We start from the raw sequence: 115,343 nt of genomic DNA, 5'->3' as shown, positions 1-115,343 counted from the left end.
TAATCGTGGCTTCCACAAAGAAATAACAGGCTATTAACCCTCTTTTAACCGTTTCTTAACCGTTCTCAATAAAAGATCAGCAAATAAAAAACAGTACCCAATCTGAGTACTGTTATTATATTTTTAATAATTAAATCTTTCAATTTTTGAATCAGCCTATGGCTCATCACAAGTTCTTTTCAACTTTGTAAAGATTTTATCAAAATCCTTGTAAGAGGTTACCTCATCTTCACGTTTCTGTCTGAAACTGCTGTTGGCACAGTTGTGAAAGCCAAGACCGATAAGGTCTATCAGTGCATAATCTTCTTTCTGCGGATCATTCATTTTGGCATCAAATCTTGCCATTACGCTTTTCGGATCAGCATTATTTTTACTCTTAAGCTCAGTATAATTTTTCCATGCAATAAACATCTTTTCTCTGTCTGGAGAAGAGATGGCATCAATCTGTTCTCTGCAGGTATTGTAATATTTACTGTTTCTAAGGGTGGAAGGATCAGAATAAGCAAGGATTTCTTCTTTATTCAGCTGGTATTCATTTTCAAAAGAATCAATGGTTTCTTCCATTAATTTTTTCCATCTTGGAAGATCAATGACTTTAAGGCTGTACAATTCCTTTTTCTTTTCCTCATACTGCTTTTCAAGGTCCTGTAAGTAAGCTTCTCTGTTTTGGCGGATTTCTTCAAGCTGGGAAAGTTTAAAAACAGGGCGGGTGTCAAATACAACCCCATTGAACTGGTACAAAAGCTTATTGACTCCGTCTATTTCTTCTTTTTTGTATTTAGCCGAATCAAAGTACCCTTTATTATCACAATTAAAAGTCTGATAACTGTAGGGTGTCAGATTGTTTGCTTTTGCAGGAGTTTTTTGCCCCCAAATAGTAATGGATAAGGCTAAAGCAAGCCCGATCATCATTTTTTTCATGTACATAACCTGTTGAAAGAATCCGGATTTTCTGAATTTCACTGCAAAATTAAGGCTTTAAATTCAAAAAATAAAGGATTAAATAGATTTTCTCAATGGTTTTTGCAAATTTTATATGAATTTTATACTGCTGATTTTTATTTTAAAAATTGTAGTCCATCAAATCTTTTAAAATGAATAGTAAACGGCTGATATAGAGTAGTGTATGTTAATGGTGATTGCTTACTTCAATAAGATTCTGATCCGGATCACGGAAATAAACCGATTTTATTTTACCTGTAGCTCCGGTTCTGTCTACAATCCCTTCAATGATTTTTATATTTTTCAGTTTCAGTTCTTCCATCACCTCATGAATATCTGTCTGTGCAATAAAGCAAAGATCAGCAGAACCACAGGTTGGAGTCTCTGCTTTAGGCTCAAATTCATATCCTTTCTGATGCAGATTGATCTTTTGATTTCCAAAGATGAGCGCCTTTCTGTTTTCTCCAAAAACAACGGCCTCAAATCCCATGACATCTGTATAAAATGCAATCGTTTTATCAATGTCTGCCACAGTTAAAACAAGATGGTCAAGGTTTTTAATTTCCATAAATTAGTTTTTTAAGCATCAATTCTGATCAAAAATAAAGATATTTATAGATCTGATCTTCTGTTCTTGATTGTTTTTTTTAATTTAAAATAATAGATTTACATGAATTAAAACAAAAACCATGATATATTATTTTTTTCTTCTTTTCATTATTGCTGTTTTTGGGGGAATCGCTTATCTGATCATGCGTTTTTTCGGCAAATGGACCCGGAATAATAAATATGAATTACTTTTTAATGCTTTCATATTTCTGGCAGCATTTTTTCTGGTATCATTTCTCGGTATTTATATTTTCCTTTCCACTCTTGATTTTTCCCGTTAGCAAACGATCTTTTCTGAGGATTGCATATGCAATGCAAAGGTTAATCAAAAGGGCAGCCCATACATTCAGTCCATAAAAAAGCTCATAATCGTGATGTGCTTCATTATACAACAGATTCTTAACGATTCTGAAAGTAATTGCCGTCGTGGTTACCGCATAGCTTAACATCATATAATTTCTATGCCTGATAACATTTCCTTTTTTAACAGAAAGTACAGCAGCAACAGTGAAATAAGCCCAGAGAATATCCTGAATCAGAAATCCTGTAATTCCGGTAAGGCCTCCATTGGAAAACAATCCCAGGACAAAGCATGCCGGAACATTAATGATCAGAATGTTGTAAACGTATATTTTCCCAATGATCTTATGAAGGTTTCTGTTTTCCTTTAAAAACCGATTGGAAAATTGCGTAAGGCCAGCCAGAAGGCAAAGCGTAATAGAAAAAATATGAATGTAAAAGAAAGCCATCCAGTACGGATTGCCGACTACCTGCTGCTTAAATGCCAGAAATCCGATGTTTTTATCAAACGATGTATATTGGGAAATCGTTTTCAGCATCAGAATGCTGAAAATCAAAACTGAAAATACAGCTGTTACTTTAATGATTTTTAGTCCCAACAATTTCATCATTCGTGGATTATTGTAAAGTCTCGTGAATGTAATTTACTCTTCCAAAACTTCTCTGATCTGTTAAATATACCTCTTGCTCATCATTGATCATCAATCAATTATCAATGATGTTCTAATTCTACATGATTCCTTTGATTCGTAAATGCTGCAAAAGCATAATGGTCTTGGCATCTTTAATTTCCCCAGTATCAATCATTTTCAGAGTTTCTTCAAAAGAAAGTTCCAGAACTTCTATATTTTCACCTTCCTCTTCCAATCCACCGCCGTCTGTAATTTTCATTTCATTTGAATATTCTGCAATAAAGAAATAGAGGATTTCCGTTACAGATCCAGGCGACATATAAGCTTCAAAAACCTTTTCAATTTTGGAAATCTTATAACCCGTTTCTTCTTCTGTTTCGCGTTTTATACAGTCTTCAGGATTATCATTATCCAAAAGCCCTGCACAGGCTTCAATGAGCATTCCTGTCTCATTGCCGTTGATATAAGTCGGAAGCCGGAATTGTCTGGTGAGAATAACGGTATCTGAAAGTTTGTTGTACAGAAGAATAACCGCTCCGTTTCCACGGTCGTAAGCTTCTCTGCTCTGAGTTTCTGTAGTTCCATCCTTTTTTAAAGCAGAATAGGTGACCTTGTTTAAAGTGTACCAGTTGTCTGAAAGGATTTCTGTGTTTAATAAGGTGATATTGGGGTTTTTCATTAGAATAAAAGTTGAAATATTTTTTAATTAAATTCTTGCAGCTATTTCTTTAATAAATCTTTTAAAGCACTTTCTAAATCAGGAAACTTAAAATGAAAACCAGCATCCTGAATTTTCTGTGAAGAAGCTCTGGAACCTTCCAGTATGGCCGTAGCCAGCTCTCCGAAGATGAGTTTCAAGACAAATCCCGGAACATTCGGCATGAATAAAGGTTTTTCAAGTATTTTGGCCATCTTTTTTGTAAGGTCTTTATTAGTAGCATGTTGAGGAGAAACAGCATTATAAGCTCCGTCCATTGTTGAGTTTTTTAAAGCAAACTCATAAATAGAACAGATATCTTCAACATGAATCCATGGCATATATTGCTGCCCGCTTCCTAAAGGTGATCCTATATAATATTGAATCGGAGGTATCATTTTCTTTAAAGCTCCATCTTTTTCGGAGAGTACAACAGCAGTTCTTATTTTCACCACTCTTTCTGCCAGACCCTGCTCTTTGAAAGCGTCTGCAGCTCTTTCCCATAAAACTACAACTTCACTTAAAAAATCATTGCCTGGAGGATCACTTTCAGTATAAATCTTTTCCGAAGTTTCAGTACCATAAAAATTAATTCCTGAAGCTGAAATAAAAGACTTAAGCTTGATTTTATTTTTTCTTAAAGCAGTGCGGAGTAATTCTGCTGAATCAATGCGGCTTGAGATCAATTCTCTTTTCCTTTCCGGAGTCCAGCGCCTTTCTGAAATATTGGCACCGGCAAGATGAATGATGTGAGAGACATTTTCCAGAGCTGCTTCATCTATATTTCCTTTTCTGATATCCCATTCATATTCATGATCATGTTCTTTTTTTCGGGTCAGAAATCTTATTTCATATTCCTTGCCCATCTTTTTGGCCAGTTCTTTGGCGATCATGCCACTGGCTCCGGTGATCAGAACAACTTCTTTCATAATACTTTCTTTAAGGTGTAGGGGCTATGCCTGGTTCTTTACAATCAGTATAAAATCATCTTCCAGAAGTTTATAGCCATAATCATAAATAAACTTGTATTCAGAACCGTTTTTATAGACTTTCAGGTTGGTGAAATAATCAAAATCAAAACCTAGGCCATCCATCCTGGATCTGGGTACTTTTGTTTTACCATCAGTATTGATTTCCATCAGGATGCGGTAATTTTTGCGGAGTTTGTTGTTCACATTCCGCATCAGGTTGTTAGAATCCTTATTTTGCTTATTGTTATAGGCGTTACGGCAGGCATCGTTGCAAAACTTTTTATCAGACCTTCCGATGATTTTTTCGCCACATTCCAGACAATTCATGATCTTTATTTTAAGTGATGGGTGTGTCTTTTCTTCAACAGTTTTTTAAACATGCTGTGAGTAGGATAGCTTCTGTTGGGAGTAATATTATTAAAAAATAATGCTACAATCAGAAGAATAATGCAACCTGACAGAACAGGGGAGAGAACGTACCAATATCCCAATTCCGGAATTTTACCGGTAGAGCTTACGGCAATGAGGGCAGTAGCACCACCTGGCGGATGCAGGGTTTTGGTGTACTGCATCAATACTATAGAAAAAGCTACCGCCAAAGGAGCAGAAAGCCAGATAATATCCGGAACAAACTGATAAACTGTAACCCCTACCAATGCAGACAGTACATGTCCGCCTACAAGATTTCTGGGTTGTGCCAGCGGGCTCTGTATGGCTCCGTAAATCAAAACACTTGAGGCTCCAAAAGAGCCGATCAGGAATATATTCTCAGTTTCTGCTAACGAATGAGACTGGATAAATGCAATGATCCCAATTCCGAAGAATGCACCCAAAAATGACCAGAAATGTTCTTTGTAATCAACTAGCGTTTCTTTGTAGATTACATACTTGGAAACTCTGAATGTTCTTTTTATGGTCTTCTTCATTTAGTCTTCTTTATTTTTTATAATTTGAATTAAATTTTCTATAAATGGACGGGTATACATTCCGGTTTCATCATAATCAGGATCTAAAATAGTAATCTCTATCCCAAAACACAATGGACTTTCAAATAAAGTTTCCAGTATTTCTCTGAGATCTTCATAGCTGATTCCGTCTTCTGTTCTGCTGTCTACAGCCGGCATTATCTCATCTTTCAGAATATCCACATCAAAATGAATGAAAAAACCGTCCAGATCTTTATCATTCACCATTTTCAGAAAGTTTTCAGCAGTTTTCCTGAAGCCATTCTCTCTGAGACGGTAAAGATCATAATAATGAATATTGGAATAGATAATTTGATTAACATATTCTTCATCCTCTGTTTCTGCATTTCCGCAGCAGAAAATATTTTCCTCAGCTAAATAAGGCTTTAAACCATCAATATTGGTCAGTTTCTCATGTCCGGTTCCGGTAATGATGGCGAGATCCATTCCTGCTGCACCTCCGGTTTCTGAAAGTTCTGGTGGGATAAAATCTGTGTGCCCGTCAAGATAAAAGAGCCCGAAGTTTCCCAGTTTTTTCAAAGCAATGGCATTTCCAATCAGGATGCTGCAATCGCCGCCCAGAATAATATTGAATGTATTCTTTTCGTAATTTTTAACAATATACTCAGCCTGTTTTTTGGCATATTCAATAATAGGATCTGCATTTCTGACATTTGACTCCTCATCAAAGTCCATTGAATATTCCGGAGCATCAAGTCTGAAAATTTTTTTAGGAGTAATTCTACGATGAAAATCAAATTTTCTGAGCCAGTCCGGAAGTTTTCGAACGCCCGGTTCTATCTCATGTTCCTTCTTTGTAAGTCCCAAATTGAGAGGGAATTCAAAAATATTGATATTCCTTTTCATAGATGAATTTTGACAAAGATACGGAATTATCCGTTTGTAAATGGATAGCTATATAACAGGAGTAATCATTCATGTTAAATTTTGTCAAAAGGTTAGGAATTATTTCATAAATAAATTTTTAAGAGCATTTACAAGTACTATTTTATTTCATATTATTTCTTTCGGAAAAAGTAGTATTTGTCAATATTATAAAATGATAATTCACTTATTAAATTAAATTATTGTATTTAACTGTCTTGTTTTCATGTGATTAAATTGTGTTTTTATTTCACGTAATTGTGTTTTTTTATAAATTTGATACTATTATTGTTTAAAAATAAATTAAAAACTAGTACTATGAAAAAACAACCCGTTAAACCGGAATTTACTTTTAAAATGTTTGAAGTTTTGAGCCGGATGTGGCTAGTGGGCTGTGTAAAAACAGCTGCGGAGCTTAATATTGCAGACCAGCTGGCATATGGGCCCAAAACAATCTCTGCATTGGCTGCAGAAACCCATTCCAACGAAAAAGAACTGTACCGGATTATGAGAGCCCTCAGCAGTGAAGGTATTTTTGAAGAACTGGACAACAGGACTTTTGCATTAAATGATTTCGGAGCAGCTTTGCAAACGAGTGTTCCCGGAACAGTAAAAGATTTTATTATAGCGAATGTGGGAGAACATTTTCCCGGTTTTGCAGACCTTATTTATGCTGTTCAGAAAGGTAAAGTTCCTTTTGAACACGTTCATGGGATGAATATCTGGGAATATTATAAAAAACATCCGGAGCTGGGTGCAAACTTCGGAAGAGGAATGACTGGTTTGTCCGGAATGGTTTTGAATGGTATTGTAGAAAACTATGATTTTATACCCTATAAAACAATTGTAGATATAGGCGGAGGTAATGGCGCAATGATGTATGCGATGCTGAATGCATCACCTGAAAGTTCAGGAATTATCTTTGATGAAGCCCACGTTACTGAAAAAACACTTCAGCTTATTCCGGAAAATTTAAAAGACCGGTGCACAGTTGCTACAGGGAGTTTTTTTGAAAAAGTTCCTTCAGGAGCAGATCTGTATACCATGAAATGGATTATTCATGACTGGAATGATGATGAATGTGTACAAATTCTAAAAGTCTGTTACAATGCAATGCCCCAGGGAGCCAAATTATTGATTGTAGATGCAGTTATTCCCGATGACAGCAAAAATGAGCCCCATATCTCAAAGTTATTTGATATTGTAATGATGGCATGTCTTACCGGAAGAGAAAGAACATTGAACGAATTTAAAGATCTTCTGGAAAGATCAAGATTGAAGTTCAGCAGAGTTGTACAAATCGGGACAGAGGTTAAAAGTATTGTAGAATGTGAAAAACCATAAATTTCAATTCTAAGTTAGATGATTAAGTAGAGAGGTCCTCAATAATTTTGTTGAGGACTTTTTTATTCATTTAATATAATGATTGCCGTAAAAAAAAGTCAGAATAGAAAAATTCCATTCTGACTTCAATATTTTAGTTTATGATTTCTATTTTTTAAGCCTTTCGATCTCTTCTTTCAACAGACTTATATATTCCTGCATCGTTTTAATGATTTCTATGCTTAATTCATTATTTATATTAGTAGTATTATTATTGCCAATATTACCTGCAGAGCTATCATTAAAAACAGGATTCTCGAAGATAAATTTTGCTTCCTCTTCTTCGTAAATTTCCTCAATAGGTACCTCGAGAAATTTGGCGAGTTTGTTCCATTCTGTCTGTGTAATAGATACAGCACCGCTTTCTTTTTTGCTATAATTGGAAACGTCAGTGGGAATCACTTCAGCCATTTGTTGCTGGGTGAATCCTTTCATCTTTCTTACTGTACGGAGTTTTTCTTTATTGCATATCAGACATTTTTACAAATTTGCAAAAAAAAATTAAATTAAATAGAAAAAACCTTGTTAATGCATCTGTTTTTCAATGTTTTTTTAAGAGAGAAAAATATTTTAGGGCATAGTTTTTCATCATTAATTTTTACTTTAAAAGTGACGATTATTTTTTTTTTAAGCTTAATAAACATTGTTTTTACAGAATTCTATTTATTTTATTATCCATTTACAAACGACTACAAACGGATTTAAATAGTTTATAACCGACTGAGAATTGATAACATCGCAATCTTTGCAACAGAGATTTGAGAAAAACAGTGAACGTCTCTTATCTGAATTATTAATCTTTAAAATCTAAAAGTTATGTCACTAAGAAACAAAGTAACATTAATTGGTTACACAGGAAAAGAAGTTGAAATGGTAAACTTCGATAACGGAAATGTAAAAGCAAGTGTATCCTTGGCAACAAGTGATCATTACACGAATGCCAAAGGAGAAAAAGTAGAAGAAACGCAATGGCACAATCTTATTGCTTTTGGGAAAACAGCCGAAATTTTTGAGAAGTATGTTTCCAAGGGAAAAGAAATTGCCATAGAGGGAAAGCTTATCTATAGATCCTATGATGACAAAGACGGGGTGAAGCGCTATATCACAGAAATTCGCGTAGACGAGATCCTGTTATTAGGAGGGAAATAATTCTAAAAACACAAATGATGAAAGTAAAAGTTTTTAAAATAAGACTTCCGGAAGAATTTCTCTATATAGATCAGAAAATGCTGGATGATTTCCTGGAAGCCAATGAGATTATGAAAGTAGAAACAGCTTTTGTAAGTGATGAGCGGTATTGGTCTGTAATATTGTATTTTGAAGATTTGAAACTCACCAAAAATACAGTTAAAGAACCCAAAGCAATTAAATATTCTGCAGAGAATGATTTCCTGAATGCAGATGAAGAAAAGATATTGGATGCACTGAAGCTTTGGCGGTCTGAAAAAGCCCGGGAACAGAATCTTCCTACCTATTTCATCGCCAGCAATAAAGAGCTGATGTCTGTAGCCAAGTATAAACCAGCCAGAAAAGAAGAATTGCTGGAGATCAAAGGGTTTGGGAAGCATAAGATTGAAAATTATGGTGAAGAAATTCTTGAGATTCTTGAAAGCGTCTGATTTTTCAGAATAATTGATTACACAACAGCAAAAAGCTGGGGAAGATTGTTTCTTCAGCTTTTATGCTGTGTAAAGTCCATGCAATTCCGTACTTTTGTATTTATCAAAATGACATATAAAAAATGAAGCCAAGTTTAGCAAAAGGGACGAGAGATTTTACGGCACAGGAAGTTTCCAGAAGAAAATATATCATCAATATTCTACAGAATAATTTTGAATTATTCGGATTTCAGCCATTGGAAACTCCAAGTTTTGAAAATCTTTCTACATTGACAGGGAAGTACGGAGAAGAAGGAGACCGTTTGATCTTTAAGATTTTAAATTCAGGAGATTATACTTCTGAAGTTAATCAGGAAGACTGGGACAATAAAAACCATCAGAAACTTGTTTCTCAAATTTCAGAAAAAGCTCTTCGTTATGACCTTACCGTACCTTTTGCAAGATTTGTAGCTATGAATCATGGGAAACTGACATTTCCATTCAAACGTTCCCAGATCCAGCCGGTTTGGAGAGCTGACAGGCCTCAGAAAGGAAGATACAGAGAATTTTATCAGTGTGATGCAGATGTGGTAGGAAGTGAAAGCTTATTACAGGAAGTAGAGCTGGTTCAGTTATACTTAAAATCATTTGCTGATCTGAAAGTTCCTGTTACGATTCATATGAACAACAGAAAGATCCTTTCCGGATTGGCAGAATATGCAGGAATTACTGATAAACTTATTGACTTTACTGTAGCATTAGATAAACTGGATAAGATTGGTAAAGAAGGCGTGGTTAAAGAACTACTGGAAAGAGAAATTTCTCAGGAATCTATTGATAAGCTGGATTTCCTGTTCAGCCAGTCTGACGATGCGTTGGAAAACCTTCTTCAACTGAAAGAAAAATTTGCAGGAAATGAAATTGGTCTGAAAGGAGTAGAAGAACTTGAGTATGTTCTTACACAGTCTCTGAGTCTTGGTGTTGATATGCAAAACCTTGTATTCAATATTACCCTGGCAAGAGGACTGGATTATTATACTGGTGCTATCTTTGAAGTAAAAGCAGATGAGGTTGCTATGGGATCTATCGGCGGTGGAGGCAGATATGATAACCTTACAGAAGTCTTTGGAGTTAAAAATATTCCGGGGATAGGAATTTCATTCGGACTAGACAGAATTTATCTGGTAATGGAGGAATTGAATCTTTTCCCTGAAGAAGCATCATCCAAAATTGAATATTTGTTTGCCAATGCTGGAGGAGAAGAAACAATAGAAGCCTTAAAACTGATCATGCAGCTAAGAGCAAAAGGAATTTCAGCAGAATTATATCCTGAAAATGCAAAAATCAATAAGCAGTTTACTTACGCAGAAAAGAAAGGGATAAAAAATATGGTTTTCCTGGGTGAAGAAGAAATTAAAAATAACACCGTTACTTATAAAGATCTTGAAGCCGGTGAAAAGAAAACCGTTTCTCTGGAAGAATTCTTAGGAGTATAACATTTTACAAATCACCCAATAGATTGTCATCTGATGTTGGGATATATAAAAGAAAAATCAGCCACAAAAACTTTTTTGTGGCTGATTTTTTTGATTGACGTTAAGATTTAAATATTTTTGATCCTTAAAATCAACTCAGAATTTGTAATTTGGATTGATGTATATAAGCAGAGTGAAAATTATGCTCTATATCCATTAAAAAACTTTTAAACATAAAACCAGATGAACTCCATTTGCGCATTGTGCGGAACACCACTAACGGCAACAGATATGGCTGTAGGCAAAAATAAACTTGCTGACGGTGGTTATTTGTGTGCCGGATGCTTTACTAAAGCCGTTACTATCAACAGAGACCTTATCCATAATCTTGATCAGTTTTATTTTGCAGAAATTACAGGAATGATTCTGAAAAGCAAAATTGATGCGACCCAAAATACCGGAGACTCTCAATATGCAGGAAATAAACATTACGGATATGATGCACCAACAAGGCTGGATGAAATAAAAGATCAAATTGTTGCTCTTAATGCAAGACTCAGTGTTCTTGCTAATGAAGAAGTGAATGAACTGGCTAATATTCTGGACAAAGATGAAAAATTGCTGGCTATTGCGGAAGGAATTGATCTTCAAAACAACAGGGAAGGGATTATATTTTCAACACAGAAAAGGGTAGCTTTTATTGATAAAAAGTTTCTGGGTGGAGTTGCAAAGAACGAATTTCCCCTTCAGGATATCTCTTCCATTGATCATGTTGAAAACCTTTTGTATTCAATTCTGCAAATCAATTCCTATAAAGGTAATGCACAGTTTAAACTGCATAATAAAAACGATGGAAGGGCATTTTCCAGTGTCAAAAACAGAGGTACAGCTTATTCTGAAAACGAATTGAGAAGGGATTCAGGTCCATTGCAGGCATTTTCCCAAACAATTCCGGATCTGGTTCAGGAAAATGTTTATACTACTGATACAGGAGATTCCGGAGCGGTTTTTGAGCAGCTGGAAAAACTGGGTAAACTCAGAGAGACCGGAATACTGACAGAGGCTGAATTTGCCGAACAAAAGAAAAAATTGCTTGATAAATTATAAAAGAGAAAAAATGAGTAATAATTGTGCATTGTGTAAAGCAGAATTGACCTCCATGGATACACTTTTGGGAGCTAATAAGCTTTCAGATGGAAATGTTTTATGCAACAAATGTTTGAATCAAACAAGCAATATCAATGAAGAATTGCTGTACAATCTTAATAAATTTAGTATTGATGATATTAATGAAATGCTGAAAACAGAGAATACAGAACCTGTTCCGCCAGTAGCAGTAGTAAACCAAGTTCTTCCCGTAACGATAGATTCTGATTCAGGCCAAATTTCAAAAGAAGTTTATAAAAGGAGACAACGCAAAATAAAATTTGAGCTGGAGAAGCTGAATGCCCATCTTTCCATGTTTACCAAAGGAGAGATCAAAGAACTGCCTTATCTGATTTCTGAAGAGGAACAAATAATTGCCATTACAGATGCTCAGTTTGTCAATACATTGGATGCTGGAGTATTGGTAGCAACCCCAAAAAGAATGATTTCTGTATCAAAAGGAATGTTTGGTGCAGCAAAGATTAATGATTATCGTAATGAAACCATACAATCGGTAAGCTTTGTAACAGATCCGAGATCTCCGATCATTAAACTGCATTTGGACGAAAGAGTAGTTGAGTTTGAATGCTATATGGATAAGGAAGATGCAGAGAAGTTCTATGACACCATAAAAGCCATGTATAATAATCCTAAGGAACAATCTCCGAAACAAATTAATTCTGCAAGCAAAAGTGTTTCAGTGTCATCAGAAGAAATTTTTAATCAGCTTGAAAAATTAGGAAAGCTGAGAGAAAGTGGAATCTTGACTGATGCAGAATTTGCAGAGCAGAAAAAGAAACTGCTGGAGCAATTATAATAAAACGTTTAATAGTGAATCATGAAGGACAGAGTATCAGTAGAAATCGTAGAAAATTGGCTTAAGGGATGGTGTCTCTCAAGAGAAGTATCTTTTCCTGTTCAGTATAAATCCGGATTCCACGTGATGGTAGGAGATGAAACACAAAAAGAACGTTTTGTATTTCCTCAACTTAATGATGATTTTTTCCAGCTTGCAGATTCAATTGACGAGCCCTGGGTTTATCTCAAAGTATCTGCTTCTCCTGAAGAATTTGAAGGAAAAATCCCTGAAAGATGGAAACTGCAGGCACAGGGATATATGATGACCTGTTTCCACCCGATGAATTTCCCGGAAATCAGCCTTGCAGAAGGGTATCACTTAGAATTTTCTGAGTACAACACAACTTTTGTTGTCAGGATTGTAGCAGAGAATGGTGAACAGGCTTCTATAGGCCGTGTCTCTCTTATAAATACTGTTGCAGTATACGATAGGATTATTACTGAAAAAAATCATCAAAGGAAAGGTCTTGCTTCTTTTTTATTGAAAGAACTTGAGAAGATCGCTTTGTCAAAAGGATTTTCAAAAAATCTTTTAGTGGCAACAGAAGAAGGGAAGCTGCTGTATGAAACATTAGGCTGGAAGGTGTACTGCCTGCACAGCTCTATTGTAATTCCATCTGAAACTTAATATTTTAGTCAAATTAAATTATTCTTTTCCCAAGAAATAGTAATTTAGGCTCATAAACTGTTACTATGAGTGAAAAATCAAGACTTGACGAAATAAGAGAAGAACTTAAAAAACTGGATATCAGCCCTACCATATTTGCCAGAAAAGAAATTCATGAGCTGCCGGATATTCTTTCAGCAGACGAAAAAATTGTCTATCTCGTTGAAGGCAGAAATAAAATAAACAATCATCATATTATTCTAGTAGCTACAGACAGAAGATTAATTTTTGTAGATAAGGAATTTATGTACGGGTTGAAAGTAGAAGACTTTTCTTACAGCAAAATAAGCTCAATACAATATGAAACAGCATTTTTACTGGCTTCTATAGATATTCAGGTTACAGATGATGTTGTAGAGATTGATGGAGTAGGAAAGTACCATGCAGAGCTGTTTTGTGAAAAGGTAAGAGAATTCATGTCCCGTCCGGAAGAACATATTCAGAGCAAATCTGAACCCAGTGTTTTAGATCAGCTCGAACAGCTGGGAAGGTTAAAAGAATCCGGAGTTTTAAATGAAGAAGAATTTCTTGAACAAAAGAAAAAACTGATGGGGAAATTATGATCAATAGTAGAGAAGCTTTAATAAAAAGCAGGACTAACATTATTTTAAGCTAAAACAATGGAAAATTACTTAGAAATAAATAAAAAATCATGGAATGCTAAAGTAGAACCGCATCTGAAGTCGGATTTCTACTTTGTAGATGAATTTTTAAAAGGAAGAACTTCTCTGAATACAATAGAATTGGAGCTTCTTGGAGATATAAAAGGAAAGACTATTCTTCACCTGCAATGCCATTTCGGACAGGATTCTATTTCTCTGTCAAGAATGGGGGCAAAAGTTACCGGAATTGATCTTTCTGATAATGCCATTGATGCTGCCAGAGATCTTGCCCAGAAATGCGGAACGGATACAGAATTTATCTGTTCAGATGTCTATGATCTGCCTAATATTCTGGATCAGAAATTTGATATCGTTTATACAAGTTATGGCACAATAGGCTGGCTTCCCGATCTTGAAAAATGGGCGGGTATTATCCACCACTTTTTAAAGCCTGGTGGACAGTTTATTATGGCAGAATTTCACCCGGTTGTTTGGATGTTTGATGATGACTTTACAAAAGTGGCTTACAATTATTTTAATGAAAAACCGATTGTAGAAACCTATGAAGGAACTTATGCGGATCAGTCTGCACCCATTGTACAGGAATACGTAATGTGGAATCATTCATTATCAGAAGTTCTCGATAATCTGATTAAAAAAGATTTAAACCTGAATACTTTCCGTGAGTTCGACTGGTCGCCATATCCTTGCTTCAGACATGTAGATGAATTTGAAAAAGGAAAATGGAGAATTCCTCAGTTTGGAAATAAAATACCACTGGTCTTTGCTTTGGCAGCCCAGAAAAAATAAATATTAACTGAAATTTTTCTATAATAAAAAGTCATCGTAATATTGATTTACGATGACTTTTCCTATATATGAATGTTAAAAAAACTGCTTTTATTTAGCTTAAAGAATCTTCAGCCTTTGTCTTTGCTTCGTCCACTTTAGTCTGAACTTGGGAAGCAACATCATTGGCTTTTGTTTTAAGGTCATTTCCCCATTTGTTAAGATTATCTTTCGCTGTATTGATTTTATCTTTTACTGCCTGTTGATCTTCAGGGCTTGAATTCTTATATTTCCAATAAGCTAATGCACCTAAACCTAATAAAGCTAATAAGCCTTTTGCTTTGTTTCCCATGATTTCTATTTTTTTATGTATTAATATTAAAATTTGTTGTTATTAATAATGTAAAATACGTGCCAAAAAAATAACCGGACTTATAAAAAAATGTTAAATTTAAGAGAAGACTTCAAAATTTTCGCCATCAAAACTGGCGAAAACCATAGTAGGATAGGAGTCCTGATGATAGATATTGCCATTCTTATCAATAGCAATAGCACCTGCAAACCCATCAATGGTTTTAAGTTCATCAAATGTTTTGCTAAAAGCCTGCTGAAGACTCATTCCATCTGTAACCCGTGTTACAATTTTTGTAGCAGTAGCATTGCTTACAATATCTTCTCCCACACCAGTACAGCTCACAGCACAAAAGGCGTTGGCATAATTTCCGGCCACTGTGGCAGAATCTGAAATCCTTCCCGGAATCTCAAAACCTTTTCCGCCTGTAGACGTAGCAACAGCCAGTTTTCCATCCTGATCAATCGCTACACACCCTACTGTGCCTTTACCTCCGTTGGCCAATTTGGCTTCATATTCACTTCTTCTCTGAGGAATTTCTGTAGAAAAATTTTCAAAGCCATGTTCCACAGCATAGATTTTTGCGCCATGACCTCCCAAAACCCGGTCATCTTCTCCAATAAGATCTCTAGCAACCAAAATAGGGTTCTTCACATCCTGGATATTGATCACTCCGCTTAGTCTTTGAGTTTCTCCGTTCATAATAGCAGCACTCATACGGATAACACCATCACTCTGGATCTGAGAACCGATTCCCGCATTATATAACGGATCGTCCTCCAGCAATGATACGGCATAAGCAACGGTATCAAAAGCCGAATGGGTCTTAAGATAAGCAAATGCTTTTTGAGCAATCTCTTGTAAAGAATTCTGTTTTGCAGTTTTTACTTCATGGCTTTGGTCGCTTTCTGAGAAAAAACCTCCGTGGATAATGAGCTTCATAAATAAAGTTTAGTTTTATTTTTTTAATTGTTAATTTCTTTAGATACAATTAGTAGGGTATTGAAGTCCTTTTAAAATGAACCATCAATTCATGACAAAGTTTTGAAATACTTTCTACATTATGCTTTTCTACAATGATAAGTTGTAACTCATCAGAATAGCTGTCTGCAAGCTCAATAACTTCCAGCGGCGGATCTTCCTGATTAAGAATCGGCTGCAGCCACTTAAAATAATCATCTGCATATCGTATTCCTATTGGAAAATCTCCAATTATAGTATTGAGACTTTCATCAATAAGTTCATGAATTTCATCTATTTTATCACCTCGGATTAGAAAATCAAAAAGTTCATTAGTCACCGAAAATTCAAATGCACCGTCTTCATTACTTTCAATAACCCATTCTGCATCATTATCTTTTATATATTGGGCCGGATTTGCATAGCATGAAGAACAGTTTGAAATAATTTCTTCTTTATTTTCCACATCATAACCTTCCAGAAGAAGGGTAATCAATTGTTCAATTTTTTCTTCTTTCATTTAGTTTTATTTTCAACTAAAGTAAGAATTACTTTTGAGTTATTTATCCTGAGGTATCGGATTAAACTGAGAATTCTCAATCGTTAATGTCTTCGTGGTAAGATCATAGTGATCATTCATAGACATGACATGTACTGTTAAATTATCAATCGAAATAGGCTCCCCAAGATTAATATTCGTAAGATTGGTATCTTTAATAAATCTTCCGTCCACCAGAATAACAAGACCTGAACCTACAGCTGTCATCACATCATTATGAATAAAAAGTCCTGTATCTTCTCCCAGTCCAATTCCCAGCGTTCTCGGATTATTGACTACCGCCTGGAAAAGACGCCCGATTCTGCCACGCTGTACAAAGTGTGTATCAATAATGACATTATCAATTAAACCTAATCCCTGAGTGGTTTTGATTTCTCCTTTTAAAAGTGCTTCAGAGCTGCTTCCCTGGTAGATCATATTCTCGGATGCCGCTGCAGCTCCCGCTGAAGTTCCGGAATAAATAAAATCCTGTTCCTGGTATTTTAACAGAATTGTATCATGAAATCTTGTTCCTCCAAGAATAGAGGTGAGTCTCAGCTGATCACCTCCGGTAAACATCATGACATCAGCAGCATTGGCTCTTGCCACCATCGCATCAGAATTGGCTTCTTCACGGTTATGGATATCCAGAACATTTACATTTTTAGCACCCAGAAATTCAAATGCCTTTTTGTATTCAGAACCTACAATCTGTGGGATTTGAGAGGCGGTTGTTACAATTTCAATAACAGAATCTTCCTTGAGTTTAGATTCGTTGATGATCTTCCTTAAGATCCCACGCTCAAAAAAATTAAGATTCTTTTCGATATTCTGATCATAATCGGTTTCCGCAAAACTTCCTTTGTTTACAGCTCCTCCGATAACTATTAATTTTCCAACAGGCTTCGTCATGGTACAAAATTAAAAAATAATTCACATTCATTGGCTAATTTCGTGCCATCTTTCGTTGATTTTTAATGTTTTAGGAATGTTAATTAAAATTAATTTTTTTTTAACGAATCTTTAAATGTGGTATAGTTTCGTTTAGGGTTTTACATTATCTTTGGCTATGAAAGGAGTTATTGTTAACTGTTAAAATGCCAATAGACTATGAAAATCGAAAAGATTCAGGCACTACGCGGTCCAAACATCTGGAGCATCAGAAGAAAGAAGCTGATACAGATGAGGTTAGACTTAGAAGAAATGGAGAATTATCCTACCAATAAAATCGAAGGATTCAGGGAAAGGATTGAAAAATTAATACCCTCATTGATTACCCATCGTTGCTCGGAAGGAGTGGAAGGTGGTTTTTTTCATAGAGTGGAAACCGGAACATGGATGGGGCATGTGATAGAGCATATCGCTTTGGAAATACAGACCCTGGCAGGAATGGATGTGGGGTTTGGCAGAACCCGGGAAACGAAAACCCCGGGCGTGTATAATGTGGTTTTCAATTATATTGAAGAAAATGCGGGAATTTACGCTGCTGAAGAAGCAACGAAGATTGCAGAAGCCCTGATAGAAGGAAAGGACTATGATTTAAATGCCTGTATTCATAGATTAAAAGAAATCAGAGAACGTGTCCGTCTTGGACCTTCTACGGGAAGTATTGTAGAAGAAGCTGCTTCCAGAAAAATTCCCTGGATCAGATTGGGAACAAATTCTCTTGTACAATTGGGGTATGGGGTAAATCAGCAGAGATTTCAGGCTACCATTACCGGAAAAACAAGTTCTATTGCTGTTGATATCGCATGTAATAAAGAATTAACGAAAAGAATGCTTCATGATGCGGCTATTCCGGTGCCGATTGGTGATTTGGTGGTAGACGAGGAAGGATTGGACGCTGTAATCAGAAAAATTGGCTACCCGATTGTTTTAAAACCTTTGGATGGAAATCACGGAAAAGGCTCCTCAATTAATGTCAACGAATGGGAATCTGCTAAAATAGGTCTGGAACATGCCCAGAAATATTCCAGAAAAGTAATCGTTGAAAAATATATCACAGGCTACGATTTCCGTATACTGGTGATTAATAATAAGATGGTGGCAGCGGCAAGAAGAGTTCCTGCCCATGTTGTAGGAGATGGCGAACTGAATCTTCAGCAGCTTATTGAGAAAGAAAACAAAGACCCAAGAAGAGGTTATGGCCATGAAAATGTCCTTACTGAGATTGAAGTAGATAAAGATACATTGGAACTTCTTGAAAAGCTTCAATATACGCTGGAAACTATTCCTCAAAGGGGAGAGGTGGTCTATCTGAAATCAACGGCGAATCTCTCAACCGGAGGAACATCCATTGATGTAACAGATATGGTACATCCGGAAAATATCACAATGGCGGAAAGGATCTCCAAAATTATCGGATTGGATGTATGCGGTATTGATGTAATGGCGGAAAATTTAACTCAGCCTTTAAAAGAAAGCGGCGGAGCTATTATTGAAGTCAATGCAGCACCTGGGTTCAGAATGCACCTGGCCCCAAGTGAAGGACTGCCAAGAAATGTAGCGGCACCGGTGGTTGATATGCTTTACCCGCAAGGGAAACCTTTTACCATTCCAATTATTGCCGTAACGGGGACTAACGGGAAAACAACAACTACAAGACTTATTTCACATATTGTAAAAAGCAATGGTTACAGAGTAGGATTTACCACTTCGGACGGGATTTACATTCAAAATACAATGTTGTCAAAAGGAGATACAACAGGACCGCTTTCTGCAGAATTTATCCTGAAAGATCCAACGGTAGAATTTGCAGTACTGGAAACTGCCAGAGGAGGAATTTTACGTTCCGGGCTTGGTTTCTCACAATGTGATATCGGAGTTCTGACCAATATTGAGGAAGATCACTTGGGAATGAATGATGTTCACAGCTTAAGAGATCTTACCAAAGTAAAACGTGTCGTACTGGATAGTGTTAAAAAGAGTGGCTGGAGTGTATTGAATGCCGATAATGAATATTCTATGAAGATCGTGAATGATCTTGATTGTAATGTGGCTATTTTCAGTATGGATGAAAACAATCCTCATATCGTAAAATTTGCGAAAGAAGGAAAAATCACCTGCGTGTATGAAGAAGGATTTGTCACTATTAAAAAAGGAGACTGGAAAATCAGAATAGGAAAAGCCAAAGACTTCCCGATCACCATGGAAGGAAAGGCCCGGTTTATGATTGAAAACGTACTGGCAGCTAGTTTAGCGAGCTATCTTTATGGTTTCGGGATTGAGGATATTTCCAATTCTTTGAGAACATTTATTCCAAGTGCTCAGCTTACGCCGGGGAGACTGAATGTCTTTAAATTCAAAAATTTTAAAGTACTGATCGATTTCGCTCATAATCCTTCAGGATACGAAGCCATTGAAGACTATCTGAAAAACGTGGAGTCAACAAAGAAAATCGGAATTATTTCCGGTGTTGGAGACAGAAGAGATAACGATATCAGAGAGTGCGGAAAGATTGCGGGAAGAATGTTTGATTATATTATCATCCGAAATGAAAAGCATCTTCGTGGAAGAACAGAAGATGAAATCAACGGATTGATTATTGATGGTATTAACGCTGCAGGCAGAGATGTCAGCTATGAGATCATTCCTAAAGAAATTGAAGCATTAAAACATGCTATGGGAATGGCTGAAGAAGGAACGTTTATCACGGCTTTAAGTGATGTTATTTCCAATGCCATTGATCTGGTACAGGAGTATCAGACCAAAGAGTTGTTGGAAGATGATAAAAACGTGTAAGTACATATTTATACAACTTATTAAAATTGCAATACGGAATTAATAAAACGTATTGCAATTTTATTGGACATTTTTCTGTTTATGAAAATCCTTAACAGATATTTTTTTATGTTAAATCTCTAATTGGAGAATAATTATTATATTTGATTCTAAACTAAAATCAAAACCATGAAAAATTTAAAGAAAATCTCTAAGGAGAAATTAAGAAGTATCAACGGAAAAGGTGGATGCCCTCCAGGTTGGCGTGATTGCCCTATGCCGTGGGGCGATGATAAAGTATGTATCCCGCATGACAACCAAATGGCATGTCCAGATTTATAAAAACGATCCCTCGCTAAGAGGGATCGTTTGTTATTGTATTTCAAAGTTTACCTTTAAACATTTCCATCCGAGCTTTTTGAGCTTCTTTCCAGGTTATATTGTTTTCTGATCAACTTTTATACTAAAGATATTCATAGATGATTACAAGAATAAGATAAAAACAAAACCTCCGGAATTTCGGAGGTTTTGTTTTTTATTAGCTTTCCCAGGTTTTCTTTATGTTCTGCATCTTTTTAAGAAAATACAAAGGAATGAGTTCTAATCTGATCGTTGGAATGGTAAATGGAATAATGACCATCATAATGAGGCAAATCGCAATGTATTATTAGTTTTATACGTTGTCTATCCAAAAAAAGCATTCGAACTTCCAATCCAGATGGCATCCTTTTTATTGAAGTCTACATTTACCATTGCTGCTTTGGTCATTCTCCCCAAATTTTCCAATAAAATAGGGCGTTCGTCATTTTCCCGCCAAATATACAACAAACGGATCTCTGCTTTTGAAAAATCTCCGTTGATATCTTCAAAAATAGGCTCATAATACACTTTTCTCTGCAAAATATAGTTTTCCTTATCCTCAATAGAGTCTGTAATTTCCTTCGTAGGATTTAAATTGACTCCACTTCCTGCGAATGAAAATAAAGGTTTTAATACAAAATTTTCAAGGTTTTCATTTTCCGGGAATTCATGTAGAAAATAGCTCTTTGGAACAAACTGATGCTTCAGTAAAGGCAAAAGGAACTTTGAAATTTTAAAGAACCAATTGGGGTGCGTGATCCATTTTACATCTACTTCTTCACGGAAATCAAATTCTGTGGTAAGATCCGGAATGTTGTCCAGCTCGTCAAATATAACGCGGTTGTAGATTCTTTTAATTTCTATAAGCCTTCCGTTATTTTCATAATACAGCTTTTTACCCTCTTTCTTTACTTTGGTAAGGCATACTGTTTTTATTCCTAATAATTTCTCTGTTAAAACAAAATCAATAGCTGTTTTCTGTTTTTCCGGAAAAATTTCAAGCAGAATTACATTTTCAGGATTTTCATCTCCAACAATCAGTTCTTTCAAATAGTTTTTAAAGGTTTCATGCGGCATAGGATTTCTGATCTCCGAAAGAAAAGGATAGACTTCACAATATGTTTCCTCATATACTTTCTGGAAAGCGTACAAAGAAGGAAATGCCTGAAGCTCGATTAGCTGAGGTTCTATTGTACCATCTTCGCTTTTGCAGACTCCAAAATCTATCGTGAAAAAATGAGGCTGGTCCGTATCATTGGGCACTCTGCAGTTATCAGGGATAGCTTTCCGAAGTGTTTCTGCAGGCATGGCCTTAATCTGGCTGATAATACTTTCGCTGGCATCAATAAGCTTACTCTCAAATTCTTTAGTCAGGAACATAGGGCTTTCTGAAACTCTGAAAGCAGGTGCTGTACCTCCTTTTTCTGCCAGTATATTTTTTAATTGATTGTACTTTTCATCCGAAAACTCCTGATTATACTGTTTTCTGTATTTTGGAATCATATTTTTTTTCTTTGTGATGTTAAAAAAATCGAACATTTCTGTCCGATTGTTATATTATAGTAGAGAGCTGGGAGAGGGAAGTTCTTAAATATGGAATTATTTATCGTGTCAGTTCATGAATAAAAGGATATTCAGTAGTCTTAACTGATAATAACTTCCAGCATCCTTCTTCCAGCTTCCAGCCTTTAAACCAAAGATTCAGCTTCTTTCAAAATGTTTTTTTTTGCAAACTGAAGAAATCTCGGAAGGATCTGATGTCTGGTCAGAATGATTTTATCTTCATCATCTATTCTATCGATAGTCTCAAGATATTTTTCCATACCGAAATTTTCGATCATGGCCTCTCTGTTTTTTTCGTCTTTCAGGTTTTCAATTAAAGATTCAGGATTGGCTTCAGGGTGAAACTGTGTTCCGAATATCTCTTCTGAAAAACGAACCGCCATTACCGCTCTTTCCAGATTGATATGAGGACGGAACTTCTCAATCGCCATGATGGTCATTCCAAGTTCATCAAAACGGTCATGATCAGGCTCGATAAACTGATACGCTCTGGAATCTACTGCATAAAAAGGATCCTGAAGATTTTTGAATAAAAACTCCTCCTGGCCTTCCTCTGTTTTATGAACGGGCATTACTCCAAAGGAATAAGACTTTCTTTTGCAGATATTACCCAGGTTCCAGTGAATACTCGCCAGTTGAAATGAATGGCAGATCAGGAAAAGGTATTTTTTATCTTCGCTGTATTTATTATGTTCAAAAACAGAATCTAAAAAACGGGAAAATCTGTCTTCCCAGGCAAGACCTTCACGATGTGGGTTTCCCGGACCTCCTGAAGAAATGAAAATATCAAAGTCTCCGATCTCGGGCATTTCATCTTTAAATCTCACATCAAACGTCTTGATGACAACATTTTCTTCAGAGTTCTGCTGAAATGCTTCGGAAATTTCTTTAATGTTTCTAAAACCTTGATTCACATGATTGTTGTTCATGTCCAGCAGAGCAATTCGAATATCTTTCATTACATCATATTTTTTGTAAAGTTACCAAAAATATTATGAAGCAGTTTCACCATGTGTTATGCCATACTCCGTTTCAGAGATCATATAATCAACCACTTTCGTGAGATCCCCTGTTTCCTTAAAGATCTGAAGCTGTCTGTCTGCACCGGTTCCGTTTTCAAGAATTTTCCAGGCATATTCCACTTCATGGCGGCATCCCAAATCGTCTACCACATCATCAATAAACTCTAAAAGCTCTTTCAGTAAGTGAGGATAGGGAACAGATTCTTCTTTTCCGAAATCAATGAGATGAGCTTCAATACCACTTTTGGAAGCTCGCCATTTGTTTTCGTTCAAAAGGAGTCTTCTGTAGCTTCTGAAGCTCAGATTTTGCTGGTGAAGTTTATAGATCTTGGCAACGAGACTCTGCATGATAGCAGCAAGGCATACTGTTTCATCAATTCTCAGCGGCATATCACAGATTCTGAATTCAATCGTAGGGTAGAACGGATGTACACGCAGATCCCACCAGATTTTCTTGGCATTGTCGATGGTTCCTGTTTTCACAAGAAGATCTACATAGCTGTCGAATTCTGCCAGAGAGTTAAAATAACTCGGAATTCCGGTTCTAGGGAATTTTACAAAGATTTCCTGTCTGTAAGATTTAAACCCGGTGTATCTTCCTATCCAGAATGGTGAATTGGTAGAAAGAGCATATACGTGGGGAAGAAAATAACGCATTACATTCTGAATTCTTACTCCTTCTTCACGATTAGGAATTCCAATGTGGACGTGCAGTCCGAAAATAAGGTTTTCACGGGCTACATCTCCCATGTCGTCCACGATCTTGATGTATCTTTCTCCCTGTGTGATATTGTTATCTGACCAATGTGAAAAAGGGTGAGTGCCTCCTCCGGAAACGCGAAGCCCCTGCTCGTGAGCGATGTTGATAAGATGGCGTCTTAAATTCGTCAATTCTGCTCTGGCTTCCTGAATATTCTGGCAGATTCCTGTTTCCATTTCAATCATGGATTCGTGCATTTCGTGTTTTAAATTTTCACTTAAAACCGCTTTGCCACCCTCAATGATCTTTGAAACGTGAGAAACCAGATCTCTGCTTTCTACATCAATGATCTGATATTCTTCTTCAATTCCAATAGTAAACTGATGCATTTTTATTGTGTTTTTTATTTTTTTCAATGTTATTTTATGGAATCTTTCACAAAGGTTCCCCAAGTAATATTAGGTTTCCCAGGAACATATTCTTTAGCTTTTTCTATAGCCAGTTTTGCAGCGTGTTCTATAATCCATGCGAAATTTTCTTCTCCCACAGAATTTCGGTCTGCATCCGGAGCCGGGTTACAGAAGTCAATGGCATAAGGAATACCGTCTCTTACTGCAAACTCTACGGTATTGAAATCATACCCTAACGCTTCATTCATGGTAATGGTATAATCATGAATAGTTTTCAGCAGTTTTTCAAGTTCTTCACCTTGTGTCTGATGAGTTGTTGCATATCTCAGGTGAGGAGCATTTCTGGGCTCATAAGGCATGATGTGGACATATTTTCTGCCCAGGCAGTACACCCTGTAATAATCATCAAAGATAATTTCTTCCTGTACCATCATTACAAGTTGTTCCGTTTCTCCCAGTTTGTTCCATAGATCATCCGGGTTTTCCACTCTATACACATTTTTCCAGCCACCACCATCGTGAGGTTTCATGTATGCCGGAAAGCCTACATAATTAAAGATATATTCCCAGTCGTGCGGAAATTTCAGGTTTCTGAATGAGGTTTCAGAAGTATTGTCCGGTCTTTCGTGTGACGGAAGCAGAACGGTCTTAGGAAGCGGAATTCCAAGTTTAGACATCAGGGCATTGTTGAAAAACTTCTCATCAGAGCTCCACCAAAACGGATTGTTGATTACATAAGTCCCATTGAGTGCAGCATTCTTCAGATAAGCTCTGTAAAAGGGAACGTCTTGTGAAATTCTGTCGATGATTACCGCATAACCATAATCTGCACCCTGTTCTAATTTATCAATGGTAACGGGTTCAGCGATGATCTCTCCACCTCCCAGTTCATTCACTTTGTCTATAAATGCCCAGGGAAAGGTGTCTTCCATACCGAAAAGAATTCCTACTTTTTTTGTCATAATTTTTGTTTTTAAGATGGGTGTATATTTTTTTCTATTTGTTTTTTATTGTTTTTTAGGAGAAAAATGCTCCTATAAAGGTTGGGAAGACCATTCTCCACAGCGGCCAGTCATGGCCTATCCATTTTCTTTCGTCGTACCAGAAGTCGATTCCCTTCAGCCTTAAAATTTCGGCCATTTCAACATTTTTTTCTTTACAGATATCCTGATCAGAAGTACTGAGTACAATGTGCATGTGTTTGTATTTCCAGGCTTCATCATTTTTTACGAACTCCCTCGGACAGTTGAAGTATACCATTTCATCAGAATAGCCATCCATGAAATTCCTTATACTGAACGCTCCGGAAAGACAAAACAGATGGGAAACCACATCGGGAAACCTGAATGCAAAATTGGCCGCGTGATATCCTCCAAAACTTGCTCCGGCTACTGCTACACGATGGGTTTTATGAAGTTTCTGAATATAGGGAACGAATTCCTGGATCAGAAACTGTATATATCGTTCATAGTTTCTTATTCTTTGCTGAGGAGATATTTTGTCATCATAAAAACTCCAGCTGTCAATTGTCTGGACATTGTAAAGCTTTACTTTTCCCTGTTCTATAAACCAGTTGATACTTCCGTTAAGATGAAAATCATGATTCTGGGTGTATTGTCCCTGGGAAGTAGGAAACATGATAATAGGGTGGCCGTAATGCCCGGTCACTTCTACCTTGAGACTTGTTCCCAATATATTTGAGTAATATTCTGTATGTTCTATGTGAGGCATTTTTCTTTGTTTAATTCTTATATTAATTTGATAAATTCAATTCCTCCAAGCTGATCTTTTTCTAAAATATCCAGTACGATTGTCCCTGATTCTGGATGTTCCAGGATAATATTTTTCTTTAAAAATCTATTTTGAACCCGGTTTGTTGGCATGAGTAGAATCAATAAACTGATAGTACACTTTGCTTTGCCATTTTCCGGAATTGATGTTCTCTAAATTACGTTTTACAATAGATTCTTCTGGCAGATTGTATATTATGTATTCAATAATATTTTGAATGTCAATATCAGAATTCATAATTTATGAGCTGAGCTTGTTGCTTTTTGGGGGAAGAATATTCAGCATATCCGCATGAATCATTTCTGCTGCAGAATCCAGTCTGTCCTGTACAACGGAGGCCTCGTCGGATTTGTAAACAATCCCGACGTGATAATCTATCGGAAGGAATTTTACAACCTCTTCGCATTCAAAATTGCTGTAATCCGGCTCTTTATCTTTAATAAGAGCAACAATCAGTCCTGAGTAGTATCCTGTAGGTGGTGAAACACTGTAATCATTTCCTCTCAGAAGAGCATCTTCAATTTTAGCCCATTCTCTCCAGATATTAATGCCGCTTGAGGCCTCTACCAGATCCGGAATATGAGCACCGCCAACCCTTGATGAGGTTTCAAGGAAATACCATTTTCCATCTTCTTTTCCTCTGATAAATTCTGTATGGGTTGCACCATTGATTAATCCAAAATTGGAAAGTACTCTGGCGTTAATTTCTTCCAATGCCTTAAATTCCTCAGAATATCTTCCTAAAGTTTTGGATCTGAATACTCCGCCTTCATGGGAAACCTGCATAGGAGGGGCAAGGTATTTTGAGGCAGAAGTGAATATAATTTTTTTATTAAAAGTAAGGCTGTCCACATGATAAACGTCTCCGGGTTTAAAACTTTCCAGTAAAAAAAGATGACGTTCTTCTCCCAGTGTCTCCAGTGCCTCATAAAGTTGTTCCTTGGAAGTTATTTTTTTAATTCCTGATGCTGATGCTTCAGAACGGGGCTTTAGCACCCATGGTGCAGGAACACGGTCTGTAAATTCATTAACTTCATTGTCATTGAATACAGCTGTAAATTCGGGAACGCTGATTTCTGAATCTTTTGCCTTCTGGCGCATAGCCAGTTTATCCCTGAAATATCGGTGTGTAGTCTGTCCCATTCCCGGAATACGGAATGTTTCCCTGATTAATGCAGCTTTTTCTACATCATAATCATCTAATGCCACTACAGCATCTACTTTTCTGGTTTTCATCAGGTGGGAAAATCCCTGAATCAGATGCTCCAGATTCCATACGGATGGCTTGAGTTCCGGCATATAAAATACCTCATCAATTGCATGCCATGGCCAGTTTTTTTCTTTAAGATTTTCAGAGGTTACTAAGATGATTTTATTGCCGAGATTCTTCATTTCGTCCATAAAATCGTAGCCTTTGTAATAGCACGAAATACACACAATAGTTTTCTTCTCCATATAATGTTTTTTAATATTTAGTGAATTTTCAAAAATAAAAGCATTTGTTTATTGTTTTATTAATATCAAAAAATGCAATATCGTGCGTTTTTGAAAATTCACTAATCAATTATACAGAGTTTTTTTGTAAAAAACTAATTTTTAATGATAATTTTCAATTAAATTCACAAGGAGTTGAACCCCAAAACCAGTTGCTGCTTTTTCCTTAGCATAACCTACACTTCCGAAGGCTACTCCGGCAATATCCAGATGAGCCCATTTAGGGTGGTTTTCAATGAATTGCTCTAAGAATTTGGCTGCAATAATGCAGTCTCCAACAGGCTTCAGGGAAATATTTTTCATATCGGCTACATCAGACTGGATATCATCTTTCCAGACATCCCATAACGGTAGATTCCATACTCGCTGATTGGTTTGATCTCCGGTTTTTATCAGATTATTTTTCAGTTCCTCATTATTGGAAAACATTGCAGCACAAGTGTCTCCAAACATGCGTACAGAACTTCCCGTTAAAGTAGCAAGGTCAATCAGAAAATCTGTTTTGTAGTTTTTGGAAAGATAAGATAATCCGTCGGCAAGGATCAAACGGCCTTCGGCATCGGTATCAAGTACTTCAATGGTTTTTCCGTTATAGGCTGTGATCACATCACTCGGAAGCAGGGCTTTTTCTGAAACAGCATTATCGGTAATAGGAAGAACAGCAATAATATTCACAGGAAGCTGCATTTCTGCAGCATAAATTAAAGTTCCCAAAACAGCTGTAGCCCCTCCCATATCAGATTTCATATAATGCAGATTGGCAGAGCTTTTTATTGATATTCCTCCTGTATCAAACAAAATACATTTTCCTACCAGTCCGAAAGTCCTGGCATTTTTAACCGTAGTTTTATATTCTAAAATAGTGAAAGCTGCATCATAAGCGCTTCCCTGATTGACTGATAGATAAGCGCCTAATCCAAGCTCTTCACATTTTTTCCTGTTAAACACCGTGTATTTCAATTCGTGCTTTTTTGCCAGATTTTTAAGATATGCACTTAAAATATCCGGTTTTTTAAGATTGGCAGGTTTGTTGAGCCAATCCTGGCAGGCAGTCTGACCATTAATAAGGGCTTCCGTTTTCTGACTGATGTGATCTAGCTTTTTCTGGCTTAAATTTTCAAAATGCAATTCAAATTTTACATTCCAGAAAGCATGTTTTTTATCAAAAGGATAGTTGTAAGTTCCAGCTAAAAGTCCTTTTACAAATTCCTCAAATTGTTTTTCATTCATGAAATCTGCCAGAGCCAGCGTAGGAACTGCCTGCAGTTTTTCTTTCTGTGTTTGTGAGAATTTGGCTGCAACCTGCTGGATTTCGAAATTCTGTACCGTAGATTTTCCTAATCCGATGAAATAGGTAATTCCTTCTTCATGGGCATTGATGAAAACTTCATACTTCTTTCCTGTAAAAAAAGTAGCGATATTTTTGTTGAAATTTTTACTGGATTTTACCCATTCTTCTTCTGTAAATAAGTGAAAAATCTGAGTGTAATTTTTGTTTTTTTTATTAATTAGTTTCATAAATAGATGTTATATTTTTCTAAAACCATATGCAAATCGCTCTTCATTTGTTATTGTCTCTCTGAAAACCTTCTTCAGCGGTTTTGCAAGCTTAGTTTTTAATGCTTTGTTGTTGTGGTTTTACTTCTACAGGGTTTTCTGTATTATCGTAGAATAGCCATTCAATGGCTCTTGGAAACTCCTGTGACCAGTAAAATTCATTATGGGTTCCTTCAGGATTGATATTGGTCTTAAACTCAAAATCAAAAAGCTTTTTCTCTTCCCATCTTTTCAGATATTCTTCAAAAATATGAATTCTTTTGACCATTTTAGATCCTTCCTGGCCGCCTCCATAGAGATAAATTTTTGTTTTAAAAGGAACCCGGAAATTCATCATCGGAAAGTTGTTGTTGGGCTCTACCCAAAGCGAAGGAGAAAAGATCAATAATTTGGAATAGACTTCAGGATAAAGAAACCCACTGTATATACTGATGAGTGCACCCAATGAACTGCCTCCGATTCCGGTATTGTCACGGTCTTTTTTTGTTCTGTAATTTTCATCCACAAAAGGTTTTAAGGTATCTGCAATAAAGCGGATGTATTTTTTTCCCTCGGAACCGTTGGCTACATGGTCATTGTCGAAAATATATTCTTTAATTCTTTCCTCGCTGCCATGTTCTATCGCAATGATGATAAGGTCACCACGGCCATATTCTGCAAGGATAGACAGCTTCTTGTCAATTTCCCAGTTTCCGAAGCCGCTTCCTTCATTGAATAAGTTTTGGGCGTCCTGAAGATATAAAACAGGATATCGCTTGTCCGTTGTATGATAATCGTAGGGAAGCAGTGCCCAGACTTTCCGGTGGCGGTCAAGCTGCGGGATATAAAAATTTTCGGAAATTACTTCAGCAATAGGATAATATTCTTCTTTGAACGGCCCCCAGTTTAATCTCCATTTTTTTACAGTATCCGAAGTTTCACCGGCTGCTTTTTTTACTTTTCGGTTGGGTGTGATATTTCCATATTCATCCAGCTCCACATTCTCCCAACCTCCTTTTGTGAATTTATAGTCAATTTCTTCGGGAAGAATCTGATCTTCAATTTCTATAAAGTAATTGGAGGGATCAATTTGTTTAAGCTGAAAGTTATAGTCTTTAGGATTCCAGCTGTTGAAATTTCCGGTAATAAATACTGTTCTGTCGTCTTTTTCTTCGGTATAAAGTTCAAACCTCATCGTGTGTGTTTAATAATGTTGATGATAAATTTATAAAAAAAGATTGTTTTGAAATCATAAAAATGTGAGTTAAAAAATGATATATTTGATAGATAGACGAAAACCGAAATTAAGTTGGCGATTATTTGATGAATAATTAATCAAGATTGTCAGTATTTTTCGTAGTTTCAAAGAAAATATAAATACAAACCGATCTTGATGAATTCTGTTAAAACCTACACGCTTTTCACCGACCATGATGTGTATCTTTTCAAAGAAGGTAGGCATTACAAGCTGTATGGTAAATTTGGAGCACATTCTGCGGAGAAAGATGGAATAAAAGGAGTATATTTTTCAGTATGGGCGCCCAATGCAAAGAAAGTTTCCGTGATTGGCAATTTTAATAACTGGAATCATAAAGATCATATTTTGTTCCCAAGATGGGACGGGTCCGGAATTTGGGAAGGATTTATTGATGGGTTAACCTGGGGAACGTTATATAAATATGCCATTGAAACACCAAGAGGTGATATCCTGGAAAAAAGCGATCCTTATGCGGTAAGCTGGGAACAGAATATTCAGGCAGCTTCCCTGGTTTCTACTACCTGGTATGAATGGAATGATAAGGAATGGATGGATAGCCGCTGGGAAAAAAACAGGCTGGAAGCTCCTATATCAGTGTATGAACTGCACCTGGGCTCATGGGTGAGGGAAGGTGATAATCCTGGGAAGTTTTTAAATTATCGGGATATTGCAGAAAAGCTGGTTCCCTATGTGAAAGAAATGGGTTTTACCCACGTAGAATTCATGCCGGTGATGGAATATCCGTATGATCCAAGCTGGGGGTATCAGATTACCGGTTTTTATGCGGCGACTTCGCGTTTCGGCTCACCACAGGATCTGATGTTTCTTATTGATGAACTTCATAGAAATAATATAGGTGTTATCCTGGATTGGGTACCTTCTCATTTTCCGGGAGATGCTAATGGTCTTCACCGTTTCGACGGATCATACCTTTATGAACATGAAGATCCGAGAAAAGGTTTTCATCCCGATTGGAAGTCTCACATTTTCAATTATGGAAGAAATGAAGTAAAATCTTTTCTGATCTCCAATGCCATGTTCTGGCTGGATCGCTACCATGCTGATGGATTGCGTGTAGATGCCGTAACGTCAATGCTTCATCTGGATTATTCAAGAAATGAGGGCGAGTGGGAACCCAATATCTATGGGACCAATGTAAATCTGGAAGCAAAAACATTTCTGCAGGAATTCAATACTGCAGTGTATAAGGAATTCGGAAATAATATCATGACCATAGCAGAGGAAAGTTCAGATTTTCCCATGCTTACAAAACCTGTTCATGACGGAGGTGTAGGCTTTGGAATGAAATGGATGATGGGCTGGATGCATGATACACTGGATTATTTCAAAGAAGACTTCGCCAATCGAAAGTTTCATCACCATAAACTAACATTTGCTTCTATGTATATGTATAATGAAAATTATATGATGCCTTTGTCACACGATGAAGTCGTACACGGAAAAGCAAGTCTGATCTATAAAATGAAAGGGGACGAATGGCAGAAATTTGCCAATCTGCGTACCTTATATGTATATATGTACACTCATCCCGGAGCTAAACTGCTTTTCATGGGAGATGAATTCGGACAGACGAGCGAATGGAACTTTACCAGAAGCCTGGACTGGCATTTGTTGAAATACCCTGTTCATAAGGGAATGCAGGAAATTGTTAAAGAGCTGAATCATCTATATACATCAGAATCTGCCTTTTATGAAAATCAGTTTGATAAACATGGTTTTGAGTGGGTAGAAGCAGATGATCTGGAAAACTCAGTATATGTATACCTGAGAAAAGGAAAACGAAAAGATGATATTGCTATGGTAGTCTTAAATCTGGCTCCAAAAGTACTGGATTATAAAATCGGGATCCCTGCAGGAACTCATTGGGAGGTTGTTTTAAATTCCGATGATGAAAAATACAGCGGAAGCGGAGTAGAGCCCGAAATACTGGAAGAGGAGGATGAAGAATGGCGGGGATATCCGAAATCAATGACTGTGAAATTACCGCCATTGGCAGGGATTATTTTAAGACAGAAGAAAGATAAAAAATATAAATTACACAGAATTAAACACAAGAGATAAAGAATGGTTATTTATCATTTAAGTACAGAATGTTATCCTGTAGCAAAAGTAGGTGGTCTTGCGGATGTAGTAGGAGCGCTGCCAAAATATCAGAATAAAATAAAAGGAATAGAGGCCAGGGTTGTAATGCCATGGTATAACAAGCCCTTTATATATGATCATGAATTTGATCTGGTTTTTGACGGATTTATTCATCAGGGAACCAATATGCTGCAGGTTCAGGTGTTGAAAGAAAAGACAGACGCTCTGGGGTTTGAACTGTATATGGTGAGAATCCCCGGATTATTAGACAGAGACAATCCTTACGGATATCAGGATGAGAGTTTCCAGTTTATAGCCTTCCAGCATGGGTTGCTACACTGGTTGTGTGCCATGCAAATCCGTCCTGATGTTTTACACTGTCATGATTATCACACCGGATTGGTTCCCTTTATGGTAGAGCACTGCCGTGAATTTGAATTTTTAAAGGGAGTGAAAACAATAGGAACCATCCACAACGGAGAATACCAGGGAATGATGAGTTGGGGAATGGCCCATTATATGCCGTCTTTTGATTCTTATAAATGGGGACTGATGGACTGGAACGGATTCATAAATCCTCTGGCCAGCATGATTAAATGTGCCCATGCTTTTACCACTGTTTCCGAAGGATATCTTGAAGAACTCTTCATCAGCTTCCGCGGGCTAGAAAGCCTGGTCCGTCAGGAATTTGGGAAAGCATACGGAATCATCAATGGTATTGACACTGAAGTCTGGAATCCTGAAACCGATCCGATGCTGGATTTTAATTTTAACAGTAAAAACGCAGTAGCTCAGAAGAAGAAAAATAAAGAACAACTCTGCCAAGAATATGGACTGAATCCCAAACTTCCTTTATTTGCCTTTATCGGACGGTTTGCTACAGAAAAAGGGGCCGATTTTTTGCCGGATGTAGTATGGAAAAGCATAAAGCAAAGCTACGGAGCTTTAAATATAATGATTCTCGGGTCTGGAAATACCTATATTGAGAATAAACTCAAGGAATACGATTATACCTATACCAATTTTGCTCTGGATCTGGGATATAAAGAACATCTTTCCCATAAGATCTATGCATCGGCAGATTTCCTTCTGATGCCGTCAAGGGTAGAACCTTGCGGATTAAATCAAATGTATTCCATGAGATACGGAACCGTTCCTGTAGTAAGATATACGGGAGGACTCAGGGATACTGTAGAAGATATATCAACCGGAGGAGCCGGACTGAATTTTACTTATCCTGGTGTAGATGATATTGTACATGCGATGAACAGGGCGCTTGGAATTTATAACCAGAAAGGGGTAATGGAAGATCTTATCTATGCCAACATGAATTTTGACTTTGCATGGGAGAAATCTGCAGAAAAATACATAGCTTTATATAATAGCTGATATAATGAAAATAAAGAATGCTTAAAAACAGCATTGAACACTAAGAACAGAACAATAAACTCAATAAAAAACGCAAGATATTTATGAATCGAAATGTAATCTCCATTGTTTTAGGAGGAGGCAGGGGAACAAGATTATTCCCGTTAACATATTCCAGATCGAAACCGGCAGTGCCTATCGCGGGAAAATACAGGTTGGTAGATATTCCTATTTCAAACTGCCTGAATTCAGGATTAAATAAGATCCTGGTTTTGACGCAGTTTAATTCTGCTTCCCTCAATTCACATATTAAGAATTCTTATCACTTTGATATCTTCAGTAAAGGATTCGTCGATATTCTGGCTGCTGAGCAGAACGTAGAAAACGAGAGCTGGTATCAGGGGACTGCAGATGCCGTAAGACAATCAATGAAGCATCTTGAAAAGTATGATTATGACTATATTCTGATTCTTTCAGGAGATCAGCTGTATCAGATGGATTTCAGGGAAATGCTTGATTTTCATATTGAAAACGGAGGCGATCTTACCATTGCTACAATCCCGGTAAATGCAAAAGATGCTACAGGTTTTGGGATCTTAAAATCGGACGATGAAGGAAATATTACCTCTTTCTATGAAAAGCCGGATTATGATATGCTGGAAGGCATGAAGTCTGAAGTTTCAGCAGAAAATAAACATGCAGGAAAAGAATTCCTGGCTTCCATGGGAATCTATATCTTCACTAAGACTATCCTTAAAAAGATGTTTGATGAAGGAGCTGGTGATGATTTCGGAAAAGATATTATTCCGAGCTCTATTGGAAAATACAAGACATTAAGCTATCAGTATGAAGGATACTGGACGGATATAGGAACTATAGAATCTTTCTACGAAGCCAATCTTGACCTTTGCCTGGATCTGCCTCAGTTTAACCTTTTCTCTTCTTCTCCTATTTATACCAGAGCAAGGATGCTTCCGCCTTCAAAAATCAATGGTTCTTATGTAAGTAAGGCTGTATTTGGAGACGGATGTATCATTATGGCTGATAAAATTGAAAATTCAGTAATCGGAAACAGAACAAGAATAGACAAAGGCAGTACCATTGTAAATTCCTATGTGATGGGAGCAGATTTTTACCAGAATACCACAGAAATTGTGCTGAATGACAGAGCTGGGCGCCCTAATATGGGAATCGGAAAATACTGCTATATAGAAAAAGCAATTCTTGACAAAAACTGTTACATCGGAGATAATGTGAAAATCATCGGAGGAAAACATATTCCGGATGGAGACTACGGAACCTATTCCGTACAGGACGGGATTGTTGTGGTGAAGAAAGGCGCTGTAATTGCTCCCGGAACACATGTGGGCTAGCAGTAAGGAAGATGGAAGTTATTAATACTGGAGCAGAAACAGTAATCTTATCATATAAAATTCAGGTTATAAGGTGAGGTTGAATATTTTTAATCAAAAAATGATTAGTAATTATCCACCGAATAGTAACCTCCAGCTTCCCTCATCCAGCCTCCAGCCTATAACTAGGTTAATTATTGTTAAACATACAATCAGAGTGATCAGCATATTGTTCACTCTTTTTATTTATACTATTTTTGTGCGATGCGTATTTTTAAGATATTAACTTTTATCATTGTTTTATTGGGAGGAGCTTATGCTGCTTCCATGTATTATTTTGTAGACGAAAGTAAAAATTTCACCATTGAAAAAGAGATTGATTATCCGGTAGATAAGGTTTTTGCCCAGTTTAATAATCTGCAGAATTTCACAAGATGGAATAACTTTTTTACCAGTTCGCAATCTATTGATATTGATTATTATACGCCTTACGAAGGACAGGGAAGTGCCATCAGCTATGTGGATGCTAAAAATAATACCGATGGGGAAATGTTCATCAGGTATGAGAATCTTAATAAAACATTGAAATATCAGCTTTTTGAGGATGAAAATGAAAACCCAACACTGGTTGATGTTAAATTTAAACCAGTTTCTGCAGAAAAAACAAAAATCATCTGGTATGTACATACCCCCAAGCTACCTGTCTGGAAAAGAGTAGAAAACTTCTGGACTGAAGACCGTTTTGCTGAAAACATCAATAAAAGCATGATGAATCTTAAAAATTCTTTAGGAAATAAAGTAGAAAAAGACAATCAGATGGCAGCGATCAAATATGACAGCCTGATGGTGGAAAATGAAGAAGATAAACTGCTGCTTGGGATCAATGTAAGTACTTCAAATAAGAAAGATGCGCTCTACAGAAATATCGTAATGAATTATAATAAAGCTTATAACTTTGTGACGATGGATATGGGAAAGAGAGATGATGAATTCGGATATCCCATCCTGATCACTGATGCGGACAATTATAAAGATAAAGAAGTTTCTTATTTCCTGGGAATTCCGCTTTCTAAGAAAATCGGAGTGTCGGACAATAATTTCAATTTTAGGTCCGTAAATCCGTCTCAAAATTACGTCATGTACTACAAAGGGAACTATGAGGGACGAATTCGGGCAATTCAGCAGCTGATTCAGAAAGCCAAAAAAGACGAGATGCGCTTCGGAGATATCCGTCAGACCTTTATTGAACGTCCCATGGAAGGACAGGACGTGAACATGAAGCTCTCATTATCAGTGTATAAGTGATTTTTATTTATTTATTTTTTTCTTAAGTTTTTTTAACGGTTTCAGACTGTTCTAACTCGGTTTTTTTTATTAAATTTGAAGATTAATTCTACAAATAAATTTTAATAAATAGATAAACTGTAATAATGGACAGATTTTCATTCCTAAACGCAGCTCATTCTCAGTTAATTGAGGATTTATACCAACAGTACTTAAAATTCCCGGACTCCCTAGAACCATCATGGAAAGCCTTCTTTCAAGGCTTCGATTTTGCTTTGGAGAACTACGGAGATGACGATAACACTCAGTTTATTCAGGCTTCAGCCAACGCTGCTCCGGCAGTACAACAACAGATTTCTCAGGCGGTATCTAACGGAGAAGTTCCTGAGCACATCAAGAAAGAATTTAAAGTAGTAAACCTTATTGAGGCTTACAGAACAAGAGGGCACCTTTTTACAAAAACTAACCCGGTTAGAGAAAGAAGACACTATACACCTACTTTAGACATCGAGAACTTCGGTCTTTCTAAAGAAGATTTAAATACAAAATTCAACTGCGCTGTAGAAACAGGAATGAAAGAACCTGCTACTTTGGCAGATTTGATCAAACACCTTGAAAGCATCTACTGTGACTCTATTGGGGTAGAGTATATGCACATCAACAACGTTGAAGAAAAAGATTTCATCAAAAAATGGCTTCAGGTAAATGAAAACCACCCAAGCCTTTCTGCAAACGAAAAAACAGAGATTTTATTAAAATTAAATCAGGCGGTTGCTTTTGAAAACTATCTTCACACAAAATTTGTAGGACAAAAAAGATTCTCATTAGAAGGAGGTGAAACATTAATTCCGGCTTTGGATCAGTTGATCTCAAGATCTTCTCAATTGGGAGTAGATGAAGTGGTATTAGGAATGGCCCACAGAGGTAGACTCAACGTACTAACCAATATTTTCGGGAAATCTTACAAGCAGATCTTCTCAGAATTTGAAGGGAAGGAGTTTGAAGAAGACGTATTCTCAGGTGACGTTAAATATCACTTAGGATCATCTAAAAAGATCAAAACTGCTTCAGGAGAAGAAGTGTGTATCAACCTTACTCCAAACCCGTCTCACCTTGAGACAGTGGCTGCTTTGGTAGAAGGGATCTGCCGTGCAAAAGTAGACGACAAATACAAAGATTATTCTAAAGTATTACCCATCATCATTCACGGTGACGGAGCTATTGCCGGACAGGGTATTGCTTACGAAGTGGCTCAGATGATGACTCTGGAAGGATACAGAACAGGTGGTACCGTTCATATCGTTGTAAATAACCAGGTTTCATTTACAACCAATTATATGGATGCAAGATCTTCAACATACTGTACAGACATTGCAAAAGTTACGGAATCTCCTGTAATGCACGTAAATGCTGACGATGCTGAAGCTGTTGTTCATGCCATCCATTTTGCTGCTGATTTCAGAGCGAAATTCGGAAAAGATGTTTATATCGACCTTTTAGGATATAGAAAATACGGACATAACGAAGGTGATGAACCAAGATTCACTCAGCCTAACTTATATAAAACAATTTCAAAACACCCGAACCCAAGAGAAATTTATAAAGATAAATTACTTAAAGACAGCGTTACTTCCAATGATGTGATTGCTAAAATGGAAACGGAATTCAAAGCCCTTTTAGATAAAGATTTTGATGCTTCAAAAGAAATTGAAAAGAACGTAATGGATCTGTTCATGGCTGAAGACTGGACTAACTATCCGATCGGAAAGAGAGGTGCGGTTCAGTTGCCGGTGGATACAAAATATGATGCCGCAAAGCTGAAAGAATTAGCATTGAAAATGTCAACACTTCCTGTTGATAAAAAATTCATCAATAAAATTACAAGACTTTTTGAAAACCGTATCAAAGCTATTGAAGGAAACTCATTAGACTGGGCGTTAGGAGAGTGGTTAGCGTATGCAACACTACTTGTAGAAGGTCACAACGTAAGAATCTCCGGAGAAGATGTGGAAAGAGGTACATTCTCCCACAGACATGCGGTAGTAAAAACAGAAGATACAGAAGAAGAATATATCCCGCTAAGACACGTATCAGAAAGCAGATTTGATGTATTCAACTCTCACCTTTCAGAATATGGTGTTTTAGGTTTCGATTACGGATATGCAATGGCTTCTCCAAATACATTAACGATTTGGGAAGCTCAGTTTGGAGATTTCGTAAACGGGGCTCAGATTATTGTTGACCAGTACCTTGCTGCAGCAGAAGAAAAATGGAAAATCCAGAACGGATTGGTAATGTTATTGCCTCATGGTTCAGAAGGACAGGGTGCTGAGCACTCTTCAGCAAGATTGGAGAGATTCCTTACCCTTTGTGCCAATGAAAACATGGTCGTAGCAAATATTACTTCACCTGCCAACTACTTCCACTTATTGAGAAGACAGTTGAAATGGGGATTCAGAAAACCATTGATCGTAATGAGCCCTAAATCTTTATTGAGACATCCTAAAGTGGTTTCTCCGATTGAAGATTTTGCAAACGGTACATTCCAGCCTATTTTGGACGATCCAACTGCAGATCCTAAAAAAGTAGAAAAAGTAGTTCTTTGTTCAGGTAAACTGTACTTTGAATTATTGGCGAAGAAAGAAGAACTGAACTGTGAAAATATAGCATTGGTAAGATTCGAGCAGTTATATCCACTTCAGACAGATGCTATTGAAGCGATCTTCAACAAATACGAAAACAAAAAACAATTGGTTTGGGCTCAGGAAGAACCTGAAAACATGGGAGCTTGGTCTTATATCCTGAGAAACTTCAGAGATACAGGAATCCAGGTGGTTGCTCCGGTACCAAGCGGTGCTCCAGCCCCAGGTAGTCACAAAATGTTTGAGAAAAACCAGAATGCAGTGATCAACAGAGTTTTCGACAGAGATGATGCTCCTGCAAAAAGACCAGTTACAGCTTAATTTAAATAATATCCAATTAAAAAATAAAAAATACTCGATATGTCAGTTTTAGAAATGAAAGTTCCTTCACCGGGCGAATCAATTACAGAAGTTGAAATTGCAACTTGGCTTGTAAAAGATGGTGATTATGTAGAAAAAGATCAACCTATCGCCGAAGTGGATTCCGATAAAGCAACTCTTGAATTGCCGGCAGAACAAAGTGGTATTATCACTTTAAAGGCAGAAGAAGGTGATGTAGTACAGGTAGGTCAGGTAGTTTGTTTAATTGATATGGATGCTGCAAGACCAGAAGGTGCTGCACCTGCTGCTGAAGCTCCAAAACAGGAAGAAGCTCCGAAAGCTGCTGAACCTGCGAAACAAGAAGCTCCAAAACCTGCGGCTCCGGTAGCGGCCCCACAAACTTATGCAACAGGAGTTCCATCTCCGGCTGCTAAGAAAATCCTTGATGAAAAAGGAATGGATGCTGCTCAGGTTTCAGGAACAGGAAGAGATGGAAGAATTACTAAAACTGATGCTGAATTAGCGGCTGTTCCTGCATTAGGAGGAAGCCCGATGACAGCTACAGGTGCTAGAACTACCACTACAACTAAACTTTCAGTTTTAAGAAGAAAAATCGCACAAAGACTGGTTTCTGTGAAGAACGAAACAGCTATGCTGACGACTTTCAACGAAGTGGACATGTCTGAAATCTTCAGATTAAGAAAACTATATAAAGAAGAATTTGCTCAGAAACACGGAGTTGGACTTGGCTTCATGTCTTTCTTTACTAAAGCGGTTACAAGAGCTTTACAAATGTACCCGGATGTAAACGCATCTATTGACGGTGATTTCAAAATCAATTACGATTTCTGCGATATTTCAATTGCAGTTTCAGGTCCTAAAGGATTAATGGTTCCTGTATTGAGAAATGCAGAAAACATGTCTTTCAGCGGAGTTGAAGCCAACATTAAAGATCTTGCTACCAAAGTAAGAGACGGTAAAATTACGGTTGATGAAATGACTGGTGGTACATTCACTATTACAAATGGTGGTACTTTCGGATCTATGATGTCTACCCCAATTATCAACCCTCCACAATCTGCAATCTTAGGAATGCACAACATTATCCAGAGACCGGTTGCGGTTGACGGACAGGTAGTAATCAGACCAATGATGTATGTAGCAATGTCTTATGACCACAGAATTATTGACGGAAAAGAGTCTGTAGGATTCCTTGTAGCGGTAAAAGAAGGTATCGACAATCCTGTTGAAATACTAATGGGTGGTGACGAAAGAAAAGGCCTTGGATTATAGTTTTAATGAAATTATAATATAAATTATATAATCTCGCCTTAAAAAGGCGAGATTTTTGTATTTATTAAGAAAATGCTACAATGATGTTTTCAAAAATGACTTCCAATATCAAAGTTTCAGTAATACCTGAATATGATAGTAAAAACAGTTATCCATCCGAAAACCGTTACGTTTTTAAATATAATATCACGATAGAAAATGACGGAAGCTTTCCTATCAAAGTATTGAAAAGAAAATGGTTGATTTTTGATGTAGGATTTGGATACACAGAGATTATAGGAGACGGCGTAATCGGCCTGACTCCTGAAATAGGGACAAACGAAAATTTCGCTTATTTCTCCAATGTAATGCTTCGTTCCGGAGTAGGTAATATGAGTGGAAAATACCTGGTGAAAAACCTGGAAACACAGGAGACTTTTGAAATTGATATTCCGAAATTTAATCTGTTATCCGAGGTGTTGAGTAATTAATGATTAATAGATGGCAGACTAAGAACCCGGGTTCTTATTAAAGCTTTTTGATTTTCGCTTTCAAATACTCATTTACTTCATCATTACTGGTGAGAAACAGTTTCTCAAAAGCCAGTAGAGAGATTTTTGCACATACTTCAGCATCTGCCCCTGCTCTGTGGTGGGTAAAATCAATTTTATGATACTCTGCCAAAGGTTTCAAACCATATTTCGGAAGATAGTTCCATGACTTCTTGGCAAGCTGTATGCTGCACAAATAGTTGAGCTGGGGAGTAAACATCCCATAATGCTCCAAACATCCTCTTAACACAGAAGCATCAAATCCCGCATTATGTGCAATCATAAGGCTTCCGTACATCATATCCTGGGCTTCATACCATATCTCATCAAAAGTAGGTGCATCTTTTACATCTTCCGGCTGAATCCCATGAACGGCAATATTGAATTTATTGAAATAAGGAAAACTCGGAGGTTTGATCAGCCAGGTTTTAGTCTCTACAATCTTAGAATCCTGTACCACACATATCCCCATTTCGCACGCTGAACTTTTCTCGTGAGTGGCCGTTTCAAAATCTATTGCACAGAAATCCATTGTTTTTTTATTATAAGTTGCTGGTTGTTTTTTTTGCTTGTTACTGTTTTCTCTTGCTTAGAGTTTAATGTTCAAGGTTAATTGAAGTTATGAATTTTTACTTAATGAGTTTTAGTTCATAATAAGAAAAGAAAACTGTAATTTTCCCTAATCCCTATTACCAGCAACCTATCATCTGCCGCCTATCACCTTCCACCCAAAAAGTGTTTAAAAATCAACCATTTTGATTGATAGAAATCACTCTTCTGATGTTTCTGACGAAGTTTCCATGTTCCCGGAAGTTGTCCATAAAATCCAAAATGAGCTCTTACAACGGCCCACAGATGTGGAAAACCATGTTTTAATCCAAAATAAACTCCTGCAACACCATCAAGGCATAATCTGAAGAATATCAGCCAGATCAATTGGGGAAAGGGAAGGTTCTTAAGCATCATAGAAAGGTTATTTCTGATGTTTAAAAACGTTTTTTGTGCACTCTGTTTGTTAAGTGTTCCACCACCTACATGATAAATTTTGGATTTTCCCGTATAATAAATCTTTTTTCCTGAATTAATGAGTCTCCAGCAAAGGTCGATTTCTTCCTGATGAGCAAAAAATCTGGCGTCAAAACCATTGTGCTCCCAGAAGTCTTTTGAACGAATGAAAAAGCAGCATCCTGACGCCCAGAAGATCTCTGTTTCATCATTATACTGGCCTTTATCCTCTTCCAGATTATCAAAAATCCGTCCTCTGCAATAAGGATATCCAAGATTGTCTATCAAGCCGCCGGCAGCTCCCGCAAATTCAAAATAACTTCTGTTATGATAAGATAAAATTTTTGGCTGTACGGCTGAAATGGAAAGATTTTTTTCCAATAATTCCAAAGCAGGTTCTGTCCAGTTCTCAGTAACTTCTACATCAGAATTGAGAAGACAGTAATATTCATTGGGAATGGCTTTCAATCCTTCATTATAACCTCCTGCAAATCCATAATTTTTATCGTTTTTAATAATGTTTACTGTGGGAAAATTCTTTTGAAGAAATTCAATGGAATCGTCCGTAGAAAGATTGTCAATTACAAAAATATCTGCATTCTGAGAACATTGAACCACACCCGGAAGAAATTTTTCAAGCCAATTTCTGCCATTCCAGTTTAAGATGGCAACTGCCAGTTTTTTCTGCATGTCAATCTATTTTTTTTCAGAATCAAAATTTTTGATAGAGTCCTGATACTTCCATTTTCTGTGTGACCAAAGATAGTTGTCCGGATGTTTGTGTAATGTGTTTTCCAATAATTTATGGAACTTTCTTACGACTTCATTTTCAGTAAACTTTTCTCCATCAGGATAGATTCTGTGATAATTTACCTGATAATGGCCACGCTTTACCTTCTTCATCTCACAATAGATGAAAACAAGATCCATTCTGGTAGCCAGCTTATCGTATCCGACAAAAGCAGGAGTTCTCTGATTCAGGAACTCTAATCCGTATGTGACATGTGCGAAGTGGGGCGTCTGATCTGCCACAAACATATAGGCTGAATCTCCATTGTTTTTAGATCTGAAAATATTCAGAATGACTTCATTAGCTTCCAATGCTTCATTTCCGAATTTATTACGGACCTTTCTCATCTGATTCTCCCAAAAATCATTATTTACCTTTCTGTATACAGGATGGCAATGTGCCTGAGGAACAATCTTTGCCAATGCATTGATCCACTCCCAGTTGAAGACATGTCCTGCCAGAAGGATAATGTTTTTACCTTCCTTTTTAGCATCATGAAACAGTTCCTGATTGATATGCTGCATTCTCACCCTGGCTTCTGTCTCAGAAATACTGAAAGATTTGATAGTTTCTACCAGATAATCTGAAAAATTAAGGTAGAATTTTTTTCGGATCTCTTTAATTTCTTCTTCCGATTTATCAGGGAAAGACTTTCTCAGATTTTGGGTAATGACCTCTTTTCTGTATCCTACCAGATAATAATTCAGGAAGAAGATGACATCCGAAAAAATATATAATATTTTAAGCGGAAGCTTAGAGACTAAGTATAATATTTTGATTAGGAAATTCATAAAACACGCAAATTTAGTGATAATAAAATTATGGTTCTATTTTTGCAGAAGGATAAATATTATTTTTTTACTTTTATATTATGAAAAAATTGATAATTTTCGCTTCTCTGGGATTGAGTGCTTTTGCTTTTTCACAGGATGTAAAGAATATGCCTGATAAAGGAAAGCAAAAAACAGCTCTTATAGTGCCTACTGAGCAGAAAGAGTTAGAAGCAAAGAAAAAAGCTGCTGAAGAAAAAGCCAAGCTGCCAAAGCCATATGATCCGAAAGCGGATGCTCAGGCTGATATTGATAAATTGGTAGCTCAGGCTAAGAAAGAAGGAAAGAATATAATGATCCAGGCTGGTGGAAACTGGTGTATCTGGTGTCTTCGTTTTAACAATTTTGTACAGACTACCCCTGAACTGAAGGAAGTTGTAGACAAGAATTATCTGTATTATCACCTGAATTATTCTCCGGATAATAAGAATGAGAAAATTTTTGCTCAATATGGTAATCCGGGTGATAAATTTGGATATCCAGTGTTTATCATTTTAGACAAAGATGGAAAAATGATCAAAGTTCAGCAGAGTGATGTTTTAGAAGAAGGAAAAGGGTACAGTAAAGATAAAGTAAAAGAATTCTTTACTACCTGGGCTCCTAAAAAGGGATAAAAATTCGAAAAACTGCTTCAGAAATGAGGCAGTTTTTTATTTCTCTACATATGTTTTGTCAGAATCTGTAGTATGGTTTATTTAAAATGCAGCAGGTATTATAAGAAATCGGCGCAATCAGCAAGGTCTGAGAGAAAATAATAATCTCTGAACTTACAGGAATTTTTTAATCCAGCTTAATTTTTTCTCAGAATATGGTGGATATTTGATATTAGGTTCGCCCCATGTGGCTTTTTCAAGAACTGATTTTTGATGTGAAAAGGTTTCGAAACCATATTTCCCATGATAATTTCCTGTTCCCGAGCTCCCCACGCCTCCAAATGGCAGATGGTCATTGCTCAGATGCATCACTGTATCATTGATGCAGCCTCCTCCGAAAGACAGTTTTCGGGTAAAAATTTCTTTTTCTTCTGAATTATTGGTAAAAAGATAAGCCGCCAACGGCTTTTCAAGTTCTAAAATAGAGTTTAGTGCTGCGTTGTAACTTTGAAAGCTGATGACCGGCAGGAGGGGACCAAAAATTTCTTCCTGCATAATTTCGTCATTCCAATTGATAGGGTTCAGAATAGTAGGCTCTATATATAGTTTTTCCTCATCAAAATTTCCTCCCGAATAGATTTTTTCCTGATCAATAAGACGCACAAGGCGCTGAAAATTTCTTTGGTTGATAATTCTTGTGTATTGCTCGGAGTCCGGTTCATATTTAAACTCTTTGATATATTTCCTGAGCATTTCCAGAAACTGTTCCTGAATGGTTTCTTCTACCAACAGATAATCGGGAGCTACACAGGTTTGCCCGGCATTGAGAAACTTTCCCCATACAATTCTTTTCGCCGCCATTTCGAGATTGGCATTTTGGGTGACAATAGCCGGAGATTTTCCTCCCAGTTCAAGAGTTACAGGGGTAAGATGTTCTGCTGCCGCTTTATAAACAATCTTTCCGATCTTTGTACTTCCTGTAAAAAATATTTTGTCAAATTTTAATGTTAAAAGAGCTGTGGTTTCTTCAATACCCCCTTCATATACATACAAATATTCAGGCGGAAAATTTTGATTGATGATGAATGCCATCGCTTTCATAGTGTTTTCAGCAATTTCGCTGGGCTTAAGAATACAACAGTTTCCTGCCGCCATTGCTGCAATAACAGGAGAAAGGGATAGCTGGTAAGGGTAATTCCAGGCTCCAATCACAAGAATACAACCCAATGGATCAGCGTAGATTCTACTGCTTCCCAATTGGTTGACAAGGTTGGTGCTTACTTTTTTAGGCTTTGAAAGAGATTTTAAATTCTTGATATAATAGTTGATATCATTCAGAATGAAAGATAGTTCTGTTGTGAAAGTATCAAATTCGGATTTTCCAAAATCTTTGTTAATCGCTTCGTACAGCATTTTTTCATTGGAAATAATAAGATTCTTAAGCTTTTCGAGATACATTTTCCGAAAGGCAAGACTTTTAGTTTGCTGTGTTGTAAAAAAATCCCTTTGGCTCAGTAAAATTCTTTCAATTTCCATTTGTAAGCTTTTGTATTAAACGGAGTGGTCTGCGCAATATTGCTGCTGGAAAAATATGAACAATAAACCGGCCAAATGAACTTTGAGTATTACTTTTCTCTTCATACACTTCGGTCTTCAATCTTCCGGCTCCTTTCCTTCTTGTTGTTACATAATATTTCTTACAGCTATTTTTACCGGATGATAAAGTAATAAACAGATGGAAGTAATTAAGGCCAGCCAAAATAATCCTGTGAAAATTTCCATGTTGGAAAGGAGAATAGACTGAGCGGTAATTTTAGCCTTAAAAGCTCCTGCAGTCATAGATAAAGAATCATTCACTGCCAGTTTTGAGATGCTAGCACCAAAAAGCTGGTTCCACTGGCTATAAAAAACAGGATTGGTATCTGTAAAATTGGCGCTGAGTGTATCAGAATGTTTTAATGTTAAAAAAAGCATCAGATTCTGCATCAGCGCATAGCCGATAGCTGTTGTCCAGAAACGGGTTGTCGTTCCTAAAGCTGTAGCATTGGCAACATATTCTTCTGGTGTGGCTGAAATCAAAAAGAACACAAGCGGAGTAAATAATAATCCCTGAGCCACCCCTTGCAGAAATAATGGAGGACAAATCATGGAAAGAGTAGTATCTGGATAAAAAGTATACGTAAACCATGCACAATCTATGGCAAGTAACAAAAATCCCGTAAAGAAAACAATTCTTGAGGAAACTCCCCGAACCAGGCAGATTCCTGATAATAATATACCCAGAAGAGTTCCTGCAACATTCCAGTACTGGATGTTCACAATATAATCCCAGGGCCATTTCCATACTGTGGCCATGATGCTGTAGACATTATTCAGCCCTGATCGGATCAGATAAAAAATGAAAAAAAGAATCATTCCTGCAATCACATTTTTTGAACTGAAAACTTCAAAATGAAATAATGGTCTTTTGGAATTTCTTTGTTTAAGCATAAATAATCCCCCCGAAAGCAGGAATATAAATAAACACATGATAATAGTGTCAGACTCAAGCCACATCAGCCTTTTACCATAAATAATAGCATAACCGCCGGCCTGCAGGGATACCCAAAGTAAAAACCAGCTGGTAATATCCAATTGGTACAGAGGTTTTTTAGGAAAGAATCTGTTCCTGTTGAATAAAGCAATACCAATAATCAGTACAAATACATGGAAATAGACCATCATAAGAATCATATGCTGGAAATCATAATTCTCAATACTTGATTTCAGCAGGGAAGTAGTTATTGTCCCGCCGGTGAGCATGATGGTGTACATAAAGAGATAGGCTAAGACTTTAGCATGTTTCGTTTTTAATTCGGCAATAATCAAAGGAAGGAAAATAGCGCCTTCCAGCAGTCCGAAAATCCCTTCTAAAAACCGAATCACCAAAATAACATGATAATCATGGGTAACGGATAAAACATAAAGAATAATAACAGAAATGGAGGCCATCAGCAATACATAATATTTGACACTGAAATAAGCCATAAAACGTTGTAAAACTAAAAGGGTAACCACAAATGTCCCATACATCAAAATCATTAAATACTGGATGTCGTCTGAATCAACATCCATAAAAGAAGAGGTGAAGGCGCTGTTGGAATGCAAAAGCGACAACAACATCAGGTGGGGAAACAATGCCAGTATAAGAAGAGGCAGTTTCAGCCATTGTGGCACCCATTTATGATAAATTGTATTATGCTGCATAATTTGTAAGCATTAAGCTTAGAAAAAGGAGATGGAAAATGATCAAATTTGTCATTAAGCCTGATTTAAAAAAAGCGAAAAGACAAAGGGCAAAGGTGTAAACAAGTAAAAGGTAAAATGGCAAATATGCTTTAAGAAAAAATTTGCAGATTCGCTATTTGCAGTTTGCCTTTTCGCTAAAAAATAATTTATTCGTAAAATTTGAGATATGTTGATTGGAAGGTAATTTTGAATTCTAAAACTCTAAAACCCATAAACCTTTCTACACTCAAACTCATATCTTCTTGGCACTTACCAGAACATTCATTCCGGAAAGCAGTTTTTCGTTGTCTTTATTGTTGTCAAGAATGATTTTTACAGGAAATCTCTGTTCAATTTTCACAAAGTTTCCGGTTGCATTATCCGGTTTTACCAAAGAAAACTGGGATCCTGATGCTGGAGAAACAGAAAGTATTTTCCCTTTAAATTCCACATCGGGATAAGCATCCGCAGTAATGATGACTTCCTGATTCTGATCAATCTGTCCAAGCTGTGTTTCTTTGTAATTGGCAATGATCCATTTTTCTTTGCTGACCATCTGTACCAAAGCCTGACCCTCTTTAATCAGCTGTCCTTCCTGAATAGTCTTTTTTCCAACCCATCCATCATAAGGAGCGGTAATTACAGTATAAGAAAGATACAGTTTGGCATTATTCAGGCTTGCAGAACTCTGCTGGATCTGGCTTTTAACGGGAGCAACTTTAGTCTGCTGTTCATTCGCTCCGGCTCTTACTGCATTTTTTTGTTGTTCCAATGCTAAAAGATTGGCTTTTGACTGTTCGTACGAAGCCTTTACATTTTCAAATTCCTGTTCTGTGGCAGCATCTTCTGCAAGCAGGTTTTTATATCTTTTAAAATCCTGTTCTGTTCTCCAGATATCAATTCTTGCAGACGCAATTTTAGCATCAATGATCTTTGTATCGCTTTCTTTGGTGCTGACGCCGCTTTCAATAGTGCTGATGGTTGCTGTGTTAGCATGAAGGTTGGCTTCTGCCATGTGTACCTGATTCACAAACTCCCTGTTGTCAATGACGATTAAAGTATCACCTTTATGCACAAACTGATTTTCGTTAAACTGTATTGTTTTGATAAACCCTGAGACTTTGCTGGATACAGGCGTGATATATTGTTCGATCTGCGCATCATTCGTTGTAACATTTTTTCTCGAAAAAAGATAAAAGCTTACCATTCCCGTGATTCCGCTTATTATCAGGATCCAGGCCAGCAGCGTAATGGACTTGTTGATTCTTTTTTCCTTTTGTGTCAGTTGTTTCTGTGCCATAGTTTTTATAAGTTTCCAATCGTATATTGGAGTTGGTAATATTTAAGTTGTCTGTTGATTTTTACAGAAATAAGATTGGATTCTGCTTCAAGGTAAGTATTGTCGGCATCAATCAGTTCAGTGATAAGACTTAGTTTGTTCGCATACTTTGTTCTTACAATACGGTAGTTTTCTTTCGCCTGATTAATCGCTTCTTCAGCAATTTTTACCTTCTGGTCTGTTTCTTCAAACTTTTTATAAGCTTCATACACAATATGTCTCACATTTTCTTCATTTTCCTCTATCTGCAGCTTGGCAAGGTCAATGTTTTCTTTTGCTTCCTGCATTCTGTATTTATTTTTATACAGATTTTCGATAGGATAGGTGAGATTCACTCCTACCATTCCCAGACGGTATGCATAGGGTTCGGGAGGAAAGAACATCATGTTCGGATACTTTAAAAAATACTCTCCGCCAGCTGTAATTTTGGGTAAGTAATTCGCTTTTGTGATTTTTTGATCCAACTCTTTCAGTGAAAGATTTTTGTGGGTGATTTCAACAGATTCATTCTTGTTTAAAGCTGTTTCAGTCAAATCATCAATATAAGGTATCGCGGCATTTTCAGAAATAAGGTCTTCCGTATTCACATGCATTTCCTGAGTTTCCGGGAGCGAGAGAACCGTTTTCAGTTTGTGCTCTGCAATCTGAATATCGTTATCAAGCTCTGTCCAGCTCATTTTATGATTGGAAAGTTGCAATGAAGTTCTCAATACTTCATTCACTGTTACAACTCCGTTGGCTTTCAAGGATTTTACCTGTTTGATGTTTACAGAATCCTCCTTCATTTTGTCATTGATAAGACTTTGCTGCTCTTTTAAATGATGAATCTGCAGAAAAGCTGTAATGATTGCCATTTTAAGCTGTCTCTCATCCAGGTGCGTTTTTAAGGCTGAAATCTCAGTGTCGATAGCCGCCTTCTTTTCCGTATTTTTTATTTTACCACCCATGTACACCGGAATGGAAGCAGATAATGTAAAATCATACATCCCATTGATGACGTCATACTTTGTGGCTTTATTGAATACGCCATTCTGATGTTGAAACAGATTGGTTACCTGAGTATAACTGGTATGAAATTCAATGTCCGGAAGCTTTTCCATTTTAAGATCTTTCTCTCTGGTAGCGGACATTTCCTGTTTTAGATGACTTATCTGTATGTTTTTGTTGTTTTTCAGACCAATCTCTATAGCTTGTTCTAAGCCGAGATGCTGATAATCTATCATCTGTGAATGTAAAAAGCTGCTCAATAATAAGCACAACGCAATGCACAGATACCGGCACGCGTTAAATATGATATTCATAAATTAGTTAAAGGATTTTTGCTAAAATGATTTTGATGCAGCAAAGTTACGACGACAAGTATCGGACCTGATTTGTGAAAACAGAAAAAGATTTGCTCATTTACGCCAATTTGAAAATTCTTCTTATCTTTATTTTATGAATGACAGCCATTTTAAAGCAGTAGAAGAGGATGATGCCGAATTTTACATTTATCATGTCCTTACAGGCAACGTAACAACGGAGATCCATTACCACAGTTCTGCACAATTAGTATATGCAGAAGGAGGTATTGTGCATGTTTTTACAGATCAGAGGCATTGGTATCTTCCTGCAAGGTGTTTTATGTGGATTCCTGCCGGAACACCTCACTATATTTTTTCTACCAGTCCGAAAGTTGATTTATATAATTTTTATTTTAAGAAAGAAGAAAATGAAAATGGCTTTTTTGATGAAATCAATATCTATTCCGTTAATAATTTGCTTCGGGAAATGATTTTTCACACTAAAGACTGGGATGGGAAAATTACAAAAAATGACGGTTCAAAATATTATTTCCTCAAAGCTCTTAAAGGTATTTTACAGGAAAAAAAGAATAAACATCTGGCTTTCCCGATACAGCATCCTTTCCCAAAAGATGAAACACTGCTGAAGATAGCAAGATATATTCATGCGAACCTTGAGAAGCCTCTTACCATTGAATCTACGGCAAAAGAATTCGGAATGAGTACAAGAACACTTTCGAGGAAATTCAAAGAGATTTTGGGCATGAATTATATCCGTTTTCTACGGGCATTACGAATTACCCGTTCTCTTGAACTGATGTTGGAAGGAAAATACAATATGTATGAAATAGCGATGATGGTAGGGTACAATAGCCTGTCGTCCTTCAGTAATATTTTCAAAAAAGTAATAGGCATTGCTCCTACGGAATATCAGCAGAAACTGAGAGGAGATAAGTAGAGGAGGTAAGTTCCGGGGGAATACGTGTAATAGAAAAGAAAAACCACCTCAAATAATTGAAGTGGTTTATATGATGAGAAAATCTCAGTTGCTTAAAATTAAGCTTCTTCAGATTTAACTTCTTCTTTTTTAGCAGCAGGAGCAGCTACAACTGGAGCGTCAGATACGATATCGAATTCGAAATTGTACTCAACGTTTCTGTGTAATCTGATGTTTGCAGTTACTTTACCAGTTCTCTTAATAGTGTTCCCTGGAATTTTGATATATTTCTTCTCTACAGAAACTCCAGCTTTAGCAAGAGCAGCAGAAAGATCTGCATTGTTGATAGATCCGAATAATTTATCACCAGAACCTACTTTTGCAGGGATCGTGATAGAAGTTTTCTTCAATTGATCTACTACAGCGTTAGCAGCAGCGATTAATTTAGCTTCTTCTTCTTTTCTAGCTTCTAAAGTAGCTTCTAGAGCTGCTTTGTTTTTAGGTGTAGCTAAAAGTGCAATTCCTTGAGGAAGTAAGAAGTTTCTAGCATAACCTGGCTTTACGCTTACTGTATCAAACTCAAGTCCTAAGTTTTCTACGTCTTGTTTTAGGATGATATCCATTGTTGTTGTCCTTTTTAAAGATTTTAGAGTTATCTAAAATCAAGTTAGAATTAATTATTTATTCAGCAACAAAAGAAGAGATTGCTCTCTTCTTTTATTTATTTTTTGTCTTATTTCAATAAGTCAGCTACGTAAGGTAGTAAAGAAAGGTGTCTTGCTCTTTTGATAGCAGCAGAAACTTTTCTTTGGTATTTTAAAGAAGTTCCAGTGTATCTTCTTGGTAAGATTTTACCTTGCTCGTTTACAAATTGTAATAAGAAATCAGCATCTTTGTAGTCAACGTGCTTAATTCCGTATTTTTTGAATCTACAATATTTCTTTTCAGATTTTGTATTGATATCAAGCGGAGTAAGGAATTTTACTTCTGATTCTCCTCCAGCTGAGGCTTGTTTAGCCATTTCATCTATTGCCATGTCTTGTCTTTTTTAAAAAATAGGGTTAATAATTAAGCTTTAGCTGCTTTTACTTTAGTTCTTCTAGTTACAGCGTACTCAATAGCATGCTTGTCAAGTTTTGTAGTAAGGTAACGGATTACTCTTTCGTCACGCTTAAATGCTAATTCTAAATCAGCAACTACAGTACCTTCACCTTTAAACTCGATTAAAGTGTAGAACCCATTCTTTTTCAATTGGATAGGGTAAGCTAATTTTTTTAATCCCCAATTTTCTCTAGCAACGATTTCGCAGTTCTTTTCTTTGATAAGATCTACATACTTGTTCACTGCTTCCTCTACCTGTGACTCAGATAGAACGGGAGTTAAAATGAAAACAGTTTCGTAATTGTTCATAATGTTAAATGAATTTGTTAATTATTTCGAGGTGCAAAAGTAGAGAATATATTTCTTATATGCAATAGTATCAGCGAAAATTGCGCAGAAATATCTTCTCATTCAACAATAGATATCCGTGCTTTTTAAAGCTGGACAATCTTAGTATTACTCTTTTTCTCTTAATTCTGTTAAAAAATTCACCTTCAATACATCATACAACGAATGTCTGCTTACTAAAATAGAGGCAATGGAAGAAACCATTCCTGCCAGCATCAGATGGAATATCAATGAATGTCTGTCTGTCATCTCCAAAACAATAATTGCTGAAGTAAACGGAGCCCGGGTAATTCCTGTCAGAAAAGCTACCATTCCGGCTAGAACGACAACATTGGTTTCGTTAGGTGTTAAATGAATAGCTCCTGAAATAACAGATCCAATACTAGCGCCTGCAGTAAGAGCAGGGGCAAAAATTCCGCCAGCACCTCCTGAGGTAAAAGAAAGGGCAGGGCCAAGCATTCTTAGAACCGGAACATACCAGTCTTCATGCTTATCCTTCGTAAAAAGAACACGCTCCATAATTTCTTTCCCGGAGCCTAGAATTTCTCTGTTGATGAAATAAGCAATTGAAGCAATAATTAAAGCACAAATAATAAGGAATATAACATTGGCCTTATCGGTTTTCAGTTTTTTCTTCTTCCAGCTGTTGATTTTAAGCATCATAACGGAGAGCTGGCTGGCAAGGATGCCGGCAGTGGCCGCAACAAGTACAATGGGAAACATCACCATTAAAGAAACATCATTGGTCTTAGGATATCCCAGATATAAATAAGATCCGGCCAGTGTCTGTGCTGTAAGGCCGGCAATAATAACTGCGGTAAACAAGGCTGTTTTAAAGTAATTGATATGGGTTTTTGACAGTTCTTCCACAGCGAAAACAATACCTCCCAGCGGAGTGTTAAAAGCTGCTGCTAACCCGGCTGCAGCTCCTGTCATAATCATGTTTTTCTTGGAAATCTTTGGCCACCATTCGGGAAGATACTCGTTGACTTTTCTGAAAACAGAGCCTGCAATCTGAATGGTAGGCCCTTCACGTCCTACCGCACCTCCTCCGATGACCAGAATAACGGACGAAAGGATTTTGAAAAAAAGGATCTTAATGCTCAGAAGGTTTCTGATCTTGCGGTGCTCTTTCGGATTGGCGAGTTCTACAGCAGCCATTACCTGTGGAATACCGCTTCCTTTGGCATTGGGTGCGAATTCTTTCACCAGCCACCAGGAAAGTACAAATCCTATGGGAGCAATGATGAAGATCATCCATGCATGCCAGTCAAAGATAAAATTCATGAGATGTTCACCCCAGGCAAATACCTGTGCATACATTACAGCAAAAAAACCTGTAATAACAGATCCTATCCAAAAAGGAATGGCCTGAAGAAGATTATACTTCAGCTGTTCATTTCGGATATTGTCAAAGGAATTTTTGATAGATTTCCGTATCAGGATGAAAATTTTCAGCATTTGTCTGTTTTGAGGGATGAAATTACAGTAAAATTTTGGAAATTATATGTCGTTTAAAAACTTTGAGATGATTTCAGCGTTTTCAATCGTAAGTATTTCCGGTAAACCGAAGCTTAAAATATTATTTTTTACTTCAAGTTTGAAATTTTCATTCGGAAAGTTTTTTATAATTTCTTTTCTCTTTGGGTTTAAAAAATTCATGATTTTAAATTTATCATTTCCTATCACATAAAAATCTTTAAACTCAGAATCTGTAAAATTGACATTAAAACTGCTGAAGATTCCTGCAATTTTATCTATCAGTTTCTTTTTATTAATAGAAATGTATCCAAAATCTTCATCCAGATTTTTGAGCCCCCAAAGTTGTATCGTATCATATTTGCGTTCTAAATGTCCGCCTTTGGAATTTACTCCGACCTTACTGACAATAAAAAGATAGAAAGAATTGTTTTGACTTCGTTCTTGTACTAAATAACAAATTTGTGGGATGAATAACGGATATATATTATGAGAGCTGAATTGTTGATAGGGAGAATCTTTAATATCAACTACAGAAACGGAATAGGACTCAGAAAGCCGATCATAAGCCTTGGTAATTAATTTTTCATCTTCCTCTGTGAAATCAAAAAATCTTGTAACATCATATTTTCTATAATCAGGATCCATTTTTTCAGATAATATTTGATTTAAATTTAAGGCTAATCCAGGTAACTGCCAAAAAAGCCATTATAATGTAAGATTGTATTGGTTTAATTATTTAATATTTAAATTAATGTTTGTTTTATTGTATATATCGCATTTGTTTTGTTTGTTTTTTTTGATCTTTTGAACTTCAGGCAGATTTAATTTCAGAAAACAAAAAACCTCCGATAAACGGAGGCTTAATATTTAAAATCGGCAAAATTACTTATTGCTGATTGCTCATTACTTATATTTCTGTGTTCAGATCCCAGTTCTCAAGGTAGTCATGAACATGTTTCAGCATCATTCCTCCTAAAGAACCGTCTACCACTCTGTGGTCATAAGAGTGAGACATGAACATTAAGTTTCTGATTGCGATTACATCACCATCAGCTGTTTCAAGAACTGCAGGCTTCTTAACGATAGCTCCGATGGCTAAAATAGCTACCTGAGGCTGAGGAATGATCGGTGTTCCCATAAGGTTTCCAAAGCTTCCTACGTTAGAAATAGTATAGGTTGCACCCTGAGTATCTTCAGGTCTTAATTTCTTGTTTCTTGCTCTGTAAGCTAAGTCGTTGATAGCTTTTGCAAGACCAGAAAGTGATAGCTGATCAGCGTTTTTAATTACAGGAACAATAAGGTTTCCGTCCGGAAGGGCAGTAGCCATACCAATGTTGATGTTTTTCTTTTTGATGATGTTTTCACCGTTGATAGAAACATTGATCATTGGAAAATCCTGAATTGCTTTTACTACAGCTTTTACGAAAATCGGCATGAAAGTCAATTTCTCACCTTCGCGCTTTTCAAATACGGCTTTGTTTTTATTTCTCCATTTCACAACGTTGGTAACGTCTGTTTCGATGAAAGAAGTAACGTGTGGAGCAATTTGTTTTGCTTTTACCATGTTTTCAGCAATGATCTTTCTCATTCTGTCCATAGGAATGATCTCATCACCTGCGCTTACCGGAATCGTAGCTGCCGGAGCAGATACTGCTGGTTTCGGAGTGGATGCTGCCTGTGCAGGAGCCGCCGGCTGAACGGGCTGGTTTCCTCTGTTAGCAACATATGCTAATATATCTTCTTTTGTAATTCTTCCTTCCAAACCGCTTCCTTTGATGGATTTCAGCTCAGTTTCAGAAATGTTTTCCTGTTGTGCAATAGATTTTACGAGTGGAGATAAATAAAGGTCTCCTGAGAATTCTACATTTGAAGCAGCTGTTGTTTGTAAAGGCTCTTCAATCGCTTTTAAAGTGTCAGCATCCGGAGCAGTCGCCGGAGCTTCAGTTTTTACTTCCTCTGAAGCTGCGCCTTCTCCTTCAATTTCTAAAATAGCAATGGCTTCACCTACTTTTGCAACTTCATCTTTTTGCTTTAAAATTTTTACGATTTTCCCCGAAACTGGTGTCGGAACATCTGAATCTACTTTATCTGTTGCAATTTCTACTACGGAGTCATCCTCCTTTACGTTATCACCTTCATTGAATAACCAAGTGATAATTGTCGCTTCCATAACACCTTCTCCCATGGAAGGAAGCAATAATTTGTATTCTGCCATTTTTGATTTTTAGATTTTGACAAATATATAAAAAAAATCGGTTTTTTTATGAAATATATAATCTTAGCTGAATTCAATATAAATATTTTCGCCTACATTCAGTCCAAACAGGCTTTTGGCACCGTTTTTCTTGCTTCCTTTGTAGATGGTAAGCTCCAATAATTGGCTATCATTGAAAATAGCAGCAGACTGCCCGTGGAATTCTGTTTCCCTTTCCCAGTCTGAAACAACCTCTGTATGGCTGGAAAATATCCTCGAAAGACTTAAATTTCTGAATTTTATGGTAAAACTATCGTAGCCTTTACTGATATTTTCAAAAAAGTCTTTGTTGATATTTGAGATTATATTTCCGAAATTATCAATATAGGTCACTTCACCGATAATCATGCCTTCCGATTCATTATAAACCGCTCTTGGGAACATCAGTTGTTTGGCTGTACTTATTTTTCGACCTATGACTTCAGGGAGCCCGCCATTGGCAAGATGTACCGCTGCAGGAACAAAAATATCTGTAGAAGTAAAGTTGATGACGTCATCAAAACGGTTGTTCAGCGTAAGCTCATAGATAGCTTCTGGTTTAATATCAAAAAAGATAAGACTTAAAATACCGTTATCTGCTGCAAGAAAGTAGGATCCGTCGGCTTTATAAATAATATTTTTTCTTGATCTGTTGTAAAAACTGTCTACGGAAATGATGTGAATGCTTCCTTTTGGAAAATATTTATAAGCATTTCTTACAATATATGAAGTCTGTATAAGGTTGAATGCCTGGATATCGTGGGTTATATCAATAATATTAACCTCAGGGTTTAGAGACAGGATTTTGCCTTTCACAGCGGCAACTCTGTAATCTAAATTTCCGAAATCCGAAGTAAGGGTAATAATTGACATGAGCAATTTATAGAATAGTGTAGTATTGCAAAGTTATCTAAAATAAAAAGAAAGCCCGAAAGATTGTTGAAAAGAATTTGATATAAATTTGAAAAAAAGCTTTAATTTTAAAATCTAAAAATAAAAATACTGCATGTTTGAATTAACATATGATTTGGAAGATATCGATGCGAAAATCTTCTATGGAGTTAATAACCAATATTTCAACTTAATAAAATCAAGCTTTCCAACCATTAAAATTACAGGAAGAGATCATGTCATCTTTGCCATGGGAAATAAGGAAGCTTTAGATATACTGAAACAAAAACTGAATGATATTGTCAGTTTTATCTCCAAAAACAACTCAATAGGCCTGAAAGACGTTGAAAATATACTAAATATTAAAGACGAAAATGAGAAACAACTGGTTTTTGATCAGGATATTATCGTAAAAGGGGTCAACGGAAAAGTTATTAAGGCTAAAACAACCAATCTTAAAAAATTGGTAAAGGAGACGGAGAAAAAGGATATGGTCTTCGCGATTGGTCCTGCTGGAACTGGAAAAACATATACCAGTGTAGCATTGGCCGCAAGAGCTTTAAGAGATAAAGAAGTGAAAAGAATCATTCTGACAAGACCGGCTGTAGAAGCGGGAGAAAGTCTGGGATTCCTTCCTGGTGACCTTAAAGAGAAGCTGGATCCATATTTGCAGCCTTTGTACGATGCACTTCGTGATATGATTCCACATGAGAAACTGGAAGGTTTTATGGAGAAAAAAGTAATTGAAGTAGCTCCTTTGGCTTTCATGAGAGGACGTACCCTTGATGATGCTTTTGTGATTCTTGATGAAGCACAGAATACTACCCATGCACAGATGAAAATGTTCCTTACCAGAATGGGTATGAATGCTAAATTCATTATCACAGGAGATCCCAGCCAGATTGACCTTCCGAAAAACCAGCAGTCCGGGCTGAAAGAAGCAATGAGGATTTTAAGCGGAGTAAAAGAAATCGGGTTTGTACACCTTACAGAAGAGGATGTAGTAAGACACCCTGTCGTAAGAAAGATTATTCTTGCTTATAACGATGAAGATAAAAGACTAAGAAATGATTGATTCTAATAAGTGAAAGTTTCCGTTAACCTTTTATTAACCTTAAATTGGTTAGTTAAAATTTGTTAATTTGAAAAAAATAATTAGTTTTGCAGACCTTGAATGTAAAAACTAATTAAACATGAAAAAACTTTTACTTATTGCAGCAGTCGCTGTTATGGGAATTTCTGCAAATGCACAAGAATTCCGATTTGGTCCAAAAGCTGGTTTCGCAATGTCAACCATTAAACTGGATGATAAGCAAGATGATCTTGACGGAAGAAAAATGTCTCCTAAATATACCTTCTATATCGGTGGGATGGCTGAGTACAAATTCAATGATAACTTTGCTGTTCAGGGAGAGGTTTTATACTCACCACTTGGAGCTAAAGAAAAAATTGACGGAGTAAATGCTGGAGGAATGTATTTTGGGGAGTCAACTAAGATTACTTTTGGAACGCTTTTGGTTCCTGTTTCTGCAAAATACTTTATTACTGAAGGTTTTTCTGTAGCAGCAGGTGTCAACGTAGGACTTATTCTTACTGCTAAGCAAAAAACTGTAATCGGATCAGATTTCCTTGACGTAGAAATGGAAGGCGAAGGCGGTGATGTAGATATTAAAAAAGATATCAAATCTTTAAATCTTGCCCCTTTCTTAGGCGTTGAGTATATGCTGGAAAACGGTCTTTTCTTTGATGCCAGATACAGCTTAGGAGTATCCAACCTATCTAATGATAATAGCGGAGGTACTGTAAAGAACAGCTTTGCTCAGGTGGGTGTAGGTTTCAAATTCGGAGGAAACTAATTCTGAAAATCTTATTTATAAATAATAAAAAGCAGAACAATTTTTGTTCTGCTTTTTATCGTTACACGGATATCAGAGATCGGTTTTATCTTTATGATGAAAATAATTAGTACTTTTGCAGGGTAAAATTTAAAGCTACTAAAAAAATGAAAAAACTATTATTACTAGGTGCTTTTGCACTTTTAGGAGGTGCTGCTCAAGCGCAGGAAGGTTTTAAAATTGGTGGACATATTGGGGTTCCTGTGTCTGATGCAAGTGATGTATCTTCATTTACATTAGGAGTAGACGCTGCTTATATGTGGAACATTGCCAAAGGTCTTGACCTTGGGGTAACAACAGGATATTCTCATTTCTTCGGAAAAGATCACTTTGATGATTTCGGATTTGTTCCTGTAGCTGTTTCCGGTAAATACAGATTCTCCGGAGCACCTATCTTCGTAGGATTGGACCTGGGATACGGTATTTCTACAAAAGATGGAGTAGACGGTGGTTTCTATGCACAGCCTAAATTTGGATATCAAATGTCTAAAGGAGAATTGTACATCGGATACCAGTCAATCAGCAACAGACGTGACTATGGTTGGTACAGAGACAGCTGGAATGTAGGAGCTGTTAACATTGGTTATAATTTCTTTTTGAAATAAGAAAAGCAATTGCATATAGAACTCCGGCCGAAGGCCGGAGTTTTTTTGATACCCTAAAGCAGACTATACAAAAGAGCGGAAATTTTTGAAATAATGACCCTGCGGCGATCAGGAAAAGATAAAAACGATCTCAAATCATAAACATCTGTTTAAGTTTTAAGAGTTAATAACTTAAATTCTAATAGTTTAGGTTAATCAATTTTGGCATTTTTGTAGAATTCATGGGGTTTTAGTAAAAAATGTAAAATTTAAAAAAGTAAATATATCCTCCTCTCGTTAGTAAAATATGGTTTTTTTATTCATAATATTGTGAATAACTCAATGACTTCTCTTAAGTATGATTTATTTTAACAAAACTCTAAATTTTAACAATGATATTAATCACATTAACAAATTTTAATATTAGTGGGGACCACTGTAAATTTGCCCTCAGAAAGTATTAAAATTTTTTAAAATGAAAAAAATATTATTAGCGGGTGCTGTTGCACTTTTTGGTTTATCAAACGCTCAGATTGCTAAAGGAACTACATATTTATCAGGATCTGTTGGTTATTCTCAAGTAGAATCTAACAACGGTAATGATAAAAAAGAAAACTTCAACGTATTACCTACAGTTGGATATTTCGTAAACACTAACCTAGCAATTGGATTAGGAGTTGGTTACCAGACTGAAAAGAACACTATAACAACTACTCTTGGTAACACAGTAGGAGAAAGCATCACTAAGCAACCAGCTTTTGTTGTTGCTCCATTCGTAAGAAAATACTGGACTTTATCTGACAAGTTATATTTCTTCGGACAATTGGCAGTACCAATGCAGTTTGGAAAAACTGAAACTGAAACTAACACAGAGACTACAGTAGGAAACTCTACAGTTTATACTTCTACTTCTACTGAAGCTAAATACACTAAAATTGGTGTTACTGTGAAGCCAGGTTTAGATTATTTCTTAAACAAAAACTGGTCTATCGAAGCTACTATCGGTGAGTTCGGTTACAGCAACTACAAGCCAAAAGATGGTGATGCTACAAACAACTATAACTTCGGATTGAATTTATCTTCTGTAACTTTCGGAGTTAAATATGTATTTGCAAAATAATAAACAAAGCATATAGCAAGAAAGCCCTGAGAAACTCTTAGGGCTTTTTTTTATAAAACTAATATAATATCATGAAAAAAATCGTATTGATGGGCGCTGTTGCGCTTTTCGGTTTATCAAACGCACAGATTGCTAAAGGAACTTCTTATCTTTCAGGACAGGTAGGGGTTTATCACAAAGAAACCAATGAATTTGGTGGAAACAGAAAGGATAATGTAATCAGGATTCTTCCTACAGCAGGTTATTTCGTTAATCCAAATTTAGCGGTAGGACTAGGAGTAGGATACAAAAGTGCTGTTACAAAATACAAATTAGGTAATGTTGTTGATGGTAATCCGGTTGAAATAAAAAATACAGATAATGCTTTTGTTGTTGCTCCATTCGTGAGAAAATACTGGACTTTGTCTGATAAATTATACATCTTCGGACAGTTACAGGTTCCATTGGAGTTTGGCAAGGAAGAGGTGGATTTCAACAGTAATGGTAATGGTGGAGATCCTATACTTTCCGCTCCGTTTATGCAAAAAAATAACTATACTAACATTGGAGTGAATATTAAGCCGGGTCTGGATTATTTCATAACGAAGAACTGGTCAATTGAAGCAACAATAGGGGAGTTCGGATACAATACTTACAAAAGAGACATTGACGGGGCAAAAAGAGCTGATAGCTACAAATTTGGCATCAGTTTAACTTCCGTGACTTTTGGAGTTAAATATGTATTTACAAAATAATAAAAAAATAGATGAATTAGTCCTGAGATTGCTATCTTAGGACTTCTTTACTATAAAACTATTTAATAATCATGAAAAAAATCTTATTAGCGTCTGCAATCGCTTTATTTGCAGGTTTAAATGCGCAAACTACTTTTGGGGTGAAAGCGGGTTACGCTTTATCAAAATTGAATTCTAGTGAAGGAGATTTTGAATTTGGTGGATTTGAAGCAAGTTTAAAATCCAAGTCAGGATTTTATGTTGGTGGTTTGGTTGAACATAAATTCAATAATAAGTTTGCCGTTCAGGGAGAGGTAGAATATGCCAATCTTGGCGGTAAAGCAGAAGTGGGAATATCAGGTACTGGTTTTACCTTGACTGAAAAGATGAACCTTAACAGAATCGTTATTCCTGTATCGGCAAGATATTATGCAACTCCGGAACTGGGTATCTATGCAGGTCCGTATGTGAGTTTTAAGACCAATAACAAGGTGAAATTTGAACTAAATGGTCCCAATGCCGGGATGGTAGATCCTTCAGGACTTAAAGAAGGAGAGCGTTATTTAGAAAGAGAACTGAATGATGGTTTAAAATCTACCGATTTTGGGTTATTCCTAGGGGCTGACTACAACATTCATAAAGGATTATTTGTAGATGCACGTTACAGCTTTGGTCTTACGAATATGATCAAAAATCCTGTAGATGGTGAGACATTGAGAATGAATTTCTTCCAGCTGGGGCTAGGGTATAAGTTTAAATAAACCCATATTCAGATAAAATAAAAACTCTCAGAATTTCTGAGAGTTTTTTTATGAATGATTTTGTCTTGTTATTTTCCCATTCCGCCCATTCCCGGCATATTTGGCATTTTGCTCATCATCTGCATCATCTGCTTTCCTTGAGGGCCCTGCATCATCTTCATCATTTTACCCATTTGGTCGAATTGTTTCATCAATTGATTTACATCTTCGATTTTTCTTCCGGCACCTTTAGCAATTCTTCCTTTTCTCTGAGTATTGATGATAGAAGGTCTTCTTCTTTCTTCAGGAGTCATAGAGTAGATAATTGCTTCGATGTGTTTGAATGCATCATCACTGATCTCTACATCTTTGATCGCTTTTCCAACACCAGGAATCATTCCCATTAAGTCTTTCATGTTACCCATCTTCTTGATCTGGTTGATCTGTTTTAGGAAATCATCAAAACCGAATTCGTTTTTAGCGATTTTTTTGTGAAGTTTTTTAGCTTCTTCTTCATCAAACTGCTCCTGAGCTCTTTCTACCAAGGAAACAACGTCTCCCATTCCCAGGATTCTGTCTGCCATCCTTTCCGGGTAGAAAAGGTCTAAAGCTTCCATTTTTTCCCCTGTAGAGATGAACTTGATTGGTTTTTCAACCACAGAACGAATCGTCAAAGCAGCTCCACCACGGGTATCACCATCTAATTTAGTTAAAACAACCCCATCAAAATTCAAAGCATCGTTGAATGCTTTGGCCGTATTCACGGCATCCTGACCTGTCATTGAGTCAACTACAAATAGCGTTTCATTTGGTTTAATGAAGTAATGAACGGACTTAATCTCGTTCATCATCTGCTCATCAATTGCCAAACGACCTGCGGTATCCACGATCACAACATCATGACCGTTTGATTTTGCAAAATTAATTGCGTTTTCAGCGATCGTAGAAGGATTTGTAGAACCTTCTTCCGTGAAAACAGGAACCCCGATCTGCCCACCTAAAACTTTTAGCTGGTCAATCGCAGCAGGACGGTAAACGTCACATGCTACCAATAAAGGTTTTTTATTTCTTTTTGTTTGTAAATAATTAGCAAGCTTTCCTGAAAATGTAGTCTTACCAGAACCCTGAAGACCTGCAATAAGGATTACGGATGGCTTTCCTGAAAGATTGATTCCCTCTTGAGAACCTCCCATAAGGTCTACCAATTCATCATGAACAATTTTCGTCATCAGCTGTCCCGGTGTAAGGGAAGTAAGAACGTTCTCTCCTAATGCTTTATCCTGAACTCTTTTAGTAAGATCTTTTGCAACTTTATAGTTAACGTCGGCATCTACCAATGCTCTACGGATCTCCTTTACGGTTTCCGCCACATTGATTTCGGTAATTTTTCCTCTACCGGAAATATTGTGTAATGCCTTGTCTAATTTATCCTGTAAACTATTAAACATATGTATTGTAAATTATAGGTTTGCAAAAATAAGGAATTTTTAGCATATCTAAAGTGTTCGGGACGTAATATTATATAGATAAGAAAAAATGATATATATCAAATCTTATCATAATACGATAGAAAAAGTCTATTTTTGCCATCAATTAAAATTTAGAATGAAAATCAATCCCAATATTCTTGTTGTCATTTTATTCTTTCCGACGTTCCTGGTACATTTTTCTCTTTGGAAATTTGTTTTTCATCTGGACGAAATTGTGATCATTAAATTTTATCTTTTTCTAAGCGTCATGTTTATGATGATGATCACTCTTATTATCTTAATCAATAGAGTAGCGCCTGAATTTTTAGGATTGTCTGTCATTGGTTTGATTCTTTTAAAATTCGGTTTGATGTACTTAATCAGAAAAAAACTGAACTTTGAAGTGATTCCAGGCTATAAATTCCATTTTATCATCCCTTATTTTGTCCTGACAGCACTGCTTACATACTATGCGATCAAGCTGATTAATCATGATAAAAAACAGTAAAATAATTTATTGAAACTAGAAAAAATATCATATTTTTGCACAACGAAAAAAACCTATCAATGTTTAAGAAATTCGCAGTTTTATTCTACAGTATTTTTGTATTAAACTTAGTGTCTGCACAGCACGGTGAGGCTACTGCTGGGGCAGCTCCTGCTCAAGAGCTTTCAGAGAAAGACAAAGTAAGCAAAGAAAACAAAGAGTTCATCGATCATCACTTGTTGGATGCACATGATTTCACATTGATGGTTGATAAAGACGGTCACCACATCGGTTTCCCTCTTCCTGTTATTGTATATGACAACGGTTTTCACTCTTTCATGAGTAACAAAGAAGGGTTCATGCACGGAGAACCTACTGAAGTAGATGGTTCTTTTTATGTGTTGCACCATGAGAAAATTTATAAGACTGATGCAGCTGGAACAATAACTCTTGATGATCACGGTCACCCGACTAACGAAAAACCATTAGATCTTTCCATTACAAAAAGTGTACTGATCATTTTATTGGTATCAATCTTTATGTTAGTGTTATTCGGTGGTATGGCTAAGTCTTATAAAAAATCAGTGGTTCCTACAGGTGCTGCAAGATTTTTAGAGCCGTTAATCATTTTCGTAAGAGATGAAGTTGCTATTCCAAATATCGGACATAAGTATAAGAGATTTATGGGGTATTTATTAACGGTATTCTTCTTTATTCTTTTTCTTAACGTTTTGGGATTAATGCCTTTCGGAATCAATGTTACAGGTAATATTACAATGACATTCTTCCTTGCGATCCTTACGTATTTGATCACAACATTCTCAGCTAACAAAGATTACTGGAAACACATCTTCTGGATGCCGGGAGTTCCTGTTCCAATGAAGCTGATCATGCTTCCTATCGAATTATTAGGAACAATCACTAAACCATTCGCTTTGATGATCCGACTTTTTGCAAACATGACTGCAGGTCACATCGTAGTAATGAGTTTGATCGGATTGATCTACGTATTTAAGAATTTTATTGCAGGTGTTGCATTCCCGTTCCTTACATTGGTAATTTATTTACTAGAGGTATTGGTAGCGTTCCTACAGGCTTATATCTTTACAATGTTATCAGCTCTGTTTATCGGAATGGCAGTAGAAGAGCACGAGCATGAACATCATGCAGCTCACTAATTGAAATTATAAATTAAAGTAAAACAAATTTTTTAAAATTATATATTATGGAAATCCCTAAAATTGTAGGTGCTGGTATCGTAGTACTAGGTGTAGGTATCGGTCTTGGTAAAATCGGAGCTGCTGCTCTTGAAGCTATCGCTAGACAACCTGAGCAATCTGGAAAAATCCAAACAGCTATGCTTATCGCAGCTGCACTTGTAGAAGGTGTTGCGTTTGCTGCTCTATTCGCAGTAAACTAATTAAAATCAAGCCATTATCTGTGACGGTTGGTTACAGGTAATGGTTCTTTAAAAAAGTAATAATTATTTATACATTTATATAATGGAATTAATTCATCAGTTTTCATCAGGATTATTTATTATCCAGTCTGTTATTTTTCTAGCATTATTATTTTTGTTAGGTAAATTCGCTTGGAAACCTATTTTAACGTCTATCAATGACAGAGAAACATCTATTGTTGATGCTCTTAATCAAGCTAAATTAGCGAGAAAAGAAATGGAAACTTTAAAAGAGGATAACGAAAGAATCATTCGTGAAGCTAAAATCGAAAGAGATGCTATCCTTAAAGAAGCCAGAGAAATTAAAGACAGAATCGTAGGGGAAGCTAAAGATGTTGCTAAAGCTGAAGGAGACAAAATGATCGAAGCTGCTAAACAGACGATCAATGCTGAGAAAAATGCTGCTATGGCAGACATCAAAACTCAGATTGGTACTTTATCTGTAAACATTGCTGAGTCTATCCTGAAACAAAAATTAGACAACAGCGAAGCTCAAAACGAATTAGTTCAAAATTATTTAAACAAATCAAACCTTAACTAAGAATGCTTACATCTAAAGTAGCTAAAAGATACGCACAAGGTTTACTTGATTTTACCAATGAATCAGGTCAAACGGCTACTGTATTTTCAGAAATGAAAGATGTAGTAAAGATCATGAAAGAGTCTGCGGACTTAAATAAATTCTTCATGACTCCTTACATCGATTCTAAAAAGAAAATAGAAGTAGCAAACGAGATTTTCAAAGGTTTATCTGTTTCTTCTCAGAATCTAATCAGATTGGTGATTAAACACGGACGTGAAACCCAATTGAAAAATATCGCTCAGGAATTTATCAACAAAGTAGAAGACCTTAGCGGTGTACAGAGAATAACTCTTACTACAGCAACTCCGCTTTCAAAAGAGAACCTTGATCAGATTTTAAGATCTACCACTCTTGTAAACGCTGATTCAAACTTTGATCTGAAAGTAAATGTAAAGCCTGAAATTCTTGGAGGATATGTTCTAAGAGTAGGTGACCAGCAGGTAGACGCGTCTGTGAAGACAAAATTGAACCAAGTTAAAAAAGATTTCCAATTAAATTAAGAAAAACAACCATACAATGGCAGAAATAAATCCGGCAGAAGTATCTGCGATCTTAAAACAGCAATTGGCCAACTTCGATACTCAATCAAACGTTGAGGAAGTAGGTACAGTTTTAACCATCGGTGATGGTATTGCTCGTGTATACGGGTTAGAAAACGTACAATACGGAGAGTTGGTGAAATTTTCTAGTGATGTAGAAGGTATTGTACTTAACCTTGAAGAAGACAACGTAGGTGTTGCTCTACTTGGTGAAAGTAAATTAGTAAAAGAAGGTGATACAGTAAGAAGAACAAACAGAATCTCTTCTATCAAAGTAGGAGAAGGTATGTTAGGAAGAGTAGTAGATACTCTTGGTAACCCTATCGATGGTAAAGGTCCTATTACTGGGGATTTATACGAAATGCCATTGGAAAGAAAAGCTCCTGGAGTTATCTTCAGACAGCCGGTAACTGAGCCTTTACAGTCTGGTATCGTTGCAATTGACGCGATGATTCCTGTAGGAAGAGGTCAGAGAGAGCTTATCATTGGTGACAGACAGACAGGTAAAACTACTGTTGCAATTGATACAATCATCAACCAAAGAGAATTTTTTGATGCAGGTAACCCTGTATATTGTATATATGTTGCAATCGGTCAGAAAGCTTCTACCGTTGCACAAATCGTTAAAACTCTTTCTGATAAAGGAGCTTTAGCATATACTGTAATTGTTGCGGCTAACGCATCAGATCCAGTTCCAATGCAGGTATATTCTGCAATGGCAGGTGCTTCTATTGGTGAGTTCTTCAGAGACACTGGTAGACCAGCACTTATCGTTTATGATGATTTATCTAAACAAGCTGTTGCTTACCGTGAGCTTTCTCTACTATTGAGAAGACCACCGGGCCGTGAAGCTTATCCTGGAGACGTTTTCTATCTTCACTCAAGACTATTGGAAAGAGCAGCAAAAGTAATCGCTGATGATAACATTGCTAAGCAAATGAACGATTTGCCGGAGTCTCTTAGACCAATCGTGAAAGGAGGAGGTTCATTAACTGCACTTCCAATTATTGAAACTCAGGCTGGAGACGTTTCTGCATATATCCCTACCAACGTAATCTCTATTACAGACGGACAGATCTTCTTGGAGTCTGATCTATTCAACTCAGGGGTTCGTCCTGCGATCAACGTAGGTATCTCTGTATCGAGAGTAGGAGGTAATGCTCAGATCAAATCAATGAAAAAAGTTTCTGGTACTCTTAAGTTAGATCAGGCTCAATATAAAGAACTAGAGGCGTTTGCTAAATTTGGTTCTGACCTTGATGCTTCTACTTTGGCAGTTATCTCTAAAGGAGAAAGAAACGTAGAAATCCTTAAGCAGCCGGTAAATGCACCACTTCCTGTAGACAGTCAGGTAGCAATCGTATATGCTGGAACAGAAAACTTAATGAGAAACGTTCCTATCAGAAAAATCAAAGAATTCCAACACGAATATATCGAATTCCTAAGATCTAAGCACCCTGATACAATGGCTGCTATTAAGGCTGGAAAAATCGATAACGATATTACAAGTGTTCTTAAGCAGGCTGCTAATGATTTAGCTTCTAAATACAACTAAAAAATTCAATGTTTAAGGTTTAAAATATAACGTTTTAAGCCTTAAACTTTAGACCTTAAACTTTGAACCCAAATTAATGGCAAACTTAAAAGAAATACGAGGCAGAATTACGTCAATTTCATCTACGATGCAGATTACCCGTGCTATGAAAATGGTTTCCGCTGCGAAACTTAAAAAAGCACAGGATGCAATTGTAATGCTAAGACCCTATTCTGAAAAACTACAGGAACTTATCCAGAATGTAAATTCTAGTTCAGATCCTGATCAGATTTCTGTATATGCTCAGAAAAGAGAGGTTAAAAGAATACTTTTCATCGCTGTTACTTCAAACAGAGGCCTTGCGGGAGCTTTTAACTCTTCGATTGTAAAAGAGCTTAACCTTCAGTTCCAGAACAATTCTCAATATGAGATTGAAGTTCTGCCGGTAGGTAAAAAAGTATATGATGCTGTAAGAAGAAACCGTGCGGTATATGCTAATGGAAGTGTTGTTTATGATAATCTGAACTTTGATACTGTTGCTCATATTACTGAAGGAGTAATGACAAGTTTCAGAGAAGGTAAATTTGACGAGGTATATGTTATCTATAATAAATTCGTTAATGCAGCTACTCAGGAAGTAATAACAGAACAACTTCTTCCAATCTCAATGCCTGAGAATACAGAAGCACAGGTAGAAACAGATTATATTTTTGAACCTAACAGAGCTGAGATCCTGGATAATCTGATTCCAAAATCTATCAAAACTCAGGTTTTCAAATCAATCCTTGATTCAGTAGCATCTGAGCACGGAGCGAGAATGACAGCAATGCACAAGGCTACAGATAATGCTGAAGCGTTGAGAAATGATCTGAAGATCTTCTACAACAAAGCAAGACAGGCAGCAATTACCAACGAAATCTTGGAAATTGTTTCCGGAGCAGAAGCTTTGAAAAATTCATAAAGAATTATTTTAACATACTATTAAAGCACCGAATTTATCGGTGCTTTTTTTGTTTTTATAAGATTAAAACTGCTGTTTACCATTCAAAAACGGTTTTTTTATGCAGAAGTGAAAGGATGCCCTCAATTGTTTTTTTTATTAAAAAACAACGGTATTTTATCGCTTCATTTTCTCTTTCAAAAAATCCTCAACCAAAATAATCTATCCCGGATTCAGGTTATTTTTATTTTACATATCTTTGTACCTAATAAAATTTATACAACCTCTAAATGGACTCGGACATAGTCAGGCTTTTGCTGGCCTTATTTCTTGTTTTACTAAATGGCTTCTTCGTAGCCGCAGAATTTTCAATTGTTAAAGTTCGTTACTCACAAATTCAGTTAAAAGCTGCAGAAGGCAATTCTATGGCTAAACAGGCAGAACATATCATCAAACATCTTGATGAATATCTTTCCGCTACACAATTAGGAATTACATTAGCATCCCTTGCCCTTGGTTGGGTAGGAGAAAGTGCCCTGCATCATATTGTTGAAAACATTTTCATATCTCTGAGTATTGATCTTACTCAGACAACAATTACTACAATTTCAGTAGTGACCAGTTTTGTGTTAATCACCATTATGCACATTGTATTTGGTGAACTTATCCCAAAATCAATTGCGATCAGAAAATCTGAAGCCACTACAATGGCAACAGCTGTTCCACTAAGGTTTTTTTACACTATTTTTAAACCGTTTATCTGGTTGATGAACTCCATGTCAAATGGTTTCCTTAGATTGGTAAAAATTCACCCGGCTTCCGAACAGGAAATTCACTCTACAGAAGAACTTCAGCTTTTGGTAAAACAAAGTGCTGACAGCGGAGAGATTGAAGAAGAAAACTATGAGATCATCAAAAATGCATTTGATTTTACCGATCATTCTGCTAAACAGATCATGGTTCCTAGACAGAATATTACTTCCATAGATTTTGAAGAAGATGTTACGGATATCATCAATAAGATTATGGACAGCGGGTATTCACGTATTCCGGTATATATTGACTCTATTGACAATATCATCGGGATTTTCTATACAAAAGAAATCATCAGGGAATTTGTCAAAAGGAAAGGAAACCTGGATCATGAAGACCTTAAAGATTTAATGCGTGATGCCTTTTTCGTTGTGGAAAGTAAAAAAGTTTCAGACTTACTGAAAACGTTCCAGCTTAAAAAGCAGCATATCGCTGTCGTTATTGACGAATTTGGTGGAACTGAAGGAATTATTACATTAGAAGATATTCTGGAAGAACTTGTGGGGGAGATTCAGGATGAAGAAGACGATGAAGAAAAAATCGTTGATAAAATATCAGATAATACCTATTGGGTACAGGCTACGCAGCCTTTGGACGAAATCAATGAATTCCTGCCTAAAAAACTGCCGCTTTCAGAAGAAAGTGAGTACAATTCATTAGCCGGATTCATTCTTTATGAGCTGGAAGACATCCCGGAAGAAAACCAGGAATTTGATCTTGAGAACTATCACTTCAAAATTCTGAAAATGAATAATAAAAGTGTAGAACTTGTGGAACTGGTCTATGAAGAACCTAATGCTATAGATCATTTGGCAGATAAAATTGGAGAAGTTTAAAACAGTTAGAATGAATTTTTATAACAGCATAAAAGATTATGAAGATCCAAAGCGCCAGTATGAGGAAGAAGTCCTCGTTCTGGATGATACGGATGAAGTTTATAAACTGGTACTGCATAATGACGATATTCATACATTTGATTATGTAATAGACTGTCTTATTGAAATATGCAAACATACCCTGGAGCAGGCTGAGCAATGTACGATTCTTGTTCACTACAAAGGTAAATGTACCGTAAAAACTGGCTCAATGGATGTTTTGAAGCCTATGCATGAAAAATTAATTTCACGCGAATTAACAAGCGAAATTGTATAAAATAAAAACCGGCAATAAATTTGCCGGTTTTTTTATTGAATCCGAAGGGGAAAGTTGAGGAATATCAATATATGACAAAGAGTAGCAGGCTTCCGGAAAATCTTTTACTCTTTACATGCTTTAATCTTTTAATTTCTCAATACTCTTACATTGTCATATTTTATCTAAAATAGTATATTTGTACCAACTATAAAGAAACAAAAAAATAATGCTTGTAATAGGAATTGCCGGTGGTACAGGATCCGGCAAAACTACAGTTGTTGACAAGATACTTCAGCAGCTTGATATTGAGGGAATGAATATCCTTTCTCAGGATAATTATTATCACGACAACCAAGGTCTTACCTTGACAGAAAGAGAAGCTCTGAATTATGACCATCCCAAGTCGATAGATTTTGAATTATTAATAAAACATGTGAAAGCTTTAAAGAATAATGAGCCTATTGAACAGCCCATTTACAGCTTTGTCACTCATTCCAGAACAGGAGATCATGTCACTGTAGAACCTAAAAACGTATTGGTAGTAGAAGGAATTCTGGTTCTTACCAACAAAGAATTACTGAAAGAATTTGATTTGAAAGTATTTGTTCATGCAGATTCTGACGAAAGGCTGATCAGGAGGATCAGGAGAGACACCCAGGAAAGGGGAAGAGATCTGAGCGAAGTATTGCACCGTTATCAGACTACATTGAAACCAATGCATCAGGAATTCATAGAGCCATCTAAAAATGATGCCGATCTTATTATCCCTAATATGAAGCAGAATTCCGTAGCGATTGATTTTTTAACTACTGTTATTAAAAACTCGTTGAAAAAACATTAAAAAAATGGAAGAAAACAACCTTATCAAAGACATTCAGCCGAAATCTGAAACATTCAAACTTATACAGAAATATGTTTTGAACAAGTATACCATTACGATCTGTCTGTTTTTGGTATGGATGATTTTTTTCGATAAAACCTCATTTCTTGTAATCAATGAACTGAATGGTGAAATCAGGAAGTATGAAGAGCAGCTGGACTTCTACAAAAAAGAATACGAAAAAAATGATGCTTTTTATAAAAAACTGATGAACAACAAGTCGGAGAAAGAAAAATATGCAAGAGAAAATTATTTTATGAAAAAACCGAATGAAGAGATCTTTATTTTGGTGGTAGACAGCACAAAAGTTGCTAAAAAATAATAAAGTTGAATAGAATTACGTCAATGATGAAACGTGTTTTTAATTTTTAAAAATTCACTCTTGACAATTCACAAATAAAAAAACTAATGTCAAATACAGATATATTTTCAAACTGGGAAAATTTAGTCAAAAAACAACTTAAAACAGAGGATATTTATCCTGTTTTAGAAAAGCAGAATCTGGAAGGAATAGTGGTGAAGCCTTTTTACACAGAAGTTCAGAAGCCTTTGGTAAATCTGCCTAGAGTTGAAGAAAGCACCCATTTGGTAGCACAATATCATGAAAGTTTAGAAGAAGAAGTATTTGCATTTATCCTTGATCATAATGTAGAAAATCTTGATCAGAAAACCCTTTTTGTCAACAACAAAGAATTGGCAGGGCACATCAGTCCTAAAGAAGAAGATCAGTATTTTTCATTGATTGACATTTTTAATGAAAAAGAAGGAAGTATAGACGACCAGCTGGCCAAAGAATTACTGGCTAAAGACTTTAAAAGAAATATCTGTGTTGATATCTCACTACATCAGAATGCCGGAGCAGCCATTTATCAACAGCTTGGTATTGCGCTGGCAAAAACTAAAGAGCTGGTAGAAGCTTATGGTGCTGAAATTTTGAATAAACTCATCTTCAGAATAGCAGTAGGAGGAAATTATTTCTTTGAAATGGCAAAACTGAGAGCCTTTAAAATCGTTTTTAACCAGCTTTCCAAGGAATATGGACTGGATGAAATTCCATACATCTTTGCAGAGACTTCACTGAGAAATAAAGCCATTTCTGACAATGAAAATAACCTGATCCGCTCTACATTGGAACTTGCTTCCGCAATGATCGGAGGAGCTGATGCGGTTTTCACCAATAATTATCTTGTAAACAGAAGTACGGATAACTCAGAAGAGATTTCTTTCAAACAGCAGATTGTGCTCGCTTACGAAAGCATCATCAATGTATTTGAAGATGCTGCGAACGGGAGTTACTATATTGAAGATATTACGAAACAGTTTGCAGACAAATCATGGGCATTATTTATTGAAATAGAAGAAGCAGGAGGTTATCTTGAGCTGTTAAAACAAGGCATTGTTCAGAAAAAGATCTATGATCATGCAATTGAAGAACAGCAATGGATTGAAGAAGGGAAAATAAAGCTGATTGGAGTGAATTTATACCCTAAATTGGACGTTAAAAAATCTATCGGGGATCTTTACAACGAAAAAGAGATAAAAGCCGTTCGCTGGGCTGAAATGTTTGAATAAAGCATCCCATAATACCATGAAAAAAAGCTTACTAATTTTCTTTTTATCGTTTTTCGGACTACTTTTTTCACAAACAGAGAAAGATCTGTACGGAAAATGGGGCGGAATAGATGCCGGTAATTATGGGTCATTTACATTTTTTGATGATGGCTATGTGAAGGTACAACTTAATGGATTGGATATTGATGGTAGAAATCATGTAATTCCTGATGGACCAAACAAAGGTAAAGTTGCACATGTAAAATATACTACTGATTTTTCAAAGAAAATTATCAAATTCAGTTTAGTTGCATCATATAATGATTTCAACAATAAACCTGAAGAGAGTAAATTTTTAAACGGCCTTATTAAGTTTATTAATGAAAATGAATTTCTGCTATTCTTTGATTTCGAGAATGAAAATCCGGAAGATATAGATCCTACATCCCCAAATGTAATAAAGCTGCATAAAGAAAAAAGCTTATAAGTTTTTAGTAATGAAAGAAAAACTGATTGATTTATTTGAATATACCTATCATTTCAATATTGAGATGATTAAAGTTATTTCTGAAAACAGAAAACGTGTTGATGATAAAACGATCAGTCTGATGAATCATACTCTTAATGCACAACAGATCTGGAATGCCCGGATTCTGGGAGAAACGACTTTTGAAGTCTGGCAGATCAATCCTTTTGAATCTCTTGAGGAAATTAACCATGCGAACTTTCTTAAAAGCATTGATATTATAAGAAATTTTGATCTGGACAAAAGAGTAGAATATCAAAACTCAAGAGGAACAAAATTTGAAAACAGTATTTTTGAAATGCTTTTTCATGCAGTCAATCATTCTACCTATCACAGAGGACAAATCAATTCTTTGCTTAAACAGAGTGGTATAAGCCCGGTATTGACTGATTATATTTTTTACAAAAGATAATTTGATCGGGTAATCATTTCAAATGAGATTTTGTGTAGATTTATGAAACACAAAATACAAATGTTATGAAAGAAAACGAGATAAGTTTTTATATCAGGAAATCTATATTTTCTGTTTATAATGAACTTGGACCAGGGCTTTTAGAAAAGGTTTATGAAAAAGTTTTGGCATTTGAGTTAGAAAATAATGGTTTAAGTGTTAAAACACAGGTACCGATACCAATAAAATTTAAAGGAATTTTTATTGATTCAAGTTTTATTGCAGATATAATTGTTGAAGACAAAGTTATTATCGAAATAAAATCAATTCCTGAAATAATTAATGTTCATCACAAGCAACTTTTAACCTAATTTAAAATTGACAAACCTGAAATTAGGAATACTGGTTAATTTCAATACTGATTATATTGATAAAAGTATTATTCGAAAAATAAACGGAAACATTTAATAAGCATAATAATCTGTGCAATTTGTGAAATCTGTGGGAAGTAAACTATTAAACAAAGACATTCAAAGCTATATCAATGCAAATCTGAATACCGATTTACATACATTACTGCTGAAAAAATCACCCTTTCCGGAAGTTTCTATGCAAGAAATTGTACAGCAGATCAAAGGAAAACAGGTTGCAGAGAGAAAATTTCCTTTTCTGCTGAAAGAAGGAATTATTTTCCCACCACAGCTTAATCTGGAGCAGTCATCATCAGAAAAAACCGCCCTTTATAAATCCGGAATCTTGAAAGGGAGCACATTTATTGATCTCACGAGCGGTTTTGGTATTGATGCCTATTATCTCTCCCAAAACTTTGATCATATCACTTTGGTAGAGCAGAATACAGAGCTTTTAGAAATTGTTGAGCATAACTGGAATACTTTAGGACGTCAGGCACGTTTTATCAACAAAAAGCTTGAAGATTTTCTGAACAGGAATCAGGAACATTTTGATGTCATTTATCTTGATCCGGCCAGAAGAGATCAGCAAAAAAATAAAGTTTTTCTTTTAGAAGACCTGTCTCCTGATATTCTCGAAATTCAGGAAAAATTGCGGTCTGTTTCCAATCAGGTTGTCATTAAGCTTTCCCCATTAATTGATCTTAAGTATCTTGTTTCAGTATTACCGGGTATTTCAAGAATGGATATCATTGCTTTGAAAAATGATGTAAAAGAGATCGTTGTGTTCCTATCCAATGAAAATGCAGATGGAGTTATATGCAACTGTGTAAACCTTGAAAGCGGAGAAACCGCCTTTACCTTCAAATTTGGGGAAGAAGAAATGGCCGAGTCGGAATACGCTGAACCTGAAAAATACATTTATATCCCCAATCATTCCATTTTGAAAGCAGGAATCTTTAATTTGATTTCACAAAAATTCGGATTAAAAAAACTTCATCCGAACAGCCATTTATATACTTCTGATATAAAAAATGAAAATTTTCCAGGGAGAATTTTAGAAATGGAAGCTGTTGATTCTAAAAGTATTAAAAAGAAAGGCCAGTTTAATATTATTTCAAAAAATTACCCTTTAAAACCCGAAGAAATCAAGAAAAAATACAGCCTGAAAGATGGGGGAGATCATTACCTTATTTTTACACAATCCAAAAAAGGGAAAATAATATTAAAATCAGTATAAAAATGTTGCCGAAAAAAGCAGGATTTCTTACTTTTGGGCAATCAAAAATTTAAACATGAAATCGCTCACTGTTTGGATAATCAGAATAGACTAAAATAGTGCGGTTTCGTATGATCTTATAAAAATAAATTTTACATATGAAAAAATTAGTTATATGTTTAGCAATTGCAACAGTAGCGGTAAGTTGTAAAAAAGTACCAGCTGGTGGAAATAAAGGGACTTTGAAACTGGAAGAAGGAGTAGACAGATATTCTGATGCTGCTCAGGGTGAAGGTCACGGACATGCAGCTGCTGCAGAGCATAAGGAAGAAGTTGCTGCAAAGCCAGAAGCTGCAGCTCCTAAAACAGACAGTACTGCTGCTGCAAAACCTGCTGAAGCTGAAAAGGCTCCAAAAGCTGAACACTAATTAGAAGTACAAAATATACAAGTGCCCTGTTTTTGCAGGGCATTTTTTATTAAAAAGATGGCTATAGGGCTCATTAACATAGGATTGGTAAAATCCTGCCTTTTTGTTTGTCCCTGCCGGGCATTTTTTTTAATTTTAACAAAATAAATTTTTACAATGCAAGAGACATTAAATTACATTAACGAAAACAAACAGCGTTTCGTGGATGAATTATTTGAGTTATTGAGAATTCCTTCTATTTCTGCAGATCCGGCGTATAAAGATGACGTTTTGAAATGTGCAGATGTAGTGGCGGCACACCTTAAAAATGCAGGAGCTGACAATGTTGAAGTTTGCCAGACCAAAGGATATCCAATTGTTTTCGGAGAGAAAATTTTAGATAAAAGTTTACCTACAGTATTGGTATATGGACATTATGATGTTCAGCCGGCAGATCCATTGGAACTATGGACAAAGCCACCTTTTGAACCTTATATTGAAAAAACTGAACTGCACCCTGAAGGAGCTATTTTTGCAAGAGGTTCTGCGGATGACAAAGGACAGTTTTTCATGCATCTGAAAGCATTTGAAGCCATGATGAAAACCAATGCTCTTCCCTGCAACGTTAAATTTATCTTGGAAGGAGAAGAAGAAGTAGGTTCTGTAAGCTTAGGAGACTGGGTGAGTGAAAATAAAGAGAAATTGACTTGCGACTGTATCTTGATTTCTGATACTCATATTTACAGCAACGAACAGCCAACTGTTACAACAGGATTAAGAGGTTTGAGCTATGTAGAAGTAGAAGTGGAAGGACCCAACAGGGATTTACATTCGGGTCTTTACGGTGGAGCGGTTCCAAACCCTATTCACGTTCTTTCAAGAATGATCGCTAATCTGATTGATGAAAACGGTCATATTACCATTGACGGGTTCTATGATAACGTAGAAACGGTTTCAGATGCAGACAGAGCAGATATGAACAAATTGAAAGACAATCCTGAAGAATTCAAAAAATCAATAGGATTAAGCAATATAGAAGGTGAAAAAGGATATACAACGTTAGAAAGAACATCTATCCGTCCTACTTTAGACTGTAACGGAATCTGGGGTGGTTATACGGGAGAAGGCGCAAAAACTGTAATTCCTTCCAAAGCTTTTGCTAAAATTTCCATGCGTTTGGTTCCTTACCAGACCCCTCAGGAAATCACGGAAAAATTCACAAAATATTTTGAAAAAATCGCTCCGGATACAGTGAAAATTAAAGTAACCCCTCACCATGGAGGGATGCCTTATGTTTTACCAACTGATACCAAAGAATTTGCGGCTGCAAAACAGGCAATGGAGTCTGCATTCGGAAAAGAAGTTCTTCCATACAGAGGAGGAGGAAGTATCCCGATTACAGCAATGTTTGAGCAGGTTTTAGGAGCTAAATCTGTATTGATGGGCTTTGGATTGGATTCTGATGCAATTCACTCTCCAAACGAGCACTATGGATTATTTAATTTCTATAAAGGAATTGAAAGTATTCCGTTGTTCTTTGAAAATTATTCAAAGTAATTCAATAAAAATAAGATAGAGTAAGGTATTTCTGGAAAGAGATACCTTATTTTTTTGCTCTGAATTGAACTGTTTTGCCTGTATGGGAAGACGTTTTTAATAGATTTGAAAATTAAATTCACTGAGTATAAAAGTGTTATTTTTTATTTGCAGTAAGTTATTTCACCATTCGTGGAAAGTTTATATTTTTAATACAAAACTTGATTTTCTATGAAAAAATACTACTCAATTGCAATTTTACTATTATCGGTATGCATTTTTGCACAACAGACTGTGTCCTTTGAATTTAATGAAGGATTCAACGCCGGAAATATCCATGGCCAGGCGGGATGGATCAGTACTCCCACAGGAGGAGTTCCAGCAAACGTAGCCTATCAGACGATCAGCGTAGATAAAGCCAGCGACGGAAGCAGTTCTCTCAAAATTGTTAAAGAAACAACCTATGGAACCCAGTCTGATCCTATTATCGGAGGTTTTTATAACCTGCCGGCCCCGCTTGCTTACAATAATTTCTCCGTATCATTTGATATCAATATGTCGCAGCTCAATGGCTCCGATTTTGGTTTTCAGGGAGTAAATAATGTTGATGATCAGGTGATTGTGCGATTGGATTTTGATAAAACCGGATTGCTCAAAATTCTGAATACCGTATCAGGTACACAGGATTTGATTTCCATACCTTCAGCATGGCAGCCCAATATCTGGTATAGAGTGAAAGTTGTAGGAACTGCCGCAGATGTCAGATATTACCTTAATAATGTTCTTATTTATACAGGCACAGCCGCAAGTTCAGTGAATATAGATCAGCTGCGTTTTGTTCATAATAATGCGTCGGGATCAGCTTATGTTGATCAGATTAAAATAAATAGTGAACTATTGGTATTGGGGATTAAGGATACAAAGATTACTGCTGAAGAAGTATCTGTTTACCCTAATCCTGCAATTGATTTTATACAGATTAATTCTCCCGGTACGGTTAAAAGTATTGAGATCTATGATGAGTCAGGAAAGCTGATAAAATCTAAAACAAACAGTAACAAAATCGATGTAAAAGGGCTGCCTGCAGGTCTATATATGGTTCATATCAAAACTGAAGAAAGGAATTTTACAGAAAAAGTGATCATCAGATAAATTTTTTATCGATTCTGAAAACCGGTGTTCTTTTTAATGTGCTGTAGGATTTATGGATGATTTTTTGGAAATGATACTTTTATTTAGGTTTAATATCTTTATTTGTTTGGGTTAAAATATACTATATTAATTTGTTTTTATGTTTAAAACATTCGTTAATTTTGCTTTTTTGATTAAAATACATATATTTGCTCAAAACTAAAAAAATATCATGAAGAAACTTTACATTTTCGCAATTTCGTTGATTTCCATAACATCTTTTGCCCAGCAGACTATTTCTTTTGAAGCCAGTGAAGGATTTACAACAGGAAATATTAATGGCCAGCAGGGTTGGATTTCTACAAGTAACGGGGCTACGCCGCCAGTCTATTTGACCACTCAATTGGTTTCAGCTGAAATGGCAACTCAAGGTTCAAACAGTCTTAAAATAACACCAGACGTGCCTTATGGGCCACAGCAAAGCCCTGTTATGGGTGGTTTTTATACTTTTGCAACACCATTAACATATAATAGCTTTACACAATCATTCGATGTAAGACTTACACAAAAAAGTTCATCAAGCTCAGATTTCGTTTTCAGAACAGTAAGTACAACAGGAGCTGGAGGAATCGTTACTTATATTGATTTTTCTTATGATGGTACAATTTTGCTTGCTACAGCTGGTTCAGCTAACTTAGTAAATACCAATCAGACCTGGAATGCCAATACCTGGTACAGAGTAAAAATAGTATCTACTGCTACAGGAATCCAATATTTTCTGAATGATGCGCTGATCTACACAGGACAGCCGTTCAGTAACAACAACATCAACAGAATGGATTTTGTACATGACAATTATGGAGGTTCTGCCTATATCGATAATATCAAAATCAATAATGAAGCATCATTATCCACAAAAGATGCCGTTAAAAACGATGTGAAACTATCCATTTATCCAAATCCTGCTACTGAAGTTATAAAAATTACAACTCCTGGTAAGATAAAACATGTTGAAGTATATGACATGTCAGGGAAAAGAGTAGATGTCACATTGAATGGTGACCAGGTGAATGTAAGAGATCTGTCTTCCGGAGCTTATTTACTGAATGTAGAAACAGAAGGAAGAAACTTTACAGAGAAATTTATAAAAAAATAATTCCTGATAAATCTTAGTATCAGTAAAACGCTCCAATTGGAGCGTTTTTGTTATTTTAGAGAATTAAAATTTGGGAATCAATGGCAGAGAATAAAACAGCTTATATAACAGGAGGAACCAAAGGAATCGGTTTCGGGATTGCGAAAATTTTACTTGAAAATGGTATCTCGGTAGCATTTTCAGGAAGAAAAAGAGAAGATGTGATGAAGGCGGAAGAGGAACTTAAACAATACTCAGAAAATGTTTTGGGAATTGTTTCTGATGTAAGAAGTCTGGAAAGCGAGCAGGAAGCGGTAAAATATACCGTTGAAAAGTTCGGAAGACTGGATTATATCATTGCTAATGCCGGACTGGGAATATTTAAGCCCGTAGACGAACTCACTGCAGAAGAGTGGAATGATATGATAGAAACCAATCTCACAGGTGTTTTCTATACTTTAAAAGCTTCTGTAGAAGAACTGAAGAAGACAGAAGGGTATTATATTACCATTTCAAGTCTTGCAGGTGCCAACTTCTTTGAAAACGGAACAGGATACAATGCTTCAAAATTCGGAGTGGTAGGTTTTACCCAGGCTGCAATGATTGATTTAAGGAAATACAATATTAAGTCTACGGTCATTATGCCGGGATCGGTGGCCACTCATTTTAACGGAAATATTCCTTCAGAAAAAGACAACTGGAAGATTCAGCCCGAAGATATGGGGAATCTCATATTGGATATTTTAAAGATGAATCCAAGGGTTTTGCCAAGTAAAATAGAGTTTAGGGCAACAAAACCAGCGAAGTAACTACATCTAATGTATTGAATAATAATTTAATAAGTATTATGCATGCATAATATATTTTTTATTTATATTAGCAAAAATTAATTCAAACAAAATCTCTGCATAAACTGTCATGATTTTATGCGCCAAAGGGAAAAAATAAAATAGTACACATGAAAATATTAGTTTGTATTAGTAGTGTTCCGGATACTACTTCCAAAATTAACTTTACAGCAGATAAATCTGCTTTCGACAAAAACGGAATTCAGTGGGTGATCAACCCGCTAGACGAATTTGCGTTGACAAAAGCGGTTAAACTTCAGGAATCTCAGGGAGCAACAGTAACAGTAATCAACGTAGGAGATGCTGGTACAGAACCTGTGATCAGAAAGGCTTTGGCAATTGGTGCTAATGATGCTGTAAGAGTAAATCTTGATCCTAAAGACAGCTATTCTACAGCAAAAGAAATTGCTGCTGTAGCTCAAAACGGAGGATATGATCTTATCCTTTGCGGAAAAGAATCTATCGACTATAATGGAGGTTCCGTTCCAGGAATGGTGGCTCAGCTATTGAACCAGCCTTTCGTAAACGCTTCAGTAGGATTAGACGTAAACGGAGGTGAAGCTACTGCAGTAAGAGAAATTGAAGGAGGAAAAGAAACTATTTCTGTAAAATTACCGGCAATTATTGCAGGTCAGAAAGGATTGGTAGATGAAAAAGACCTTATCATCCCAAATATGAGAGGAATTATGTCTGCAAGAACAAAACCTCTGCAGGTAGTAGAGCCTACATCTTCAGAAGTAAAAGTTCAGGGAGTATCTTATGACAGTGTTCCTCCAAGAGCCGCTGTGAAAATGGTTTCTCCTGACAACCTGGATGAATTGGTAAGATTACTTCACGAAGAAGCTAAAGTAATCTAATAAAGATAACAGGTAAGAGGTGATAGGTAGCAGTTTTTACACATACTTCTTAGACCTAATCCCTATAACCTAAACCCTACAACCTAAAAAATATAAACAATGGCAGTATTCGTATACGCAGAAAATATAAACGGAGTTTACAAAAAAGCAGCTTTTGAAGCAGTTTCTTACGCTAAAGCTGTTGCTGATAAAGCTGGAGATACAGTTACGGCAATCTCTGTAAACCCAACAGATTCTTCAGATTTATTATACAAATATGGAGCATCAAATGTAATCAATATCAAAGACGAAGGTCTTAAAAACTTCTCAGCAAAAGCATTTGCACAGGCTGTAAGCGAAGTAGCAGACGGAAACATCATCGTTTTCCCTCATACAACGGATGCTTCTTCAATTGCTCCGATGCTTGCTGTAATGAAGAATTATTCTTTAATCACTAACGCTTTAGAAGCTCCTGAAAACCTTTCTCCTTTCCAGGTAAAGAGAAGAGCATTCTCCGGAAAAGGTTTTATGCATGCAAAAGCGGAAGGAAACGGAGTAATCGTTACGGTTTCTCAAAATGCTTTCGGTGTTAAAGAAAATGCAGTATCAGGTTCAGAAGAAGTGAAAAACTTATCGGTAGCTAATGAAGATACTAAGGTGATTTCTCATGAGCAGAGTTCAGGGAAACTAGACCTTAAAGAAGCTGAAGTGGTTGTTTCTGCGGGTAGAGGGATGAAAGGTCCTGAAAACTGGGGAATGATTGAAGACTTGGCAAATGTTCTAGGAGCTGCTACAGCATGTTCTAAACCGGTTTCTGACATCGGATGGAGACCTCACACAGAGCACGTAGGACAAACAGGTAAAGCAATTTCTCCAAATCTTTACATTGCTGTAGGGATTTCAGGAGCAATTCAGCACCTTGCCGGAGTAAACTCTTCAAAAACGATCGTAGTAATCAATAGCGATCCTGAAGCACCATTCTTCAAATCTGCTGATTACGGAGTAGTAGGAGATGCTTTCCAGATTATTCCTGCATTAACAGAGAAAATTAAAGCAATAAAAGGATAAGAAAGTGAATTGTGAATAGTCAATTCGCTTTGCTCGTCAATTTTTAATTAAATAAATTACTTGCGAAGCAAAATTAACTATTGACGTTTGACAATCATCAACAATACAGATAAAAGCTCGGCTTTCCGGGCTTTTATTTTTGCGTAAAAAAGTAAAATCACAATAAAAAATTAATCTATATTTGTAGCTATGGATTATAAGCAGCTAATTATTCGCGGAATATCGTACAGCCAGACTCAATCAGGGGCTTACGCATTGTTACTGGAGCATGAAGAAACACACATAAAATTACCTGTTGTTATAGGAAATTTCGAAGCCCAGTCTATCTCTCTCGGATTGGAAAAAGATATCCATCCACCGCGTCCTCTTACCCATGATTTATTTACAAAATTTATAGTCTCTGCCAACTATGAGCTGATCTCTGTTATTATTTATCAGATTGTAGACGGAGTATTCTTTTCCAATATCAACTTTAAAAATAAAGTGAACGACGAGGAACTGATTCTTGATGCCAGAACCTCTGATGCTGTTGCAATGGCGGTAAGATTTGATGCGCCAATATTTACCACACAGCAGGTGCTAAATGAAGCGGGAATTTTATTGGAACTGGAAGATGTTGCCAAAGAAGACCAATCTTTCTCAGAAACTGTACAGACAGAAGACAACTTAAAATCTCTTTCTATGGAAGAACTTCAGAAATTACTGGAAGATGCCGTTAAAGAAGAAGACTATGATACCGCTCTTGAAATTCAGGAAGAAATCAAGAGAAGGAAAAAGACAATTGACTAAAGAGATACTTTTTATATAAACTATGAATTTAAAATTACGACTGACCATCCTCAGTTTTCTCCAATTTTTTGTTTGGGGAGCTTGGCTGATTACGATGGCAAACTTCTGGTTTGGCACAAAACATTGGGAAGGAACTCAGTTTGGAGCTGTGTTCGGTACCATGGGAATTGCTTCCATCTTTATGCCAACCATTACTGGAATTATCGCTGACCGCTGGATCAATGCGGAACGTATATTTTCAGTATTACACATTCTTTATGGGGTTATTCTTTTCATATTGCCTCATTCCGCAGATCCGAATTCTTTCTTTTCGGTCATGCTTGTGGCGATGTGCTTTTATATGCCAACCATTGCATTGGCCAACTCTATTTCTTATACAATCCTGAAAAATAATAACATGGATGTAGTAAAAGATTTTCCGCCTATCCGTGTATGGGGTACCATTGGTTTTATTGTTGCCATGTGGATCACTAATCTTAGCGGGAACAAAGCTACAGAAGGACAGTTTTATATTGGAGGGGCGATTGCAATATTCTTAGGAATCTATGCCCTTACCTTACCAAAATGTCCGCCACAAAAACTGATTGATAAAAATTCGCCACTATCCGAACAATTAGGATTGAATGCATTCAAACTTTTCGGAAACTATAAAATGGCCTTGTTCTTTTTATTTTCAATGCTTTTAGGAGCAGCACTTCAGCTTACCAATGCATATGGAGATGTTTTTTTAAGTGAATTTGCCCATTTTCCTAAATATGCGGACTCATTTGTCGTACAGAGATCTACCATTATCATGTCAATTTCTCAGGTATCAGAAACCTTGTTTATTTTGGCGATTCCTTTCTTCCTGAAAAAATTCGGAATTAAAAAAGTAATGCTGATGTCTATGCTGGCCTGGGTGTTAAGATTCGGATTCTTTGCATATGGCGTTCCGGACGGATTTGGACTTTCTCTGATCATCCTTTCATGCATTGTATACGGAATGGCATTTGATTTCTTTAATATCTCAGGATCACTTTTCGTAGAAACAACTACAGATAAAAAAATACGTTCTTCAGCTCAGGGGTTATTTATGATGATGACCAACGGTTTCGGAGCTGTTTTTGGAAGTTATATTGCAGGCTGGGCTATTGATAAATTCTTTACCCATAAATTTGCAACCGTTTCAGATTTATCTGCTTATCTGGAAACTACACCCGATAATCCTACTTTTCTGGAAATACTGAAAAATAGTTTCAATGCAGTGGTTAATTCAGACGGAACGCTCTCATCTGTAGTAATGGTAAAAGACTGGCAGCAGATATGGCTTTCATTTGCTATCTATTCGCTGGTACTGGCTATATTCTTTGCTGTATTGTTTAAACACAAACACAACCCGGAAGATGTTTCATCAGTAAAACATTAATTAAAACTAACATTCTTTAGATATTAAATTGCATTTTTGAAAAAAAATGCAATTTTTTTTATTTTCAGGCAACCTTTTGTAAAATAAACCGTCTTATAGATAGAAACTTAAACATGAAGAATCTCGAAGAGAATTTTTTATTGGCTAAAAAACAGGACCGGAGAGGGCAGAAAGCTCTTTACGAGATGTTTGCTCCCAAAATGCTGGCCATTGCAAATTCTTATGTCAATAACCTTCATGATGCGGAAGACATCCTCCTGAATGCATTGATGAAATGCTTTACCAGAATAGATGAATGCAGAGACTGGAAAAGCTTTCCGTTCTGGCTTAGAAAAATTATTGTGAATGATTCCATTACTTTCATCCGGAAGAATAAAAATATTCTCTATGCAGATGTGGAAATTGCCGATGATTATAGTGAAGCCTCTGATGAAGAATATCCGGAAGAACTTAATATTGAAGAAATATTCTCCCAGATGCCTATAGGATACAGATTGATTTTTAATCTATACGTCTTTGAGGATAAAAAGCACAGTGAAATTGCTGAAATTCTTAATATCTCTGAAGGAACAAGCAAAAGCCAGCTGAGCAAAGCAAAAAAATGGCTTGCTGAATTTTTAAAAGCAAAAGAAAATGAAAAAAGAAATACTGAAACAGTTAAAATCTGATTATGAAAAGCTTGAAATAGAGCCTTCTGCAGATCTTTGGAGCAGGATAGAGCAAATAGACCATGGAGAAGAGAAAAGTGCTGATATACGCTCTGAAAAAGCTTTTCAATGTTGGAAATATGCTGCTGTATTAGTTCTGTTGATTTCGGTAGGGACATTGCTTTATTTTAATGGAAATCACCCAGTCAGTAAGGACAACCCGATAGCAGTTCATACAGGACTGCCCAAAAAACATATCAAAACTCCTTTAGCGGATCACAAAATAGATGCTGCCCATAACATCATCACAGAAAACAATACCAACCAAAAGAGTATAAAAGTAATTTCAGACATTCCGTTGTATCAAAAGAAAGAAGAATTGCAGAAAGAGGGATTAAGTATAGGTAAGGAAGAGCAGATTATAATTGCGGATTATGAGATTAAAGCTCCGGTATTGGATAAAAATATAATTCCTATAGCAGATAAGCCTGCTCTTGTAGAGAATAAAAAAACTGAATATATCAACGCTGATGAGCTTCTGCAGGGAAGAGAGTTTCAGAAAAAAAGGGAAGAGAACAGAACAGATATCAGAAAATTCGGAGCGCTTGATATGACCAAAATTAAAGTTAAAAGTCCCAATTCCCTTAAAATATTTGGAGTAACCGTTTACACAGACTCACTGGAAAGCAAATAAACAATCATCTTTTATATCACATTTTATATCACAGAAAGACTGCCCCGAAACAGGGACAGCAATCAAATATTGTCTAAAAATTATTAAAATATGAAACCTAAGTTACTATTGATGGCTGCTGTAATGGCTTTTAGCTATGGGTTTGGCCAGGAAACTCCGGATAATAATCTGAGTGTCTATTCAAAAAAAATCGACAGCATAGTGATGTCTGAAAAAGGCAAAATGAATATAGAACTGGATCAGATTGACAGGAGTTTTAAAGAAAAGAAAATCACATCCGATGAAAAACAAAAACAACGTACAGCAATCGCTTCAAAATATGAGCAGATTATTAATGGAAAAATAGATTCCCAAAAACAGGATCTTGAAATGGCAACCAGAGAACTCGTTAAAGACGCTGTTTTTACATCTGAAGATTCCATAAAAAATGGAAGAAATCAGCTTTGGCTGGGACTCAATGGATTTAACATGAAACTCAATGAGAAGAAAAAGAAGAACAACCCGAAAAACTATCTTGAAACCTTAGAACTTTCCGTGGGCATGGGAGGGGCGGGATTAACTTCAAAGAATAAGCCTTTTGATTTTTACAGTAAGAATTCTGACATTAAAAACAGTGTTATCAATTCCTGGCAGCTGACATTATGGTACGGGAACCAGATCGGAAGCTATACAAGCCCTTTTTTCTACCGTTTCGGATTGGGAGTACGATCAGACCAGCTTACACCCAAATATAGGCAGGCGTTCAAACAGGATAAATACAACTTATTCGTTGGTGATTTTGACCGCGGAACCCTTAAAAAAAGTATGCTTTATAATACATATATAACCGTTCCTGCAGATCTGAAATTTGTTTTAAATCCAAAATATAAAGACTATGAAGGTGTTAAATACCTGGATAATAATAAGAATCAGCTGTGCATTATTGTGGGTGTTTATGGAGGCATTAAAATAGGGAGTGTGAATTACTCCAAGTATTCCAATGAATTTTCCGATAGAATTGTTGAAAGAGAAAAAGTAATGCATGGAGTGAACGATCTTGTTTTCGGAGGAAAATTGGGAATCAGTTATGCCGGATTCAATCTGTTTGTACAGAAAGACTTTACGCCCGCTTTCAATAACAATGCTTTGCTGAAGAAAAAATATGGACTTCAGATCGGGATAGAGATTGCCAATGTCAATTTTTAATTTGATAATAAATAAGCTTTTTCTTTATATAATGAATAAAAATATTAAAGCTTTTTTATAACTAACAAGCGTTCGGGTAATGAAATCCTATTTTTAAAACACACTATTTAAAAGTGTGTTTTTTTTTGTATTTTGGCACTTTAGTAAATATGAAAAATATTCAGTTATTAGGATTACTCTTAGTAGTAATAGGCAGTTTTTTACCCTTGGTACATGTGCCTGTCATTGGGAACTGGAACTATTGGAAACTTGATCATTATCTGGCTATTGCATGCTGGATATTGGCTGCTTGTGCAGTTTTTGGAATTGTGAATAACAGCGTGAAAATTGTAAGATTTTTTGGCATTCTGCTTATCCTTTTATTTGCATTTACCTTATTTGCCGTGAAGATGCAGTCTTTGCAGTACTTTAGCTTTTTACCATTCAAATCATGGCAGGAAACTTTTGCCGGAATCGTTAAACTGAAATGGGGCTGGGCTGTAGAATTTTTAGGCGCTTTCCTTTTGGTTTTTGCAGGAGGAAACAAAAAAGTAAATAATCGCACACAACTATAAAAATGAACTTCTTAAAAATATTTTCCGCTGGAATTTTGTTGGCCGTTGCCGCACAGGCTAACGCGCAGACAGCAGATCAGAAAAAACCGGATAACCCGGCTAAATGTGCCAATATAAAAGAAGGCAAATTTGTAAGACCCAATTACCCGGAAGGAATATGGCATATGACCATTAAAGATAATGTTCAGACAGAATATTTCAATAATGGAAAAGATTACATTAAATCAACATTGGTTTTTGTGGATGACTGCAATTACAAAGCAATCATTATGGAGAAATCCGATAAAAATAATCCAGTACAGATAGGAGATGTCTTCAATAATAAAATCTTAGCTACTCAGGATAACCTTTTGAAAGTTAATACTAAAATTGAAGGAACTCAGTTTGATGTGGTCTATGTAAAAGTGAAATAAATTCAACCTATAAAACGGAACTTTTGTTCCGTTTCGTTAAAAATAAAAATTATATACATGAAAGAAGTATTCATCGTTTCCGCAGTAAGAACACCTATGGGGAGTTTTATGGGAAGCTTGTCAACAGTTCCGGCTACAAAACTGGGAGCAACTGCTGTAAAAGGAGCACTAGATAAAATCGGTTTAGATCCTAATGCTGTTCAGGAAATCTATATGGGGAATGTTCTTCAGGCGGGAGAAGGTCAGGCACCGGCTCGTCAGGTGGCTTTAGGAGCAGGTCTTTCAATCAATACACCTTCTACTACAGTTAATAAAGTGTGTGCTTCAGGAATGAAGGCTGTAACAATGGCTGCTCAGGCGATCAAAGCTGGTGATGCAGACGTAATTGTTGCAGGAGGTATGGAAAATATGTCTTTAGTTCCTCACTATTACAATGCAAGAGTGGCTACGAAATTAGGCGATATCAAAATGCTTGACGGAATGGTGCTTGACGGTCTTACAGACGTTTACAACAAAGTACATATGGGAGTATGTGCAGAAAAATGTGCAGTAGATTATAATATCACAAGAGAAGACCAGGATAACTTTGCTGTAGAATCTTACAAAAGATCAGCAAAAGCTTGGAGCGAAGGGAAGTTCAACGAAGAAATTGTACCGGTTTCTATTCCTCAGAGAAAAGGAGAACCTGTCATCTTTGCTGAAGATGAAGAATACAAAGCGGTAAACTTCGACAGAATTTCAACGCTTCCTACGGTATTTAAAAAAGAAGAAGGAACAGTAACGGCAGCTAATGCATCTACTCTGAATGACGGAGCTTCTGCGTTAATCCTTGTTTCCAAAGAAAAAATGGAAGAATTGGGATTGAAGCCTCTTGCAAAAATCGTTTCTTACGCTGATGCAGCACATGAGCCTGAAAACTTTACAACTGCTCCGGCAAAAGCATTACCTATCGCTCTTAAAAAAGCAGGATTAGAAGTTTCTGATATCGATTTCTTCGAATTTAACGAAGCTTTCTCAGTAGTAGGATTGGCCAACAATAAGATCTTAGGATTAGATGCTGCTAAAGTAAACGTAAACGGAGGTGCAGTAGCATTAGGACACCCACTGGGAAGTTCAGGTTCAAGAATCATCGTAACATTAATCAACGTATTGAAGCAAAATAATGCAAAATACGGTGCAGCAGCAATCTGCAACGGAGGTGGTGGAGCTTCTGCTATCGTGATTGAGAATATCTAATATTCTGTTTAATAATACATTACCATTAAGGAATGGATAATTTTTTTAAAAACTTATCCATTTCTTAATGGTTTTTCTATTTTTGTGCTACTAATATATATTTGAAATGTCTGAAACTGAGAATCGACAGCCTAAAAACATAAAGAATAATCCGAAGATTATGAAAGCCTGGGCTGTATATGACTGGGCAAACTCCGTGTATTCCCTGGTTATTACGTCTACCATTTTCCCTATTTATTACTCTATCCTTACCACAGCGTACGAGAAAAAGGAATATATAGCAGAAACCAAAACATGGATTGATGTTCCCGTAAGGCATACGATCAAAATTTTTGGAGAAGGATATCAGCCGGATGCTGTATATGGATATTCACTTACCATATCATTCTTTATTGTAGTATTGTTATCTCCATTTTTATCTTCATTAGCAGATACTATCGGAAACAAAAAATCTTTCCTGCAGTTTTTCTGCTATCTGGGGGCAACATCATGTATGGGATTAGCCATGTTTACAGGGATGCATAACGTTTTTCTCGGACTTCTCTTCAGTATTACGGCCAGTGTCGGCTTCTGGGGAAGTCTGGTGTTTTATAACTCCTTTCTTCCGGATATTGCCACACCGGACAGACAGGATGCGCTTTCTGCAAGAGGATATGTCTACGGATATATTGGTTCTGTAGTTTTAGTAGTAATCTGTTTAGTACTGATTCAGGTTTTTGCTAAAGGAGCTGCCCAGCAGTTACTATTTACAAGAATCAGTTTCCTGTTAACGGGAGCATGGTGGTTTGGGTTCTCTCAGTATACATTCAAACACCTTCCTCAGTTTGGGGATGTAAAAGATAAGCTGCCTAAAGATCTGGTATTATTAAATTATAAGAACATCTTCAAAAAGCATGAAGAACAGGGAGGCTTTTTTGAAGTATTGAAAGATAACTTAAGCTTCTATAAAGATATTGCAAAAGAAAGTTTCCATGAACTGTTTAAAGTGGGAGGAGAGCTTTTCAAAGACAAAAATCTTAAATTCTTCCTGTCCAGTTTCTTCTTTTACAGTGTAGGAATGCAGACGATTTTCCTTATGGCAACTCTGTTCGGAAAGAGTGAGATCAATCTTGCTCAGGATAAACTGATCGGAACCCTTTTGGTCATTCAGATAGAAGCCATTATCGGAGCTGTTATTTTTTCAAGGTTATCTAAGAGAATCGGGAACAAAAACGTTATTTCAATTGCCATCATTCTATGGATTGTTGCCTGTCTCTGGGCTTATTTCCTGAATAAGGAAAACTCTACAGTAGAATATCAGTTCTATGGAGTGGCAGCAGTAGTAGGCTTGGTAATGGGCGGTCTTCAGGCGATGTCCAGATCTACCTATTCAAAACTGCTTCCCGAAAACTCGATGGAAAACACCACATACTTCAGTTTCTATGATGTATTGGAAAAAATTGCGATCATTATCGGGACATTCATCTTTGCAACATTAATTGAGCATTTCAATAATATGCGTATCGCAGCATTGTCCATGACCATATTCTTTGCAGCAGGATTAGTTTTAATCAGATTCCTGAAGGTTAAAATGAGGACCGACAGAGAAACTTTATAAAAAAAAGACGTTATTTTTAACGTCTTTTTTTTGTTTTAATGAATAAAAAACATTCATTTAAGTATTTGGTTTAATTTATTTATATAGTTGCTACAAATATTAGAATGTAGCATTTATTTTTCACTATATGTTGATTTTTTTTGTTTATTTGTGAAAATATAAATTGTTAAATCATGAAAAAAATTCTATTAATTTATTTTTTGGGATGTTTTATTTTTGCTTTTTCCCAGAAATTAAAGCCAATTTCACAAAAAGTTTCGGAATATCATAATGAAAAAATAGAGCTTAAAAGCTATGATCTGTTTGAGATCAATAAGAATCCTGATAAACTGGCTGAATACAAAAAGGCAGCAACAGATATTACGGTGATGTCTTTGAAGTCAGCAGAATTGAAAAGATTAATCAGAGAAAAACCTGATTTTCTTGAAATATCTTTTCCCTTTGATGGCGGGAAGCAGATCACTGTTGAAATGTACAGACATCAGATCTTAACCAACGATTTTAAAGTTGTAACAGACAAAGGTAAAACAGTAGACTATACACCAGGAGTTTATTATCAGGGAATTGTAAAAGGTGATAATGCCTCTATTGTGGCTTTTAGTTTTTTTAATAACGATATCGTAGGAGTTGCTTCTACTCTCGGATTAGGAAATATCGTACTTGGAAAAGCCAAAAATTCTGAAGATTTTGTAAGCTATTCAGATTCTAAGTTAACAGGCTCCAATCCATTTGCCTGTGGGGTAGACGGACTAAAAGAAAATCAAACCCAAAGACCTGTTTTTAATCCTACCAATACCAATAATAAAAAAACGGATAATTGCGTAAGAATCTATTATGAAGCAGGCTTCGGTCCTTATACCCAAAATGGCAGCAACACAACTACTACCACCAATTGGGTGACTGCCATGCATAATAACGTTACAACATTGTACGCCAATGAGAATGTTAATGTAGCCTTAAGTGAAGTTTTTGTTTGGACAACTACTGATCCTTATGCAGGCTCACCAAGTGCAATTCTGAGTCAGTTTAGAACCACCAGAACTACTTTTAATGGTGATGTGGCACAATTATTAAGAAATCCTGCTACGACAAGTATTGCATATGTAAATTCATTATGTACCAATTACAGATATTCTTATTGTGGTATGAATTTAAATTATCAAAATGTGCCCACTTATTCATGGAATATAGAAGTGATGACACATGAACTCGGACATAATTTAGGATCACCTCATACTCATTCCTGCTTCTGGAACGGAAATAATACAGCAATTGATGGCTGTGGACCTGCTTCAGGAAACAACGAAGGATGTACTGCTGCTCTTCCTCCTGCAGGTGGTGGTACTATTATGAGTTACTGCCATTTGTTAAGCAGTGTAGGGATTAATTTTGCGAATGGCTTTGGTGTACAGCCAGGAACATTGATCAAAAATACGGTAGATTCAAAAGGATGCCTGGGTACGAACTGCACAGCATCTTGTCCTACATCCATCTCAAATTTTAACATTAACAACATCACACAGTCTTCTGCAAATGCCACTTTTACAGATGCTGTTTCAACATCATGGAAATATAAACTGACGACAGGTAGCGGAGCGGCGGTATCTTCCGGAAATGCCAGTACACAGTCTTTTAATTTTACAAATCTTCAACCGGCATCTTATTATAGACTAAGTGTAGGAACAGATTGCAGCGGACCTAATGCGTTCCAGCTATCAAAGCTTTTCCTGACTGATGGAACATGGTGTGATGGAACTCAGTTTTTAGATACAGGCGGTTCCACAGGTCAGTATGGAGATAATGAAGACCTTGTTAAAACATTTTACCCTACCCCTGGCTCATCTATGACAATGACATTTACAACATTTGATCTTGAACAAGGCTATGATTTTATGTATGTGTATAATGGTCCTTCTACAGCTTCACCATTATTTGCAAATGGAAACAATCTGAGTGGAAGTACAGTTCCAGGTCCTTTTACATCAACAGATCCTTCAGGTGCTATAACAGTAAGATTTGTTTCAGATGGAGGAGTTACAGGAAATGGCTGGAATGTAAACTTCTCTTGCAGTGTCTTGGCAGTAGAAGATATCAGTACAAAAAATAGTTCAATAGATATTTATCCGAATCCTGCCAAAAATATGATAACCCTCTCTTCAACAGAAAGATTAAAAGGATATAAAATCTATGATGAAGCAGGAAGGCTGGTAGCTTCCGATTCTTCTTTAAAAGGGAATAAACAGGAAATAAACCTTTCCTCAATTCAGACAGGAAACTATGTGATCACTGTAGAAACAGAGAAGCAGACTATTAATAAAAAGCTGATCAAACAGTAATTTTTTAAATAAAACTTTGTAAAGCCTGATTTTATCAGGCTTTTTTTGTATATTTAAATAGAAAAAATTCGGCCTGAGTTTTGCTTATATTCAGCGGAATAATTTTTAACTTTGCAAAAAGATTTATTGTCGATATGACCAACCCTCTATTTTATGCAAAAATAATCCTGTTTGGAGAATACGGAATGATTGAAGATTCCCAGGGGCTTGTAGTACCTTACAGCTTCTATAAAGGAACTTTAAAATTTTCAGATCTGAGTTCTGAATTTGAACTTAAATCCAACAGACATCTGCAGAAATATTCTGAATATCTTACAACTCTAGATCTTTCTGACGATTTTAAGTTGGATATCGGGAGTTTTAAAAATGATATTTCTAACGGACTTTTCTTTGATTCCAATATTCCTCAGGGATATGGAGTAGGAAGTTCGGGAGCTCTGGTAGCGGCTATTTTTGAAAAATATTCAATCAGTAAGCTGAATCCTGAGAACATCTCAAAAAATAATCTTAAAAAATTAAAAGCTGTTTTCGGTGAAATGGAAAGCTATTTCCATGGAAAAAGTTCAGGAATGGATCCTTTGATCTGTTACATGAATCTTCCGATCCTTATCGAAAATAAAGAAAATTTAGACAGGGTAAATATTCCCGAAGGAGAAAAAGGGAAAGGAGCTATTTTCCTGATCGATTCCGGGATAACAGGTGAAACAGGTCCTATGATTCAGATTTTCTTTGAAAAAATGAAGACAGAAGGTTTCCGCAAAACCCTGAAAGAAGAATTTATCCGTTATAACAACGCATGTATTGAATCTTTCCTTAAAAAAGATATGAATCCTTTCTTCAGAAACCTGAAAAAACTTTCTCACTGGGCCTACGAACACTTCCGTCCTATGATTCCTGAAAGTATTTTTAATATCTGGAAAAAAGGACTGGATTCTAACGCTTATTATCTGAAACTCTGCGGAAGCGGTGGAGGCGGTTATATCTTAGGATTTACCAAAGACTATGCAAAAGCAGAAAAAATGCTTGAAGGCTTCCAAAAAGAAGTGATTTACAGATTTTAAACAGGCTGGAATGAATTCTGAAAAAGAAACTTTCCAATCTAAAAATTATGTACCAAAATCTTTATTACACAGGTTTTCACAATTCGTGGGCTTTCTGCTCGGAGCAAGGTTTTTTGTAGCTGCTTTACTGACATTTGCCCTCTATGTTTCTACTTTTTTCCTGTTCAATCAGGATGAATCTTTCAGAAAATTCGTCTTTGATTTCAAAGTACACGGTATTATTTTCTGTACCGTTCTTACCATTCTCGCCGGCGGCATCATCAATCAGTTCTATGATCTGGAGAAAGATCACGTCGTAAAACCTTTCAGAACAAGGGTTCAGAGTTTTATCAAGCAGAAATATTTTCTATATGCTTATCTCGTACTCAGTGTTATTTCTTTAGGAGTAGCCTGGATGATATCCCATAATGTATTTGTTTTTTTTGTGGTCTATCAGTTTTTTATGTGGTTTTACAGCCATAAACTGAGCAGAATACTCATTGTAAACAATCTTACCTTTGTCAGCCTTACTCTGTATCCGTTCTTTGGAATGATGGTGTACTACGAAACCTTTTCAAAAAAGGTATTTCTGATGGCTGTTTTTCTTTTTCTTATTTTGCTGTGCATTGATATTGTGAAAGATACCCTTACCCGAAGTGTAGACAAGACTTTCGGATATGCCACAATTCCTAATTATTTTAAAAGCAGAAATACCAAACTTATCCTGACTTCTTTACTCATGATTACCATGGCAGTTTCTATGAAACTCATTATCAAAACCGGTATTACCGGATTCATGGCCTATTATTTTGCCGGAGGGCTTTTTATCATGATAGTGTGTATCTATCTTCTTATCAATGATTCCCGGAGAAGTAACTTTTTTACGTTAAATATATTACGATTCTGGGTTTTTGTAGGAATTATTGCAATGCTTTTAAACGGAATAGAGCATAAATTATAAAAAAAATCTTTAAATAAGCTGAGGTTATTATTACCTTTGCATAACTAAATTTAATAAATAGGAATGCCCATTTTTAATGATACTAAAGTTGCATTTGCAGACAAGTCTGATGCACAATTGAGAAAGGCTTACTGGATGTTTAAAATGATTGAACAGCCCACTCTTACAAGCCTTGGAACTTCTGTCCTGAATTTTACAGTACACAACAATTTTCCTTTCGTTAACGGAATTGTAAAAAATACCTTATTTGAGCAATTCTGTGGTGGTGAAACCCGTGAAGAAAGTATGAAGGCTGTGAAACAGCTGTTCAAAAGAGGTGTTGGAAGTATTTTCGATTACTCTATTGAAGGTAAAGAAGATGAAGAAACTTTTGATGCGGTTTGCAAAGAAATTAAAGATATTGTTAGATTCTCGGTGGGAAATCCGGCCATTCCTTTTATTGTATTCAAACCTACTGCTTTCGGAAGAATTGATCTTTATGAAGCTGTTGGAAAAGGAGCGGAACTTACTACCAGCCAGAAAGAAGAATGGGCAAGAGTGGTAAAAAGATTTGATGAAGTATGCAGTCTTTGTCACGAGCATGATAAAAAAGTAATGGTAGATGCTGAAGAAACCTGGATGCAGGATGCAGCAGACCATCTTTGCGAAGAAATGATGGAGAAATATAATCAGCAAAAACCTATCGTCTGGAATACCATCCAGATGTACAGAACAGGAAGACTGGAATATATGGAAGCTAATCTTCAGAGAGCAAGAGAGAAAAACTACTTCATCGGTTACAAAATTGTTCGTGGTGCTTATATGGAAAAAGAAAGAGCCAGAGCAGCAGAGAAAGGATATGCAGATCCTATACAACCAAGTAAAGACGCTTCAGATAAGAACTACAATGCAGGAATCGACTTTGTAATGGATCATCTGGATAAAGTTTCTGCCTTCTTTGGAACCCATAACGAAATCTCTTCTGAGCTGATTATGGATAAAATGAAAGCAAAATCTTTGGATACTGACAATCCGCACGTTTATTTTGGCCAGCTTTACGGGATGAGTGATAATATTACATTCTATTTGTCTGATAAAGGCTATAATGTGGCTAAATATCTTCCTTACGGACCTGTAAAGGATGTTGTGCCGTACCTGACGAGAAGAGCCAGAGAAAACACCTCTGTAGCCGGACAAACCGGAAGAGAGCTGGGACTCATCAAAAAAGAACTGGAAAGAAGAAAGAAATAATAATATTGCTCTTATTATACCTAACAGGCCTGCTGATTTGCAGGCTTTTTTTATTGCAATCAAATCCAATACAGAAACTTCATTATTTCTGAAGAAACAGACTTTAGATTGTAAAATAAAATTCACAATAATCGATATAATTATTATTTACATTAATTATATGTTAAAATAATACGATTTTTATTGTTGATTTAACTTTAAATAATTATATTTGATAGAGCCATAAAAAAACAATGCATGAAAAATGTTTTCATTTATCTTTAGGATATTGTCCTGTGACAGAATCTTTCTCAATACATAAACAACTTATCAACGTTATAAATATCCGGAATTATAAAACATATTGTGGGATGGATGGCCATCATGATGTACAAATTCATCAGCTGAATTCCCACTTAATTTTTTAAAAATAAAATAAAGCAATAGCTTTAGTTTTCTTCTTCAAATATTTTTTAACCTGATCATATTCTTTGGTCAGGTTTTTACTTTTAAGGTTCAAAACTTTCAAATTTTCCGTTTTCATAGAACAAGACAATACGCTTTATTTTACTGGTCTGATTACCAATAACTTGACCTAATATCTGGTCATCTGAAATTTCTAATCGCTGAGAATCCGATATTTTTTCCGGAGCTTTATCCTGGGCAGGTATAAACGATTCTCCGGGGCTTGATTTTGGAGCTTCCCTTTCCGTTTCAGCACTCCCGAATTCATCATCATCATTCATCATGGTAAATAAGTCGGGGAGAGGAGTTGTTTTTATTTTTTCCTCTTCAGTATATTCATCAGGAATTTCCGTTTCAGGCAGCTGAGATTTCAGCATTTCTCCCTCACCGGTAACCAGCCAGTCCCACAGAAGTTCCGGGAAACGGGATTTTATTTTTATGATAAACTCAAGAGACGGTTTGTTTCTTCCTGATGTAATATGCGAAATGGACGAACGCTGTACATCAATCTCATCAGCAAACTCAGAAGGAGTAAGATTGGAATACTCTATAATTTTGGAAATTCTTTCATTTAAACTCATAAAAATAAGCCTTTAATTATTTTACAAATGTAACTCATATAATTTACAAATGCAAAATACAAATGTAAATAATTGAAATTATTATTTGTATACAAATGTAATCTGACAATAAAGCATTTTAAATCAATATATTATATTTAAATTACAATTGTATTTAATAATTATATTAATCTTCTATAGGAACTCTTCTGTAAACATTCAGACACAATATTGTTCCTTAATTGACCCTAAATATTAGTTTATAAATGTAAATTAAGGCATTTTCAACGGGCATTTAATCCCTTAAACGACTTCTTATTTACTATTTACATGGTTAATCTACTAATTCTCTTCTCAGGCATCCAAATATAGATAAATATCTGTTTTAAGCGGTATAATAGCTATTTTAGAAGTATTACAATAGTAAATTACGGATGTAAATATCCTGAATTGAGCTGATATAACTCTTGGTTGGAGGAAAATGAACTCATACTAAACAACTATTTTTATTGCCTGTTAAATTATTCCCTAATAATATAAACTTAACTAAAATTCAAAGAAGATTTCTGTTTTTAGATCATTTTACATTTGTATAATATGGTAAACAACAAAGTTTTCCACAATTTTTATGTTTAATAAAATAACCAGCAATTGCGCAAAAACAGCCTTTTTTACACTTCAAGTAATATTAATAATGTAGTTTAGTTGATGTGTATAACTAATTGATTTTATGTATTTTAAATATAATGAATTAAATTATTCGCAATCCACAATTTTATCAACAGACAATATGTCAGCAGACGCTGTTTAACAATGTTACAGTTGTTAAGTTGATTTTGAATCAGAATACTGATGTGATTTAAGCTTTGTAAATTATTTTCAAATTAAGAAACAAATGTAAATAGCTGTATTTTGACTATATTCACAAATGTTAATTTAAGTTTTTGCCTAAAAATGGTTAAATTTGATTCTTGTAAATTATTTCTCAAGATGAATTTTGAACAGATCTACTCTCAGACCCCCGATTTCTCAAATCGCTATATTTCCCCTGAAAAATTATTTTCTTACCTACAGACCAATCTCAGCGATTATATTCAGGAGATCGGAACATCCTATTTAGATAAACCTATTTACCGGCTAACTATAGGAACCGGAAAGATTCAGGTATTGGCCTGGTCACAAATGCACGGAAACGAATCCAACGCGACTCATGCTATGCTGGACCTTTTAGTAACTCTTGATAAAGAACCTGAAATGAAAGAGGATTTGTTCAGTAAAATACAGCTTGATTTTATATTCATGCTGAATCCGGACGGATCTGAAAGATGGACAAGACTGAATGCAGCCGATATTGATCTGAACAGAGATTTTCATAACGAAGCCAGTAAAGAGATTAAGTTTCTGAAAAGCGCAGCTTCTTCAAAGAAATATGATTATGCATTAAACCTTCATGAGCAGAGAACCATCTTTACTACTGACGGTATTCATCCGGCTACACTTTCTTTTTTGGCACCTTCCGAAAATGTAGAACGTACCGTTACTGAAAACAGAAAAAAATGCATGGCAGTGATCGGAAATATATATAACCATTTGAAGGAAATGATCCCAAACCAGATCGGAAGATATTCTGACGAATTTTATCCTACCTCCACAGGAGATAATTTTATCAAAGCCGGAATGCCTACGATCTTATTTGAAGGCGGACACTTTGTAGATGATTACACCAGAAAAGGAACGAGAAAATATTATACTATTGCTCTTTATTATGCATTAAAGGCTATAAGCGAACTGAACTCCGATACTACAGGCTGGGAAACTTACCTTGAAATTCCTGAAAATCAGGAAACTCATTATGATATTATTTACAGAAATGTAAAACTGAACACAGAACACGTCTGCATACTGGATATAGCGGTTCAGTACAGGGAGATCAAGGAAGAAGGGAAAGATGATATCTCTTTTATTCCTTTTGTAATGGAGGCAGGAGATGTAAAGAAAAGAAAAGGCTGGCTGGAAATAGACTGTACCGGAAAGAAATTTGTTTCTGCTGCTAAATATCCGAAACTGGATTCCGTAGTAGATTTTAAAATTGAAGATTAAAAAATCGGCTGCCCTGAAGGACAGCCGATCTTTATTTTTTTATCTGATTTCTGAAAGTTTATATTCAATAGGAATGGGTTTTAGCCCATTTAATTTAAATAAAAATTCATACGGCTTTAGCCAAAACCTAACGTTGGAAATATAAAATTTAGATTTTATTCAATGATTCAAGTTTAGTTAACTACTTTAATTCCATTGGCTACAAATCTAATCTCTTCTTTAGGCTGAGTAATCGCATCAATTTCAGCCTGTGGCTTCTTAGCATCTTCTGCATAATGTTTCTGCTCGTTCACAGAAGTTACTTTTCTTTCTGCATTCCCTTCCAATACTACGTTTTTACCTTTTAAAGCTGTAGGCACAAAGAAAGCATAGTCTTTCATTTTTACAAAAAACTTAGAATTGTCCTCAGTCTGAATGGTAAGCCAGCATCCTTTCTTATCGCAAACATCAGTTACTTTTCCTTTAACAGCTACATTTTCAACCTTTTTGTTGTCTTTTTTAAGCTGTTTATTCAGGTTATCTACTGTGATTGCCTTAGATTCTGCAGATGAAGTTACCTGACCTCCATAAGTATCACCTACCAAAGCATTTCCTTCCGGCGGACCAGATTGAGCAAATGCAAAGGTAGAAGCTGTTAAACCTGCAGCCAATAATATAACTTTAAATTTCATTTTTAATATTTTTTCCAAAAATACTAATTAATATTGAATCATAACCGATTTAAAAATGATAAAAAACAGCTGTTTCAAGGATTTTTCAATAAAATTCAAAATCAAAGACAGATTTGATTATATTTGACCCCTATACTTGACTATGCAAAAAAAACTGAAACTATGGGACGCCATTATGCTGGTGATGGGTTCTATGATCGGAAGCGGGATCTTTATTGTAAGTGCTGATATGACGCGAAACCTGGGATCAGGGTTTTGGCTGATTGTAGTATGGGTTATCACAGGAGTGATGACTGTAGCAGCAGCCATAAGCTATGGAGAGCTTTCTGCACTGTTTCCGAAAGCCGGCGGACAATATACCTACCTGAAAGAGATTTTCGGTAAAAGGATGGGATTCCTTTATGGCTGGGGATTATTTACTGTAATACAAACCGGAACAATTGCTGCTGTAGCAATGGCTTTTGGTAAGTTTACAGCCTATCTTATTCCTTCACTTAATGATGCCGCCCCAATTTTTCAAAGTGGTGAATTCAAAATCACATGGATACAGATTCTGGCGATTGCAGTTATTGTTTTGCTTACTTATATCAATACCAGAGGGGTAGAGAGCGGTAAAATCCTTCAGAACATCTTTACAGGTTCTAAAATCATCGCATTATTAGGCTTAATAGCTGCCGGTTTTATATTGGTAGATATTTCTCATCTATCAGAAAACTTCAGCTGGGGTACAGATTCTTTTAATAATCTTAAAAAAGATTTGAGTGGTAATTTCCTTAAAGAAGGCTGGGAACCCATTGGAGGAATGACTTTGCTGGGTGGAATTGCTGCTGCAATGGTAGGTTCTGTTTTCAGTTCTGTGGCCTGGGAAAGTGTAACATTTGTTTCCGGTGAGATTGAAAATCCTAAAAAGAACGTTGTAAAGTCGATGATTTATGGGACTTCTGCCGTAATGATTCTTTATATAGCCGTCAATTATGTATACTTAAATGCATTAGACAGAGACGGAATTGCATTTGCCGCCAATGACAGAGTAGCGGTAGCTGCCTCTCAGAATATTTTTGGAAGTGCAGGAACTATCATTATTGCTTTATTGGTAATGATCTCTACATTTGGATGTAATAACGGATTGATTCTGGCAGGAGCGAGAGTTTTTCAGACCATGGCAAAAGACGGAATGTTCTTTAAGTCGGCGGTAAAAAACAATAAAAATGAAGTTCCTGAAAATGCTTTATGGATGCAGGGAGTCTGGGCTTCTATTTTGTGTCTGAGCGGGCAGTATGGGAATTTATTGGATATGATCTCTTTCGTGATCGTTCTGTTCTATATGATTACGGTTTTTGGAGTGATTTACTTAAGAATAAAGCAGCCTGAGCTGGAAAGACCTTATAAAACATGGCTTTATCCGGTAACTCCTGTTATTTATCTTATTATAGGAACATGTTTCTGTATCTTACTGTTAATTTACAAACAGCAATATACGTGGCCGGGCTTTGTATTGGTATTGCTGGGACTTCCGGTGTATTATTTTATCAATCGAAAAAAGGCGGATGCTTAAATAAAATAAAGATACTATAGATTAAGGGCTTTCAAACTGAATTGAAAGCCCTTCTTTTGAATAATATTTTAATGTATTGTAACAATTATTTGGTGAAAATGCGTACTTTGGTATTCCGTTTTTAAATAAGCGGAACCATGAAGTAAAAACTATAAGTTATGGATACACCAAATTACAGAATGCCTTTCGTACCGTCTACTTTAATGACCGAAGGCGGAAGTATCGATACCTGCGATATGGGAGAAAGTATTGCTCACAATATTATGCTGCTGATCACCACCAAAAAAGGGGAGAACAGATATGATGAAAACTATGGAAATGATGTTTGGAACCTTGAATTCGATAACGGAGTAACAAGCGCCATCTGGGAAAACGTTTTTGTCAAAAGCCTAAGAAGACAAATCCAGGAATATGAACCAAGAATTGTTAGCCCGCAGATTGATGCCCATATACAATTTGTGGAGCACAGCTACGATACTAAAGAACACACCGAAATTAAAAAGAAAGTAAGAATTGCCATCAATGCAAAAATGGAGGAAACAGGAGAACGGTTCAGCTTTTCAACCGAATTGTTTCTAAGCCCGATGTCTATTGATTAATATTTTTAACAGCGAAAGAAAATTATGAATTTAGATCAGAATATTTATTCCAAAGAATCTGTAAAAGCAAGAATGCTTCAGAATGCAACTAAAGTTTGGGGACTCAGAAGCCCTCAGTCTTTAGATCCTTTTGTAAAACTGTTGATAGACGCTTTCAGTACAGAAGTTTTTAAAGCGAATAATGAAATACAGACGGTAAATGCCCGTATACTGGAAAAACTGGCAAAACTTCTTACACCATCTATCTATACACATCCTATCCCGGCGCATTCCGTGGCTTTTACACAGCCTTATGATTCATCGGAAGTTTTATTGGAACACACGGAGTTCTTCTTCCGTAAGCAGATGACTTCCACAGTAAAGTCAGAATCCGATAAGCAGCTGAATATCCCTTTTACTCCGGTAGGAAACGTAAGAATCAATAAAGTTCATACCTCCATCATGTTTGTAGGAAATACCTGCTACAGCATAGATGACAGATTTAATAAAATTCCTATTGCAAGATTCCAGGGAAGACCCGAAGATTATAGAAAAATTACAATAGGAGTAGATGTAAGCAAATATATCAGTGAAAATTTCCCTAAATATCTGAGCATCTTCTGTTCCAATCCGGCTTTTGAACATCTTGATTTTGTATATAAATTATTGCCGTACATTTCGGTGTCCAGCAATGGAAACCCTTTATTTGTAAGAGAAGGATTAAGCTATCTTACAGAAAATCATACTGACGGCTACGAACAGATGTTCAAAGAGCAATCCATCAGAAATAAGGTAATTGACGATATTAAAAGCATTTACCGCCATAAATTTATTGAAGTAACAGGAATCTCTCAAAGCTTGTTCTCAGAACCCGGACAACTTCCTCAGAATCTTGATTTCCTAGAAGGAAAAGAAGAAATTACAAAGTTTCTGGATAATAAAAGTTTCTTGTGGCTTACTTTTGAATTCCCGCCACAGTTTTCAGCAGAAATCCTCGATAACTTCTCGTTTGTCCTGAATGCTTTCCCAATCTACAACAGAGGCTGGAAAAAAACAGAATACAGTCTTGATATCATGGGAAATAATATTCCCCTGGTAACCGATGAAGGAGAACATTTCCTGTATGTAGATGAGGTACAGGACGGTGACGGCAGAAAGTACACCGAAATCCCTTTTACACCGGCAGATGACCTTAAAAAAGGGTTATATACCGTAAGAAAAGGTGGAATGGAACGCTTCACAAGCAGGAATGCCGTTGATATGATTGCGAATGTTCTTGAATTAACAAGAGACGAAATTGCAGCATTTTCCCTGCTGAACAGAGATAACGTAAAAGGCGTTCTCAGCGAAATGTCCGATAAAATGAAAACCATGGTGCAGAAAGTAAACAATGCCAAAAGGAATATCAGACAGGAACTGAATTATGTCATCATGGAACCGGTAGAAAAAACTGATCATACCTATGCTTCTTTCTGGGTAACTCACTGTACTCTGGCTAATCACATGCGCCCGGGAACCGAACTTTCCAATCAGTTGAAATCTCAAACAGTTGTACTGCTTACCGAAACGCTAGGTGGTGCCGAAGAACAGAAAGGAACAGACAGTATTCAGGCTTATAAATATGCACTTACAACAAGAGATAAAATCATTTCTTTGGAAGATGTCAAAAACTATTGCCGCATGATTCTGAAAGATGAGGTAAGAGAAGTGAGAGTGAGAAGAGGAACCATGATCAGCAACAAACCCAAAGAAGGTTTTGTAAGAACTGTTGAGGTAGAAATTATTCCGCAGAACTATTCTTTCTACGGAAGAGCGTATTGGGAGAACATGGCCAATATTATCAGAAATCAGATCATTGCCAAAGCCATTGACGGGATTGAATATGTAGTAAGAATAAACAATGAAGATGTCGATTTCCAGGACATGTAACTCTTTAAAGAAAATTAAAATCAGTTTAAAATATAAAATGCCGTAGTTGATACGGCATTTTTTTTATTTCATTAAATTGAAAGAGTTGCGGAATCAGCCAAATCAGTGTGATCCAAAACATTCAATAGAAGCGGGCTTTAGCCCGTTTAACAAAAAAATATATTCATCCGGCTTTAGCCAAAACCTGTATGACCACCCTGCCACATTACTTTACAAACCTCTATGAATTTATGAAATTTTTATACCTTTTATATTCAAAAAAAGTCTATAAAATTTCGTATTTTTGCACGTTGTGATTTTCAGGCAAAATCATCCCGAATTATGAGCAAATCAACAGAATATATAGAAGTTTACGGAGCACGTGAACACAACCTTAAAAATATTAATGTTAAAATTCCACGCAACGAATTGGTCGTTATTACCGGCCTTTCGGGAAGCGGAAAATCCTCATTGGCTTTTGACACCATTTTTGCAGAAGGCCAGCGCCGTTATATAGAAACATTCTCTGCGTATGCACGTCAGTTTCTGGGTGGATTGGAACGTCCTGATGTAGATAAAATAGAAGGACTTTCACCCGTTATCGCCATCGAGCAGAAAACAACCAATAAGAACCCTCGTTCAACGGTAGGAACCGTGACAGAGCTGTATGATTTTCTTCGCCTTTTGTATGCAAGAGTTTCGGATGCGTACTCTTTGTCTACAGGACAAAAGCTGGTGAGCTATACAGAAGATCAGATCCTGGAAACCATCAAAGAAAATTATAAAAAAGAAAAAATTATGCTTTTGGCGCCGGTAGTGCGCTCCAGAAAAGGGCATTATCATGAACTTTTTGTACAGATGGCTAAAAAAGGCTACGGACAGGCAAGAATTGATGGCGAATTGCAGGATATTGAATATGATTTAAAGCTAGACCGTTATAAAACCCACGATATTGATATCGTTATCGACCGTTGGATTATAGGGGAGAGTGCATCAGAAGGCAGAATGGAAAAATCATTGCGTACCGCGATGGAAATGGGAGAAGGAATTATCGGAATTCAGAAATTGGGAAGTAAAGACATCGAATACTTTTCCAAAAACCTGATGGATGCGGAAACAGGACACTCTTTGGCTTTGCCGGAACCAAATACTTTCTCATTCAACTCTCCGAAAGGAAGCTGCCCAAACTGTAAAGGATTGGGAACAATCAAAAAGATCAATACCGATTACTTTATTGATAATCCAAAACTATCCATCAATCAGGGAGGGTTATTACCATTGGAAGATATCAAATCTAACAAATGGATTCTTTCTCAGATCAAAAACATTCTTGAGATCTTTGGGCTGGGATTAACAACGCCTTTAAAGGATATTCCTGAAGAAGCATTGGATTACATCTATAACGGATGCCATAAAGAATTTAATAAAGATCTTAAATACGCCGGAATTACCAAGAAGATTAAGATTGGTTTTGACGGGCTGATTGCTTTCATGGAGGAAATGATTGATGAAAGAGAATCTTATGAAGCCATTTTGCTGGAAAGACACTTTACTACAGAAGAAACATGTCCGGAATGTCACGGGACACGTCTTCAGCCTTCAAGTTTAAGCTTTAAAATTGACGGGAAAAATATTGCTGAGGTCAATGGACTAAGCTTAGCAGATTTAAAAGATTGGTTAGCGGATGTTAAAGATAAATTCTCAGAAAAAAATAAAATCATTGCTCACGAGATCTTAAAAGAAATTGAAACCAGACTTCAGTTCTTATTGGATGTAGGGTTGGACTATTTAAGCTTGAGCAGGAGTTCAAAAACCCTTTCAGGAGGAGAATCACAGAGAATCCGTCTGGCAACACAGATCGGATCTCAGTTGGTCAATGTATTGTATATTCTTGATGAGCCAAGTATTGGACTTCACCAAAGAGATAATGAAAGACTGATCCATTCCCTGAAAAACCTTAGAGACATCGGGAATTCTGTATTGGTGGTAGAACACGATAAAGACATGATTCTTGAAGCCGATGAGGTTTTGGATATTGGCCCAAGAGCCGGAAAATTCGGTGGTGAAATCCTTTGGCAGGGAAAACCAAAAGATTTGTTGAAAGCAGATACCATCACTGCTCAATATATCAATGGAAAAAGAAAAATTGCAATTCCTGAAGAAAGAAGAGCGGGAAGCGGTAAAAATATTGTTTTAAAAGGAGCTACAGGAAACAACCTTAAAAATGTAACCCTGGATGTTCCTCTTGGAAAACTGGTGGTTGTAACCGGAATTTCAGGAAGCGGAAAATCTTCTTTGATTAACGGAACTTTATACCCAATCCTTAACAAGCATTTCTACAGAGCCGTTCAGGAACCTTTACCTTACAAGAAAATTGAGGGATTAGAGAATATTGATAAAATCGTAGACGTAGACCAGACTCCAATCGGAAGAACGCCACGTTCTAATCCTGCTACTTATACAGGAATGTTTACCGATATCAGAAACCTTTTTGCTGAGCTTCCGGAAAGTAAAATCCGTGGGTATAAGCCGGGAAGATTCTCTTTCAATGTAAAAGGCGGAAGATGCGAAACCTGTCAGGGTGGTGGATTGAAAGTGATCGAAATGAATTTCCTTCCGGATGTATATGTTCATTGTGAAACTTGTAACGGAAAACGTTTCAACAGGGAAACTCTTGAAGTTCGTTACAAAGGAAAATCAATTTCTGATGTCCTGGATATGACGATTGATGAAGCGGTAGATTTCTTCCAGCCGATTCCTAAGATTTTTGCAAAAGTAAAAACCCTGCAAGATGTAGGATTAGGATATATTACCCTTGGACAGCAGTCAACAACCCTTTCAGGAGGTGAGGCACAACGTATCAAGCTAGCAACTGAACTGGCAAAAAGACAAACAGGAAACACCCTTTATATCCTTGATGAACCCACTACAGGATTACACTTTGAAGACGTAAAAATCCTGATGGATGCCATCAACCAATTGGTAGAACTTGGAAACTCGTTCATTATCATTGAACATAATATGGATGTAATCAAATTAGCCGACCACATTATCGATGTTGGACCAGAAGGAGGGAAATACGGTGGACAGATTGTAGCACAGGGAACTCCAGAGGAAATTGTGAAGTCTAAGAAGAGCTTGACAGGGAAGTTTTTGAAGAGAGAACTTTAGTAAAGATTTTTATGAAAGCATTGGCACAAAAGAACGGACGAAATACAAGTTATTTTGAAATCAAAGAAGATGGTGTCCTTGTAAAGAATAGCTTTACCAAAGAGTTGCATGAATATAAAGTTCATTTTGCAGATATTTATGATGATGAAACTGTCTTTAGAAAAGCCAAAGATTGGGTGCTTTTGGCAATTGCCCTATCGGTTGTATTCAATTCCATATTGCTTACGATTGTAATTAATCAAACTTATCAGCTCTCTGCATCATCGGGTATGATTGTTTTTGTGATTGCTTTATTTCCGTCTCTTATTGTAACCGGATTGTGTAATAGTGAATTCAAAGTAGTGAGTTCTAAAAGTCTTGCCGCTGCAAAACCGATTACCTTCTCCTATTCTAAAAAAGAAATGGAAAACGTGGATACCTTTATTGCTGAAATTAAAAAGTGTAGAAAAGATTATTATCTGAAAGAATATTATAAAGTGGACAATCTAATTCCTATTCCAACACAGATTGCGAGAATTCACTGGCTTTATGAAAGCAAATATATTACGGAAAGTGATGCACAATTTATTCTTGACGAACTTGAAACCAGAAGGATAATCAAAGGGTTATAGCTAGTCAATATATAATGAATCATATAAAAAGAATCTGCGAAAGTAGATTCTTTTCTTGTATTTAGCTCTTCTTAAACTTTCTGGAATTAGCGAAGCCATTCTAAACGAGAAAAATGTAATAATTTACACTGAAATTTGCCTCCCAATATTAAATTTTCAATTATTTTAAAAATTTATTATACTGAAAATCAAACAATTAAATTCTAATGTTAACTCAATGTTAACTGAATGTAAAATTAATATGAATTATTTTTAATAACTTTGGGTAAGAGATACAAAAAAGGTTAGTATAACATTTAAAACCAATTAGTTATGAAAAATAGAATTCAAATATTGTTTGCTTCACTTTTCGTTTGTGGATTTGCTGCCGTTTTGAACACTGCCAAAGCCCAGACTACCAATCATAATACCATTGAACCTATTCAGCTGAATAGAAGTGAGACTTTTACAGATATAAGAAATAAACTGGAAGCCAATTTTGACCTTACCAATCCTGATTACAAGCAGGGAACCGTAAACTCAGTAGTGAAATTTGATATTGCAAAAAACGGGAAAATTGTAAATGTTCATTCCACAGGAGACTGCAAAACCGTAAGCAAAGAAATTGAAACGGTATTAAGTGATCTTGACTATAGAGTAGATCGTAATAAGCTGACTGAAAATATGGTTGCCTACACTTACGTAATGCCTGTAACAGTGGAGATTCACAGCAGATAATATTCATTGCATATTATTCATAAAAGTGTGAATAATGAAAACTTATCAGATTAAGTTGTAATAAAGAATAAACAGCAAGGTTTTAATTTTGGGCTACCATAAAATTAAAACTATATGAAAAATTTAAAGAAACTGACAAAGTCAGACTTGAAGTCAGTGTACGGAGGAGAACCTAAAAAATACTGTACGTTTTGCGAATGGGCAAATAAAGTAATTTGCAGTGATGTTCCAATCGTACAATGCCCGTAAAAAAATAAAGCCGCTTATATAAGCGGCTTTTCTGTTATTTTGTACTTTCAACAAATTCTGTTAATCTTGCTTTAAGATCTTTAGAATTCCCTATCTTATCAAAAGTAACATTATCTATTCTCCATCCTTTCTCTGTATTGATCAGATGTACGGTGTCCATCCAGGTTTCTTTAGGAGTAGAGGAATTATATTCAAACGCTAGCAGTGCTTCAGCAGTTTTATCCTGTATCTTGACAGATTTGATTTTGTAATCTGTAAACCCTTCATAAAGACTGGAAAAAATTGCACCTTCAAAGATTAATGGCTTTTCATCAGGGTGATCACTGTTTTTTACCTTTTCAATATCCGCTTTTGACGCATGTATTGCCTCGTCTAGAACTTTTTTTAAATCTGAAGAAAATAAACTATCAGGAATTGGTTGACTATAAATAGCTTCATTGGATTTGCCATACTGAGTATAAAGCTCATTTACTTTCCCATGAATAGCTGCCTCTGAAGACAGGGCGGGTTGAGGTTCATTCTTTTTGCAGGAAGCAAAGAACAGAAATATTCCTAAAAAGAGAAAAAATTTTTTCATTGATTATTATTTTTTTAGCGGTGTGTATCAGAATCTCAGGCTCAAAATGTATACCAAAATCTGTCAATAAAATATTTTTTACGAATCACAAAAATCAATACATTTGAGTAGATAAAAAAATTGTGGATCCTATTCTTAACGTTGCTGTCCGTTCCCTCTGCGTTTACCTATTCATGGTAATTGCTATTCGTTTATTTGGTAAAAATCAGCTTTCTCAGCTCAATGCAGGAGATGTAGTATTGCTTCTGTTGATTTCAAATGCTGTCCAGAATGCGATGGTAGGTCCAGACACCTCTCTTCAGGGAGGGATTATTGCGGCATTGGTTTTGTTTGTTGCTAATTTTATTGTAAAAAGGATCATGTTTTCCAGCCGTTCATTTCAGACCTTAATGGAAGATGAGCCGGTAATTCTTATCAGGGATGGAGTGGCAGACCAGGCAGCCCTGAATCGGGTGAAAATTACTGAAAGTGAACTGGAAGAAGCTATAAGGGAACATGGGATTGAAAATATACAGAATGTAAAGCTTTCCGTACTTGAAGTTGACGGGAATATCAGTGTTGTTTCTCAGGATGAGAAAAGCAAACAGACCCACTATTCAAGAATTAAAAGAAAAATGAAAAGAAAATACCATTAAATAAAATGAATTACGAATTAAGAGAAATGCTTCCCAGTGATGAAGCCAGAGTACTGGAGATTTTCAGACAAGGAATAGATGGTGGAATCGCCACTTTGGAAACAGAAGTTCCTACCGCTGAAGCCTGGAGCATGGAATATTTCAATGACTGCCGCTGGGTGCTGGAAAATGAAAATAATGATGTGATAGGATGGTGTGCTTTAAAACCGGTAAGCAAAAGAGAGTCTTTTAAAGGAGTTGCAGAAGTAAGCATTTATTTTGATAATGAATACCAGGGTAAGGGATTGGGTTCCGTATTGCTTAAAAAGATAATTCTGGATAGCGAGGACCACGGATTCTGGACATTGCAGACCAATATCTTCTCCGAAAATGAAATGGCCATCAAGTCTCATCAGAAAAACGGGTTCAGAGTGGTAGGAGTCCGTAAAAAAATGGGAAAGCTCAATGACCAATGGAAAGACCTTGTTTTGATGGAAAAAAGAAGCGAAATCATTTAAAGAATTATAAATTTGTTTGATAAACAAATTATCTCCATTACAAAATTCACTATTGACTTGCGAAGCAAAATTGACCATTGACAATAAAAGGCAGCATATTCCAACCTTAAACTTTAAACCTTGAGCTTTGAATTTTTATTTTTTAATTTCAATTTCTTTTGGCATTAACATTGATATATTTCGGTATCGAGATTGAAAAAGTGAAAATAATGAAAAGTATGTTTAAAATTGCTGGGGTAGGCGTGGTCCTGTTAATGCTGTCCTCTTGCATAGTGCATGAGCCTCATGGAAGAAGAATGCCGCCGGGTCATGCAAAAAGGTATTATGGTGGAAGTGCAAGATACTATGCACCTGGCCATGTTAAGAAAGTGTATATTTATGACGATCGTGGCCATCATCACAGAGGCCGTGGTCATGGACATCACAGATAAAAAAGAAAGCACTGATTTTTTCAGTGCTTTTTTATTATAAAATTATAATCTCGATTTTTTTGGGTTCAGAAAAGTATTAAAAATCATAACTTCCTGGCCGAATTTTTTCTCAATTCTTTCAGAAATATTCAGAAGTTCGCTTTGAATGAAGTCTTCCCTTAGTTGATCATTATCAAAGATTAACAGAAGATTATAGTTTTTACCTTCCTCAATAAAGTCACTGTGTACTTCAGAGAGAATATATTTGTCTACATCCATCAGGTTTTCAGTCATTAAAACCAGTGTTTCATCAATATAATTTTCCCATTCTTCTAGGTTGTCTTTCGTACAGTGGAAAGTTATACTTAATACGCTCATATTTTTATGAATTTTTAAGATTTTTTGGATAAATTCTACAGCAAAAATCGGCATTTTTTTCGTAAATTAGCCCGTTAATAAAAATTGGAAATAAATAATTTTCAGACTTACAGCTAAGAGTTTGAATATCATTACAATAAAATTTGTTTATGCAAAAAGAAGGAGAAAGACTGATTCCTATCAACATTGTTGATGAAATGAAGTCGTCTTATATCGATTATTCGATGTCCGTTATCGTTTCAAGAGCGTTACCGGATGTAAGAGACGGCTTGAAACCTGTTCATAGAAGAGTACTTTATGGTATGTATGGATTAGGGGTGTTTTCTAATAGAAAATATTTAAAATCTGCGAGAATTGTTGGGGATGTTTTGGGTAAATATCACCCGCACGGAGATTCCTCTGTATATGATGCTATGGTAAGAATGGCCCAGGATTGGAGCTTACGTTATCCTCAGGTTGATGGCCAGGGTAACTTTGGTTCAATGGATGGTGACCCGCCTGCAGCAATGCGTTATACTGAGGCAAGATTGAAAAAAATCTCTGATGAGGTGCTTTCAGACTTAGACAAAGAGACCGTTGATTTCCAGAATAACTTCGACGATAGTTTACAGGAGCCGACCGTAATGCCAACTAAAATTCCGAACCTTTTGGTAAACGGTACTTCTGGTATTGCAGTGGGGATGGCAACCAATATGGCGCCACACAACTTATCTGAGTCTGTAGATGCTATCTGCGCTTATATTGATAATAAGGAAATTACAATAGACGAGCTGATGCAGCACATCATTGCACCGGATTTCCCTACAGGAGGGATCATCTACGGTTATGACGGAGTAAGAGATGCATTCCATACAGGAAGAGGTAGAGTGGTTTTAAGAGCTAAGGTTAGCTTTGATGAAATCGGAAACAGAAACGCTATTATCGTTAGTGAGATTCCTTATCAGGTTAACAAAGCGGAAATGATCGCAAGAACAGCAGAGCTTGTTAAAGACGAGAAAATTCCTGGTATTCACGAGATCAGAGACGAATCGGATAGAAAAGGACTTCGTATTGTTTACGAATTGAAAAATGATGCTATTCCGAATGTTGTTCTTAACCTATTATATAAATATACGGCACTTCAGACTTCTTTCAGTGTAAATAATATTGCATTGGTACACGGAAGACCGGAGCAGCTGAACCTTAAGGATATTATTCACCACTTTGTAGAGCACAGACATGAGGTAATCGTAAGAAGAACTCAGTTTGAGCTTAAGAAAGCAAAAGAAAGAGCACACATCCTTGAAGGGTTCATGAAAGTAATCGGAACTCAGGATGCTTTAGACAGAGCGATTTCTATTATCCGTCACAGTGCAAACCCTCAGGCTGCTAAAGAAGGCCTTATCGAGGCATTTGAACTTTCAGACATTCAGGCTCAGGCGATTCTTGATCTCAGATTGGCTCGTTTAACAGGAATGGAGCTTGATAAGATCCGTGATGAATATGATGCGATCATGAAAGAAATTGAAAATCTTGAAGATATCTTAGCCAATGAGCCAAGAAGATTCCAGATCATTAAAGATGAATTGATCGAAGTCAAGGAAAAATACGGAGACGAAAGAAGAACCGAAATTGATTACTCAGGAGGAGAAATGTCTATCGAAGATATTATCCCTAACGAAGCTGTAGTTCTTACCATTTCTCACGCAGGATATGTTAAGAGAACTTCACTTTCAGAATATAAAATTCAGAGCAGAGGTGGTGTAGGAAATAAAGCGGCAACAACAAGGGATTCCGATTTCCTTGAATATATCGTTTCTGCAACCAACCACCAGTACATGTTGTTCTTTACAGAAAAAGGAAGATGTTACTGGTTAAGAGTATTTGAAATTCCGGAAGGCTCCAGAACAGCAAAAGGAAGAGCGGTACAAAACCTTATCAATATTGAACCGGATGATAAGATCAAAGCCTATATCAGAACCAATAATCTGAAGGATTCCGAATATGTAAATCAAATGAGCGTTGTGATGGTTACCAAAAACGGTACGATCAAGAAAACATCATTAGAAGCTTATTCAAGACCAAGGGTAAATGGGGTGAATGCTATTGAAATCAGAGATAATGACCAGTTATTAGGTGCTTACCTTACCAATGGAACATCTCAGATTATGATTGCTACCAAAAATGGTAAATGTATCCGTTTCCCTGAAGAAAAAGTAAGAGAAGTAGGTAGAGGATCTATCGGGGTAAGAGGTATTGCGATGGAAGACAATGATGAGGCTATTGGTATGATTGTTGTGAACGATGTAGAAAACGAAACAGTACTTGTAGTATCTGAAAAAGGATATGGAAAGAGAACTGCAGTAGAAGACTACAGAATTACCAACAGAGGAGGAAAAGGAGTTATCACCCTTAACATTACCGAAAAAACAGGAAATCTGATTGCTATTCAAAACGTAACAGACGAAGATGGATTGATGATTATCAATAAATCCGGTGTTGCCATCAGAATGGGTATGGATGAAATGAGAGTAATGGGTAGAAATACTCAGGGAGTAAAACTGATCAATCTTAAGAAAAATGACGAAATTGCAGCCATCGCAAAAGTAGCAATGGACAAAGATGTGGAAGAAGACTCTGAAGAAACTGAAGAAGGAACAGACATTGTAGCTGATAACCAGGAAGACAATGCAATACCTCAGGCTGAAAATGAAACTCCGGCAGAGGAAAATGAGAATTCTGATTCTGAAGAATAAATTGTACAATATAAATATAAAATAGTTATTATGAAGAAACTAATTTTAGGAATGGCTATCGTAGCGTCTGCTTTTGCTTTCGGACAAAAAAAAGATGCAGCTGCTTTGAATGCTCAACTTCAGGAAGCTAATAAAGTTGCTATGGATGCATATAATGCAAAAAATTATGCAGCTGCAGCACCTAAGTTTATAGAAGTTTATGACCTATTGAAGGCTAATGGACAGGACAACAAAATATATATGTATTATGCTGGACTTAGTCATGCCTTAGCAAATAACAGTGATCAGTCTATCAAA

The 115,343-nt window shown here is 36.2% G+C and carries 115 protein-coding genes and 1 pseudogene (1 of these 116 running past the window's edge); 75 read left to right on the top strand and 41 right to left on the bottom strand.

The annotated features are described in order from the left end of the window. Nucleotides 1-156: 156 nt before the first annotated feature. The 8 genes from FW781_RS02745 to FW781_RS02710 all read right to left on the bottom strand — a co-directional run bounded on the left by FW781_RS02745 (nt 157) and on the right by FW781_RS02710 (nt 5,983). On the bottom strand, nt 157-921 hold the full coding sequence (locus FW781_RS02745; RefSeq protein WP_149386009.1) for a hypothetical protein: 765 nt from the start codon (nt 919-921) through the stop codon (nt 157-159). 208 nt (nt 922-1,129) lie between these two features. Continuing rightward, nucleotides 1,130-1,510, bottom strand: coding sequence for a VOC family protein (locus tag FW781_RS02740; protein ID WP_149386008.1), 381 nt, complete (start codon nt 1,508-1,510; stop codon nt 1,130-1,132). Nucleotides 1,511-1,781: 271 nt separating this feature from the next. After that, nucleotides 1,782-2,462: a DUF2306 domain-containing protein gene (locus tag FW781_RS02735; protein ID WP_149386007.1), complete on the bottom strand. Its 681-nt coding sequence runs from the start codon at nt 2,460-2,462 to the stop codon at nt 1,782-1,784. 118 nt (nt 2,463-2,580) lie between these two features. Further along, a complete protein-coding gene (nudK, locus tag FW781_RS02730; protein ID WP_149386006.1) occupies nt 2,581-3,162 on the bottom strand; it encodes a GDP-mannose pyrophosphatase NudK in 582 nt (193 codons plus the stop codon). Nucleotides 3,163-3,203: 41 nt separating this feature from the next. Continuing rightward, nucleotides 3,204-4,109: a TIGR01777 family oxidoreductase gene (locus tag FW781_RS02725; RefSeq protein WP_149386005.1), complete on the bottom strand. Its 906-nt coding sequence runs from the start codon at nt 4,107-4,109 to the stop codon at nt 3,204-3,206. A gap of 24 nt (nt 4,110-4,133) precedes the next feature. Next, a complete protein-coding gene (locus FW781_RS02720) occupies nt 4,134-4,478 on the bottom strand; it encodes a hypothetical protein (protein WP_149386004.1) in 345 nt (114 codons plus the stop codon). A 5-nt stretch (nt 4,479-4,483) separates the two neighbouring features. Then, nucleotides 4,484-5,077, bottom strand: a complete 594-nt coding sequence (locus tag FW781_RS02715; protein ID WP_149386003.1) for an HPP family protein — start codon at nt 5,075-5,077, stop codon at nt 4,484-4,486. After that, nucleotides 5,078-5,983, bottom strand: coding sequence for an arginase family protein (locus FW781_RS02710; protein ID WP_149386002.1), 906 nt, complete (start codon nt 5,981-5,983; stop codon nt 5,078-5,080). It abuts the gene before it with no gap. A 336-nt stretch (nt 5,984-6,319) separates the two neighbouring features. On the opposite strand from FW781_RS02710, the gene FW781_RS02705 reads away from it, so the two are divergent. Then, a complete protein-coding gene (locus tag FW781_RS02705) occupies nt 6,320-7,345 on the top strand; it encodes a methyltransferase (RefSeq protein WP_149386001.1) in 1,026 nt (341 codons plus the stop codon). A gap of 147 nt (nt 7,346-7,492) precedes the next feature. Here FW781_RS02705 and FW781_RS02700 read toward each other — a convergent pair whose 3' ends face one another. Beyond that, on the bottom strand, nt 7,493-7,819 hold the full coding sequence (locus tag FW781_RS02700) for a helix-turn-helix domain-containing protein (protein ID WP_149386000.1): 327 nt from the start codon (nt 7,817-7,819) through the stop codon (nt 7,493-7,495). 381 nt (nt 7,820-8,200) lie between these two features. On the opposite strand from FW781_RS02700, the gene FW781_RS02695 reads away from it, so the two are divergent. From FW781_RS02695 to FW781_RS02660, 8 genes are all read left to right on the top strand, one after another. Next, nucleotides 8,201-8,533 (top strand): single-stranded DNA-binding protein, encoded by a 333-nt coding sequence (locus tag FW781_RS02695; RefSeq protein ID WP_149385999.1) that lies wholly within the window; start codon nt 8,201-8,203, stop codon nt 8,531-8,533. 14 nt (nt 8,534-8,547) lie between these two features. Further along, nucleotides 8,548-9,003, top strand: coding sequence for an HRDC domain-containing protein (locus FW781_RS02690; RefSeq protein ID WP_228720123.1), 456 nt, complete (start codon nt 8,548-8,550; stop codon nt 9,001-9,003). A gap of 122 nt (nt 9,004-9,125) precedes the next feature. After that, nucleotides 9,126-10,478, top strand: a complete 1,353-nt coding sequence (gene hisS / locus FW781_RS02685) for a histidine--tRNA ligase (RefSeq protein WP_149385998.1) — start codon at nt 9,126-9,128, stop codon at nt 10,476-10,478. Nucleotides 10,479-10,700: 222 nt separating this feature from the next. Continuing rightward, entirely contained in the window at nt 10,701-11,564 is an 864-nt protein-coding gene (locus FW781_RS02680; protein ID WP_149387349.1) for a PH domain-containing protein, read from the top strand. 10 nt (nt 11,565-11,574) lie between these two features. Beyond that, on the top strand, nt 11,575-12,420 hold the full coding sequence (locus tag FW781_RS02675) for a PH domain-containing protein (RefSeq protein WP_149387348.1): 846 nt from the start codon (nt 11,575-11,577) through the stop codon (nt 12,418-12,420). A 21-nt stretch (nt 12,421-12,441) separates the two neighbouring features. After that, on the top strand, nt 12,442-13,089 hold the full coding sequence (locus FW781_RS02670; RefSeq protein WP_149385997.1) for a GNAT family N-acetyltransferase: 648 nt from the start codon (nt 12,442-12,444) through the stop codon (nt 13,087-13,089). Nucleotides 13,090-13,154: 65 nt separating this feature from the next. Beyond that, nucleotides 13,155-13,691 carry a PH domain-containing protein gene (locus FW781_RS02665; RefSeq protein WP_149387347.1) on the top strand — a complete coding sequence of 179 codons (537 nt, stop codon included), beginning with the start codon at nt 13,155-13,157 and terminating at the stop codon, nt 13,689-13,691. A gap of 57 nt (nt 13,692-13,748) precedes the next feature. Next, nucleotides 13,749-14,540, top strand: a complete 792-nt coding sequence (locus FW781_RS02660) for a class I SAM-dependent methyltransferase (protein ID WP_149385996.1) — start codon at nt 13,749-13,751, stop codon at nt 14,538-14,540. 94 nt (nt 14,541-14,634) lie between these two features. On the opposite strand, the gene FW781_RS02655 is transcribed toward FW781_RS02660, so the two are convergent. The 4 genes from FW781_RS02655 to FW781_RS02640 form a co-directional block, all read right to left on the bottom strand. Beyond that, on the bottom strand, nt 14,635-14,871 hold the full coding sequence (locus FW781_RS02655) for a YtxH domain-containing protein (protein ID WP_149385995.1): 237 nt from the start codon (nt 14,869-14,871) through the stop codon (nt 14,635-14,637). Nucleotides 14,872-14,970: 99 nt separating this feature from the next. After that, nucleotides 14,971-15,813, bottom strand: a complete 843-nt coding sequence (locus tag FW781_RS02650; RefSeq protein ID WP_149385994.1) for an isoaspartyl peptidase/L-asparaginase — start codon at nt 15,811-15,813, stop codon at nt 14,971-14,973. Between the two features lie 49 nt (nt 15,814-15,862). Further along, nucleotides 15,863-16,351, bottom strand: coding sequence for a hypothetical protein (locus FW781_RS02645; RefSeq protein WP_149385993.1), 489 nt, complete (start codon nt 16,349-16,351; stop codon nt 15,863-15,865). Between the two features lie 39 nt (nt 16,352-16,390). Further along, nucleotides 16,391-17,281: a cyanophycinase gene (locus FW781_RS02640; protein ID WP_047374335.1), complete on the bottom strand. Its 891-nt coding sequence runs from the start codon at nt 17,279-17,281 to the stop codon at nt 16,391-16,393. Between the two features lie 198 nt (nt 17,282-17,479). Between FW781_RS02640 and cphA the strand changes: the two genes are divergently transcribed. Both cphA and FW781_RS22280 read left to right on the top strand, forming a co-directional pair. Further along, the gene (cphA, locus tag FW781_RS02635) at nt 17,480-20,110 is read left to right on the top strand and encodes a cyanophycin synthetase (protein WP_149385992.1); all 2,631 of its coding nucleotides are present in this window, start codon (nt 17,480-17,482) and stop codon (nt 20,108-20,110) included. 168 nt (nt 20,111-20,278) lie between these two features. Beyond that, nucleotides 20,279-20,431 carry a bacteriocin-like protein gene (locus tag FW781_RS22280; RefSeq protein WP_167498851.1) on the top strand — a complete coding sequence of 51 codons (153 nt, stop codon included), beginning with the start codon at nt 20,279-20,281 and terminating at the stop codon, nt 20,429-20,431. A 342-nt stretch (nt 20,432-20,773) separates the two neighbouring features. Here FW781_RS22280 and FW781_RS02630 read toward each other — a convergent pair whose 3' ends face one another. The 9 genes from FW781_RS02630 to FW781_RS02595 all read right to left on the bottom strand — a co-directional run bounded on the left by FW781_RS02630 (nt 20,774) and on the right by FW781_RS02595 (nt 30,160). Continuing rightward, entirely contained in the window at nt 20,774-21,952 is a 1,179-nt protein-coding gene (locus FW781_RS02630) for a hypothetical protein (protein ID WP_149385991.1), read from the bottom strand. Nucleotides 21,953-22,137: 185 nt separating this feature from the next. Then, nucleotides 22,138-22,971 carry a type 1 glutamine amidotransferase gene (locus FW781_RS02625; RefSeq protein ID WP_149385990.1) on the bottom strand — a complete coding sequence of 278 codons (834 nt, stop codon included), beginning with the start codon at nt 22,969-22,971 and terminating at the stop codon, nt 22,138-22,140. 33 nt (nt 22,972-23,004) lie between these two features. After that, nucleotides 23,005-24,123 (bottom strand): carboxylate-amine ligase, encoded by a 1,119-nt coding sequence (locus FW781_RS02620; protein WP_149385989.1) that lies wholly within the window; start codon nt 24,121-24,123, stop codon nt 23,005-23,007. A 29-nt stretch (nt 24,124-24,152) separates the two neighbouring features. Continuing rightward, on the bottom strand, nt 24,153-25,106 hold the full coding sequence (locus tag FW781_RS02615) for an ATP-grasp domain-containing protein (RefSeq protein ID WP_149385988.1): 954 nt from the start codon (nt 25,104-25,106) through the stop codon (nt 24,153-24,155). A 55-nt stretch (nt 25,107-25,161) separates the two neighbouring features. Beyond that, nucleotides 25,162-25,875, bottom strand: coding sequence for an alpha/beta hydrolase-fold protein (locus FW781_RS02610; RefSeq protein WP_149385987.1), 714 nt, complete (start codon nt 25,873-25,875; stop codon nt 25,162-25,164). 126 nt (nt 25,876-26,001) lie between these two features. Next, nucleotides 26,002-26,172 (bottom strand): hypothetical protein, encoded by a 171-nt coding sequence (locus FW781_RS22275; protein WP_172625646.1) that lies wholly within the window; start codon nt 26,170-26,172, stop codon nt 26,002-26,004. Between the two features lie 3 nt (nt 26,173-26,175). Next, nucleotides 26,176-27,390, bottom strand: a complete 1,215-nt coding sequence (locus FW781_RS02605) for an ATP-grasp domain-containing protein (RefSeq protein ID WP_149385986.1) — start codon at nt 27,388-27,390, stop codon at nt 26,176-26,178. A gap of 141 nt (nt 27,391-27,531) precedes the next feature. Continuing rightward, complete coding sequence (locus FW781_RS02600; RefSeq protein ID WP_149385985.1) at nt 27,532-28,947, bottom strand: leucyl aminopeptidase family protein; 1,416 nt, start codon at nt 28,945-28,947, stop codon at nt 27,532-27,534. Nucleotides 28,948-29,038: 91 nt separating this feature from the next. Then, nucleotides 29,039-30,160, bottom strand: a complete 1,122-nt coding sequence (locus FW781_RS02595; RefSeq protein ID WP_149385984.1) for an alpha/beta hydrolase-fold protein — start codon at nt 30,158-30,160, stop codon at nt 29,039-29,041. Between the two features lie 198 nt (nt 30,161-30,358). On the opposite strand from FW781_RS02595, the gene glgB reads away from it, so the two are divergent. From glgB to apaG, 7 genes are all read left to right on the top strand, one after another. Beyond that, nucleotides 30,359-32,305, top strand: a complete 1,947-nt coding sequence (glgB, locus tag FW781_RS02590) for a 1,4-alpha-glucan branching protein GlgB (protein ID WP_172625645.1) — start codon at nt 30,359-30,361, stop codon at nt 32,303-32,305. A 3-nt stretch (nt 32,306-32,308) separates the two neighbouring features. Continuing rightward, nucleotides 32,309-33,715 carry a glycogen synthase gene (locus tag FW781_RS02585; RefSeq protein WP_149385982.1) on the top strand — a complete coding sequence of 469 codons (1,407 nt, stop codon included), beginning with the start codon at nt 32,309-32,311 and terminating at the stop codon, nt 33,713-33,715. 83 nt (nt 33,716-33,798) lie between these two features. Next, nucleotides 33,799-35,067 (top strand): glucose-1-phosphate adenylyltransferase, encoded by a 1,269-nt coding sequence (locus FW781_RS02580; protein WP_149385981.1) that lies wholly within the window; start codon nt 33,799-33,801, stop codon nt 35,065-35,067. 243 nt (nt 35,068-35,310) lie between these two features. Beyond that, nucleotides 35,311-36,351, top strand: coding sequence for an SRPBCC domain-containing protein (locus FW781_RS02575; RefSeq protein WP_149385980.1), 1,041 nt, complete (start codon nt 35,311-35,313; stop codon nt 36,349-36,351). Between the two features lie 125 nt (nt 36,352-36,476). Continuing rightward, a complete protein-coding gene (locus FW781_RS02570) occupies nt 36,477-39,293 on the top strand; it encodes a 2-oxoglutarate dehydrogenase E1 component (protein WP_149385979.1) in 2,817 nt (938 codons plus the stop codon). 39 nt (nt 39,294-39,332) lie between these two features. Continuing rightward, entirely contained in the window at nt 39,333-40,586 is a 1,254-nt protein-coding gene (odhB, locus tag FW781_RS02565; protein WP_149385978.1) for a 2-oxoglutarate dehydrogenase complex dihydrolipoyllysine-residue succinyltransferase, read from the top strand. Nucleotides 40,587-40,666: 80 nt separating this feature from the next. Beyond that, nucleotides 40,667-41,056: a Co2+/Mg2+ efflux protein ApaG gene (gene apaG, locus FW781_RS02560; protein ID WP_149385977.1), complete on the top strand. Its 390-nt coding sequence runs from the start codon at nt 40,667-40,669 to the stop codon at nt 41,054-41,056. Nucleotides 41,057-41,093: 37 nt separating this feature from the next. On the opposite strand, the gene FW781_RS02555 is transcribed toward apaG, so the two are convergent. The 3 genes from FW781_RS02555 to FW781_RS02545 all read right to left on the bottom strand — a co-directional run bounded on the left by FW781_RS02555 (nt 41,094) and on the right by FW781_RS02545 (nt 43,702). Then, on the bottom strand, nt 41,094-41,648 hold the full coding sequence (locus tag FW781_RS02555; RefSeq protein ID WP_149385976.1) for a 3'-5' exonuclease: 555 nt from the start codon (nt 41,646-41,648) through the stop codon (nt 41,094-41,096). A gap of 185 nt (nt 41,649-41,833) precedes the next feature. Then, entirely contained in the window at nt 41,834-42,811 is a 978-nt protein-coding gene (locus FW781_RS02550) for a glycosyltransferase family 2 protein (protein ID WP_149385975.1), read from the bottom strand. Nucleotides 42,812-42,817: 6 nt separating this feature from the next. Then, on the bottom strand, nt 42,818-43,702 hold the full coding sequence (locus FW781_RS02545) for a lysophospholipid acyltransferase family protein (RefSeq protein ID WP_149385974.1): 885 nt from the start codon (nt 43,700-43,702) through the stop codon (nt 42,818-42,820). A gap of 80 nt (nt 43,703-43,782) precedes the next feature. Here FW781_RS02545 and FW781_RS02540 point away from each other — a divergent pair, with 80 nt between their 5' ends. Then, nucleotides 43,783-44,355 carry a thioredoxin family protein gene (locus FW781_RS02540; RefSeq protein ID WP_149385973.1) on the top strand — a complete coding sequence of 191 codons (573 nt, stop codon included), beginning with the start codon at nt 43,783-43,785 and terminating at the stop codon, nt 44,353-44,355. Between the two features lie 153 nt (nt 44,356-44,508). Here FW781_RS02540 and FW781_RS02535 read toward each other — a convergent pair whose 3' ends face one another. The 4 genes from FW781_RS02535 to FW781_RS02520 form a co-directional block, all read right to left on the bottom strand. Then, nucleotides 44,509-45,870, bottom strand: a complete 1,362-nt coding sequence (locus tag FW781_RS02535) for an aldehyde dehydrogenase (protein WP_149385972.1) — start codon at nt 45,868-45,870, stop codon at nt 44,509-44,511. Nucleotides 45,871-46,017: 147 nt separating this feature from the next. Next, nucleotides 46,018-47,580, bottom strand: a complete 1,563-nt coding sequence (locus tag FW781_RS02530) for an MFS transporter (protein ID WP_149385971.1) — start codon at nt 47,578-47,580, stop codon at nt 46,018-46,020. Nucleotides 47,581-47,854: 274 nt separating this feature from the next. Beyond that, on the bottom strand, nt 47,855-48,901 hold the full coding sequence (locus FW781_RS02525) for an HlyD family secretion protein (RefSeq protein WP_149385970.1): 1,047 nt from the start codon (nt 48,899-48,901) through the stop codon (nt 47,855-47,857). Between the two features lie 5 nt (nt 48,902-48,906). Beyond that, on the bottom strand, nt 48,907-50,163 hold the full coding sequence (locus tag FW781_RS02520; protein ID WP_149387346.1) for a TolC family protein: 1,257 nt from the start codon (nt 50,161-50,163) through the stop codon (nt 48,907-48,909). A gap of 214 nt (nt 50,164-50,377) precedes the next feature. On the opposite strand from FW781_RS02520, the gene FW781_RS02515 reads away from it, so the two are divergent. Beyond that, nucleotides 50,378-51,181, top strand: coding sequence for a helix-turn-helix domain-containing protein (locus tag FW781_RS02515; RefSeq protein ID WP_149385969.1), 804 nt, complete (start codon nt 50,378-50,380; stop codon nt 51,179-51,181). Nucleotides 51,182-51,279: 98 nt separating this feature from the next. Here the strand turns inward: FW781_RS02515 and rplI are convergent, their stop codons facing one another. The 7 genes from rplI to FW781_RS02480 form a co-directional block, all read right to left on the bottom strand. Next, the gene (gene rplI / locus FW781_RS02510) at nt 51,280-51,783 is read right to left on the bottom strand and encodes a 50S ribosomal protein L9 (protein ID WP_077416925.1); all 504 of its coding nucleotides are present in this window, start codon (nt 51,781-51,783) and stop codon (nt 51,280-51,282) included. 110 nt (nt 51,784-51,893) lie between these two features. Beyond that, nucleotides 51,894-52,196, bottom strand: a complete 303-nt coding sequence (gene rpsR / locus FW781_RS02505; RefSeq protein ID WP_034706728.1) for a 30S ribosomal protein S18 — start codon at nt 52,194-52,196, stop codon at nt 51,894-51,896. 32 nt (nt 52,197-52,228) lie between these two features. Beyond that, on the bottom strand, nt 52,229-52,570 hold the full coding sequence (rpsF, locus tag FW781_RS02500; RefSeq protein ID WP_047385290.1) for a 30S ribosomal protein S6: 342 nt from the start codon (nt 52,568-52,570) through the stop codon (nt 52,229-52,231). Between the two features lie 147 nt (nt 52,571-52,717). Further along, nucleotides 52,718-54,070, bottom strand: a complete 1,353-nt coding sequence (locus tag FW781_RS02495; RefSeq protein ID WP_149385968.1) for a chloride channel protein — start codon at nt 54,068-54,070, stop codon at nt 52,718-52,720. 42 nt (nt 54,071-54,112) lie between these two features. Beyond that, nucleotides 54,113-54,736 carry a hypothetical protein gene (locus FW781_RS02490; RefSeq protein WP_149385967.1) on the bottom strand — a complete coding sequence of 208 codons (624 nt, stop codon included), beginning with the start codon at nt 54,734-54,736 and terminating at the stop codon, nt 54,113-54,115. Between the two features lie 262 nt (nt 54,737-54,998). Then, nucleotides 54,999-56,306 (bottom strand): dihydrolipoamide acetyltransferase family protein, encoded by a 1,308-nt coding sequence (locus tag FW781_RS02485; RefSeq protein WP_149385966.1) that lies wholly within the window; start codon nt 56,304-56,306, stop codon nt 54,999-55,001. 63 nt (nt 56,307-56,369) lie between these two features. Beyond that, nucleotides 56,370-57,197 carry an SAM hydrolase/SAM-dependent halogenase family protein gene (locus FW781_RS02480; protein WP_149385965.1) on the bottom strand — a complete coding sequence of 276 codons (828 nt, stop codon included), beginning with the start codon at nt 57,195-57,197 and terminating at the stop codon, nt 56,370-56,372. A 133-nt stretch (nt 57,198-57,330) separates the two neighbouring features. Between FW781_RS02480 and FW781_RS02475 the strand changes: the two genes are divergently transcribed. The 6 genes from FW781_RS02475 to FW781_RS02450 all read left to right on the top strand — a co-directional run bounded on the left by FW781_RS02475 (nt 57,331) and on the right by FW781_RS02450 (nt 62,288). Further along, entirely contained in the window at nt 57,331-58,290 is a 960-nt protein-coding gene (locus FW781_RS02475; protein WP_149385964.1) for a PhoH family protein, read from the top strand. Between the two features lie 118 nt (nt 58,291-58,408). Beyond that, the gene (locus FW781_RS02470) at nt 58,409-59,071 is read left to right on the top strand and encodes a porin family protein (protein WP_149385963.1); all 663 of its coding nucleotides are present in this window, start codon (nt 58,409-58,411) and stop codon (nt 59,069-59,071) included. 146 nt (nt 59,072-59,217) lie between these two features. Then, nucleotides 59,218-59,715, top strand: coding sequence for a hypothetical protein (locus FW781_RS02465; RefSeq protein ID WP_149385962.1), 498 nt, complete (start codon nt 59,218-59,220; stop codon nt 59,713-59,715). Nucleotides 59,716-60,169: 454 nt separating this feature from the next. Beyond that, nucleotides 60,170-60,814 (top strand): outer membrane beta-barrel protein, encoded by a 645-nt coding sequence (locus FW781_RS02460; protein ID WP_149385961.1) that lies wholly within the window; start codon nt 60,170-60,172, stop codon nt 60,812-60,814. Between the two features lie 71 nt (nt 60,815-60,885). Further along, nucleotides 60,886-61,548, top strand: a complete 663-nt coding sequence (locus FW781_RS02455; protein WP_149385960.1) for an outer membrane beta-barrel protein — start codon at nt 60,886-60,888, stop codon at nt 61,546-61,548. A 71-nt stretch (nt 61,549-61,619) separates the two neighbouring features. Next, a complete protein-coding gene (locus FW781_RS02450; RefSeq protein ID WP_149385959.1) occupies nt 61,620-62,288 on the top strand; it encodes a porin family protein in 669 nt (222 codons plus the stop codon). 68 nt (nt 62,289-62,356) lie between these two features. On the opposite strand, the gene ffh is transcribed toward FW781_RS02450, so the two are convergent. Then, entirely contained in the window at nt 62,357-63,715 is a 1,359-nt protein-coding gene (gene ffh / locus FW781_RS02445) for a signal recognition particle protein (protein WP_047374403.1), read from the bottom strand. Between the two features lie 157 nt (nt 63,716-63,872). On the opposite strand from ffh, the gene FW781_RS02440 reads away from it, so the two are divergent. The 36 genes and pseudogenes from FW781_RS02440 to FW781_RS02260 all read left to right on the top strand — a co-directional run bounded on the left by FW781_RS02440 (nt 63,873) and on the right by FW781_RS02260 (nt 97,250). Then, nucleotides 63,873-64,244 carry a hypothetical protein gene (locus FW781_RS02440; RefSeq protein WP_149385958.1) on the top strand — a complete coding sequence of 124 codons (372 nt, stop codon included), beginning with the start codon at nt 63,873-63,875 and terminating at the stop codon, nt 64,242-64,244. 59 nt (nt 64,245-64,303) lie between these two features. Further along, nucleotides 64,304-65,401, top strand: coding sequence for a F0F1 ATP synthase subunit A (gene atpB, locus FW781_RS02435; protein WP_047374407.1), 1,098 nt, complete (start codon nt 64,304-64,306; stop codon nt 65,399-65,401). Nucleotides 65,402-65,448: 47 nt separating this feature from the next. Next, nucleotides 65,449-65,643 carry an ATP synthase F0 subunit C gene (gene atpE / locus FW781_RS02430; RefSeq protein WP_002979108.1) on the top strand — a complete coding sequence of 65 codons (195 nt, stop codon included), beginning with the start codon at nt 65,449-65,451 and terminating at the stop codon, nt 65,641-65,643. An 82-nt stretch (nt 65,644-65,725) separates the two neighbouring features. Then, a complete protein-coding gene (locus FW781_RS02425; protein WP_034695422.1) occupies nt 65,726-66,223 on the top strand; it encodes a F0F1 ATP synthase subunit B in 498 nt (165 codons plus the stop codon). Between the two features lie 2 nt (nt 66,224-66,225). Next, a complete protein-coding gene (atpH, locus tag FW781_RS02420) occupies nt 66,226-66,765 on the top strand; it encodes an ATP synthase F1 subunit delta (RefSeq protein ID WP_149385957.1) in 540 nt (179 codons plus the stop codon). Between the two features lie 16 nt (nt 66,766-66,781). Beyond that, on the top strand, nt 66,782-68,359 hold the full coding sequence (gene atpA / locus FW781_RS02415; RefSeq protein WP_047385277.1) for a F0F1 ATP synthase subunit alpha: 1,578 nt from the start codon (nt 66,782-66,784) through the stop codon (nt 68,357-68,359). 76 nt (nt 68,360-68,435) lie between these two features. Next, nucleotides 68,436-69,299: an ATP synthase F1 subunit gamma gene (gene atpG, locus FW781_RS02410; RefSeq protein ID WP_149385956.1), complete on the top strand. Its 864-nt coding sequence runs from the start codon at nt 68,436-68,438 to the stop codon at nt 69,297-69,299. Between the two features lie 269 nt (nt 69,300-69,568). Continuing rightward, complete coding sequence (locus tag FW781_RS02405; protein ID WP_149385955.1) at nt 69,569-70,927, top strand: hemolysin family protein; 1,359 nt, start codon at nt 69,569-69,571, stop codon at nt 70,925-70,927. A gap of 10 nt (nt 70,928-70,937) precedes the next feature. Then, a complete protein-coding gene (locus FW781_RS02400) occupies nt 70,938-71,243 on the top strand; it encodes an ATP-dependent Clp protease adaptor ClpS (RefSeq protein ID WP_052198612.1) in 306 nt (101 codons plus the stop codon). 208 nt (nt 71,244-71,451) lie between these two features. Next, entirely contained in the window at nt 71,452-72,066 is a 615-nt protein-coding gene (gene udk / locus FW781_RS02395; protein WP_045497309.1) for a uridine kinase, read from the top strand. 4 nt (nt 72,067-72,070) lie between these two features. Further along, complete coding sequence (locus tag FW781_RS02390; protein ID WP_047374422.1) at nt 72,071-72,427, top strand: FtsB family cell division protein; 357 nt, start codon at nt 72,071-72,073, stop codon at nt 72,425-72,427. Between the two features lie 86 nt (nt 72,428-72,513). Beyond that, a complete protein-coding gene (locus tag FW781_RS02385) occupies nt 72,514-73,677 on the top strand; it encodes a methylmalonyl-CoA mutase family protein (protein WP_149385954.1) in 1,164 nt (387 codons plus the stop codon). A 16-nt stretch (nt 73,678-73,693) separates the two neighbouring features. Beyond that, nucleotides 73,694-74,143 carry a hypothetical protein gene (locus FW781_RS02380; RefSeq protein ID WP_149385953.1) on the top strand — a complete coding sequence of 150 codons (450 nt, stop codon included), beginning with the start codon at nt 73,694-73,696 and terminating at the stop codon, nt 74,141-74,143. 10 nt (nt 74,144-74,153) lie between these two features. Beyond that, nucleotides 74,154-74,594: a DinB family protein gene (locus tag FW781_RS02375; protein ID WP_149385952.1), complete on the top strand. Its 441-nt coding sequence runs from the start codon at nt 74,154-74,156 to the stop codon at nt 74,592-74,594. Between the two features lie 65 nt (nt 74,595-74,659). After that, nucleotides 74,660-75,041, top strand: a pseudogene (locus tag FW781_RS02370) (GxxExxY protein). 33 nt (nt 75,042-75,074) lie between these two features. Further along, the gene (locus tag FW781_RS02365; protein WP_172625644.1) at nt 75,075-76,223 is read left to right on the top strand and encodes a class I SAM-dependent methyltransferase; all 1,149 of its coding nucleotides are present in this window, start codon (nt 75,075-75,077) and stop codon (nt 76,221-76,223) included. 137 nt (nt 76,224-76,360) lie between these two features. Next, on the top strand, nt 76,361-76,630 hold the full coding sequence (locus FW781_RS02360) for a hypothetical protein (RefSeq protein ID WP_047385273.1): 270 nt from the start codon (nt 76,361-76,363) through the stop codon (nt 76,628-76,630). Between the two features lie 156 nt (nt 76,631-76,786). Then, nucleotides 76,787-78,166: a dipeptidase gene (locus tag FW781_RS02355; protein WP_149385950.1), complete on the top strand. Its 1,380-nt coding sequence runs from the start codon at nt 76,787-76,789 to the stop codon at nt 78,164-78,166. A 210-nt stretch (nt 78,167-78,376) separates the two neighbouring features. Next, nucleotides 78,377-79,297, top strand: a complete 921-nt coding sequence (locus tag FW781_RS02350; protein WP_149385949.1) for a T9SS type A sorting domain-containing protein — start codon at nt 78,377-78,379, stop codon at nt 79,295-79,297. 211 nt (nt 79,298-79,508) lie between these two features. Continuing rightward, nucleotides 79,509-80,432, top strand: a complete 924-nt coding sequence (locus tag FW781_RS02345; RefSeq protein ID WP_149385948.1) for a T9SS type A sorting domain-containing protein — start codon at nt 79,509-79,511, stop codon at nt 80,430-80,432. Between the two features lie 80 nt (nt 80,433-80,512). Then, entirely contained in the window at nt 80,513-81,220 is a 708-nt protein-coding gene (locus FW781_RS02340; protein WP_149385947.1) for an SDR family oxidoreductase, read from the top strand. Between the two features lie 149 nt (nt 81,221-81,369). Continuing rightward, nucleotides 81,370-82,116, top strand: a complete 747-nt coding sequence (locus FW781_RS02335) for an electron transfer flavoprotein subunit beta/FixA family protein (RefSeq protein ID WP_149385946.1) — start codon at nt 81,370-81,372, stop codon at nt 82,114-82,116. Nucleotides 82,117-82,215: 99 nt separating this feature from the next. Next, nucleotides 82,216-83,163: an electron transfer flavoprotein subunit alpha/FixB family protein gene (locus FW781_RS02330; RefSeq protein WP_149385945.1), complete on the top strand. Its 948-nt coding sequence runs from the start codon at nt 82,216-82,218 to the stop codon at nt 83,161-83,163. Between the two features lie 189 nt (nt 83,164-83,352). Continuing rightward, nucleotides 83,353-83,952, top strand: coding sequence for a bifunctional nuclease family protein (locus tag FW781_RS02325; protein ID WP_047425437.1), 600 nt, complete (start codon nt 83,353-83,355; stop codon nt 83,950-83,952). Between the two features lie 22 nt (nt 83,953-83,974). After that, nucleotides 83,975-85,357: a nucleoside permease gene (locus FW781_RS02320; protein WP_149385944.1), complete on the top strand. Its 1,383-nt coding sequence runs from the start codon at nt 83,975-83,977 to the stop codon at nt 85,355-85,357. Nucleotides 85,358-85,470: 113 nt separating this feature from the next. Beyond that, nucleotides 85,471-86,025, top strand: coding sequence for an RNA polymerase sigma factor (locus FW781_RS02315; protein WP_149385943.1), 555 nt, complete (start codon nt 85,471-85,473; stop codon nt 86,023-86,025). Next, on the top strand, nt 85,991-86,698 hold the full coding sequence (locus FW781_RS02310) for a hypothetical protein (protein WP_149385942.1): 708 nt from the start codon (nt 85,991-85,993) through the stop codon (nt 86,696-86,698). Before FW781_RS02315 ends, FW781_RS02310 begins: the two co-directional genes overlap by 35 nt. Nucleotides 86,699-86,788: 90 nt before the next feature. Beyond that, nucleotides 86,789-87,883, top strand: a complete 1,095-nt coding sequence (locus tag FW781_RS02305; RefSeq protein WP_149385941.1) for a hypothetical protein — start codon at nt 86,789-86,791, stop codon at nt 87,881-87,883. A gap of 149 nt (nt 87,884-88,032) precedes the next feature. Then, nucleotides 88,033-88,437, top strand: coding sequence for a hypothetical protein (locus FW781_RS02300; protein WP_047385263.1), 405 nt, complete (start codon nt 88,033-88,035; stop codon nt 88,435-88,437). 2 nt (nt 88,438-88,439) lie between these two features. Continuing rightward, the gene (locus FW781_RS22270) at nt 88,440-88,850 is read left to right on the top strand and encodes a hypothetical protein (RefSeq protein ID WP_172625643.1); all 411 of its coding nucleotides are present in this window, start codon (nt 88,440-88,442) and stop codon (nt 88,848-88,850) included. Nucleotides 88,851-88,907: 57 nt separating this feature from the next. Continuing rightward, on the top strand, nt 88,908-90,086 hold the full coding sequence (locus tag FW781_RS02285; RefSeq protein ID WP_149385938.1) for an acetyl-CoA C-acyltransferase: 1,179 nt from the start codon (nt 88,908-88,910) through the stop codon (nt 90,084-90,086). A 106-nt stretch (nt 90,087-90,192) separates the two neighbouring features. After that, entirely contained in the window at nt 90,193-91,683 is a 1,491-nt protein-coding gene (locus tag FW781_RS02280; RefSeq protein ID WP_149385937.1) for an MFS transporter, read from the top strand. A 173-nt stretch (nt 91,684-91,856) separates the two neighbouring features. Beyond that, nucleotides 91,857-94,019, top strand: a complete 2,163-nt coding sequence (locus FW781_RS02275) for a M12 family metallo-peptidase (RefSeq protein ID WP_228720122.1) — start codon at nt 91,857-91,859, stop codon at nt 94,017-94,019. Nucleotides 94,020-94,153: 134 nt separating this feature from the next. Next, nucleotides 94,154-95,080: a mevalonate kinase family protein gene (locus FW781_RS02270; RefSeq protein WP_149385935.1), complete on the top strand. Its 927-nt coding sequence runs from the start codon at nt 94,154-94,156 to the stop codon at nt 95,078-95,080. 10 nt (nt 95,081-95,090) lie between these two features. Beyond that, nucleotides 95,091-96,020, top strand: coding sequence for a UbiA family prenyltransferase (locus FW781_RS02265; protein ID WP_149385934.1), 930 nt, complete (start codon nt 95,091-95,093; stop codon nt 96,018-96,020). Between the two features lie 63 nt (nt 96,021-96,083). Continuing rightward, nucleotides 96,084-97,250 carry a proline dehydrogenase family protein gene (locus FW781_RS02260; RefSeq protein ID WP_149385933.1) on the top strand — a complete coding sequence of 389 codons (1,167 nt, stop codon included), beginning with the start codon at nt 96,084-96,086 and terminating at the stop codon, nt 97,248-97,250. A 488-nt stretch (nt 97,251-97,738) separates the two neighbouring features. On the opposite strand, the gene FW781_RS02255 is transcribed toward FW781_RS02260, so the two are convergent. Beyond that, nucleotides 97,739-98,275 (bottom strand): helix-turn-helix domain-containing protein, encoded by a 537-nt coding sequence (locus FW781_RS02255; protein WP_149385932.1) that lies wholly within the window; start codon nt 98,273-98,275, stop codon nt 97,739-97,741. A gap of 969 nt (nt 98,276-99,244) precedes the next feature. Here FW781_RS02255 and FW781_RS02250 point away from each other — a divergent pair. After that, nucleotides 99,245-100,354 carry a M14 family zinc carboxypeptidase gene (locus FW781_RS02250; RefSeq protein WP_149385931.1) on the top strand — a complete coding sequence of 370 codons (1,110 nt, stop codon included), beginning with the start codon at nt 99,245-99,247 and terminating at the stop codon, nt 100,352-100,354. 173 nt (nt 100,355-100,527) lie between these two features. Here the strand turns inward: FW781_RS02250 and FW781_RS02245 are convergent, their stop codons facing one another. Then, complete coding sequence (locus tag FW781_RS02245) at nt 100,528-101,025, bottom strand: DUF4920 domain-containing protein (RefSeq protein WP_149385930.1); 498 nt, start codon at nt 101,023-101,025, stop codon at nt 100,528-100,530. A gap of 142 nt (nt 101,026-101,167) precedes the next feature. Between FW781_RS02245 and FW781_RS02240 the strand changes: the two genes are divergently transcribed. The 7 genes from FW781_RS02240 (at nt 101,168) to FW781_RS02210 (ending at nt 109,814) form a co-directional block, all read left to right on the top strand. Further along, a complete protein-coding gene (locus FW781_RS02240; protein ID WP_149385929.1) occupies nt 101,168-102,580 on the top strand; it encodes an APC family permease in 1,413 nt (470 codons plus the stop codon). A 158-nt stretch (nt 102,581-102,738) separates the two neighbouring features. After that, the gene (locus FW781_RS02235) at nt 102,739-103,179 is read left to right on the top strand and encodes a GPW/gp25 family protein (RefSeq protein ID WP_047374475.1); all 441 of its coding nucleotides are present in this window, start codon (nt 102,739-102,741) and stop codon (nt 103,177-103,179) included. Between the two features lie 24 nt (nt 103,180-103,203). Beyond that, nucleotides 103,204-105,087, top strand: coding sequence for a type VI secretion system baseplate subunit TssF (locus FW781_RS02230; RefSeq protein ID WP_149385928.1), 1,884 nt, complete (start codon nt 103,204-103,206; stop codon nt 105,085-105,087). Between the two features lie 321 nt (nt 105,088-105,408). After that, nucleotides 105,409-108,237, top strand: coding sequence for an excinuclease ABC subunit UvrA (gene uvrA, locus FW781_RS02225; RefSeq protein ID WP_149385927.1), 2,829 nt, complete (start codon nt 105,409-105,411; stop codon nt 108,235-108,237). Between the two features lie 11 nt (nt 108,238-108,248). After that, complete coding sequence (locus tag FW781_RS02220) at nt 108,249-108,848, top strand: hypothetical protein (protein ID WP_149385926.1); 600 nt, start codon at nt 108,249-108,251, stop codon at nt 108,846-108,848. 312 nt (nt 108,849-109,160) lie between these two features. Continuing rightward, nucleotides 109,161-109,565 (top strand): hypothetical protein, encoded by a 405-nt coding sequence (locus FW781_RS02215; protein ID WP_149385925.1) that lies wholly within the window; start codon nt 109,161-109,163, stop codon nt 109,563-109,565. A 114-nt stretch (nt 109,566-109,679) separates the two neighbouring features. Then, nucleotides 109,680-109,814 carry a bacteriocin-like protein gene (locus FW781_RS02210; RefSeq protein WP_077417018.1) on the top strand — a complete coding sequence of 45 codons (135 nt, stop codon included), beginning with the start codon at nt 109,680-109,682 and terminating at the stop codon, nt 109,812-109,814. 34 nt (nt 109,815-109,848) lie between these two features. Here FW781_RS02210 and FW781_RS02205 read toward each other — a convergent pair whose 3' ends face one another. Next, nucleotides 109,849-110,391, bottom strand: a complete 543-nt coding sequence (locus FW781_RS02205; protein WP_149385924.1) for a DUF3828 domain-containing protein — start codon at nt 110,389-110,391, stop codon at nt 109,849-109,851. Between the two features lie 122 nt (nt 110,392-110,513). On the opposite strand from FW781_RS02205, the gene FW781_RS02200 reads away from it, so the two are divergent. The 3 genes from FW781_RS02200 (at nt 110,514) to FW781_RS22265 (ending at nt 111,994) form a co-directional block, all read left to right on the top strand. After that, entirely contained in the window at nt 110,514-111,026 is a 513-nt protein-coding gene (locus tag FW781_RS02200) for a DUF421 domain-containing protein (RefSeq protein ID WP_149385923.1), read from the top strand. 5 nt (nt 111,027-111,031) lie between these two features. Further along, entirely contained in the window at nt 111,032-111,523 is a 492-nt protein-coding gene (locus tag FW781_RS02195) for a GNAT family N-acetyltransferase (RefSeq protein ID WP_149385922.1), read from the top strand. A gap of 285 nt (nt 111,524-111,808) precedes the next feature. Beyond that, on the top strand, nt 111,809-111,994 hold the full coding sequence (locus FW781_RS22265; RefSeq protein ID WP_172625642.1) for a hypothetical protein: 186 nt from the start codon (nt 111,809-111,811) through the stop codon (nt 111,992-111,994). Nucleotides 111,995-111,996: 2 nt separating this feature from the next. On the opposite strand, the gene FW781_RS02185 is transcribed toward FW781_RS22265, so the two are convergent. Continuing rightward, nucleotides 111,997-112,311 (bottom strand): DUF4286 family protein, encoded by a 315-nt coding sequence (locus FW781_RS02185; RefSeq protein ID WP_047385794.1) that lies wholly within the window; start codon nt 112,309-112,311, stop codon nt 111,997-111,999. 149 nt (nt 112,312-112,460) lie between these two features. Here FW781_RS02185 and gyrA point away from each other — a divergent pair, with 149 nt between their 5' ends. Then, nucleotides 112,461-115,046 (top strand): DNA gyrase subunit A, encoded by a 2,586-nt coding sequence (gyrA, locus tag FW781_RS02180; protein ID WP_149385921.1) that lies wholly within the window; start codon nt 112,461-112,463, stop codon nt 115,044-115,046. Nucleotides 115,047-115,076: 30 nt separating this feature from the next. After that, a protein-coding gene (locus FW781_RS02175; protein WP_149385920.1) for a tetratricopeptide repeat protein crosses the window boundary here: on the top strand, nt 115,077-115,343 show its 5' end (the start). 768 nt of this gene lie beyond the right edge of the window; the window shows 267 of its 1,035 coding nt (coding positions 1-267); it begins with the start codon at nt 115,077-115,079; the stop codon falls past the right edge of the window.

The organism is Chryseobacterium panacisoli (assembly GCF_008274625.1).
Lineage (GTDB): Bacteria > Bacteroidota > Bacteroidia > Flavobacteriales > Weeksellaceae > Chryseobacterium > Chryseobacterium panacisoli.
The sequence above is the reverse complement of the archived record's forward strand: the minus strand, read 5'-3'. Positions and strand labels throughout refer to the sequence as shown.

What these genes read in the sequence shown, in the direction of transcription:
- FW781_RS02390 (WP_047374422.1), top strand. Translation starts at nt 72,071, where the DNA reads ATGGAAGAAAACAACCTTATCAAAGACATTCAGCCGAAATCTGAAACA.
- FW781_RS02695 (WP_149385999.1), top strand. Translation starts at nt 8,201, where the DNA reads ATGTCACTAAGAAACAAAGTAACATTAATTGGTTACACAGGAAAAGAA.
- FW781_RS02705 (WP_149386001.1), top strand. Translation starts at nt 6,320, where the DNA reads ATGAAAAAACAACCCGTTAAACCGGAATTTACTTTTAAAATGTTTGAA.
- FW781_RS02240 (WP_149385929.1), top strand. Translation starts at nt 101,168, where the DNA reads ATGCAAAAAAAACTGAAACTATGGGACGCCATTATGCTGGTGATGGGT.
- FW781_RS02400 (WP_052198612.1), top strand. Translation starts at nt 70,938, where the DNA reads ATGAATTTTTATAACAGCATAAAAGATTATGAAGATCCAAAGCGCCAG.
- FW781_RS02450 (WP_149385959.1), top strand. Translation starts at nt 61,620, where the DNA reads ATGAAAAAAATCTTATTAGCGTCTGCAATCGCTTTATTTGCAGGTTTA.
- FW781_RS02460 (WP_149385961.1), top strand. Translation starts at nt 60,170, where the DNA reads ATGAAAAAAATATTATTAGCGGGTGCTGTTGCACTTTTTGGTTTATCA.
- FW781_RS02310 (WP_149385942.1), top strand. Translation starts at nt 85,991, where the DNA reads ATGAAAAAAGAAATACTGAAACAGTTAAAATCTGATTATGAAAAGCTT.
- apaG (WP_149385977.1), top strand. Translation starts at nt 40,667, where the DNA reads ATGATGTTTTCAAAAATGACTTCCAATATCAAAGTTTCAGTAATACCT.
- FW781_RS02640 (WP_047374335.1), bottom strand. Translation starts at nt 17,281, where the DNA reads ATGACGAAGCCTGTTGGAAAATTAATAGTTATCGGAGGAGCTGTAAAC.
- FW781_RS02210 (WP_077417018.1), top strand. Translation starts at nt 109,680, where the DNA reads ATGAAAAATTTAAAGAAACTGACAAAGTCAGACTTGAAGTCAGTGTAC.
- FW781_RS02330 (WP_149385945.1), top strand. Translation starts at nt 82,216, where the DNA reads ATGGCAGTATTCGTATACGCAGAAAATATAAACGGAGTTTACAAAAAA.
- FW781_RS02520 (WP_149387346.1), bottom strand. Translation starts at nt 50,163, where the DNA reads ATGATAGATTATCAGCATCTCGGCTTAGAACAAGCTATAGAGATTGGT.
- FW781_RS02585 (WP_149385982.1), top strand. Translation starts at nt 32,309, where the DNA reads ATGGTTATTTATCATTTAAGTACAGAATGTTATCCTGTAGCAAAAGTA.
- FW781_RS02610 (WP_149385987.1), bottom strand. Translation starts at nt 25,875, where the DNA reads ATGCCTCACATAGAACATACAGAATATTACTCAAATATATTGGGAACA.
- uvrA (WP_149385927.1), top strand. Translation starts at nt 105,409, where the DNA reads ATGAGCAAATCAACAGAATATATAGAAGTTTACGGAGCACGTGAACAC.
- FW781_RS02360 (WP_047385273.1), top strand. Translation starts at nt 76,361, where the DNA reads ATGAAAAAATTAGTTATATGTTTAGCAATTGCAACAGTAGCGGTAAGT.
- FW781_RS02280 (WP_149385937.1), top strand. Translation starts at nt 90,193, where the DNA reads ATGTCTGAAACTGAGAATCGACAGCCTAAAAACATAAAGAATAATCCG.
- FW781_RS02630 (WP_149385991.1), bottom strand. Translation starts at nt 21,952, where the DNA reads ATGATTCCAAAATACAGAAAACAGTATAATCAGGAGTTTTCGGATGAA.
- FW781_RS02375 (WP_149385952.1), top strand. Translation starts at nt 74,154, where the DNA reads ATGAAAGAAAAACTGATTGATTTATTTGAATATACCTATCATTTCAAT.
- FW781_RS02345 (WP_149385948.1), top strand. Translation starts at nt 79,509, where the DNA reads ATGAAGAAACTTTACATTTTCGCAATTTCGTTGATTTCCATAACATCT.
- FW781_RS02475 (WP_149385964.1), top strand. Translation starts at nt 57,331, where the DNA reads ATGTTTGAATTAACATATGATTTGGAAGATATCGATGCGAAAATCTTC.
- FW781_RS02335 (WP_149385946.1), top strand. Translation starts at nt 81,370, where the DNA reads ATGAAAATATTAGTTTGTATTAGTAGTGTTCCGGATACTACTTCCAAA.
- FW781_RS02300 (WP_047385263.1), top strand. Translation starts at nt 88,033, where the DNA reads ATGAAAAATATTCAGTTATTAGGATTACTCTTAGTAGTAATAGGCAGT.
- FW781_RS02315 (WP_149385943.1), top strand. Translation starts at nt 85,471, where the DNA reads ATGAAGAATCTCGAAGAGAATTTTTTATTGGCTAAAAAACAGGACCGG.
- FW781_RS22265 (WP_172625642.1), top strand. Translation starts at nt 111,809, where the DNA reads ATGGAAGAAGAATGCCGCCGGGTCATGCAAAAAGGTATTATGGTGGAA.
- FW781_RS02340 (WP_149385947.1), top strand. Translation starts at nt 80,513, where the DNA reads ATGGCAGAGAATAAAACAGCTTATATAACAGGAGGAACCAAAGGAATC.
- FW781_RS02270 (WP_149385935.1), top strand. Translation starts at nt 94,154, where the DNA reads ATGACCAACCCTCTATTTTATGCAAAAATAATCCTGTTTGGAGAATAC.
- FW781_RS22275 (WP_172625646.1), bottom strand. Translation starts at nt 26,172, where the DNA reads ATGAATTCTGATATTGACATTCAAAATATTATTGAATACATAATATAC.
- FW781_RS02580 (WP_149385981.1), top strand. Translation starts at nt 33,799, where the DNA reads ATGAATCGAAATGTAATCTCCATTGTTTTAGGAGGAGGCAGGGGAACA.
- FW781_RS02725 (WP_149386005.1), bottom strand. Translation starts at nt 4,109, where the DNA reads ATGAAAGAAGTTGTTCTGATCACCGGAGCCAGTGGCATGATCGCCAAA.
- FW781_RS02485 (WP_149385966.1), bottom strand. Translation starts at nt 56,306, where the DNA reads ATGGCAGAATACAAATTATTGCTTCCTTCCATGGGAGAAGGTGTTATG.
- rpsR (WP_034706728.1), bottom strand. Translation starts at nt 52,196, where the DNA reads ATGGCAATAGATGAAATGGCTAAACAAGCCTCAGCTGGAGGAGAATCA.
- FW781_RS02595 (WP_149385984.1), bottom strand. Translation starts at nt 30,160, where the DNA reads ATGAGGTTTGAACTTTATACCGAAGAAAAAGACGACAGAACAGTATTT.
- rpsF (WP_047385290.1), bottom strand. Translation starts at nt 52,570, where the DNA reads ATGAACAATTACGAAACTGTTTTCATTTTAACTCCCGTTCTATCTGAG.
- FW781_RS02620 (WP_149385989.1), bottom strand. Translation starts at nt 24,123, where the DNA reads ATGCATCAGTTTACTATTGGAATTGAAGAAGAATATCAGATCATTGAT.
- FW781_RS02320 (WP_149385944.1), top strand. Translation starts at nt 83,975, where the DNA reads ATGAATTTAAAATTACGACTGACCATCCTCAGTTTTCTCCAATTTTTT.
- FW781_RS22280 (WP_167498851.1), top strand. Translation starts at nt 20,279, where the DNA reads ATGAAAAATTTAAAGAAAATCTCTAAGGAGAAATTAAGAAGTATCAAC.
- FW781_RS02540 (WP_149385973.1), top strand. Translation starts at nt 43,783, where the DNA reads ATGAAAAAATTGATAATTTTCGCTTCTCTGGGATTGAGTGCTTTTGCT.
- ffh (WP_047374403.1), bottom strand. Translation starts at nt 63,715, where the DNA reads ATGTTTAATAGTTTACAGGATAAATTAGACAAGGCATTACACAATATT.
- FW781_RS02275 (WP_228720122.1), top strand. Translation starts at nt 91,857, where the DNA reads ATGAAAAAAATTCTATTAATTTATTTTTTGGGATGTTTTATTTTTGCT.
- atpE (WP_002979108.1), top strand. Translation starts at nt 65,449, where the DNA reads ATGGAAATCCCTAAAATTGTAGGTGCTGGTATCGTAGTACTAGGTGTA.
- gyrA (WP_149385921.1), top strand. Translation starts at nt 112,461, where the DNA reads ATGCAAAAAGAAGGAGAAAGACTGATTCCTATCAACATTGTTGATGAA.
- atpG (WP_149385956.1), top strand. Translation starts at nt 68,436, where the DNA reads ATGGCAAACTTAAAAGAAATACGAGGCAGAATTACGTCAATTTCATCT.
- FW781_RS02325 (WP_047425437.1), top strand. Translation starts at nt 83,353, where the DNA reads ATGGATTATAAGCAGCTAATTATTCGCGGAATATCGTACAGCCAGACT.
- FW781_RS02690 (WP_228720123.1), top strand. Translation starts at nt 8,548, where the DNA reads ATGATGAAAGTAAAAGTTTTTAAAATAAGACTTCCGGAAGAATTTCTC.
- FW781_RS02285 (WP_149385938.1), top strand. Translation starts at nt 88,908, where the DNA reads ATGAAAGAAGTATTCATCGTTTCCGCAGTAAGAACACCTATGGGGAGT.
- FW781_RS02655 (WP_149385995.1), bottom strand. Translation starts at nt 14,871, where the DNA reads ATGGGAAACAAAGCAAAAGGCTTATTAGCTTTATTAGGTTTAGGTGCA.
- FW781_RS02670 (WP_149385997.1), top strand. Translation starts at nt 12,442, where the DNA reads ATGAAGGACAGAGTATCAGTAGAAATCGTAGAAAATTGGCTTAAGGGA.
- FW781_RS02220 (WP_149385926.1), top strand. Translation starts at nt 108,249, where the DNA reads ATGAAAGCATTGGCACAAAAGAACGGACGAAATACAAGTTATTTTGAA.
- FW781_RS02515 (WP_149385969.1), top strand. Translation starts at nt 50,378, where the DNA reads ATGAATGACAGCCATTTTAAAGCAGTAGAAGAGGATGATGCCGAATTT.
- FW781_RS02615 (WP_149385988.1), bottom strand. Translation starts at nt 25,106, where the DNA reads ATGACAAAAAAAGTAGGAATTCTTTTCGGTATGGAAGACACCTTTCCC.
- glgB (WP_172625645.1), top strand. Translation starts at nt 30,359, where the DNA reads ATGAATTCTGTTAAAACCTACACGCTTTTCACCGACCATGATGTGTAT.
- FW781_RS02380 (WP_149385953.1), top strand. Translation starts at nt 73,694, where the DNA reads ATGAAAAAAAGCTTACTAATTTTCTTTTTATCGTTTTTCGGACTACTT.
- FW781_RS02260 (WP_149385933.1), top strand. Translation starts at nt 96,084, where the DNA reads ATGCCCATTTTTAATGATACTAAAGTTGCATTTGCAGACAAGTCTGAT.
- FW781_RS02625 (WP_149385990.1), bottom strand. Translation starts at nt 22,971, where the DNA reads ATGAAAGATATTCGAATTGCTCTGCTGGACATGAACAACAATCATGTG.
- FW781_RS02710 (WP_149386002.1), bottom strand. Translation starts at nt 5,983, where the DNA reads ATGAAAAGGAATATCAATATTTTTGAATTCCCTCTCAATTTGGGACTT.
- FW781_RS02535 (WP_149385972.1), bottom strand. Translation starts at nt 45,870, where the DNA reads ATGGAAATTGAAAGAATTTTACTGAGCCAAAGGGATTTTTTTACAACA.
- FW781_RS02255 (WP_149385932.1), bottom strand. Translation starts at nt 98,275, where the DNA reads ATGAGTTTAAATGAAAGAATTTCCAAAATTATAGAGTATTCCAATCTT.
- FW781_RS02495 (WP_149385968.1), bottom strand. Translation starts at nt 54,070, where the DNA reads ATGCTGAAAATTTTCATCCTGATACGGAAATCTATCAAAAATTCCTTT.
- FW781_RS02465 (WP_149385962.1), top strand. Translation starts at nt 59,218, where the DNA reads ATGAAAAAACTATTATTACTAGGTGCTTTTGCACTTTTAGGAGGTGCT.
- FW781_RS02555 (WP_149385976.1), bottom strand. Translation starts at nt 41,648, where the DNA reads ATGGATTTCTGTGCAATAGATTTTGAAACGGCCACTCACGAGAAAAGT.
- FW781_RS02600 (WP_149385985.1), bottom strand. Translation starts at nt 28,947, where the DNA reads ATGAAACTAATTAATAAAAAAAACAAAAATTACACTCAGATTTTTCAC.
- FW781_RS02455 (WP_149385960.1), top strand. Translation starts at nt 60,886, where the DNA reads ATGAAAAAAATCGTATTGATGGGCGCTGTTGCGCTTTTCGGTTTATCA.
- FW781_RS02740 (WP_149386008.1), bottom strand. Translation starts at nt 1,510, where the DNA reads ATGGAAATTAAAAACCTTGACCATCTTGTTTTAACTGTGGCAGACATT.
- rplI (WP_077416925.1), bottom strand. Translation starts at nt 51,783, where the DNA reads ATGGATATCATCCTAAAACAAGACGTAGAAAACTTAGGACTTGAGTTT.
- FW781_RS02660 (WP_149385996.1), top strand. Translation starts at nt 13,749, where the DNA reads ATGGAAAATTACTTAGAAATAAATAAAAAATCATGGAATGCTAAAGTA.
- FW781_RS02205 (WP_149385924.1), bottom strand. Translation starts at nt 110,391, where the DNA reads ATGAAAAAATTTTTTCTCTTTTTAGGAATATTTCTGTTCTTTGCTTCC.
- FW781_RS02645 (WP_149385993.1), bottom strand. Translation starts at nt 16,351, where the DNA reads ATGAAAGAAGAAAAAATTGAACAATTGATTACCCTTCTTCTGGAAGGT.
- FW781_RS02405 (WP_149385955.1), top strand. Translation starts at nt 69,569, where the DNA reads ATGGACTCGGACATAGTCAGGCTTTTGCTGGCCTTATTTCTTGTTTTA.
- FW781_RS02545 (WP_149385974.1), bottom strand. Translation starts at nt 43,702, where the DNA reads ATGAATTTCCTAATCAAAATATTATACTTAGTCTCTAAGCTTCCGCTT.
- nudK (WP_149386006.1), bottom strand. Translation starts at nt 3,162, where the DNA reads ATGAAAAACCCCAATATCACCTTATTAAACACAGAAATCCTTTCAGAC.
- FW781_RS02735 (WP_149386007.1), bottom strand. Translation starts at nt 2,462, where the DNA reads ATGATGAAATTGTTGGGACTAAAAATCATTAAAGTAACAGCTGTATTT.
- FW781_RS02350 (WP_149385949.1), top strand. Translation starts at nt 78,377, where the DNA reads ATGAAAAAATACTACTCAATTGCAATTTTACTATTATCGGTATGCATT.
- FW781_RS02230 (WP_149385928.1), top strand. Translation starts at nt 103,204, where the DNA reads ATGAATTTAGATCAGAATATTTATTCCAAAGAATCTGTAAAAGCAAGA.
- FW781_RS02715 (WP_149386003.1), bottom strand. Translation starts at nt 5,077, where the DNA reads ATGAAGAAGACCATAAAAAGAACATTCAGAGTTTCCAAGTATGTAATC.
- FW781_RS02550 (WP_149385975.1), bottom strand. Translation starts at nt 42,811, where the DNA reads ATGCAGAAAAAACTGGCAGTTGCCATCTTAAACTGGAATGGCAGAAAT.
- FW781_RS02440 (WP_149385958.1), top strand. Translation starts at nt 63,873, where the DNA reads ATGAAAATCAATCCCAATATTCTTGTTGTCATTTTATTCTTTCCGACG.
- FW781_RS02665 (WP_149387347.1), top strand. Translation starts at nt 13,155, where the DNA reads ATGAGTGAAAAATCAAGACTTGACGAAATAAGAGAAGAACTTAAAAAA.
- FW781_RS02185 (WP_047385794.1), bottom strand. Translation starts at nt 112,311, where the DNA reads ATGAGCGTATTAAGTATAACTTTCCACTGTACGAAAGACAACCTAGAA.
- odhB (WP_149385978.1), top strand. Translation starts at nt 39,333, where the DNA reads ATGTCAGTTTTAGAAATGAAAGTTCCTTCACCGGGCGAATCAATTACA.
- atpH (WP_149385957.1), top strand. Translation starts at nt 66,226, where the DNA reads ATGCTTACATCTAAAGTAGCTAAAAGATACGCACAAGGTTTACTTGAT.
- FW781_RS02680 (WP_149387349.1), top strand. Translation starts at nt 10,701, where the DNA reads ATGAACTCCATTTGCGCATTGTGCGGAACACCACTAACGGCAACAGAT.
- FW781_RS02745 (WP_149386009.1), bottom strand. Translation starts at nt 921, where the DNA reads ATGAAAAAAATGATGATCGGGCTTGCTTTAGCCTTATCCATTACTATT.
- FW781_RS02195 (WP_149385922.1), top strand. Translation starts at nt 111,032, where the DNA reads ATGAATTACGAATTAAGAGAAATGCTTCCCAGTGATGAAGCCAGAGTA.
- FW781_RS02570 (WP_149385979.1), top strand. Translation starts at nt 36,477, where the DNA reads ATGGACAGATTTTCATTCCTAAACGCAGCTCATTCTCAGTTAATTGAG.
- FW781_RS02215 (WP_149385925.1), top strand. Translation starts at nt 109,161, where the DNA reads ATGAAAAATAGAATTCAAATATTGTTTGCTTCACTTTTCGTTTGTGGA.
- FW781_RS02245 (WP_149385930.1), bottom strand. Translation starts at nt 101,025, where the DNA reads ATGAAATTTAAAGTTATATTATTGGCTGCAGGTTTAACAGCTTCTACC.
- FW781_RS02525 (WP_149385970.1), bottom strand. Translation starts at nt 48,901, where the DNA reads ATGGCACAGAAACAACTGACACAAAAGGAAAAAAGAATCAACAAGTCC.
- FW781_RS02265 (WP_149385934.1), top strand. Translation starts at nt 95,091, where the DNA reads ATGAATTCTGAAAAAGAAACTTTCCAATCTAAAAATTATGTACCAAAA.
- FW781_RS02355 (WP_149385950.1), top strand. Translation starts at nt 76,787, where the DNA reads ATGCAAGAGACATTAAATTACATTAACGAAAACAAACAGCGTTTCGTG.
- FW781_RS02480 (WP_149385965.1), bottom strand. Translation starts at nt 57,197, where the DNA reads ATGTCAATTATTACCCTTACTTCGGATTTCGGAAATTTAGATTACAGA.
- FW781_RS02235 (WP_047374475.1), top strand. Translation starts at nt 102,739, where the DNA reads ATGGATACACCAAATTACAGAATGCCTTTCGTACCGTCTACTTTAATG.
- atpB (WP_047374407.1), top strand. Translation starts at nt 64,304, where the DNA reads ATGTTTAAGAAATTCGCAGTTTTATTCTACAGTATTTTTGTATTAAAC.
- FW781_RS02650 (WP_149385994.1), bottom strand. Translation starts at nt 15,813, where the DNA reads ATGAAGCTCATTATCCACGGAGGTTTTTTCTCAGAAAGCGACCAAAGC.
- FW781_RS02305 (WP_149385941.1), top strand. Translation starts at nt 86,789, where the DNA reads ATGAAACCTAAGTTACTATTGATGGCTGCTGTAATGGCTTTTAGCTAT.
- FW781_RS02720 (WP_149386004.1), bottom strand. Translation starts at nt 4,478, where the DNA reads ATGAATTGTCTGGAATGTGGCGAAAAAATCATCGGAAGGTCTGATAAA.
- FW781_RS02675 (WP_149387348.1), top strand. Translation starts at nt 11,575, where the DNA reads ATGAGTAATAATTGTGCATTGTGTAAAGCAGAATTGACCTCCATGGAT.
- FW781_RS02470 (WP_149385963.1), top strand. Translation starts at nt 58,409, where the DNA reads ATGAAAAAACTTTTACTTATTGCAGCAGTCGCTGTTATGGGAATTTCT.
- FW781_RS02605 (WP_149385986.1), bottom strand. Translation starts at nt 27,390, where the DNA reads ATGGAGAAGAAAACTATTGTGTGTATTTCGTGCTATTACAAAGGCTAC.
- FW781_RS02490 (WP_149385967.1), bottom strand. Translation starts at nt 54,736, where the DNA reads ATGGATCCTGATTATAGAAAATATGATGTTACAAGATTTTTTGATTTC.
- cphA (WP_149385992.1), top strand. Translation starts at nt 17,480, where the DNA reads ATGAAAATCGAAAAGATTCAGGCACTACGCGGTCCAAACATCTGGAGC.
- FW781_RS02385 (WP_149385954.1), top strand. Translation starts at nt 72,514, where the DNA reads ATGTCAAATACAGATATATTTTCAAACTGGGAAAATTTAGTCAAAAAA.
- FW781_RS22270 (WP_172625643.1), top strand. Translation starts at nt 88,440, where the DNA reads ATGAACTTCTTAAAAATATTTTCCGCTGGAATTTTGTTGGCCGTTGCC.
- FW781_RS02530 (WP_149385971.1), bottom strand. Translation starts at nt 47,580, where the DNA reads ATGCAGCATAATACAATTTATCATAAATGGGTGCCACAATGGCTGAAA.
- atpA (WP_047385277.1), top strand. Translation starts at nt 66,782, where the DNA reads ATGGCAGAAATAAATCCGGCAGAAGTATCTGCGATCTTAAAACAGCAA.
- hisS (WP_149385998.1), top strand. Translation starts at nt 9,126, where the DNA reads ATGAAGCCAAGTTTAGCAAAAGGGACGAGAGATTTTACGGCACAGGAA.
- FW781_RS02425 (WP_034695422.1), top strand. Translation starts at nt 65,726, where the DNA reads ATGGAATTAATTCATCAGTTTTCATCAGGATTATTTATTATCCAGTCT.
- FW781_RS02700 (WP_149386000.1), bottom strand. Translation starts at nt 7,819, where the DNA reads ATGAAAGGATTCACCCAGCAACAAATGGCTGAAGTGATTCCCACTGAC.
- FW781_RS02250 (WP_149385931.1), top strand. Translation starts at nt 99,245, where the DNA reads ATGAATTTTGAACAGATCTACTCTCAGACCCCCGATTTCTCAAATCGC.
- udk (WP_045497309.1), top strand. Translation starts at nt 71,452, where the DNA reads ATGCTTGTAATAGGAATTGCCGGTGGTACAGGATCCGGCAAAACTACA.
- FW781_RS02575 (WP_149385980.1), top strand. Translation starts at nt 35,311, where the DNA reads ATGCGTATTTTTAAGATATTAACTTTTATCATTGTTTTATTGGGAGGA.